This is a genomic window from Comamonas avium, from assembly GCF_014836675.1.
Lineage (GTDB): Bacteria > Pseudomonadota > Gammaproteobacteria > Burkholderiales > Burkholderiaceae_C > Comamonas > Comamonas avium.
The window spans coordinates 57018-158381 of sequence record NZ_JACSQK010000008.1; the positions used below are offsets into that span (position 1 = coordinate 57018).

Annotated in this window: 92 protein-coding genes and 2 pseudogenes (1 of these 94 cut by a window edge); 50 read left to right on the forward strand and 44 right to left on the reverse strand. The window is 54.5% G+C overall.

Features of this window, described 5'->3' with window-relative positions:
* Together icd and H9646_RS15745 are read left to right on the forward strand one after the other, a co-directional pair.
* On the forward strand, positions 1–1061 hold the 3' portion of the coding sequence (gene icd, locus H9646_RS15740) for an NADP-dependent isocitrate dehydrogenase (protein WP_191724338.1). Its footprint begins 199 nt before the window's first position; the window shows 1061 of its 1260 coding nt (coding positions 200–1260); the start codon falls outside the window, past its left edge; the stop codon is at positions 1059–1061.
* A 97-nt stretch (positions 1062–1158) separates the two neighbouring features.
* Complete coding sequence (locus H9646_RS15745; protein ID WP_225214253.1) at positions 1159–2583, forward strand: MFS transporter; 1425 nt, start codon at positions 1159–1161, stop codon at positions 2581–2583.
* A 66-nt stretch (positions 2584–2649) separates the two neighbouring features.
* Here H9646_RS15745 and H9646_RS15750 read toward each other — a convergent pair whose 3' ends face one another.
* Positions 2650–3063 carry a GFA family protein gene (locus H9646_RS15750; RefSeq protein WP_225214254.1) on the reverse strand — a complete coding sequence of 138 codons (414 nt, stop codon included), beginning with the start codon at positions 3061–3063 and terminating at the stop codon, positions 2650–2652.
* Positions 3064–3220: 157 nt separating this feature from the next.
* Entirely contained in the window at positions 3221–3736 is a 516-nt protein-coding gene (locus H9646_RS15755; protein ID WP_191724339.1) for a GNAT family N-acetyltransferase, read from the reverse strand.
* Between the two features lie 251 nt (positions 3737–3987).
* Between H9646_RS15755 and H9646_RS15760 the strand changes: the two genes are divergently transcribed.
* From H9646_RS15760 to H9646_RS15770, 3 genes are all read left to right on the forward strand, one after another.
* On the forward strand, positions 3988–4191 hold the full coding sequence (locus tag H9646_RS15760; RefSeq protein ID WP_191724340.1) for a DUF3079 domain-containing protein: 204 nt from the start codon (positions 3988–3990) through the stop codon (positions 4189–4191).
* Positions 4192–4337: 146 nt separating this feature from the next.
* Positions 4338–5144, forward strand: a complete 807-nt coding sequence (locus tag H9646_RS15765; RefSeq protein ID WP_191724341.1) for an aminoglycoside phosphotransferase family protein — start codon at positions 4338–4340, stop codon at positions 5142–5144.
* 75 nt (positions 5145–5219) lie between these two features.
* Positions 5220–6020 (forward strand): class D beta-lactamase, encoded by an 801-nt coding sequence (locus H9646_RS15770; RefSeq protein WP_191724342.1) that lies wholly within the window; start codon positions 5220–5222, stop codon positions 6018–6020.
* A 149-nt stretch (positions 6021–6169) separates the two neighbouring features.
* Here H9646_RS15770 and H9646_RS15775 read toward each other — a convergent pair whose 3' ends face one another.
* From H9646_RS15775 to H9646_RS15785, 3 genes are all read right to left on the reverse strand, one after another.
* Entirely contained in the window at positions 6170–8746 is a 2577-nt protein-coding gene (locus tag H9646_RS15775) for a chemotaxis protein CheW (protein WP_191724343.1), read from the reverse strand.
* 95 nt (positions 8747–8841) lie between these two features.
* Positions 8842–9393, reverse strand: a complete 552-nt coding sequence (locus tag H9646_RS15780) for an NUDIX hydrolase (protein ID WP_191724344.1) — start codon at positions 9391–9393, stop codon at positions 8842–8844.
* 14 nt (positions 9394–9407) lie between these two features.
* On the reverse strand, positions 9408–10106 hold the full coding sequence (locus H9646_RS15785) for a fumarylacetoacetate hydrolase family protein (protein ID WP_191724345.1): 699 nt from the start codon (positions 10104–10106) through the stop codon (positions 9408–9410).
* 76 nt (positions 10107–10182) lie between these two features.
* On the opposite strand from H9646_RS15785, the gene pgeF reads away from it, so the two are divergent.
* The 5 genes from pgeF (at position 10183) to H9646_RS15815 (ending at position 16756) form a co-directional block, all read left to right on the forward strand.
* The gene (gene pgeF / locus H9646_RS15790; RefSeq protein WP_191724346.1) at positions 10183–11019 is read left to right on the forward strand and encodes a peptidoglycan editing factor PgeF; all 837 of its coding nucleotides are present in this window, start codon (positions 10183–10185) and stop codon (positions 11017–11019) included.
* Positions 11020–11451: 432 nt separating this feature from the next.
* Positions 11452–13143 carry a PHA/PHB synthase family protein gene (locus H9646_RS15795; protein WP_191724347.1) on the forward strand — a complete coding sequence of 564 codons (1692 nt, stop codon included), beginning with the start codon at positions 11452–11454 and terminating at the stop codon, positions 13141–13143.
* Between the two features lie 101 nt (positions 13144–13244).
* Positions 13245–14423 carry an acetyl-CoA C-acetyltransferase gene (locus tag H9646_RS15800; protein WP_191724348.1) on the forward strand — a complete coding sequence of 393 codons (1179 nt, stop codon included), beginning with the start codon at positions 13245–13247 and terminating at the stop codon, positions 14421–14423.
* Between the two features lie 130 nt (positions 14424–14553).
* The gene (gene phbB / locus H9646_RS15805) at positions 14554–15291 is read left to right on the forward strand and encodes an acetoacetyl-CoA reductase (RefSeq protein ID WP_191724349.1); all 738 of its coding nucleotides are present in this window, start codon (positions 14554–14556) and stop codon (positions 15289–15291) included.
* A gap of 799 nt (positions 15292–16090) precedes the next feature.
* Positions 16091–16756 (forward strand): LysE family translocator, encoded by a 666-nt coding sequence (locus tag H9646_RS15815; protein ID WP_191724351.1) that lies wholly within the window; start codon positions 16091–16093, stop codon positions 16754–16756.
* A 129-nt stretch (positions 16757–16885) separates the two neighbouring features.
* Here the strand turns inward: H9646_RS15815 and H9646_RS15820 are convergent, their stop codons facing one another.
* The 6 genes from H9646_RS15820 to dapC all read right to left on the reverse strand — a co-directional run bounded on the left by H9646_RS15820 (position 16886) and on the right by dapC (position 24505).
* Entirely contained in the window at positions 16886–18895 is a 2010-nt protein-coding gene (locus tag H9646_RS15820) for an ABC-F family ATP-binding cassette domain-containing protein (protein WP_191724352.1), read from the reverse strand.
* A gap of 94 nt (positions 18896–18989) precedes the next feature.
* On the reverse strand, positions 18990–19919 hold the full coding sequence (gene prmB, locus H9646_RS15825; protein ID WP_191724353.1) for a 50S ribosomal protein L3 N(5)-glutamine methyltransferase: 930 nt from the start codon (positions 19917–19919) through the stop codon (positions 18990–18992).
* Entirely contained in the window at positions 19916–21103 is a 1188-nt protein-coding gene (dapE, locus tag H9646_RS15830; protein ID WP_191724354.1) for a succinyl-diaminopimelate desuccinylase, read from the reverse strand. Before dapE ends, prmB begins: the two co-directional genes overlap by 4 nt.
* Before the next feature lie 65 nt (positions 21104–21168).
* Positions 21169–22338 carry a PilT/PilU family type 4a pilus ATPase gene (locus H9646_RS15835; protein ID WP_191724355.1) on the reverse strand — a complete coding sequence of 390 codons (1170 nt, stop codon included), beginning with the start codon at positions 22336–22338 and terminating at the stop codon, positions 21169–21171.
* 119 nt (positions 22339–22457) lie between these two features.
* A complete protein-coding gene (gene dapD / locus H9646_RS15840) occupies positions 22458–23291 on the reverse strand; it encodes a 2,3,4,5-tetrahydropyridine-2,6-dicarboxylate N-succinyltransferase (protein ID WP_191724356.1) in 834 nt (277 codons plus the stop codon).
* A gap of 8 nt (positions 23292–23299) precedes the next feature.
* The gene (dapC, locus tag H9646_RS15845) at positions 23300–24505 is read right to left on the reverse strand and encodes a succinyldiaminopimelate transaminase (RefSeq protein ID WP_191724357.1); all 1206 of its coding nucleotides are present in this window, start codon (positions 24503–24505) and stop codon (positions 23300–23302) included.
* A 261-nt stretch (positions 24506–24766) separates the two neighbouring features.
* Between dapC and H9646_RS15850 the strand changes: the two genes are divergently transcribed.
* On the forward strand, positions 24767–26203 hold the full coding sequence (locus H9646_RS15850) for a methyl-accepting chemotaxis protein (RefSeq protein WP_404813109.1): 1437 nt from the start codon (positions 24767–24769) through the stop codon (positions 26201–26203).
* A gap of 44 nt (positions 26204–26247) precedes the next feature.
* Here the strand turns inward: H9646_RS15850 and H9646_RS15855 are convergent, their stop codons facing one another.
* The 10 genes from H9646_RS15855 to H9646_RS15900 all read right to left on the reverse strand — a co-directional run bounded on the left by H9646_RS15855 (position 26248) and on the right by H9646_RS15900 (position 38035).
* Positions 26248–26886, reverse strand: coding sequence for an RnfABCDGE type electron transport complex subunit B (locus tag H9646_RS15855; RefSeq protein WP_191724359.1), 639 nt, complete (start codon positions 26884–26886; stop codon positions 26248–26250).
* 10 nt (positions 26887–26896) lie between these two features.
* A complete protein-coding gene (locus H9646_RS15860; protein WP_191724360.1) occupies positions 26897–28309 on the reverse strand; it encodes a polyhydroxyalkanoate depolymerase in 1413 nt (470 codons plus the stop codon).
* A 292-nt stretch (positions 28310–28601) separates the two neighbouring features.
* Positions 28602–29618 carry a tRNA dihydrouridine(20/20a) synthase DusA gene (gene dusA, locus H9646_RS15865; RefSeq protein WP_191724361.1) on the reverse strand — a complete coding sequence of 339 codons (1017 nt, stop codon included), beginning with the start codon at positions 29616–29618 and terminating at the stop codon, positions 28602–28604.
* Positions 29619–30272: 654 nt separating this feature from the next.
* On the reverse strand, positions 30273–31061 hold the full coding sequence (locus H9646_RS15870; protein WP_191724362.1) for an enoyl-CoA hydratase/isomerase family protein: 789 nt from the start codon (positions 31059–31061) through the stop codon (positions 30273–30275).
* A 186-nt stretch (positions 31062–31247) separates the two neighbouring features.
* Positions 31248–33068: an AMP-dependent synthetase/ligase gene (locus H9646_RS15875; RefSeq protein ID WP_191724363.1), complete on the reverse strand. Its 1821-nt coding sequence runs from the start codon at positions 33066–33068 to the stop codon at positions 31248–31250.
* 49 nt (positions 33069–33117) lie between these two features.
* Positions 33118–33936, reverse strand: coding sequence for an ABC transporter ATP-binding protein (locus tag H9646_RS15880; RefSeq protein ID WP_191724364.1), 819 nt, complete (start codon positions 33934–33936; stop codon positions 33118–33120).
* 64 nt (positions 33937–34000) lie between these two features.
* The gene (locus H9646_RS15885; RefSeq protein WP_191724365.1) at positions 34001–35197 is read right to left on the reverse strand and encodes an ABC transporter substrate-binding protein; all 1197 of its coding nucleotides are present in this window, start codon (positions 35195–35197) and stop codon (positions 34001–34003) included.
* Positions 35198–35241: 44 nt separating this feature from the next.
* Entirely contained in the window at positions 35242–36279 is a 1038-nt protein-coding gene (locus tag H9646_RS15890; protein WP_191724366.1) for a branched-chain amino acid ABC transporter permease, read from the reverse strand.
* Positions 36280–36311: 32 nt separating this feature from the next.
* The gene (locus tag H9646_RS15895; protein ID WP_191724367.1) at positions 36312–37193 is read right to left on the reverse strand and encodes a branched-chain amino acid ABC transporter permease; all 882 of its coding nucleotides are present in this window, start codon (positions 37191–37193) and stop codon (positions 36312–36314) included.
* Positions 37190–38035, reverse strand: coding sequence for an ABC transporter ATP-binding protein (locus H9646_RS15900; protein WP_191724368.1), 846 nt, complete (start codon positions 38033–38035; stop codon positions 37190–37192). The genes H9646_RS15895 and H9646_RS15900 overlap by 4 nt, the downstream gene beginning before the upstream one ends.
* A gap of 212 nt (positions 38036–38247) precedes the next feature.
* Between H9646_RS15900 and H9646_RS15905 the strand changes: the two genes are divergently transcribed.
* Positions 38248–38895: a TetR/AcrR family transcriptional regulator gene (locus H9646_RS15905; protein ID WP_191724369.1), complete on the forward strand. Its 648-nt coding sequence runs from the start codon at positions 38248–38250 to the stop codon at positions 38893–38895.
* Between the two features lie 593 nt (positions 38896–39488).
* Here the strand turns inward: H9646_RS15905 and H9646_RS15910 are convergent.
* Positions 39489–39761 (reverse strand): HU family DNA-binding protein, encoded by a 273-nt coding sequence (locus tag H9646_RS15910; RefSeq protein WP_191724370.1) that lies wholly within the window; start codon positions 39759–39761, stop codon positions 39489–39491.
* A 312-nt stretch (positions 39762–40073) separates the two neighbouring features.
* Between H9646_RS15910 and H9646_RS15915 the strand changes: the two genes are divergently transcribed.
* Positions 40074–41237 carry a GGDEF domain-containing protein gene (locus H9646_RS15915; RefSeq protein WP_191724371.1) on the forward strand — a complete coding sequence of 388 codons (1164 nt, stop codon included), beginning with the start codon at positions 40074–40076 and terminating at the stop codon, positions 41235–41237.
* Positions 41238–41251: 14 nt separating this feature from the next.
* Here the strand turns inward: H9646_RS15915 and H9646_RS15920 are convergent, their stop codons facing one another.
* The 3 genes from H9646_RS15920 to H9646_RS15930 form a co-directional block, all read right to left on the reverse strand.
* The gene (locus H9646_RS15920) at positions 41252–41719 is read right to left on the reverse strand and encodes a thermonuclease family protein (RefSeq protein WP_191724372.1); all 468 of its coding nucleotides are present in this window, start codon (positions 41717–41719) and stop codon (positions 41252–41254) included.
* A gap of 200 nt (positions 41720–41919) precedes the next feature.
* A complete protein-coding gene (locus tag H9646_RS15925; protein ID WP_191724373.1) occupies positions 41920–42189 on the reverse strand; it encodes a hypothetical protein in 270 nt (89 codons plus the stop codon).
* Between the two features lie 68 nt (positions 42190–42257).
* Positions 42258–42836, reverse strand: coding sequence for a C40 family peptidase (locus H9646_RS15930; protein ID WP_191724428.1), 579 nt, complete (start codon positions 42834–42836; stop codon positions 42258–42260).
* Positions 42837–43031: 195 nt separating this feature from the next.
* Between H9646_RS15930 and H9646_RS15935 the strand changes: the two genes are divergently transcribed.
* Entirely contained in the window at positions 43032–43640 is a 609-nt protein-coding gene (locus tag H9646_RS15935) for an isochorismatase family protein (protein ID WP_191724374.1), read from the forward strand.
* Between the two features lie 211 nt (positions 43641–43851).
* Here the strand turns inward: H9646_RS15935 and H9646_RS15940 are convergent, their stop codons facing one another.
* The 6 genes from H9646_RS15940 to H9646_RS15965 form a co-directional block, all read right to left on the reverse strand.
* The gene (locus tag H9646_RS15940) at positions 43852–45261 is read right to left on the reverse strand and encodes a TolC family outer membrane protein (RefSeq protein ID WP_191724375.1); all 1410 of its coding nucleotides are present in this window, start codon (positions 45259–45261) and stop codon (positions 43852–43854) included.
* A gap of 61 nt (positions 45262–45322) precedes the next feature.
* Positions 45323–45670, reverse strand: coding sequence for a rhodanese-like domain-containing protein (locus H9646_RS15945; protein ID WP_191724376.1), 348 nt, complete (start codon positions 45668–45670; stop codon positions 45323–45325).
* A 35-nt stretch (positions 45671–45705) separates the two neighbouring features.
* Positions 45706–46413 carry a protein-L-isoaspartate O-methyltransferase family protein gene (locus H9646_RS15950; protein ID WP_191724377.1) on the reverse strand — a complete coding sequence of 236 codons (708 nt, stop codon included), beginning with the start codon at positions 46411–46413 and terminating at the stop codon, positions 45706–45708.
* Between the two features lie 49 nt (positions 46414–46462).
* Complete coding sequence (locus H9646_RS15955) at positions 46463–49684, reverse strand: efflux RND transporter permease subunit (RefSeq protein ID WP_191724378.1); 3222 nt, start codon at positions 49682–49684, stop codon at positions 46463–46465.
* Positions 49685–49705: 21 nt separating this feature from the next.
* Entirely contained in the window at positions 49706–50902 is a 1197-nt protein-coding gene (locus H9646_RS15960) for an efflux RND transporter periplasmic adaptor subunit (RefSeq protein WP_225214256.1), read from the reverse strand.
* The gene (locus H9646_RS15965) at positions 50899–51555 is read right to left on the reverse strand and encodes a TetR/AcrR family transcriptional regulator (RefSeq protein ID WP_191724379.1); all 657 of its coding nucleotides are present in this window, start codon (positions 51553–51555) and stop codon (positions 50899–50901) included. Before H9646_RS15965 ends, H9646_RS15960 begins: the two co-directional genes overlap by 4 nt.
* 154 nt (positions 51556–51709) lie before the next feature.
* Here H9646_RS15965 and msrA point away from each other — a divergent pair, with 154 nt between their 5' ends.
* The 10 genes from msrA to H9646_RS16015 all read left to right on the forward strand — a co-directional run bounded on the left by msrA (position 51710) and on the right by H9646_RS16015 (position 60450).
* Positions 51710–52246, forward strand: coding sequence for a peptide-methionine (S)-S-oxide reductase MsrA (msrA, locus tag H9646_RS15970; RefSeq protein WP_191724380.1), 537 nt, complete (start codon positions 51710–51712; stop codon positions 52244–52246).
* Positions 52247–52320: 74 nt separating this feature from the next.
* A complete protein-coding gene (locus H9646_RS15975) occupies positions 52321–52794 on the forward strand; it encodes a transcriptional repressor (RefSeq protein WP_191724381.1) in 474 nt (157 codons plus the stop codon).
* A 19-nt stretch (positions 52795–52813) separates the two neighbouring features.
* Positions 52814–53116, forward strand: coding sequence for a hypothetical protein (locus H9646_RS15980; RefSeq protein WP_191724382.1), 303 nt, complete (start codon positions 52814–52816; stop codon positions 53114–53116).
* Between the two features lie 19 nt (positions 53117–53135).
* Entirely contained in the window at positions 53136–53501 is a 366-nt protein-coding gene (locus tag H9646_RS15985; protein WP_191724383.1) for a hypothetical protein, read from the forward strand.
* Positions 53502–53697: 196 nt separating this feature from the next.
* The gene (locus tag H9646_RS15990; RefSeq protein ID WP_191724384.1) at positions 53698–55752 is read left to right on the forward strand and encodes a TonB-dependent receptor; all 2055 of its coding nucleotides are present in this window, start codon (positions 53698–53700) and stop codon (positions 55750–55752) included.
* A gap of 452 nt (positions 55753–56204) precedes the next feature.
* Positions 56205–56606 carry a MerR family transcriptional regulator gene (locus tag H9646_RS15995; protein WP_225214257.1) on the forward strand — a complete coding sequence of 134 codons (402 nt, stop codon included), beginning with the start codon at positions 56205–56207 and terminating at the stop codon, positions 56604–56606.
* A 70-nt stretch (positions 56607–56676) separates the two neighbouring features.
* Entirely contained in the window at positions 56677–57840 is a 1164-nt protein-coding gene (locus H9646_RS16000) for an MFS transporter (RefSeq protein ID WP_191724385.1), read from the forward strand.
* A gap of 95 nt (positions 57841–57935) precedes the next feature.
* Entirely contained in the window at positions 57936–58373 is a 438-nt protein-coding gene (locus H9646_RS16005; RefSeq protein ID WP_225214258.1) for a RidA family protein, read from the forward strand.
* A gap of 25 nt (positions 58374–58398) precedes the next feature.
* Entirely contained in the window at positions 58399–59067 is a 669-nt protein-coding gene (locus H9646_RS16010; RefSeq protein ID WP_191724386.1) for a hypothetical protein, read from the forward strand.
* Positions 59068–59502: 435 nt separating this feature from the next.
* On the forward strand, positions 59503–60450 hold the full coding sequence (locus H9646_RS16015) for an AEC family transporter (protein WP_191724387.1): 948 nt from the start codon (positions 59503–59505) through the stop codon (positions 60448–60450).
* A gap of 144 nt (positions 60451–60594) precedes the next feature.
* Here H9646_RS16015 and pdxH read toward each other — a convergent pair whose 3' ends face one another.
* Complete coding sequence (gene pdxH, locus H9646_RS16020; RefSeq protein WP_191724388.1) at positions 60595–61242, reverse strand: pyridoxamine 5'-phosphate oxidase; 648 nt, start codon at positions 61240–61242, stop codon at positions 60595–60597.
* A 205-nt stretch (positions 61243–61447) separates the two neighbouring features.
* On the opposite strand from pdxH, the gene H9646_RS16025 reads away from it, so the two are divergent.
* Entirely contained in the window at positions 61448–61978 is a 531-nt protein-coding gene (locus H9646_RS16025) for an OmpA family protein (RefSeq protein WP_191724389.1), read from the forward strand.
* A gap of 141 nt (positions 61979–62119) precedes the next feature.
* On the opposite strand, the gene gloA is transcribed toward H9646_RS16025, so the two are convergent.
* The 3 genes from gloA to H9646_RS16040 form a co-directional block, all read right to left on the reverse strand.
* The gene (gene gloA, locus H9646_RS16030; RefSeq protein WP_225214259.1) at positions 62120–62560 is read right to left on the reverse strand and encodes a lactoylglutathione lyase; all 441 of its coding nucleotides are present in this window, start codon (positions 62558–62560) and stop codon (positions 62120–62122) included.
* 340 nt (positions 62561–62900) lie between these two features.
* Positions 62901–63209, reverse strand: a complete 309-nt coding sequence (locus H9646_RS16035; RefSeq protein WP_225214260.1) for a hypothetical protein — start codon at positions 63207–63209, stop codon at positions 62901–62903.
* A gap of 83 nt (positions 63210–63292) precedes the next feature.
* Entirely contained in the window at positions 63293–64267 is a 975-nt protein-coding gene (locus H9646_RS16040) for a hypothetical protein (RefSeq protein WP_191724392.1), read from the reverse strand.
* A 367-nt stretch (positions 64268–64634) separates the two neighbouring features.
* On the opposite strand from H9646_RS16040, the pseudogene H9646_RS18735 reads away from it, so the two are divergent.
* The 12 genes and pseudogenes from H9646_RS18735 to H9646_RS16100 all read left to right on the forward strand — a co-directional run.
* Positions 64635–64786 (forward strand): annotated as a pseudogene (locus H9646_RS18735) (IS21 family transposase); the annotation flags it as partial.
* Between the two features lie 462 nt (positions 64787–65248).
* Positions 65249–66148, forward strand: a complete 900-nt coding sequence (locus H9646_RS16050; RefSeq protein ID WP_191724393.1) for a ParA family protein — start codon at positions 65249–65251, stop codon at positions 66146–66148.
* Positions 66149–66161: 13 nt separating this feature from the next.
* Positions 66162–67850, forward strand: coding sequence for a hypothetical protein (locus H9646_RS16055; protein ID WP_191724394.1), 1689 nt, complete (start codon positions 66162–66164; stop codon positions 67848–67850).
* Positions 67851–67873: 23 nt separating this feature from the next.
* Positions 67874–68494 carry an STY4526/YPO1902 family pathogenicity island replication protein gene (locus tag H9646_RS16060; protein WP_191724395.1) on the forward strand — a complete coding sequence of 207 codons (621 nt, stop codon included), beginning with the start codon at positions 67874–67876 and terminating at the stop codon, positions 68492–68494.
* Positions 68495–68534: 40 nt separating this feature from the next.
* Positions 68535–69098 (forward strand): hypothetical protein, encoded by a 564-nt coding sequence (locus tag H9646_RS16065; RefSeq protein WP_225214261.1) that lies wholly within the window; start codon positions 68535–68537, stop codon positions 69096–69098.
* Positions 69099–69113: 15 nt separating this feature from the next.
* Positions 69114–70937 carry a hypothetical protein gene (locus H9646_RS16070; protein WP_191724396.1) on the forward strand — a complete coding sequence of 608 codons (1824 nt, stop codon included), beginning with the start codon at positions 69114–69116 and terminating at the stop codon, positions 70935–70937.
* Between the two features lie 78 nt (positions 70938–71015).
* On the forward strand, positions 71016–71438 hold the full coding sequence (locus tag H9646_RS16075; RefSeq protein WP_191724397.1) for a hypothetical protein: 423 nt from the start codon (positions 71016–71018) through the stop codon (positions 71436–71438).
* Between the two features lie 67 nt (positions 71439–71505).
* Positions 71506–72609, forward strand: a pseudogene (locus tag H9646_RS16080) (PFL_4669 family integrating conjugative element protein).
* A 261-nt stretch (positions 72610–72870) separates the two neighbouring features.
* A complete protein-coding gene (locus tag H9646_RS18670) occupies positions 72871–73167 on the forward strand; it encodes a hypothetical protein (RefSeq protein WP_318244935.1) in 297 nt (98 codons plus the stop codon).
* 68 nt (positions 73168–73235) lie between these two features.
* The gene (locus tag H9646_RS16090) at positions 73236–73652 is read left to right on the forward strand and encodes a single-stranded DNA-binding protein (RefSeq protein WP_191724399.1); all 417 of its coding nucleotides are present in this window, start codon (positions 73236–73238) and stop codon (positions 73650–73652) included.
* Between the two features lie 19 nt (positions 73653–73671).
* Positions 73672–73986, forward strand: a complete 315-nt coding sequence (locus H9646_RS16095; RefSeq protein WP_191724400.1) for a hypothetical protein — start codon at positions 73672–73674, stop codon at positions 73984–73986.
* A 62-nt stretch (positions 73987–74048) separates the two neighbouring features.
* Positions 74049–76013 (forward strand): DEAD/DEAH box helicase, encoded by a 1965-nt coding sequence (locus H9646_RS16100; protein ID WP_318244936.1) that lies wholly within the window; start codon positions 74049–74051, stop codon positions 76011–76013.
* Positions 76014–76326: 313 nt separating this feature from the next.
* Here the strand turns inward: H9646_RS16100 and H9646_RS16105 are convergent, their stop codons facing one another.
* Entirely contained in the window at positions 76327–77226 is a 900-nt protein-coding gene (locus tag H9646_RS16105) for a TIGR01777 family oxidoreductase (protein ID WP_191724401.1), read from the reverse strand.
* A 221-nt stretch (positions 77227–77447) separates the two neighbouring features.
* Positions 77448–78386: a MerR family transcriptional regulator gene (locus H9646_RS16110; protein WP_191724402.1), complete on the reverse strand. Its 939-nt coding sequence runs from the start codon at positions 78384–78386 to the stop codon at positions 77448–77450.
* 159 nt (positions 78387–78545) lie between these two features.
* Between H9646_RS16110 and H9646_RS16115 the strand changes: the two genes are divergently transcribed.
* The 9 genes from H9646_RS16115 (at position 78546) to H9646_RS16155 (ending at position 87452) form a co-directional block, all read left to right on the forward strand.
* Positions 78546–79859, forward strand: a complete 1314-nt coding sequence (locus H9646_RS16115) for an NAD(P)/FAD-dependent oxidoreductase (protein ID WP_191724403.1) — start codon at positions 78546–78548, stop codon at positions 79857–79859.
* Positions 79856–80671 carry a DUF1365 domain-containing protein gene (locus tag H9646_RS16120; protein WP_191724404.1) on the forward strand — a complete coding sequence of 272 codons (816 nt, stop codon included), beginning with the start codon at positions 79856–79858 and terminating at the stop codon, positions 80669–80671. Before H9646_RS16115 ends, H9646_RS16120 begins: the two co-directional genes overlap by 4 nt.
* Positions 80672–80676: 5 nt before the next feature.
* Positions 80677–81900, forward strand: a complete 1224-nt coding sequence (locus tag H9646_RS16125) for an SAM-dependent methyltransferase (protein WP_191724405.1) — start codon at positions 80677–80679, stop codon at positions 81898–81900.
* 97 nt (positions 81901–81997) lie between these two features.
* Positions 81998–83692: a methyl-accepting chemotaxis protein gene (locus tag H9646_RS16130; RefSeq protein ID WP_191724406.1), complete on the forward strand. Its 1695-nt coding sequence runs from the start codon at positions 81998–82000 to the stop codon at positions 83690–83692.
* 221 nt (positions 83693–83913) lie between these two features.
* Positions 83914–84339: a chalcone isomerase family protein gene (locus H9646_RS16135; protein WP_225214262.1), complete on the forward strand. Its 426-nt coding sequence runs from the start codon at positions 83914–83916 to the stop codon at positions 84337–84339.
* Positions 84336–85643 (forward strand): MFS transporter, encoded by a 1308-nt coding sequence (locus tag H9646_RS16140; protein ID WP_191724408.1) that lies wholly within the window; start codon positions 84336–84338, stop codon positions 85641–85643. The genes H9646_RS16135 and H9646_RS16140 overlap by 4 nt, the downstream gene beginning before the upstream one ends.
* A complete protein-coding gene (locus tag H9646_RS16145; RefSeq protein WP_191724409.1) occupies positions 85640–86176 on the forward strand; it encodes a DUF3833 domain-containing protein in 537 nt (178 codons plus the stop codon). Before H9646_RS16140 ends, H9646_RS16145 begins: the two co-directional genes overlap by 4 nt.
* An 11-nt stretch (positions 86177–86187) precedes the next feature.
* Complete coding sequence (locus H9646_RS16150; protein ID WP_191724410.1) at positions 86188–86970, forward strand: SDR family NAD(P)-dependent oxidoreductase; 783 nt, start codon at positions 86188–86190, stop codon at positions 86968–86970.
* Positions 86971–86975: 5 nt separating this feature from the next.
* Positions 86976–87452: a nuclear transport factor 2 family protein gene (locus H9646_RS16155; protein ID WP_191724411.1), complete on the forward strand. Its 477-nt coding sequence runs from the start codon at positions 86976–86978 to the stop codon at positions 87450–87452.
* Positions 87453–87835: 383 nt separating this feature from the next.
* Here the strand turns inward: H9646_RS16155 and H9646_RS16160 are convergent, their stop codons facing one another.
* On the reverse strand, positions 87836–88459 hold the full coding sequence (locus tag H9646_RS16160) for a protein-methionine-sulfoxide reductase heme-binding subunit MsrQ (RefSeq protein WP_191724412.1): 624 nt from the start codon (positions 88457–88459) through the stop codon (positions 87836–87838).
* Positions 88459–89457 carry a protein-methionine-sulfoxide reductase catalytic subunit MsrP gene (msrP, locus tag H9646_RS16165; protein WP_191724413.1) on the reverse strand — a complete coding sequence of 333 codons (999 nt, stop codon included), beginning with the start codon at positions 89455–89457 and terminating at the stop codon, positions 88459–88461. Before msrP ends, H9646_RS16160 begins: the two co-directional genes overlap by 1 nt.
* A 250-nt stretch (positions 89458–89707) precedes the next feature.
* Here msrP and H9646_RS16170 point away from each other — a divergent pair, with 250 nt between their 5' ends.
* Both H9646_RS16170 and H9646_RS16175 read left to right on the forward strand, forming a co-directional pair.
* Positions 89708–90382, forward strand: coding sequence for a heavy metal response regulator transcription factor (locus H9646_RS16170; protein ID WP_191724414.1), 675 nt, complete (start codon positions 89708–89710; stop codon positions 90380–90382).
* Positions 90379–91848 (forward strand): heavy metal sensor histidine kinase, encoded by a 1470-nt coding sequence (locus H9646_RS16175; RefSeq protein WP_225214263.1) that lies wholly within the window; start codon positions 90379–90381, stop codon positions 91846–91848. Before H9646_RS16170 ends, H9646_RS16175 begins: the two co-directional genes overlap by 4 nt.
* 320 nt (positions 91849–92168) lie before the next feature.
* On the opposite strand, the gene H9646_RS16180 is transcribed toward H9646_RS16175, so the two are convergent.
* The gene (locus tag H9646_RS16180; RefSeq protein WP_318244937.1) at positions 92169–93644 is read right to left on the reverse strand and encodes an NAD(P)H-hydrate dehydratase; all 1476 of its coding nucleotides are present in this window, start codon (positions 93642–93644) and stop codon (positions 92169–92171) included.
* A gap of 340 nt (positions 93645–93984) precedes the next feature.
* Between H9646_RS16180 and H9646_RS16185 the strand changes: the two genes are divergently transcribed.
* Positions 93985–95457, forward strand: a complete 1473-nt coding sequence (locus H9646_RS16185) for an RNB domain-containing ribonuclease (RefSeq protein ID WP_191724415.1) — start codon at positions 93985–93987, stop codon at positions 95455–95457.
* Between the two features lie 496 nt (positions 95458–95953).
* On the opposite strand, the gene H9646_RS16190 is transcribed toward H9646_RS16185, so the two are convergent.
* Together H9646_RS16190 and H9646_RS18740 are read right to left on the reverse strand one after the other, a co-directional pair.
* A complete protein-coding gene (locus H9646_RS16190) occupies positions 95954–96301 on the reverse strand; it encodes an RNA recognition motif domain-containing protein (RefSeq protein WP_191724416.1) in 348 nt (115 codons plus the stop codon).
* A gap of 111 nt (positions 96302–96412) precedes the next feature.
* A complete protein-coding gene (locus H9646_RS18740; RefSeq protein WP_404813111.1) occupies positions 96413–96619 on the reverse strand; it encodes a hypothetical protein in 207 nt (68 codons plus the stop codon).
* A 459-nt stretch (positions 96620–97078) separates the two neighbouring features.
* Here H9646_RS18740 and H9646_RS16195 point away from each other — a divergent pair, with 459 nt between their 5' ends.
* Positions 97079–97588 (forward strand): hypothetical protein, encoded by a 510-nt coding sequence (locus tag H9646_RS16195; RefSeq protein ID WP_191724417.1) that lies wholly within the window; start codon positions 97079–97081, stop codon positions 97586–97588.
* A 128-nt stretch (positions 97589–97716) separates the two neighbouring features.
* Here H9646_RS16195 and chrA read toward each other — a convergent pair whose 3' ends face one another.
* Both chrA and H9646_RS18675 read right to left on the reverse strand, forming a co-directional pair.
* Complete coding sequence (gene chrA / locus H9646_RS16200; protein ID WP_191724418.1) at positions 97717–98976, reverse strand: chromate efflux transporter; 1260 nt, start codon at positions 98974–98976, stop codon at positions 97717–97719.
* Positions 98977–99021: 45 nt separating this feature from the next.
* Positions 99022–100602, reverse strand: coding sequence for a methyl-accepting chemotaxis protein (locus tag H9646_RS18675; RefSeq protein ID WP_191724419.1), 1581 nt, complete (start codon positions 100600–100602; stop codon positions 99022–99024).
* Positions 100603–101364: the final 762 nt, after the last annotated feature.

Genomic DNA, 101364 nt, shown 5'->3' on the forward strand with positions numbered 1-101364 from the left:
AGTGGATGGAGGTGTATGCCGGTCAAAAATCCACCCAAATCTACGGCCCCGATGTGTGGCTGTCTGACGAGACCATGGATGCCGTGCGTGAGTACGCTGTGTCCATCAAAGGCCCGCTGAACACGCCTGTGGGCGGGGGCATTCGCTCGCTGAACGTTGCATTGCGTCAGGAGCTGGATCTGTATGTCTGTCTGCGCCCCATGCGTTACTTCGAGGGCGTGCCCTCGCCGGTGCGCGAGCCCGAGAAGACCGACATGGTGATCTTTCGCGAAAACTCGGAAGACATTTATGCGGGTATCGAATTTGCCGCCGGCAGCGACAAGGCCAAAAAGCTGATTGCCTTTTTGCGCGACGAGCTGGGTATCGACAAGATCCGTTTTCCTGAAACCTCGGGGCTGGGCATCAAGCCGGTGTCCAAAGAGGGCACAGAGCGCTTGGTGCGCAAAGCCATTCAGTACGCAATCGACCATGACAAGCCTTCAGTCACCTTGGTGCACAAGGGCAACATCATGAAGTTCACGGAAGGCAGCTTTCGCGACTGGGGCTATGACCTGGCCGTCAAAGAGTTTGGTGGCGAGCTGATTGATGGTGGCCCGTGGGTGGAAGTGCTCAGCCCCAAGACAGGCAAACGCATCACCATCAAAGACAGCATCACCGATGCGTTCTTGCAGCAGGTGCTGCTGCGCCCGGCCGAGTACAGCGTGATTGCCACGATGAACTTGAATGGCGACTACATCTCGGACGCGGTGGCCGCACAAATTGGCGGCATTGGAATTGCTCCGGGGGCCAATATGTCCAACGCCGTGGCAGTGTTTGAAGCCACGCATGGAACAGCCCCCAAATATGCAGGCAAAGACTATGTGAACCCCGGCTCCATGATCCTTTCCGGCGAGATGATGCTGCGGCACCTGGGCTGGTCAGAGGCGGCAGATTTGCTCATCAGTGGCATGGAAAAAGCCATTCAAAGCAAGAAGGTGACGTATGACTTTGCGCGCCTGATGGAGGGCGCAACCCAGGTGTCCTGCTCAGGCTTTGGGCAAGTAGTGATCCAGCATCTGTAAGCGTTCTGCGCTCAACCACCCCGCAAGGCTTTGCGGGGTTTTTTGTGCCCAAACAGGGCATCGGCGTTGATTTAGCCAGCGCCAGTAGCTATCGAATATGAGTATTTTGCTTTCTTCCGCCACCCCCGTGCCTGAACCTGTAGACGGCATGCAGGGGCGTGCGCGCAAGCTGGCCATGGCGGTCATCGTCTGTGGCTTGATGATTTGTGTGCTCGATAGCACCATGCTGAATCTGGCCTTGCCGCAAATGGCACGCCAGTGGCAGATTGACCCGTCCTACACCCTGTGGGTGGTCAATGCCAACCAGATCGCTTCACTGGTGTTGCTGCTGCCACTGGCGGCGCTGGGTGACAGGCTGGGTTACAAGCGCGTGTACCTGTGGGGCATGCTGGTATTTGGCTTGGCCAGCATCATGGCGGCGCTGGCGCCTTCACTGCCCTGGTTGATTGCTGCGCGTGCCCTGCAAGGGATGGGCATGGCAGGTGCCTTGAGCGTCAATGGTGCGCTGGTGCGTCAGATTTATCCGCGAGGCATGCTGGGGCAGGGCATGGCCTTGAACTCCATGGTAGTGGCGCTGAGCACGGTGATGGGCCCTGTGCTGGCGGCTTTGGTGCTGTCGCAACTGAACTGGCGCTGGCTGTTCAGCTTGCACCTGCCTTTGGCGCTGTGGGTGTGTTGGCTGGGTATGCAGGCGCTGCCCAAGCCTCGCCAAGGGTCTGACGCACGCGGCCTGTCGTGGTGGGACGTGGGCCTGAACGTAGTCATGTTTGGCTCAATTTTCTTGGCGCTGGATCGTGTCAGCCATTCGCAGGGCGGGCAAGGCTTGCAGTGGGCGGCCCTGTGGCTGGGTATTGGCCTGATAGCAGGCGTTTTTTATGTGCGACGCCAAAAACGCGAAACGCAGCCCATGCTGCCGCTGGATTTGCTGCGCATTCCTGTGTTTGCCCTGTCTATGGGCGCATCGATCAGCGCTTTCAGCGCGCAGACCATTGCCTTTTTGGCAGTGCCGTTCTTGTTGATTGAAACCCATGGCGTCAGCATTGGCCGGGCAGGGTTGCTGATCAGTGCCTGGCCTCTGGCGCTGGCCGTTGTGGCCCCGATGGTGGGGCGCAAAATTGGCCGTATTCCAGCGGGGCGGCTGGGGGCTATGGGCATGTCGCTGTTTGCCGCAGGCCTGTGCGCACTGGCTTTGCTGCCCGTGGGCGCTGCGGCTTGCGATATTGCATGGCGTCTGGCGCTGTGTGGCGCAGGTTTTGCCATGTTTCAGTCGCCCAACAATCACACGATTGTGACGACAGCCCCTGTGCACCGCAGTGGGGCTGCCAGTGGCATGCTGGGCTCAGCGCGGCACACCGGGCAGGGTCTGGGTGCCGTGTGTCTGGCCGGGGCGTTCGTGCTGTGGCCGGGCACTGAAGGTGTGGCTGAGCAACGTGCCATGTGGCTGGCTGTTGCGTTTGCGGTGCTGGCGGCCTGCTTTAGCGGCTTGCGCTATACGCCAGTTGCTGCAGCTTCAAAAAACTGAACGCACTTCGATGCATGCCGTGCCAAGTCTTCGAGGGCATGGCTTGAACGCTGGCACGGGCTGCACTTACTCCTTTGGCGAGGCTGCAGGTACAAATTCATCCCATGGGGCTTTAGACGATATATGTGTGTGCTTTTGCTTTTGCGGCGTGAAAGGCGTATCCAGCGTACCCAAGGCGATGCAGACCCAGTCAGACCAATCCCCCTCGGGCTGTGACCAAAATAGCGATGAGCCGCAGTGCGCACAGAACTGACGCACCGCAAATTCAGACGAAGCATAGGAGTGAATGTCCGCAGAACCGGTCACGATACGCAGGGCACTGTGCGGTACAGCACCATAGGTCGAAAATGCAGCGCCATGGCTTTTTTGGCACTGCCTGCAATGGCAGTGCGTCACGGCCTTGGGTGGTGTCAGCAGTTCATAGCGTACCTTTGCGCAAAGGCAGCTTCCGTGATAAATCTTTGGCACGCTCTGGGGCATAGGTACGCAGTAACGTTAACAAAAGCGTGATCCTACCTTGTGCTGGCTGCCGATTTGTCGCGGCAGCAAACTTGAAACTCTGGCTGTGACCTGATCGCTGAAACCTGGCAATGCGATGCGTTAATCACAAGCATTCAAGACTGCGTCTGGCGCGTTATCAGGCTTGCGATCTGGGCTCCAGCCGCAGCTCCAGCGTCAGGGATTCAAGGTGAGAGCCTTCACGCAGGGGCTCCACTTTCCCAACCTGAATAAAGCCATATTTTTGGTACAGGCTCATGGCTGGGCTTTGGGCAAAAGTAACGCCCAGGCGAACACGTTGTGCGGCCATTTTTTTGGCCCACCTAACGGCGAAATCCAGCAACGCGTGGCCTGCCCCTGATCCTCGGCAGGCAGGGTCTACCCACATGTGGTAGATGTGTGCGGTGTCTGGCTCAGCAGCAGACAGCTTGCACCAGACCAAGCCACACACATCTTCTTGGGAGTAAGCAAATAAAGGGCAGTCACTGCCGGAGGAAAGGGCTGTCTCTATCTGACGCTGCCAGGCCGCATCCGTTTTTACGCTTTCGATTGCGTAAGTGCTTCCAAAGGCGTCCGGTGCATCGCGCAGCGCACGCAGTCGTACGTCACGGTATTTTTGCCATTCGCTGGCTTGAATCTGGCGGATATGAATCAAGATAGCTCCTTGAAAAGGTGTGCCATTTTTTGTTTACCAAGAACGCAGCTGGATACGGGTGAAGCAATATGCTGGCACCCGCACAATGAAAAGCCCCAGCGTATCTGGTCAAGGCATATGGTTTGGGGTGGCTGGTGAGCAGTTGGCAAAAATCCTCATCGATTGATGCGACTCAAGTACAGTGGCCCAGTTCATGCGGTAACTTGGATACCTTCACTCTTGCGCAGTGACAAGGAAAAGAGACAAGCACCATGGCCAAAAAATTTCCAGTAGTTCCAGCCCATCCCGAGCGATTGTGCTGGGGTTGCGATCAGTATTGCCCAGCAGACGATCTGCGCTGCGGCAATGGCTCGGACCGCACGCCGCACCCCTGTGAACTCTGGGGTGACGATTGGGAGCAACCCCTTACCCCGCAACCGCAGCCACAGGAAGCCAGCAAACGTTTGCAGCGCTGATCGCTTGCACGTGCAGTGGGGCGCATGACTCTGTACTGCATAAGCGTCATGCAACAGGTGGCCAGCACAAACAGGCAGCAGTAAGCAACAGCAAACAGCAGTACCTTATGGCGCGCATTGGTCTATAGGCGTTGTAGATTCGAAGCATGAAGACACTGCTTGCAGAACATCTGGCCAACTGGTCGTTAGCGATTGACGGCCAACCGATTCAGACGCCTGCAGCCTTGCTGCAACCCGTGATCTGGCAGGGGCAGGCCCCGATGCTGAAAATTTCAACGGCCAGTGAGGAGATTGAAGGCTATGCGTTGCTGCGGTGGTGGGCTGGCGATGGCGCTGCCAGAGTTTTTGAACAATCCGGCCCAGCCATCGTGATGGAACGATCGGTAGGGTCACGTTCCCTCGCTGCGCTCAGCCGAGAGGAAAACGATGACGAAGCCTGTCGCATTATTTGTGCCGTGGTTGCGAGGCTGCATTCGCCTCGAGCGGTGCCAACGCCTGCGCTGACGCCATTGAATGTCAGCTTCAGAGCGCTAGAAACATCTGCGCTGGGAGGGCATGGTGTTTTGCACCCATCACGGCAGGCTATGACGGAGCTTTTGGCGCATCCGCAAGATGTCAGGTGTCTGCACGGAGATATTCACCATCACAATATTCTCGATTTTGAAGCAAGAGGCTGGCTTGCCATTGACCCGAAGGGGCTGTGGGGTGAGCGTGCTTTTGACTATGCCAACCTATTTTGTAATCCAGCGCTTGAAGTTGCTGGCAATACGGCGCGGTTTTTGTCACGTGTGAGCTTGGTGGCCGAACATGCCCATCTGGACAGGCAAAGGCTTTTGAAGTGGATTCTTGCGTGGGCTGGCCTGTCGGCAGCATGGCATTTTGAGGATGGAACGTCTGCCGAGATCGCTTTGCAGGTTGCCCAGATGGCGGATGCTGCATTGAACAGCGTGTGATGTGCAACGGGGGCCATGTTGCGTGGCCTGCGCCATGCGCCGGGCTGAAACTGCCATTTAAAATTGGCGTCATCTATGAAAAAGATCAAACGATTGCTTGTAATGGTGGCGCTGGGCGCCGTCTCTTCTGTATTTGCCGCACCTTCCGCTCAGGAGAGACCTGAGTGGGCAGGCTGGTTTGCAAAGGCACCTGCCGTTGGCACCATGGTGGTGCTGGATGCCAGAGCACCAAAGGAGCAGCTGTGGGTGCACAATCCCCAGCGGGCCGCCCAGAGGTTTTCGCCTGCATCGACCTTCAAAATTCCTCACGCACTGTTTGCGCTGGAGGCGGGGGCGATCAAGGATGAATTTGAAGTCATCCCCTGGGATGGGGTGCACCGTGGCAATAGAGCCTGGGATAAAGACCAGGACTTGCGCTCATCCATGCGCAACTCCACGGTGTGGGTGTATGAGCGCTTTGCAAAGCAGCTGGGTCTGAAGCAGGAAACTGCATTCATGGAAAAAATCGGGTACGGCAATGCCTTATCCACTGGAGCCGAGCCATTCTGGGTCGAAGGAGACCTGGCAATCTCTGCCTTTGAAAAGCTTGATTTTCTCCAGCAGCTCTACCGCAACCATCTGCCCTTCAAGCTTGAGCATCAGCGGCTGGTTAAAGACTTGATGATCAATGAGGCAGGTGCTGACTGGATTTTGAGAGTCAAGACCGGATGGTCAGGAACGATTGGCTGGTGGGCCGGCTGGGTTGAATGGCCAACGGGTCCCGTCTTTTTTGTGATGAATATCGACACACCAAACAGACTGGGCGATCTGGCAAAACGCCAAGGCATCACACGGCAGGTATTGCGTTCGATACAGGCCTTGCCCGCTGTTCCCTAGAGATGATCGTCTCGTGGTCGGGAAAGCGGGCTGTACTGATGGCTGCAGGCAACCCTGCAGCTCGATAGGCCTGCTCTTTTTCTTTGAGCACTTGCTCTTTGGGTGGACGGCTAGATCACGGCCAACGGCATGACTGCCGTTGCAGTGCATCAGCTTTTTTCTGTTTGCATCATGGATGTGGCCTGCGAAGGGTTGTAGTGCAGCGCATTGAGCAAGCCCTGCGGGTCAAGGCATTGCACCAGCAGCGAACCTTGGTTGGCTTTGATCAGTTCATTGACCAGTGACTGCGCGCCCCCAGCCATGCGGGGCGAGGCAATGATTTTGTCGTGTGTGAAGTGGTTCACGCCATGCAGTGCGTCAACCAGCACGCCCAGCTTGCGGTCATCGTGCTCCAGTACCACCACCTGGCTTTGGTCTGTCATACGGGTTGGCTTGCCGGTCAGCAGCTGTGCCAGGTCAAACACCCAGACATAGCCTGTCACATGGCCTTGAGAGTGGCGTGCCAGGGTGCCCCGGCAATAGCGCAGGCGACCCGCAGAGACAGGGTTCACGGCTGAGGCAGGCAATGCCTCCAATACCGATTGAGCACGCAGAGCAAATAATTGCTGGCCTATGTAAAAGGTGGCCATTTCAACGCCGTGCATGTTGTTTCCCGTTGCCTCTATGGCGTGGTGAGACGGGTCGGGCGCATTGCTGTCGCTGGCCACCTGACCAAAAGACTCAATGGAAATGGCCAGCACGTCGTCCCGATAGCCATCGGTGATTTTGAATTCACGATAGCCACGCGAGACGCCTGCACCGACGATGCAGTACTGGTTGTGATACACCGAGATAACGGCATTGCTGGTGCCGTTTTGCAGTTGCAGCAAATGCGCGGCGGGCAATTGCACGGTGCTGCCAGGCGGTGAAAGCGGGTCGGTGCTTGCCAGCACGAGGCCCGCACGGTTCACGTACAACGCGCGTGTCTTCGGTTTGCCGATCAGAGCGCTGTTGAGCATGGCCTGTAGTTCAGGAATAGCATTAAAGACAATAGCAATCCCGCCGACAGTGGTGGCGCTGTCATCGTCTGTGCGAATGGGCGCGTGATAGATGTATGTAGCGCCTTCAGCGCCTGTCTGCTGTGCGGTCCACTGGCTGACATGGTAGGACTGGCTGTGATTGAGCGCCATCACGGCTTGCAGTGTGGCGCTGTCAATGTGCTGCCCTAATACGTTGCTTCCATCGGGCAGCTGTGGGTGGCTGGCACACAGAATGCGGCCATTGCGGTCATAGACCATCAAGCGCGTGTAGACGGTGTAGAGGCTGTTGATGTGCTCTAGCACGCGTGTGGCTTGGCCCATTAGCTCACTGCCAGGTGTTTCGTGTGGATGGCTTTGGATGAGCAGTTGCTGCAGTATGGGAGACAGCGCCCACCAGCGGCAGTCATTGGCGCGCTCGTAGAGGTTGCGGTCAAGCAAATCGACCAGCAGCTGCGTCAGCGACTGGCTGTCTCGCAGGCCTGCGCTCAGCACGGTGTCATACAGGTCGCGAATGGATTGCTTGAACACAAAGTTGGTCCGGGCGCCTGTTTCGCCAATTTGCTCCAAGACAGATTTCAACCGGCTGGAGCCTGCACGCTGGCCTGCAGTCATCACTTGACCGTTCCACACCACCCGCCGGATAGAGTCAGCGGCTTTGATGATGTCGTACAGCGGCGGGCAAAAGCTTTTGGCGTGGGCCAGCAGGCCTTGCGCCACATCGGGGGCAAGGCTGTCCACGCAACGCATTATTTTGGTGCCAAATGCCTGTTCAATCGGCATCATGACCTGGCCTTTCCAGCCGCTGGGTCCCGGGTAGCCCTGGTATCCGCTGGCGGAAACGGTTTGCACAAGATAGGTGCGCCCGGAGTGGGTGTACAGGTTGGGTGCACCATCTTGGTTGGTTGGAACCAGCGTGCCCAAGGCAATCCAGGCGGTATCGCTGCTGGCAATCACACGGTTGTGCTCGTTCAACAGTAAAGCAACGCTGCGGCCCTGAGCTGCACTGCTGCCCGCAAAAATGCCCGCCATTTCACCTTCAAAATCAAATGACAGGCACAGCACGCCGCAGGGCTGGCCTGATACGGGGTGGAGCATGCGTTGCGTGTAGAGCAGCGCTTGTTGCTTGTGGGGCCGCAAATCGCAGTACTGAAAGCTTTCAACATAGCTGCTCGCTGCCAGTGTCTGCGCCAGTATCGGTTCGCGGGAGCCTTCTACAGGCGAGCTTTCATCGAGCTGTGCCAATACCGTGCCTTCGGTATTGATGAGCATGATTTCGTCATAGACCGTGTATTTGCTGCGATACGCCTGCAGCCGATCAATGATGCCGCGGCTGTCGGTCAGGTTGGCGACGTAATTGCACAAGCTGCGGTCGGTGGCAAGAAAGCCAATATCGGCCGTGCGCTCGTAGAGGTTACGTACGACGATGTCGATCACGTGGTGGGCACAGGTGGCGATCTCGGACATGACCTCGGTCAGTGATTCCGAGACCATGGACTGCACCAAATCTTGCTCCAGCCGTTGAAAGCCCTCGCGCGTGGCGGCCATCATGGGCAGCATGCTGCTGGCCTCTTCGGCGCAATTCATCTTGGCTGAAGATTCAATCAAGCGCCACATGAGGTTGAGCTCATGCAAAGAGCGCTCGCACCGCGCGACATCCCGCATAAAGGGGATAAAGGTGTCAATATGGATCTCGTTGTCTCTTGCCATACCAGCCCTCCGTGTCCGGGCTGATTGGTTATGAGATATACGTTCAGCCTCGGTAACTGCTTGTAAGCAAAAGCCAGGCCAAAACTTGATGCAAGTTAAGTCAGATCGATGTTGTGCACTTGAATGCTGCCCGCAGCACGATCTTCCAGATAACGCTGCAGCGTGATGCTGACGGTGCGAAACGCCAGCTCATCCCAGGGAATATCTGCAGGCTGAAACAGGCGTGCTTCAATGGTTTCGTAGCCGGGGTTCAGGGTTTCACTGCGCAGGCGCGCGCAATAGAACAAATGAACCTGTGCCACGCGGGGAACGCTGATGACGGAAAAAAGGCGGCCCATTTCAATGTCTGCGCCGGCTTCTTCGTCCGTTTCACGTGCGGCCCCTTGCGAGGTGGTTTCATCCAGTTCCATGAAGCCTGCTGGCAGTGTCCATTTGCCCCAGCGCGGTTCAATGTTGCGTTTGCATAGCAAGATGCGCCCATCGTCTGTGACGGGAATACAGCCCACCACATTCAATGGATTTTGGTAGTGCACCATGCCACAGCCTGTGCACATAGCGCGAAGGCGGGTGTCCCCATCAGAGGGGATTGCCTGCTCCGTGGCGCTGCCGCATTGGCTGCAAAACTTGATGGCTGGACGAAAATTCATGCGTCAGTCTTCGCTTAAGCCGTGATTGCTACGCGCAAGGGTGCCAGACCAGTGATGCCGCCTTGCAGCACGTCACCAGCCTGGACTGCGCCAACACCTTCAGGGGTGCCCGTCATGATCAGGTCGCCCGGTTGCAGCTCCCACGCTTGGGAGATGTGTTCAATGGTTTCTGCAATGTTCCAGATGAGCTGGTTGATGTGGCTGCGCTGGCGATCCTGCCCATTCACCTGCAGCCAGATTTCTGCTTGGGCCACATCGCCAGCTTGTGCCACCGGAGTGATGGCGCTGATGGGGGCGCTGTGTTCAAAGGCTTTGCCAATGCACCATGGGCGCCCTTGCTTTTTCATCTCACCTTGAAGATCCCGGCGCGTCATGTCCAGACCGACGGCGTAGCCCCAGATGTGTTCCATGGCTTGTGCGGCAGGAATGTTTTTGCCGCCCTTGCCAATGGCAACGACCAATTCAATTTCGTGGTGGAGATTGCTGGTCAGGCTGGGGTAGGGCATTGCGGCGGTTGCGCCTTCTTCACAGACCAGGACGGCGTCAGCGGGCTTCATGAAGAAAAATGGGGCTTCACGGCCGGTGAAGCCCATCTCCTTGGCATGTTCTGCGTAATTTCGACCAACGCAATAAATGCGGTGAACGGGAAAGCTATCAGACTGCCCCACAACTGGGACACAAGCTTGGACGGGAGGTGTGAACACAAAGCGCATGGCAAGAGCAGCAAAGGGAATGAAGGCCAAAGTGTGCCATGAGTTTTGGGCCTGTTGAGCAGGGTATGCTGCACAGGTGACTGATAACAAGCATCTTTCGCAGCAATGGCTGCAACCGGACTGGCCCGCCATTTCTGGCGTTCATGCACTGTTTACCACGCGTGATGGCGGGTGCAGCACTGCCCCGTGGAACGCAATGAATTTGGGAGACCATGTGGGGGATGATCCCCAGAACGTAGCAGCCAACCGGCAGGTGCTGCGCAACGTGATCAACCGTATGTCCGGCAAAACCGTGCGGACCGTTTTTATGCAGCAGGTACACGGATGCGATGTACAGGTCATGCAGCATGGATCTGCCGAGGGTCAAGCGTTTGACGCCAGCGTGACGGATCAATCCGGGGTGGCGTGCACCATCATGGTGGCAGACTGCCTGCCCGTGCTGATTGCCCATCGATCAGGCTTGGCCGTTGCTGCCGCCCATGCAGGCTGGCGTGGGCTTGTGGGCGAGGGTGGGCACGGCGTGCTGGAGGCTGTATGGCAGGCCTATGCCAGGCAACTGCGTGTGCCGGCTGACAGCCGCCAGTTGGCGCTGGACACGCAAGTCTGGCTGGGTCCGTGCATTGGGCCTGATGCCTTTGAGGTGGGAGATGAAGTCCGCCAGGCATTTGTGAACGCATCGCCGCAGGCAGGCGCGTGCTTTGTAGCCTCAACGCATACGGGAAAGTGGTTGGCGAACTTGCCACAGCTGGCCCGTCAGCGCCTTGAGCAAATGGGTCTCAGCCAGATCTATGGCAATGACGCAAGTGATGCGTGGTGCACGGTGGCCAATGCGTCACGGTTCTTTTCGCACCGGCGTGATGCTGCTGTGCTGGGTAGCACCGGGCGCATGGCCGCCTGCATCTGGAAGGACTGAGTCTGCCGCTGCCTCTGTCGTCTGGGCTTGCAGAGCTTCATCGTAAGCACGCTGCTGCGCCTGTCTGCGCACTTTGAGTTTGCGTTTGCGCTCAGGCGTTCCAAAAATGTAGACAAGAATGCCCATTGGCAGCAGGCCATAAAGGACAAAGGTGATAAGGGCGCCCAGCAGACTGCCTTGCGGGCTTGTCGCTTCTGCTAGTGCCATCATCGCCGTGACATAAAACCAGGCAATCACAATTAAATACATGTCTGAAATGTGCCTGATTTATGAGCGGGTGTTTGTAATTTCCTCTTGATTCGAGTCAATGAGCACAGCTTTTGCTTGAAACAGTGCCTTTGCCGCATTGCCACAAACATGTGCCTGGGCAACAATCTGTGCATATACAAAGCAAGTGAAAAAATTGCTTGCAAGCCAACAAGGAAGACAAGCATGAGCTCAGAGGAATCCTGGAACCCCAGTACCAATGCCCAGCAGTTTTTTGCAGATCAGTGGGCAAAGGCTTTATCGGCTTTCCCTTCAGTCGCCAGCGATGCTTCGCACAAGCCTGGCGTGCAGTTTGATTCCTCGAAGTTGCAGGCCCTGCAACAAGACTATGTGCAAGAAGCTGCCAAGCTGTGGGCCAATGGTCTGGCATCACCGGCCGCATCGCAGGACAAGCGTTTCGGTGGTGCGCCCTGGCTGAGTAACCCGCTGGCGGCACTGACAGCTTCTACCTATCTGCTCAATGCCAAGGCCTTGACGGGTATGGCCGATGCCATTGAGGCCGATGAAAAAACACGCCAGCGCGTTCGCTTTGCAGTGGAGCAGTGGGTGGCCGCAATGTCGCCGAGCAACTATCTGGCTTTGAACCCCGAGGCCCAGCAAAAAGCCATTGACACCAAGGGCGAGAGCTTGGCCAAGGGCATTCAGAACTTGCTGCACGATATGGAGCAGGGCCACGTCTCCATGACGGACGAGAGCGTGTTTGAGGTTGGCAAGAACGTTGCCACAACCGAAGGCGCAGTGGTCTATGAAAACGAGATTTTTCAGCTCATCGAATACAAGCCTTTGACTGCCAAGGTGCATGAGCGGCCTTTCCTGCTGGTGCCTCCATGCATCAACAAGTACTACATCCTCGATTTGCAGCCTGAGAACTCCTTGATTCGATACGCGGTCAGTCAAGGGCATCGCACGTTTGTGGTGAGCTGGCGCAATCCCGATGAATCTCTGGGCCACCTGACGTGGGACGATTACATTGAAGAAGCACTCCTGCGTGCGATCAAGGTGGTGCAGGAGATTGGTGGCACGCCGCAGATCAATGCTTTGGGCTTTTGTGTGGGCGGCACCATGCTGTCTGCCGCGCTGGCGGTTCTGGCGGCGCGCAATGAACACCCCGTTGCCAGTGCAACACTGCTGACCACCCTGGTCGATTTCACTGACACCGGTGTACTGGATGTTTTTATTGATGAAACCTTTGTGCAGATGCGCGAGGCCCAGATGGGGCAGGGCGGTCTGCTCAAAGGGCAAGAGCTGGCATCTACCTTCAGCTTCCTGCGTCCTAACGACTTGGTCTGGAATTACGTCGTTGGTAATTACCTGAAGGGGGAAACTCCCCCTGCGTTTGATTTGCTCTACTGGAACAGCGATGCCACGAACCTGCCAGGCCCCTGGTACGCCTGGTATCTGCGCAATATGTACCTGGAAAACAATATGGTGCAGCCGGGCAAACTGTCGGTGTCTGGCACACCGCTGGATCTGGGTGCCATAGATATACCCGTGTATATCTATGGCTCGCGCGAAGACCACATCGTGCCAATTACTGCGTCTTACGCAGCCACGCAGGTGCTGCCTGGCAATAAGCGGTTTGTCATGGGAGCATCAGGCCACATTGCAGGGGTGATTAACCCACCCGCCAAGAAAAAACGCAGTCACTGGATTCGCGAAGATGGTGCCTTGCCAGCTACGCACAGTGAATGGCTCAGCGGTGCGCAAGAGCTGGCGGGTAGCTGGTGGACGGACTGGGCTCAATGGCTGCAGGGTCACGCAGGCAAGCTGGTACCTGCGCCAAAACGCTATGGCAGAGCCACTAAATACAAAGCCATTGAAGATGCTCCAGGCCGCTACGTGCAGCAAAGGGCATAACTGGCATGGTGCTTAGCGCTGTGCATCAACCGTAAAAATTTTCCTCGCCGCTCGCATTCGCAGCAATGGCGTACTAAGCAATTCACTACAAGGGACTCGATATGGAAGACATCGTCATCGTTTCAGCTGTGCGTACAGCGGTGGGCAAATTTGGAGGAGGCCTGTCCAAGGTGCCGGCAGTCGATCTTGGCGCCGCGGTGATCAAAGAGGCGCTGCAGCGCGCCCACATTCCTTTGGATCAAGTGGGTGAAGTCATCATGGGCCAGGTGCTGGCAGCTGGCGCAGGGCAAAACCCCGCGCGGCAAGCCATGATGAAGGCAGGGGTGGCCCAGGAGACCCCAGCTCTGACGATCAATGCCGTGTGCGGTTCTGGCTTGAAGGCCGTCATGCTGGCGGCACAGGCCGTGGCAACAGGCGATAGTGAAATTGTGGTGGCTGGCGGTCAGGAAAACATGAGCCTGTCTCCCCACGTGCTGCAAGGCTCGCGTGAAGGCCAGCGCATGGGCGACTGGAAGATGCAGGACACCATGATTGTGGATGGCCTGTGGGATGCCTATAACCACTACCACATGGGCATCACTGCGGAAAACGTAGCCAAGGGCAATGACATCTCTCGCTCGCAGCAAGATGAACTGGCGATTGGCAGCCAGCAAAAAGCGGCAGCAGCGCAGGATGCGGGCAAGTTCAAAGACGAAATCGTGCCGGTCCTGATTCCTCAGCGCAAGGGCGATCCCATCGTGTTTGACGCGGATGAATACATCAACCGCAAAACCAGCCTGGAGGCTCTGTCTGGTCTGAAGCCTGCTTTTGACAAGGCCGGTTCAGTGACTGCGGGCAATGCTTCAGGTATCAACGACGGCGCTGCCGCGGTGGTGGTGATGTCCGCCAGCAAGGCACAGGCGCTGGGGCTGACACCGCTGGCAAAGATCAAGGCCTATGCCACCAGTGGACTGGACCCAGCGACCATGGGCATGGGCCCGGTCTTTGCAACACGCAAAGCGCTGGAGCGTGCGGGCTGGCAAGTAGGGGATGTGGATCTGTTTGAACTCAACGAAGCCTTTGCAGCGCAGGCCTGCGCGGTCAACAAGGTGCTGGGCATTGATGCGGCCAAGGTCAACGTCAATGGCGGCGCCATTGCGATTGGACACCCCATTGGTGCGTCAGGCTGCCGCGTGCTGGTGACGTTGCTGCACGAAATGCAACGCCGCGGCGCCAACAAGGGTGTAGCAGCCCTGTGTATTGGCGGTGGCATGGGTGTGGCGCTGGCCGTTGAGCGTTAAACCATGGACACAGGTGGTCTGATGCGCAAATACCCCAGGTGGGTTAACCGCAACCCAGACCATCGTGCTTTGCAACTACAGTCTTTATGCATAGTTGAAATTGGCATAAATAAATCAGGAGATAGGGAATATGAATAAGAAAGTAGCTTATGTGACTGGTGGTATGGGTGGCATTGGAACCACCATGTGCCAGCGTCTGCACAATGACGGTTTCAAAGTGATTGCGGGCTGCGGCCCCACACGTGACTACAAGAAGTGGCTGGATGAGCAAAAAGCCCTGGGCTTTACGTTTTACGCTTCGGTTGGCAATGTGAGCGAGTGGGCTTCTACTGTAGAAGCGTTCAATCAGGCCAAGCAAGAGCACGGCACGATCGATGTACTGGTGAACAACGCGGGCATTACACGTGACCGCATGTTCTTGAAGATGACCCCTGAAGACTGGCAGGCCGTCATTGAGACCAACCTGAACTCCATGTTCAACGTGACCAAGCAGGTTGTGGGCGACATGGTTGAAAAGGGCTGGGGTCGCATCATCAACATCAGCTCGGTCAACGGTGCCAAGGGGCAGGCGGGGCAGACCAACTACTCAGCGGCCAAGGCGGGCATGCATGGTTTCACCATGGCTTTGGCGCAAGAGCTGGCCAACAAGGGCGTGACTGTCAATACGGTCAGCCCTGGCTACATCGGGACAGACATGGTCAAGGCCATTCGTCCTGAGGTGCTCGATAAGATCGTGGCGACCATTCCGGTCAAGCGTTTGGGAGAGCCCAAAGAGATTGCATCGATTGTGTCGTGGCTGGCTTCTGACGATGGCAGCTACTCCACAGGTGCAGATTTTTCCGTCAACGGCGGTTTGCACATGCATTGAGCATGTGAACCCACAAAGCAAAAGCCCGCATCTGCGGGCTTTTTTGTTGGGTGAAACTTTGTCAGAGTCAGCTGCGTTTGACACCTTGCAGGCAAGGCGGGCGCTGATTTTGTTTAAAGACGTGAAGGTGCGCGTTTACGGTCGCGTTCGTCTTCAGGCCAAACAGAAAAAATAGCTGGGGTTTGCATTGTGTTCACTCCTTTGCCTATTCAACGTGCAGCTTGAAGTCATGGTTGACGCTGTTTGTGCAAGCGTTTGCATGAATTGTTCAAGCTTGTTTTTGCATGGGAAGCCAGAAAAACGAAACCCGCTGAGGCAAGCGGGTCTGGGTGCTGGCAGCCGCAGCTACCAGTCAAAAACTGGATCAACCGCGCAAAGGGGCGCGCTTGCGATCACGTTCGTCTTCGGGCCAGATAGAGAAGATGGTATTCATGGTGGTCTGATTCCTTATGCTTGATCAACGCCGTTGCGAATGTCTGGGTTGACGCAGAAGTGAAATTTTTTTGATGCCGGTGCTGTCAGCGCGTGTTACAGGCGTGCAGGGCTGCGCTTGCGATCGCGTTCGTCTTCGGGCCAGGCAGAAAGGATGTTGTTTGCATTCATGGGGATTTACTCCTTGTGTACAGAACCAACGCGGTCTAATCAGATGGCGTTGACACCTAAAAGTAAAAAAATGCATCGCTAAAACAGTGCTGTTTGGGCTTTTGGCACAGGGTGCATTGCGTCGCCATAGAATCTTTGGCTGTGTTGGTTGACTGCACGACGCCCGTGCTGTGCTGATATTTGTCTGGTAACGCTGATGTCTTTGAATCTCTGGCTTTTATATGTGTCTTTGGCGGCTGCTGTGATTGCCTCGCCCGGGCCTTCGGCGTTACTTTGTGTTTCGCATGCGGTCAGCCATGGTGCGCGCAGGACGGTTGCCACCATCGTGGGGGGCATTACGGCATCCATGACCTTGATGGCACTTTCTGCACTGGGCCTGGGTGCAGTGATTGCGGCCTCTGATACGTGGTTTCAGACCATTAAATGGGCAGGAGCCGCGTACCTGGTGTATTTGGGTATTTCTGCCTGGCGTACCCGCCCTGCAGCCAAGCAGACAGATGCTGCTGAGCAGGCGGATGCTGACGTGCCAGTTGCTGTTCCAGCAGCTTTGCACACTGCAGGCAGCGCGTGGAAGCTTTATCGCAAGGGCTTTATGGTGGGTATTGGCAACCCCAAGGACTTGCTGTTTTTTAGCGCCTTGTTTCCCCAGTTCTTGGACCCCAGTGCCCCTTTTGCCATGCAGATGACCATTTTGGGCGCAACGTGGATGGTGCTGGATGGCTCCATCATGTTCGCCTATGCGCTGTGCGGCGCCAAGATGATGGCGCGGCTGGCCAGCGGTGGCGCGGGGCAATGGTTTCACCGGGTAACTGGCGGTGCCTTCATTGCAGCTGGCGGGCTGCTGGCTACGGCGCAGCGTTAAACCCAGTACTGGATAAAAAAAGTAGCTGCCATCGCTTATGAGGCATTGTTTTCAGATAGTTTTGTATCTGAAAATCAATGTGCACAAGCGTTAGCAGCTACTTTTTTTTGCCTTTAAAGGAATGCTGGTTTAAGCCAGACCCGCTTCCTGAGTCAGCGCTTCAATGGTTTCGCTCAGCTCCAGCCAGCGCTCTTCCAGCTTGTCCAGTTCATCGCCCACGGCTTTGAGGCGCTTGCCGGCTTCGGCAATGTCTGCCGGTGACAGGGGTGTGGCCAGCTTGGCTTCAAGCTGGCTCTTTTCAGTACCCAGAGCGGCAATGTGCTGGTCCAGCTTGTCCAGCTCTTTCTTGAAGGGCTTGGTCTTTTCGGTGAGCAACTGGCGTGCCTGGGCAGCCAGTTTGCGTTGCTCGCGCTGGTCGCCTTGCGGCTCGGGTGCTGCGGCGACCACCACGGGTGCGGCCACGGGTGCTGCAGCCGGGGCCTTGGCTTGGGCGGCTTGCTCGGCGTTTTTGGCTTCCTCGCGCAGGCGTTTGGATTCTTCCAGCAGGTAGCGCTGGTAGTCGTCCAGATCGCCGTCGAAGGGCCCGACCACGCCACGGCCCACCATCCAGAAGTCTTCGCAGACCGAGCGCAGCAGCGATCGATCGTGCGAGACCAGCATGACGGTGCCGTCGAAGTCGTTGAGCGCCATGGCCAGCGCTTCGCGGGTTGCCAGGTCCAGGTGGTTGGTAGGCTCGTCCAGCAGCAGCAGGTTGGGGCGCTGCCAGACAATCATGGCCAGCACCAGACGGGCTTTTTCGCCACCACTCATGGTGCCAACGGCCTGCTTGACCATGTCACCAGTGAAGTTGAAGGTGCCCAGATAGCTGCGCAAATCTTGCTCGCGGCTGGGTTGCTTGGCGTCGGGGCCCAGCTCCTTGGCCAGATGGATCATGTGCTCCAGCGGGTTTTCGCTGGGGCGCAGCACGTCCAGCTCCTGCTGGGCAAAGTAGCCAATGTTCAGGCCCTTGCCTTCAGTGACGGTGCCGCCCAGCGCCTGCATGGTGCGGGCAATGGTTTTGACCAGTGTCGATTTGCCCTGGCCGTTAGCACCCAAAATACCAATGCGCTGACCGGCCAGCACCGAGCGGTTGACGCCCGACAAAATGGTGGTGGGCACACCGTCTTCGTCGTAGTAGCCGAACGATGCATCGCTGATGGCCAGCATCGGGTTGGGCAGGTTGGCGGGTTCTTTGAACTCGAACGTGAAGTCGGCTTCGGCCAGTACCGGGCCGATCTTTTCCATGCGCTCGAGCTGTTTGACCCGGCTTTGTGCCTGCTTGGCCTTGCTGGCCTTGGCCTTGAAGCGGTCAATGAACTTTTGCAGGTGTGCCATCTTCTCTTGCTGCTTGGAGAAGCTGGCGGCTTGCAATTCAAGCTGCTGGGCGCGCAACTCTTCAAATTTGCTGTAGTTACCGCCGTAGCGGTTGAGCTGGCCACTTTGAATTTGCAGGGTGACGTTGGTGATGGCGTCCAGAAACTCTCGGTCGTGGCTGATGACAATCATCGTGCCCGTATAGCGTTTGAGCCAGGCTTCCAGCCACACCAGTGCATCCAGATCCAAGTGGTTGGTAGGCTCGTCCAGCAGCAGCAGGTCTGACGGGCACATCAGTGCGCGGGCCAGTTGCAGGCGCATGCGCCAGCCGCCAGAAAAGCTGTTGACAGGGTTGTCTAACTCGCTGGCACGAAAGCCCAGTCCCAAAATCAGGGCTTGGGCGCGGGCTTCGGCATCGTGCGCGCCGGCATCGTGCAGGTCAGAGTAGGCGTGGGCGATGGCCATGCCGTCGTCGCTGGCCTCCGCTTCGATCAATTGGCGCTGTACTTCGGCCAGCAGAGTATCACCCTCCAGAACAAACGCCGTCGCGCCCTGTTCGGTCTCTGGCATGTTCTGGGCCACTTCGGCCATGCGCCAGCTGGTGGGGATGTAGAAATCACCGCCGTCTTCGTGCAGTTTGCCGCTGAGCAGCGCAAACAAAGATGACTTGCCAGCGCCGTTGCGGCCAACAAGGCCCACGTTTTCACCGGGGTTGATGGTGGCGGACACGTTGTCCAGCACGGCTTTGCTGCCACGTCGCAAGGTGACGTTTTTGAGGGTGATCATCGGAGCGTTCGGAAAAAAGGCGCACCCGCGCGGGGCGGGTGCTGTTGTCTGAGAGGGCTGTCAGCCGCAGGCCAAGCCCGCGTCTGCAATGGCCTTATTGTGACTGCAGCTTGGCTTGTGCGAGCAACGACTGCTTGGTAACCAGTAAAACCTGGTCTTCGCCAGCGCTGGTTTCAAGCCAGAACACGGGCAGCAGCGGGAAGGCAGCTTCAAAAAAGTCGCGCTCGTTGCCAATTTCCAGCACCATGACTGCGTCTTCGGTCATGCAGCCGGGGGCGGCTGCGAATAAATCGCGTATGAAGTCCATGCCGTCCCTGCCGCCTGCCAGTGCCAGTTCAGGCTCGGCCAGGTATTCGGCGGGCAGTTTGGACATGCTGTCGGCATTCACATACGGCGGGTTGCACAAAATTAAATCCCAGGGCCCGGGTACTTTGGACAGGCCATCTGTTTCTACCAGCGTGACGCGGTCTTGCAGCGCGTGTTTGTCCACATTGATACGGGCTACAGCCAGTGCATCGGTGGAAATGTCTGCGCCTGTGACTTCAACCTCGGGGAAGGCCATTGCGGCCAGACAGGCCAGTGAGCCGTTGCCGGTGCACAGATCCAGTACCTTGCGGGTTTTATCGGACAGGAAGTGGTCAATGCTGCCGTCTGCCAGCAGCTCTGCAATAAAGCTGCGCGGCACGATGGCGCGCTCGTCCACATAAAACGGCACACCCACCAGCCACGCCTCTTGTGTCAGGTAAGCCGCAGGCTTGCGGCTATCAATGCGAGCTTTGAAAAGCGCAGCTACCTGCGCTTGCTGTTCGGGCGTTACAGGCTGATTTTCTACAGATTCCTCTTCGTCGCCCAAAGGGGCGTCGATGGGAAGGCCCAGCTTCCACAGCACCAGCCAGATAGCTTCTTCGTACGCATTGGCGGTGCCGTGGCCAAAGCCCACGCCTGCCTGGGTCAGGCATTCAGTGCCTGTTGCAATCAAGGTGCCTACGGTGTTGCCATGGGGCAGGGTGTATGCGTGGCTCATGCTGTGGCTCCTTGCTCAGCGCTGGCAGACCGCAGTCGGGTATGCAGGTTTTCCATCAGGCGGCGGTAAATATTCTTGAGGGGCTCGACGTCGGTCACCACGATGTGTTCGTCAATCTTGTGGATGGTGGCGTTAGGGGGGCCAAGCTCAATCACCTGCGGGCAGGCTTTGGCAATGAAGCGGCCATCGCTGGTGCCGCCGCTGGTGGACAGCTCGGTCTCCAGGCCTGTTTCTGCGCGGATGGCTTCTTGTGCGGCCGTCACCAGGTCGCCCGGGGTAGTCAGGAAGGGCTCGCCCGAGAGGCTCCAGGTCAGGTCATACTCCAGCGCGTGCTTGTCCAGCACGGATTTGACGCGCTGCTTGAGGCTTTCGGCGGTGTTTTCCGAGCTGTAGCGGAAGTTGAAGTCAATCACCACCTCGCCGGGAATGACGTTGGATGCCCCTGTGCCGCCATGCATGTTGCTGATTTGCCAGCTGGTGGGCGGGAAAAATGCATTGCCCTTGTCCCACTCAATGCTGGCCAGTTCTGTCAGCGCAGGCACGGCCTGGTGAATCGGGTTGCGAGCCAGTTGCGGGTATGCAATGTGGCCCTGAATGCCCTCCACCGTGAGGCGACCGCTGAGCGAGCCACGGCGGCCATTCTTGATCATGTCGCCTGTTTGTCTGACGGCGGTGGGCTCTCCCACAATGCACCAGTGCATGGGCTCTTGGCGGGCCTGCAGTGCCTGAATGACGGTTTTGGTGCCGTCATGGGCGGGGCCTTCTTCGTCGCTGGTCAGCAGCAGGGCTATGTCCAGCGGGGTGTCAGCGTGGGCAGCCAGAAACTCTTCCAGAGCCACGATAAAAGCGGCGATCGACGTTTTCATGTCGCTGGCACCGCGCCCAAACAGCTTGCCGTCGTGGTAGGTGGGTGTAAAGGGTGGGTAGGACCACTGCTCGACAGGCCCGGTAGGCACTACGTCGGTATGGCCGGCAAAGATCAGTGTTTTGGCCTGAGGCAGGCCAGTGCGGCGCACAGCCCAGAGGTTGTGCACACGAAAGTGATCAGGGCCGCCATCCATGCGTTCGCAATGAAAGCCCAGATGGCTCAGGCGCTGTGCCAGCAATTCCAGACAGCCAGCATCTTCAGGGGTGATGGAGGGGCGGCTGATCAGTTGCTCAGCCAGTTGCAGCGTGCGGGACATGTGAGAAAAATCCAAATGGGACTGCACCTTGTGTGCAGCCTTGCCCCCAGTCCGAAACCGGGGCTTTATGTTTTAAGGCCAATGTTGAGCAGCAAAGCACCAAATTCAGGCGGGGGTGGAGCAGCCTGTTCCGTATTCGGGTTCAGAGACTCGGCGCCGGAGTAAATGGTGTTTTGGGGCGCATTTTGCAGCCGCCACATCAAATTGGTGGGCGAATCTGCATTGGCCAAGCCTTCGTTGCGGTCAATTGTGCCATTGCCGATGAGCCGGGCCAGATCTTCTTCAAAGGTTTGAGAGCCTTCAGCCATGGATTTTTCCATGTTGTCGCGCACACCTGAGAAATCTCCTTTTTCAATCAGCTCGGACACCAGCTTGGTGTTGAGCAGCACCTCTACCGCCGGGACACGGTTGCCAGAGGGGGTGCGCAGCAGGCGCTGGGTGACCACCGCCTTGAGTGACGAGGACAAATCTCCCAGCATGGTGGCGCGTACTTCGACCGGGTAAAAGCTCAAAATGCGGTTGAGCGCGTGGTAGCTGTTATTGCCGTGCAGTGTGGCCAGCACCAAATGGCCGGACTGCGAGTAGGCAATGGCGGCAGACATGGTTTCGCGGTCGCGGATTTCACCAATCAAAATCACGTCCGGGGCCTGGCGCAGCGCATTTCGCAGGGCAATTTGCAGTGATTCAGTATCCGAGCCCACTTCGCGCTGGTTCACGATGGAGCGCTTGTTGCGAAACTGAAATTCGATAGGGTCCTCAATGGTGAGGATGTGGCCGGTGCGCAGTTCATTGCGGCTGTCAATCATGGCCGCCAAGGTGGTGCTTTTGCCAGAACCGGTGGCACCAACTACCAAAATCAGACCGCGTTTTTCCAAGATGAGCTGATCCAGAATGGGAGGAAGGCTCAACTCCTTGAGTTTGGGTATTTGCTGGGAAATAAAGCGCACCACCACCGCCACAGTGCCGCGCTGGCGCATGGCGCTGATGCGAAAGCGCCCAACCCCTTGCAGGGGCACTGCCATGTTGAGCTCGCCCGTCTCTTTGAGCGTCTCCATGCTCTGGGGGGAGACCACTTCTGCCAGCAGTGCGCGTGGCGCATCTGGAGGCAATAACTGGTTGTTGATGGGCACACAGTTGCCATCAATTTTGATGAGTGCTGGAGAGTTGGCAGACAGGTATACGTCAGACGCTTTTTTTTCTGCCATCAAACGCAGAATGCGTTCCATCATGCTCATGCCGTATGCCTTGTAGTTGGAAATCTTGAGGGTTTTGCCGCAAACCAAAGTGTGCCGCAAAACCCTCTAGAAATCGCCTGACAACTGCTCAGGCGGTTGACGCGTATCAATCGCGAGGTTCAATCGCGCAGCAGGTCATTGAGGCTGGTGGTGGAGCGTGTCTTGGCATCCACCGTTTTGACGATGATGGCCGCGTACATGCTGTAGTCCTTGCCGTCTTTGGTCTTCTTGGGCAGGTTGCCGCTGACCACCACGGAGCCTGCAGGCACGCGACCGTACGTGATGGTGCCGGTTTCGCGGTTGAAAATGGGGGTGGACTGGCCGATGTAGACGCCCATGGAGATCACGGAGTTTTCTTCCACGATCACGCCTTCCACCACTTCAGAGCGTGCGCCGATAAAGCAGTTGTCTTCAATGATGGTGGGGTTGGCTTGCAGGGGCTCCAGCACGCCACCCAGGCCGACGCCGCCGGACAGGTGCACGTTCTTGCCCACTTGCGCGCAAGAGCCGACGGTAGCCCATGTATCTACCATGGTGCCTTCATCGACATAAGCGCCGATGTTGACGTAGGAAGGCATCAGGATGGCGCCCTTGGCAATGAAGGAGCCACGGCGAGCCACTGCGGGTGGCACGACACGCACGCCCGTTGCGGCGATTTCAGCTTCGCTCATGCCTTCGTACTTGGTGGGAACCTTGTCAAAGAAGTTCAGGTCACCCGCTTGCATCAGCTTGTTGTCATTGAGGCGGAACGACAGCAGCACGGCCTTCTTGAGCCACTGGTGCACGGTCCACTGGCCGACACCTTCACGGCTGGCCACGCGCAGCTTGCCGTTGTTGAGTTCGTTCAAGGCATGTTCCACAGCCTCAGCCACTTCTTTGGGGGCGGACTTGGCCGAGATGTCTGCACGGTTTTCCCATGCGGTGTCGATGATTTGTTGCAGTTGTTGGGTCATAGCTATCTTTACTTGACGTTTTTCTCAATGAAATCTTTGATGCGCAGCGCAGCTTCAACACATTCCTGTGTCTCAGCCACCAGAGCCAGACGCACTCGCTGTGCGCCCGGGTTATGCCCCAGCATATTACGAGCCAGGTAGCTGCCCGGTAATACAGTGACATGGCTCTGTGCAAAGAGTGCACGGGCAAATTCTGTTTCGTTCATGCCCAGAGCATCTGGAATGCGTGGCCACAGGTAAAAGCCCGCATCGGGCAGGCGCACATCCATCACGGGCTCCAAAATGGGCATGACGGCGGCAAACTTTTCTTTGTACAGCGCCCGGTTGTGCTCGACATGGCTTTCGTCGGACCAGGCCGCAATCGATGCGTGCTGAATGGGCAGCCCCATGGCGCCACCGTGGTAGGTGCGGTAGAGCAGGAAGGATTTGAGCAGCTGCGCATCTCCGGCTACGAAACCGCTGCGCAAGCCCGGTACATTGCTGCGCTTGGAAAGGCTGGTAAAGGCCACCAGGTTGCGAAAATCGCTGCGGCCCAGTTTGACGGCAGCCTGCAGACCACCCAGTGGTGCTTCGTCACGGAAATAAATTTCGCTGTAGCACTCGTCAGAGGCGATGACAAAGCCATGGCGGTCCGACAGGTCAAACAGTTTTTTCCACTCATCTAGCGGCATGACCGCACCGGTCGGGTTGCCCGGAGAGCAGACAAACATCAGCTGCGTCTTGGCCCAGACATCGGCAGGCACGCTGTCCCAGTCCACGGCAAAGTTGCGCGCAGGGTCGCTGGAGACAAAGTACGGCTGCGCACCCGCCAGCAGCGTGGCACCTTCATAGATTTGATAGAAGGGGTTGGGGCAGAGCACCGTGGCGCCGGCCTGCGTCGGTTCAACAATGGTTTGTGCAAACGAGAACAAGGCCTCGCGGGAGCCATTGACGGGCAAAACCTGGGTTGCGGCATCTACCGAGATACCGTAACGGCGCTGCATCCAGTCACTGCAAGCCTGACGAAGACGCACATCACCTGCGGTGGCGGGGTAGTTGGCCAGCCCTGTCAGGTTGGCTGTCAAGCTGGTTTTGATGAATTCCGGCGTCTCATGGCGCGGCTCTCCAATACCCAGACTGATGTGGTGCAGTGAAGAAGGTGGGGTAACACCCGCAAAAAGTTGGCGCAGCCGCTCAAACGGGTACGGCTGAAGGTGTTGAAGCAGGGGATTCATGGTGCAAATATTATGCGGTGAGATTGCGCATGCAATGGCGCTTTATGCGCGATGTTTGGGGTCTTGATGTTGAATGTGCATGCCAGCAGCCCTTGCTTGCTGGGGTATTACACGGGCGCTTAGTACAAGGCCTAGGACCATCGGTCGAGCTTGCGCGGTACAAACCTTTTGATACATTTTGAAAAGGTGAGGGGCCGTTCCATGCAAAAACCGATGCTTTGGGTACTCAGGCGCTGCAAACTGGGCTGGAAGTTGTCGTGTGTGGCAATCATTGGCCTGCTGTCGATGGGCGCTATCTGGGCAGCTTCCTATGCCTCGGTGGCTGCAGATGTGCAGCTGGCCATTGCGGTGGCTGGCGCACTGTGTTTTGTGTATGTGCTGTATGGCGTTTATCGCAATATGTCGTATGAGATCGTGCGTCTGCTTTGCGCCATGGAGCAGGCTGCGCAAGGCAATCTGACACATCGCATCACCGCGACAGGTTCTGATGAGCTGGCAGACATGGCGCGGCTGCTCGATAGCATGGTGGTGGCGCTGTCGAGCATGGTGGCGGAGATTCGCAGCAATGCAGCGCTGGTCACGCAGGCAGGGCATACGCTGACGCAGGACAACCGTGCTTTGGCAGAACGCACCGAGTTGCAGGCGACCAATGTGGCCCAGACGGTGGTGAGCGTGGAGCAGGTGACCGCCGTGGTGCAAAACAGTGCGGAAGCGGCGGTGGCGGCCGACCGCTACACCACACAGCTGCGCAAGGTGGTGGAGCAAGGCAGCGGCGTGATGGACCAGGCCGTGCACTCCGTAGAAGCCATTGAGCGTGGGGCGGGGCGCATGTCCGAGATCATTGCTGTGATTGATGGCATTGCTTTTCAGACCAATATTTTGGCGCTCAATGCCGCGGTAGAAGCGGCACGTGCCGGAGAGCAGGGCAGAGGTTTTGCCGTGGTCGCTTCGGAAGTGCGCAGTCTGGCGCAGCGTTCTTCTGAGGCGTCCAAAGAAATCCGTCTGCTCATCGAAGAGTCGGTGCAGCAAGTGGCCAGCAGTACGCGGCTGATTCGCCAGGCGGGCGAGGGCATGCAGCAGGTGGCAGACGGCATACGCAGCGTGGCCGGGCACGTAGAAGCTATTTCTGAGTCAGGCAACAGTCAGGGGACGGGTTTGCAGCAGATCAATCTGGCGGTGCATGGCATAGACCAGGTGACGCAGGAGAATGCGCTGATGGTGCGCAACGTGGTACAGGAAGCGCAGGCGCTGGAGTTGCGCGCGGCCACACTGTCTGAAGCTGTGGAGCGCTTTCGCTTGCAGCAAGGCACGGCGGTTGAGGCGGTGGCTCTGGTTGAGCGCGCTGTGGCGCTGCGACGCATGGGCATGCCGCTGCAGCAGTACCTGAAAGCGCTGAGTGATCCGCAGCAGCCCTTTCATGACCGTGATATGTACGTTTTTGTGCTGGACAGCGCGGGACGCTATCTGGCGTTTGGCGGCAATGCAGCAAAGTGCGGCAGCCGTGTCCAGGACGTGCAGGGAGTGGATGGCAATGCGTTGCTCGACGCTATCGTGGCGCAGGCTGAACATGGGCCGGGATGGGTGGAGTACGACTTCACCAACCCCGTCCTAGGCAAAGTGCAGGCCAAGATGTCGTATGTGTGCAAGCAAGATGGGGTGTATCTGGGCTGCGGCGTCTACAAGAGTTTTGCTGGTTAGCGGCAAGCTTGCGGGACTGTAACGCTGGGTTGCAGTTTTAAGTTTCAGCTCTGGCGCAAGCCCCGCGCCTTGGCCAAAGCCGCTGCAATAGCGGCTTTTTTGTCGGGCACCACCACGGGCGCAGGTGCGGTGGCCTGTGCATTGGCAGGCTCGGCGTCTGTGCTTTGTGCGCGTGCCTGGTGCACGGCATAACGAGCTTTGGCATGTTCGGCCAGCTGGGCAGACCAGGCATCCCAGCCCGTGCGCTCGTCGCTGACCACATCCAGCTCAATGCAGTCGACGGGGCACACAGGTATGCACAGCTCACAGCCCGTGCAGTGCTGGGCGATGACGGTGTGCATTTGCTTGTTGGCGCCCAGGATGGCATCGGTGGGGCACGCTTTGATGCACAGCGTGCAGCCAATGCACCAGTTCTCGTCAATGCGCGCCAGCGTGAGCGGGCCTTCAATGCCAAATTTTGTGTTGAGCGGGGCGACGGGCTGGCCAGTGATGGCGGCCAGACGTGCAATGCCCTGAGCACCGCCTGGCGGGCACTGGTTGATGGGGGCGCCTTCGTGCGCAATCGCCTGGGCGTAGCTGGCGCAGTCAGGGTAGCCGCAGCGCGTGCATTGCGTTTGCGGCAGGGCGGCATCAATGGAAAAAGCCAGTCCGGTCAGGGCTGGCTTGGTCTGAAACTCAGGCATGCTGGGGGTGTCAACCGCGGCGGCGCTGCTTGGCTAGAGGTGGCGCTGCCTTGGCTGGCGTATTTTTCGTGGGTGCCAAGTCTGGCGCAACTTGTGCAGTCGTGCTGTGAGCGCTGGCCAATTCCCCGTCATCTTCAGGCGCACGGTTGACACTGGCCTGGGGATGGTGGGACAAAATAAAGTCACGCACCTGGGGGTAGACCACTTCGCGCCAGCGGCGGCCGCTGAAGATGCCGTAGTGTCCGGCACCTTGCACTTCTAGGTGCTGACGGCTGCTGGCCGGAATTTGCGCACACAGGTCTTGCGCCGCGCGGGTCTGGCCTGCGCCAGAAATGTCGTCCAGCTCGCCTTCTACGGTGAACAAGGCGGTGGTCTGAATGTCTTGTGGCTTGACGCGCTCGAGCTGACCTTCTGGCGAACGCACATCCCATGTGCCGTTGACCAGCTTGAAGTCCTGGAACACGGTTTGAATGGTCTCCAGGTAATAGTCGGCATCCATGTCCAGCACGGCGTTGTATTCGTCGTAGAACTTGCGGTGCTGTTCGGCGCTGGCGTCGTCACCTTTGACCAGATCCTTGAAATAGTCGTAGTGGCTGCTGGCGTGGCGGTCTGGATTCATGGCCACAAAACCGGTGTATTGCAGAAAACCGGGGTAGACACGGCGGCCAGCACCTGGGTAGCTGTCGGGCACGCGATAGATCACATTGTTCTCAAACCACTCAAAGCTGCGCTGGGTGGCGAGGTTGTTGACCGATGTGGGCGATGAGCGCGCATCAATCGGGCCACCCATCATGGTCATGGACAGCGGCGTTTTCTCGCCCCGGCTGGCCATGAGTGAAATGGCTGCCAGCACAGGCACCGTAGGCTGGCATACGCTGATGACGTGGCAGTTGCCGTATTGCTTTTGCAGATAACGGATGAAATCCTGGACGTAGTTGATGTAGTCATCCAGATGAAATTCACCATCGGCCATTGGCACCAGCCGCGCATTTTTCCAGTCGGTAATGAACACTTTGTGGTCACCGAGCAGACTGCGCACGGTATCGCGCAGCAGCGTGGCGTAGTGACCAGACAGGGGTGCCACAACCAGCACCGGCGGCTGGGCCAGCAATTTGTCCAGCGTTTGGGAGTCGTCGGAAAAACGTTTGAAGCGACGCAGCTCGCAAAACGGCTTGTCCATCTCTACGCGTTCCATGATGGTGACGTTCACCCCCTGGACAGGCACGCTGGTGATACCAAATGCGGGCTTTTCATAGCCCTTGCCCAGACGGTAAAACAGATCAAAGCCTGCCGAGATGCGCTGAGAAAAGGGGTTTTGGGACAACGGCAGCAGGGGGCTGGTGTAGAGCTTGGCCGTAGCCTGTGCAAAGTCTGCAAATGGCTCAATCAATGCGCGCTGGGTTTCATAGAGCTGGTAGAGCATGGCAGGGGATATTTCTCTTTATGTTGCGGTGCAATATAGCAGCATGTGCCCGACGAAAGGAAACGATTATTCTCCATATCCAGTCGCTGCGGCGACAGGTGGGCGCACGCACTGCCTGTTCTGCTGTTAGGCAACTTCTGTCAATGGCGCAAACTGGTCGTTGTGCGCTCCTTTATTTTTTAAATATTTAAAAAAGTAGCTGCTAACGCTGATGCAGCATTGTTCTTGAATACTTTTGTATCTGAAATCAAGGAGCTGAAAGCGTTAGTAGCTATGTTTTTGTAAATGTGAATTATTCTGGTACAGCACCGTCTGGTCGTGTGCTGGCAATGGCGGCCACTTCGCTGGCCGGAAGGTGCTTGAGGCGGTGGTCGCTCCACACCTGGCGCCAGCGGCGCGCGCCTGGCAGACCATGGCGCAAACCCAGCATATGGCGGGCAATGGCGTACCAGTGCGTGCCGTGCTCGCGCGCTTCACGCTCCATATAGGCCACCATGGCCTGTTCTACACCCGCGTGCGTCAGCTGTGAGGGTGCGCCACCAAAGTACAGCTCGTCCCAGCGGGACAGCCACCAGGGGTTGTGATAGGCCTCGCGCCCAATCATCACGCCATCTACCTGCTGCAGCTGCTCTTGCACAACGTCATCGGTTTTGATGCCGCCATTGATGGCAATCGTCAGGTGCGGAAAATCTCGCTTGAGCTGGGCCACCACGTCATAGCGCAGCGGTGGAATGTCACGGTTTTCTTTGGGGCTCAGCCCTTGCAGCCATGCATTGCGGGCATGCACGATGAAGACGTTGCAGCCGGCATCGGCCACGGTGCCGACAAAATCGCGCACAAAGTCATAGGTCTCAATTTTGTCGATACCAATGCGGTGCTTGACGGTGACGGCAATGTCCACCACATCGCGCATGGCCTTGACGCCATCGGCCACCAAATCAGCCTCTCGCATCAGGCAGGCACCGAATGCACCGCGCTGTACCCGCTCGCTGGGGCAGCCGCAGTTGAGGTTGATTTCGTCGTATCCCCAGTCCTGTCCCATCTTGGCTGCCTTGGCCAAATCGGCAGGTTCGCTGCCACCCAGTTGCAGCGCCAGCGGGTGCTCTTCCTGGTTAAAGCGCAGGTGGCGCGGTACATCACCGTGCAGCAGGGCGCCGGTGGTGATCATCTCGGTGTACAGCAGGGTGTGCTGGCTCAGCAGGCGGTGCAGGTAGCGACAATGCCGGTCAGTCCAGTCCAGCATGGGCGCAACGGACATGCGCCAAGGACTTGTAATTGCTTGATTGTTAGCGTTTGTGCTTGAATTCATTGAGTTTTTTGCTGTCACGCAGTGGTTGCTTTTTAAACGCGTTTCAGCACATTTCTATACATTTTGAATGTCTCGCTGCTACGATGCAGCTTCACGAAAAGCCTTGTTGCAATCTATAAGCATTGCAGCGCGCAAGAAGGCAGATTGAGCAATTTTCTATACAGCGCAGATACGGCGTCAGGAGAAGGGCAAAACCGTCTTTCCTGAATCTCAAACATTCTGTGAGCGTGCACTGGCCGCAGAATGGAAGACAAGGCGAGAGTCTGAGCTGGAAAAAGAGCTGTCTTCCGGTTAGCACTCTGTACGTGATGACAGCCTGCTGGATATCTAGCAGGATTATGTCAGCGCGCAGGGGGGCGTGTCTGATTGGGGGCGAAGCAAGAAGCCAAATATCAAGCGATGTGATACAGGGTAGCTTTGCTAAGAAGTAGTCCGCCGAGTGGCGGCTGCAGTTTTTGTGGATTACGCCGTGCCTGCGGTGGCTGGAGTCTGCGGGTGCTGCAGCTGTCCTGAATGGTCCGGCCTGGGTTCAGCGTTGCCTGAGACATGCAGCTATTTCAACTGGATCAACGCCGTCATTTACAGAGCTGGATCTGGCTCGTACTGAATGACTGTGCATCCGTGCTGTATCTAAGCCTCGAAGCCGCTCACGCTTTATTTGCCTGAAAAAGCAGCGGGTGATTTGTTGAAAAATGCGTTGATTCCACAAGAGAAATCGGCTGTTCTTGTGCATTGAAGAAAGGCCTGTGCTTCGGCATTGAGCTGAGTGTGCAAATCTTGATCAAAGCTGACTCTCATCAGACGCCGAATCTGGCCATACGCTTGTGTGGGACCGTTGGCTAGCTGTTTGGCCAGCCGCATGACTGCAGACGGCAGATCTGAAATTGGCAGAACGCGGTTGATAAGCCCGAGACGCAGTGCTTGCTCAGTGTTCAGTGGTTCGCTGAGAAGTGCAATTTCCAGCGCATGGCGTAAACCCACGAGACGTGGCAAGGTCCAAGAGGCTCCAACATCACAGCTGGCGCCGAGTTTGGTGTATGCCATATTGAATTGCGTACCTTCTGCCGCAAGCACCATGTCGGCGTGCAGCATCAAAGACAGACCAGCCCCTGCTGCTGCCCCCTGTACTTGTGCGATGACTGGGGCGTTGCCGCTTGCTAGCAGCGTAACTGCCATGTGCAATGGGGCAATAAGGTCTTGGGCAGCCTGTTCTGGGTTGGCTTGCAGAGCTGCAAGATCGCCGCCCGCCATGAAGGCGCGGCCTTCGCCGCGCAGCACGATGCAGCGCACACTGGCGTCTTGTGTGAGTTGCTGAACGGCTTGTAGCAGGGCTTGGGCCATGGGCACGTTGATAGCGTTGAGTGCGCTGGGGCGGTTGAAGGTGATTGTGGCGACACCTTGCTGTTGCTCGATGTGTATGGGTTGGGAAGTTTGTTCGCTCATACCGTTATGTTTCAGTTTGGTAAAAATAGAAGCCATAAGCCATAAGCCATAAGCCATAAGCCATAAGCCATAAGCCATAAGCCATAAGCCATAGTCAAATCCCTGCTTATGTTTGCTTCCAAGTTTTGTGTTTTTTAGGGGGCTAGCTTTGTTTTTAAATTGTTAGGCAGGACAACTTTGTCTGTTTCAGGTTCGCTGATACAGCGCATCAATCTCATTGGCATAGGTTTTGTAAATGCTGGAGCGGCGCACTTTCATCGTCGCCGTGACTTCCCCGTCGTCGTGATCCAGCTCTTTGGTCAGCAGATGGAATTTGCGAATTTGCGACACTTGCGCCAGACGTGCGTTGCCTTGGTCGATGACAGTTGTGATGAGCTGTTGTACGCGTTCGTTCTCGACCAGTGAACGAAAGTGTGTGAAGGCAATACGCTGGGTTTCCGCCCATTTGCCCACGGTTTCGTAGTCGATTTGGACGAGTGCACTGACGAACTTGCGTCCGTCTGCCACTACGATGCATTCCTTGATGTAGGGGCTGCCTTTCATGGTGTTTTCTATCTCGGATGGCGTAAGGTTCTTGCCACCTGCAGTGATCATGATGTCTTTCAGTCGGTCCACGATTTGCAGCTGCCCATTGACTTCACGCACCACGTCGCCGGTGTGCAGCCAGCCGTCCTGCAAGGTCTGGGCTGTTGCTTCAGGGTTCTTGTAGTAGCCCACAAAGACCATGTCGCCCTGAATTTGAAATTCGCCTGTCACCGTGTCAATGCGGTGCGTGACACCTCGTATGGGAATGCCTACGGTGCCCACTTGCACATGGTGCAGTTCGTGGCCGGTGACCATACCGGTCGATTCTGTCAGGCCGTACACCTCAATCAGTGGCACACCAATCACGCGGAAGAAACGCACCACATCGGGGGGGATGGGCGCTGCTCCTGTGAGCGCCACGGTGGCTTCGCGCAGGCCAATGAAGTTTTGCAGCGAACGCAAAATCAACCAATAGTGCATGCCAAAGCGCAGGCGCTGGCCCAGGCTCCATTGGCTGCGCGGCTTTTCGGCCAAGGGCGTGCAGGCTGCAAAGGCGCGCTCGAACAGGCGCTGGCGGACGCTGCCGGCTTCCTGCAGCTTGATGGTGATGGAAGCGTGCAGCTTTTCCCAGATGCGTGGGACGCCCAAAAACATGCTAGGGGCAATCTCGCGCAAATCTTCCTGCACGGTGCGAATAGATTCACCAAAGTGCACTTGTGAGCCGAGATAGATGGGGCAGAACGTGGTGAGCATTTGCTCGGCCACGTGGCACAGCGGCAGGTAGGACAGGTGGGTGGTGTCTGCGTGCATGTGCAGTCGCTCCACAATGCCTGGCACCACGCCGCGAATGTTGCGGTACGAAATCATCGCACCCTTGGGTTTGCCCGTGGATCCGGAGGTGTAGATCATCAGACCCAGATCGTCCAGTGTTTGCGTTTGCAGAGCTTGGTCGATCCATGTGGACTGGCCTTGGCGTGCCCCCAGTTGCTCGACTTCGGCAAAAGTCAGAATGTGCGCGCGCTGCTCGGGTGTGAAGCTGCGCAGGCCTTTGGTCTCCATGACGATGATCTTGCGCAGCTTGGGCAGCTCCGGCCACGCTTGGAGCAGTTTGTCAGTCTGTTCCTGGTCTTCGCAGACCATGATTTCTATGTCGGCATGTCCCACCACGTACGCCACTTCTGGCGTGGGGCTGGTTGGGTACACGCCGACAGTGAGGCCGCCCATCAAGCCTGTGCCCATTTGTGCCAGCACCCACTCGATGCGGTTTTCGGCAATCACACCGACATGGCCGCCGGCGCTCAGGCCCATGCAGCGCAGGCCCATACCAAAGTGGCTGGCGCGTTCGTAGTAGCTGGCCCAGGTAAAGGGTTTCCAGATCCCAAAGTCTTTTTGCCGGATGGCAACGCGCTGCGCGTCGCTGCGAGCGCGTTCACGCAGCATTTGAGGCAGGGTGGATTCGGGCAGTTGCAGCGTGGGGTTCATGGAGTCACTCGGCATTCAAAAAATGAAGAAAAGCAGGGTGCAAAAGCGTTCAGGACAACCAGCGTTTGCGCCGCTTGTATTGCTTGATGTCTTTGAAACTTTTGGCCTCGCCATGACCGCCCATGCCCAGATAAAACTCGCGCACATCGGGGTCGTTGGAGAGCTTTTCGGCGCTGCCGTTGATGACGATTTTTCCGTTCTCCATGATGTAACCGCTGTGAGCGACCGCCAGAGCCACGGTGGCGTTTTGCTCCACCAGCAGCATGGAGGTACCGTGCTCGGCATTGATGCGGGCAATGATGGTGAAGATGTCTTCCACCAGCCTGGGGGAAAGGCCTAGTGAGGGTTCGTCCAGCAAAATCAATTCGGGTTGCGCAATCAGTGCGCGGCCAATGGCCAGCATTTGCTGCTCTCCACCAGAGAGGTAGCCTGCCAATCCCTTGCGGCGTTCGTGCAGGCGTGGAAAGTAGGTGTAGACGAGATCAAAGTCGGGCGCTTTGGCGCTGGTGCGGCCGGTGAGCGCATAGGTGGAGGCAATAAGGTTCTCCTCGACCGTGAGATCTTCAAACACGCGCCGACCTTCCATGACATGCGATAGACCTTGGCGCACCAGTTGCTGGGGCGCAGTGCTGCCAATGTCTTTCCCGTTGAAGCGGATAGCGCCGGATTCCAGAACACCATCTTCCAGCTCCAGCAGACCCGATGCGGCCTTGAGAGTGGTGGATTTTCCCGCGCCATTGCTGCCCAGCAGAGCCACGATCTGGCCCCGTGGCACGGCTATGGACAGACCACGCAGGGCCTGTACGACCTTGTTGTAGATCACTTCAATATTGTTGATCTCGAGGACGTTGTCTGTGGTGGTCTGCATGGCGTTATCAAGCTTGTAAACAAGGGAGCTCAGAAGGTGCACTCTGTGCGCTGCCTGGCGGGTGTTACTTCGCCAGTGAAATCCATTCAGAAGCGGGGAGCATTTTTTTTGCCTTGAAGTCCGCACGGTAGACGCGGCCAACAGGAATGGAGTTGCCCTTGATGGTGATGGGCACACCAATCAAGCCTCCGGTATCAAAGTTTTCCAGGCTGTTGAGCGCAGCTTTGAGGTTAGCCCCTGTCAATGGTTTGCCAGTCTTCAGACAGCGGCGCGCCGATTCAGTGAATAGCATGGCGGCCAGAAAGCCCTGGATGTAGGCCGTGCTCTGGTACTCGGGGCGCATCGCGCGGATTTTCTCCAGCATCGGCGCCTTCTCGGTGTCGTAGTAGTAGCGGAATGGCATAACGCCCATGAAACCGTCACCGTTTTCACCCATCTGCATGACGGTGGAGTTATCCATGGTCCAGAAGGTGCCCATCCATTTGCTGGTCATGCCCATTTGCTTGCCTTGAGTCACAAACTCGGGAATGGGGGCAAGGATGTAACCGTGGAAGATGGTGTAGTCAGGCGCGGCACGGCGCAGCTTGATGACTTCGGTGGAGATATCTACGCTGCCAGCGGGCGTCATGATCTTGATGGGCACGTTCAGACCCATTTCCTTCGCGAGCTTTTCGCTGCTCTCAATGGGGTCGCGGCCAAACTCAGAGTCCGAGTAGACGAAGGCCACTTTGGCGCCCGGTTTTTCCTTGGCAATGTGACGCAGCAAGATGCCGAACATCTCGGTGTAATCAGGACCGACCAAAAACTGATTGGGGTATTTTTGGGGGTTGTTCAACTCGGTGGCAAATGAGGCGCCCGCCATCAAGATGTTGCTGTTGCGATTGAGCTCAGGGTTGATGGTTTTGGCAAAGCCGGTGGAGTCGCCGTAGTAGAGGTTGATTTTGTTCTGGCTTGTGAGTTTTTTGAAGGTGGCAACCGAGACATCCACCTTGTAGCCTGTGTCTTCTGGAACGTATTTGAGCTTGCGACCTTCTACGCCACCGGCATCATTGGTCATCTTCACAAAGTCGGCAATTCCCGCGTTGATGCCCACGCCCGCAAAGGCAAATACGCCTGTCATGGGAATGGAGCCGCCAATGACGATGTCTTTGTTGATTTGCGCCAGCACACTCAAGGGCGATGCGGCCAGTGCGCTGGCACCGACTGACGCAGCAGCCATCAGCATGCTGCGGCGGGGCTGAGAAATCAGAGTTTTTTCCATGCTTGTCTCCTGGTGGTTGTTGTGGCAGAAAAGTGCCGGAGGACTCAATTGCGGAAAGGCCAGAGGTGGAAGTAACGGCGAATGCGGCGCCAGATTTCCGCCAGGCCATGGGGCTCAAAAACCAAGAATCCGATGATCAGTAAACCGAAGATGACAGTGCGCACGGGCGAGAGGAAAACTGCCAGTTCGGTACCACCGGGTAGCACGGACACCAGCAGCTTGAGTATCTCGGGCACCATCGTCATGAAGACCGCGCCGAGGATGCCGCCGAGGATGGAGCCCATGCCTCCGACGATGATGGCTGCGAGAAAGAAAATGGACATCAAGAGCGGGAAGCTCTCTGGTGTGACCACACGGAAAAAATACGCCCACATCCCGCCTGCGACACCAGCGTAGAACGATGACAGGCCAAACGACAGCAGCTTGTAGCGCAGCAGTGGGATACCCAGCACTTCAGCCGAAATATCGCGATCACGGATGGCGATAAAAGCGCGACCAATGCGTGTGCGAAACAGGTTGGCTGCGCCAAGCAACATCAGGATGGTGACGGGCACAATCAGCCAATACAGCCGGAACGAGGTGTCCAGCGGCATGCCAAACAAGCTGGCTGGGTTGATCGACAGCCCCGTGGTGCCGCCCGTGAGCTTCATATTGCTGAACAGAAAGTGCGCAATGAAAGAGGCCGCAATGGTGGCAATCGCCAGATACAGCCCTTTGACGCGTAGTGAAGGAATGCCAACGACGATGCCGCCAACCATGGCGACCAAGCCGCTTGCCAGCAGATTGAGCAAAAATGGTGTGCTCCAGTGCGTCTCCAGCACAGCCACTGTATAGGCACCCAAACCCATGAAAGCAGCCTGCCCCAGACTGACCAGACCGGTGTAACCGGTGAGGATGTTCAAGCCGGTGGCGCTGGCCACATTGATGGCAACCAGACAGGCCATGTAGAGCCAGTATTCCGTCGCCAAAAAGGGAAAGAGCATGAGCAGGGCGGCTGCAAGGCACAGCCAGACTTTTTGTGTGCGAGAGTCAAACAGGGCAGCATCTGCCACATAACTTTCTTTGAGCGTTCCAATGCGCATGGCTCGGTGTCTCCTGGGTTCTGGTTCTGGGCTTAGAGCCGCTCGATTTCGTGTGTACCAAACAGGCCATACGGGCGGATCATCAAGATCACCACCAGCACAATGAAGGTGGCTAGCAACTTGTATTCACCGCCCAGATAGGCCCCGGCCAGCGCTTCGACTAGTCCAATCACCAGACCGCCAATGAGTGCACCCAGTACGCTGTCGAGGCCGCCCACAATCACGACGACGAGTACGGATAGACCAAACACGCCCATGCTGGAGGACAGGCCGCCGATGGAGCCGACGATGATTCCTGAGACAGCGGCAATCATGGCGGAGACCACCCACGCGAGCGAGAACACGCGGGGCACGTTGATGCCTACGGAGTAGGCTGCAGCCTGATCGCTGGCGGTGGCACGCAGTGCCACACCACCGCGCCAGAAACGGAACACCAGCAGCACGGTAGCGATGAACACCACGGCAATTACAGAGCCCCAAAACACCTTCGGTGCGAGGAAAACTTCACCGAGCATGATGGGCTGGGTGGGCATAAAGTCCGGTAGACGACGCTGATCGGCTGTCCAGATCATTTCCACAATGCCTATCAGCACGGAGGTCAGACCCACCGTGACCATGAACACCGAGATGGGGGGCTCACCTAGCAGGGGGCGAATGATGGTTCGCTCAATCACTGCACCTAGCACACCGCTGGCCAACACTGCTGCGGGTATGGCAAGCCACAAAGGCAGCGCCCACATTGCGGCAAAGGTGAAAAACAGATAAGCCCCCATCATGAGCATTTCACCAATGGCGATATTCACCACCCGCGTGGCCTTGTAGACCAGCACAAAGGCCAGTGCTGCGAGGGCGTACAAACCACCGCTGGCAATGCCAGTGAGGCTGATTTCAAACAGATAGGCCCAATCCATCATGCGGCTCCTGCGGTGCTGTGGAATTTGTGGCGCAGATCGTGGACATCGCCGGAGCCCAGATAGGCTTTGATGACCTCGGGGTTGCCTTGCACGTCAGAAGGCAAGCCTTGTGCAATGACCTGGCCAAAGTTGAGGACCACCACGTGATCAGACAGATCCATGACCATGCCCATGTCATGCTCGACCATGAGCACAGTCACATCCCATTCGGTGCGTACATCGAGGATGAAGCGGGCCATGTCTTCGGTCTCTTCGCGATTCATGCCGGCGACAGGCTCATCGAGCATGAGGATTTCGGGCTGCATGGCCAGCGCGCGGGCCATTTCCACGCGCTTTTGCAATCCGTAGGAGAGGGCCGCGACGGGCGCATGGCGGATATGGTCGATCTCTAGAAAATCGATGATGCGCTCTTCAATGTCTGCGCGCAGCGCGGCTTCTTCGCGGCGTGCCTTACCTATGTAGAACAGCGCGTCGAGCACATTAGTTTTCAGGTGGGCATGGCGGCCCAGCTTGATGTTGTCGAGCACCGTCATGCCGCGAAACAGAGCAATGTTTTGGAAGCTGCGGCCCAAACCCCTCTTGGCGCGCTGGGGCGCTGGGATCCGGGTGATGTCTTGTCCTTTGAAGGCAATGCGGCCTTCTGTGGGTTTGTAAAAGCCAGAGATGGTGTTGAACAGCGAAGTCTTGCCAGCCCCGTTGGGGCCGATGACCGCAGTGATGGAGCCTGGCTGCACATCGAAGCTAACTCCGGTCAGGGCTTTGACGCCACCAAAAGCCAAGGTCAGACCGTTGACACTGAGCAGCGGCGATGTCGTGGCCTGTGAGGTTTGATGAGTTTGCATGAAAGCGAAGGCTCCACAAAATTTATCTACTTGCGAGTAGATTTTGTGGAGATATGCATTTTTCGTAATCAGTGCTTACCCATTCGGTGAAAACCTTAAGGCACTGTCAAGCAAAAGAATTTTAAATAAATGACATGTGTGATGACTTGATAAATATGATTTGATGGATGCTTACCTAAGAGTAGACTTTTGTTTTTTTACGGCGTCCTATCATGTCGAAGTTCACTGAAATAAACGTGCGCTCTGCTTCGTCGCAAGCCCTTTCTGCTCGTGAGCAAAGTCGCATGGCAAAGCGCCAGGCTGTGCTTTCAACGGCGGCCCAGCTGTTTAATGAGAGAGGGTTTCATGCCACTTCATTGGACGATATTGCAGCCCGATTGGGTGTGAGCAAACCCACGCTGTACTACTACGTTAAAAGTAAGGATCAGATCTTGCTTGAATGTGTGCGGCAGGGCCTGGAGATGACGTTAGAGGGCATTGAAGTGTCACGTCAGGCTGGTGGAACGGCGTTGGATCAGCTGGAAGCTTGCATGCGTGTTTACGCGCGCATCGTCACCATGGACTTTGGCATGTGCTTGATCAGGGTCGGGGATGAACAGTTGCCTCCCGAGAGTCGGAAGGCATTGCGCCGCATGAAGGCGCAAATTGATCTTGCATTTCGGCGTTTGGTGGAAGCAGGCGTGCAGCAGGGCCTTTTGGCACCTTGCGATCCAAAAATGACGGCCTTCATGATTGGTGGTGCGTTGAGCTGGATTGGCAAATGGTACGACAGCGGAGGAGCTTACTCCCCTGACGAAATTGCCGAGCAAGCAGTCAGGACCTTGCTCCAAGGAGTTTTATTGCGTGAGTCTGAGACTTAGCTAACTGTCGGCGCATCGAACGGATACATACAAGATGTGCTTTTTGCACACGTTTCTCTCAAAGCTGCGGGAATCCGTCGTTTTGTTACCCATTGAGCAAGAGCGCTGCGGACATGCGTGGGTATGTACCAGACTTGCAACGGTGTCGGCGTGCTTGGGTGCTATGGGTGATTTTGCGGTCTGTAGCACTGCCTGTAGGACCCCGGAAAACGCCCAAAACCCCGAATTGCCTGACCGGCGCTACGCAGCAGGCCTTCGCAGCGCTGGCAGGGCTCCCTGTCAACAAGGAAGCGTGCGGATGGCTCTACTGCAAACGCGGCACAGATACGCTGGAAAAATCAAGTCGTTATCGTGCACAAGCACGGGAAAATTTCACGGAAAAGGTATTTGCTTGCATGGCTGCAGCACCTGCAAGCCGCTGTGCGTAACAGCAGCCATGCTGGTGAGGTTTGGCACTGCGTCGGACGCACATGGGCAAAAAAAGGAGCCACGTTTTGGAAGGTGCTCGCAGGCCTGTAAATACCGATGCCTTCTGTTTTTTGAAAAAAAAGCCTGCTCGGTCTGAGCAGGCTTGGTTTAGCAGTTAGTTTTTCTTAGTTCACTGCATCTTTTAATGCTTTGCCTGGGCTGAACTTGGGCACTTTGGTTGCTTTGATCTTCAGTGCCTCGCCGGTACGTGGATTGCGGCCATTGCGCGCTGCACGTGTCGTTACGCCAAAGCTGCCAAAGCCCACCAGCGACACAGTGTCGCCCTTTTGCAGGGAGGCCTTGACCACCTCCAAGGTTGCATCCAGTGCGCGAGCAGCAGATGCTTTGGACATGTCGGCGTTGTTTGCAATGTAGGCAATCAGTTCAGATTTGTTCACAGGTGCTTTCTTTTCGGTAAATCAGGGATGTAGAGCTTATTACACAAGCGCTGGCAGCTCTCTTTGTTCACTGTAAATTTTGCGTATTTTGATCACCATTGCCTCCGGGCAACCACTGCAAGACAGAAATTACGGGGCAATCTGCGGCCAGCGCAGATATAACACTACAGCGCATTCAGGAAGCGGCAGCAGCGTGTGACAGAGCCGAGCTACCATATCGGCATTGATGCCAGGGTCACAGCAGTAGGCCTGACAGAACCCGGAAGCTGCCGCGAGTCACCTCCCGTACTCCATAAGAAATAGGGCGCTTTGATGCCTGTGATCGAGACTTCCACCGAGAAAAAAAACAACCGTTTGCTGTGGGGGCCTGAATCTTCGTCTCCACTCACGGATGAGGCACTGCACTTCAAGCGTTGGCGCCGTCGAACCTGGCAGTTGCATGCGTCGGTACTGCTAAGCCACCTGTATGCCTTTGGACTTTTCCTGGGACACAGCTGGGCAGGCTATGCACCTTTGAACGCTGTGCTGCTGTATGGCCTGTGGGTGGGCATTGGCATGGCATTTATCACCTGGGCATACGCCAGCGGCTGGAGCCAAACCAGACGAGATCCGGGCTTATTTCTTGTGCACCAGCTGCTCGCAATCATTGGAACACTGGGTCTGCTGATTGCGGCTCCACAGGTTGCATTTCAAGCACTGGTGATGCTAATGGTTTTCAGTGCAGATGGCTTTCTTGCACGACGGCGCACCAGCTTCTGGATGACGTGGGGCTGCACGCTCATTGCCGTAGCGGTCATCATTTGCTGGCTGGGGCCCCAGATGCGCATGACCACCGATACGCTGGCAGGGCAGTTGCTGGCCATTGGGGTTGTGTTCGGGGCTGTCGTGCGTTGCAGCATTCTTGTGACGTACTTTCGCAGCATGCAATTTCGCCTCAGTGCGAGCAACGAGAAACTGGCCATTGCACTGACACAAATCGAAGAATTGATGCGCAATGACGAATTGACTGGGCTGGCGAACAGGCGGGGCGTCATGGAGCGGTTGCAGCAGTGCATTGAGACCGCACAGCGAGATGGTTCTGCGCTGTGCGTTGCATTGCTGGATATTGACTATTTCAAGCATGTCAACGATCGCTATGGACATGAAGGCGGTGACCAGGTACTGCGGGCTTTTGGCCAGCTTCTGTCTTCACAATTGCGCGCTGTGGATTGCGGTGGCCGCTACGGTGGCGAAGAATTCTTGCTGCTGTTGCCTGGCACGACATTGAGTGAGGCTGGCGTCCTGCTGGAGCGCATTCGCACGCACACAGAGTCTCTGCCATGGTCGAAAAAGATCGACAAAGATCTTCAGGTGACTTGCACCCTGGGTGCCACTTTGTATCGGGCCGGCGAAGCCGTGGAAACGGTGATTGCCCGTGCAGATGCGGCCATGTACCGTGGCAAGGTCGCAGGACGCAATTGCGTTGTGCTTGATTAACGAAAACGCGGGGTTCAGCAATCCGGCGGGTCAACCGCACCATTGGTGCGCCACAGCCCCGCTTTGCGTGCTTTCGCTTCTTGTTCTGCAAACGAATACTGGCCGCGTTCTTGCGGTGACTGCTCCTGAGCATCGGCATGAGAGCACCGGGCCAGTCCCACGGTCAGCATGGCCAGCCCTGCATCCAGCGTACGCGGGCCATCAGGGGCGGACGCTGGAGCCACCCAGACAGAGCACACACGGTGCTGTTGGTGGTCAACTTTGCTGCACCGCAGCTGGGCTGTTTGGCCCAAAGTCATTGCACGTAAAGCTTCGCGAGCCTCAGGGCCATAAGGCTGCTGTGGCTGTGGGGCATCGACGCCTTGCAGGCGTACTTGCACAGACTGATGCAGCTGCAATGCATCTGGCAAAGGGCAACGTGCGCTCAGGGTGTGACCGTCAAAAACACCCACAATCAGGCAGAGCAAAGGGGTAGCAAGCATGCCGTGCAGTCTAGCAACCTTAGCGCAGGCCATCCGAAGGGCCAAGTGACCAAGCGTTAAGGGCAGCGGTAATGGTGCCGCTTTCAGGCTGCAGGCTTGGAGATGAAGACCGGCCGGTATCTGGCAGAGTGTGACCAGCGGTATTGGGGTGCGTTGCCCTGTGCTGCTTTATGCCAGCCCCGCCTGGGAGGGCCTTAGGCTTAGGGGTTGATGCCCCATTTGTTTTTGAAGGCGAATTCCAGCTGTTCACACTGACCCTCGGTGAACTGTGCCGGAGTATTTTCCTTGGGGCCTTTTTCACGCTCTTTCCAGCACAAACGGATGGTTTCTCGCTCAACCCACTGCGCTTCTTTGTCTGGGGACGCATTGAAGAAAAGCTGGCTGCCCAGCATCAGTACGGCGAAAAGTGCCACTGGCAGGCCAATGATCCAGCGGACCAGTTTGGGTTTGGGTGTAGCTTTGTCAGTCATGGGAGCAGAAAGAATAAATAAAAATAAAGGCCTGCATGGAGCAGGCCTTGGGCGAAATATTTTTTATGTCAGGGCGAGATATCGTTGCCTGTCAGTACAGTGGCCTCAGCCGTTGCCACGTCAACGCGGCGCGCACCATTGAAGCGCTTGGCCCAATAGCTTGTATTCATGTTTTCTACCCGCACAGATTTGCCTTTGCTGGGGGAGTGAATGAACTGGCCGTCACCCACATAAATGCCCACATGGCTGAATGTGCGGCGCATGGTGTTGAAGAACACCAGATCGCCCGGCTTGAGCTCTTTTTTATCGATTTTCTGGGTGGCCTTGGCCTGGTCATCGGCCTTGCGAGGCAAAAGATGGCCCATGGTGTCTTGGTAGATGGCGCGTACAAAGCCGCTGCAATCAAAACCTGTCTCTGCGCTGGTGCCACCAAAGCGATAGGGAATACCGATCATGCCCATGGCCGTATTGATCACGGTAGAGGTATTTGTTGCGACCGATTGCCCCATGGACTGCAAATTGGAGCCGAGACCGCGCTCTTTCAGAATTTCGGCCAGCCGATTCTGAGAAAGAGGTTCACTGGAAGTGGGCGCTGCTTGCACGCTTCCACAGGCGAGGGCAAGAACGAGTAGCCATTTACAAGTCATGGGCACGGAGGTTATCACGAGAGCCTGACGTTGTGCGCTGAAATTGCCCTACAAATGTGATCTAGTTGTGGACTTTTACTATTTGATTGGCTCGTTTTGATCTGTCTCAGGCAAGTTGAGGTAAAGCGCGCTGTAAGGCATGCTGCACAGATCGCTGCGACAATGCCTTCTTTGAGAAAACTCTAGGAAAACTACATGCTGCTGGATGCCGATGATTCGCAATTGGTGCTGATCGACTACCAAGAAAAGCTGATGCCTGCCATTTTTGAGGGGCCGCAGGTACTGGCCAATGCTGTGAAGCTGGCCAAAATTGCCAACATGATGCAAGTGCCTGTCTGGGCGACAGAACAAAACCCCTCACGGCTGGGGCCAAACGCGCCCTATCTGCGCGCTTTGTGCAACAGAACCTTTGCCAAGATGAGTTTCAGCGCGGCCGAAGAAGGCCTGATCGATGTGCTGCGTCCACCTGTGCGCAAGCAGCAGGGGGGCAATGCACGCAGCATGCCCAAGCACTTGCAAAAGCCACAGGAAGCGCCGGAGCCTGAGCGTCCGTCCATCATCATTGCAGGATGCGAAGCCCATGTTTGCCTGATGCAAACAGCGTTGCAACTGCTGGAAGAGGAGATGGAGGTATGGGTGGTCACCGACGCGTGCAGCTCACGCAGTGAACGCAACCGTGACGCTGCTTTTGACCGCCTGGCTGGCTCTGGGGCAGAGCTGGTGACCACGGAGATGGTGGCCTTTGAGTGGCTGCGCAGCTGCGAGCACCCAGCTTTTAAGCAGATGCTGGAATTGATCAAGTAAGCACGCCATGCGTTTGAAAGCTCCAGGGAAGGAGCTTTCAATTCAGTCATTGAATACAGCTTACATGATCGGCATATTCAGCTCTAATGTCTAAATGGCACTGTCTATGCGGCTAAAACGTCTTAACAAGAAAGAGAGCGTCTAACGCAGTCTGTATAAGGACTTCAAAGTGATATCTATCTGAAGTCCTTGTTGTGCAAGCGCTAATAGCTCATTTATTGATAAGGCTGTTGCTCACAGGCGCTGCTGCAATCTGTGCAGGGCTGAGCAATTCATTGATGGTGTGCACATCCTGCATCTGCAAATTGCCTGCTGCTTGGCGCAGCTGCAGGTGGCCCACAAGCAGGTTGTAGCGAGCTTGTGCCAGGTCTTTTTGCGACTGGTAAAGCTGGCTCTGGGCATTGAGCACATCAATGTTAATGCGCACGCCTACCTCATAGCCCAGCACATTGGCCTCCAAAGCACTCTGGCTTGAAGCCACGGCGGCTTGCAGTGCATGAACCTGCCCGTAGGTGGACTGCACGCCGAAGAAAGCGGTACGCACGCTTTGGGCAACCTGGCGCTTGGCGTCTTCCAGATCTGCGCGAGACTTCTCTTCCAGCGACAGAGTTTCCTTGACCCGGTTCTGTACGGCAAAGCCGGCAAACAAAGGAATGGTCATGACAACGCCTACGGTGCCTGCGGTGGAGTTGTTGCGCTGGGGCAGCGTCATGGATCCATCGGGGTTGCGCTGTGTGCCGTAGCTGGCTTGCAAATCTACCGTGGGCTTGTGACCAGCATAGGCTTTGTCGGTTTCCAGCTTGGCCATGTCCACCGCTATTTGCGCTTGTCGCACCATGGGGTTTTGCGCGTCAGCCGTGTCTAGCCAGGTTTGTAAATCGTTGGGTGTTAACTGTGGCAAGTGCACGGGTTGTGCCAGTGGCCAGGGAGAGGCACCGGCTACGCCCACCAGTTGCTCCAGCGCTGCCTGTGCAACGCGGACATCATTTTCTGAGGCAATTTCTTGGGCACGGACCAAATCAAAGCGGGCCTGAGCTTCGCGCGAATCAGTGACGGTTGCCGTGCCAATTTCAAAGTTGCGCTTGGCGTATTCAAGCTGTTCGGCCACGGCACGTTTCTGGGCCTGCACCAGGCTCAGAGTATCCATTGCAGAGAGCACCTGGAAGTAGGCTTTGGCAGAACGCACCAGCAAGTCCTGGCCAGAGGCGTCAACTTGGGCATACGCCAGATCAACGTTGCGCTGGCCTTGGCGGTAGGTGGCAACATTGGCGGGGTTATACAAGGGCTGCTGGGCTTGCAGGCTGGCCGAGTCTTGCCGGCCATCAAGCGGCACTGTAGGAAAGTTGCCGCGCACACGGGTTTCGCTGTACTGGCTGCCAGCCTGAATACCTATTTGGGGCAATAAACCCGCTTTGGCTTGCGCGCCCTTGCTGATGCTGGCATCCAGCTGCGCTCTAGCGCTTTGCCAGGCCGCGTCATGGATTTGCGCTTGTTCTGTCAATTGCACCAGGCTTTGAGCGGGTGCGCTGGTCCATGCACAGACTGCAACCGCAGCGAGTGTGACTTGTCGCAGTGCACAGTGCGCAGAAAACGAGAGATGCTGCCCGAATGAAAACGCCATGGAAACCTTCTCCAAGAATCTCATCGGCAGCATTGGACTGCCATTTTTTTGAAATCGAACTTCAATACTGCGGCACGGTCGGGTCGCGTTCATCTGACCAGGCGGCAATGCCGCCGGTGATGTTGGCCACCGCATCAAAGCCTGCGCGTGCCAGATACGCAGCCACACTCATGCTGCGGGCACCGTGGTGACACAGGCAGGCAACAGGGCGATCAGGATCGAGCTCATTGAGGCGCGAGGTGATCTCCCCCATAGGGATGCACAGCAGCTCAAATTTGTCGCTGGGTGCAACGCTGGCCACCTGGCACTCCCATTTCTCACGGACATCCAGTACCAGCGGTTTGCTGACACCACCGTCAAATTGGCCCAACCACTCATCCAGCAGGGAAGGGCGAACTTGGTAAAACATAAAAATCTCTCCGGCGATGTCAACAGGCTTGAAACTTAGAACGCAAAACGCGGTGCGGTGGCAAAGCCTTGCAGGCGAGGAGCGACAATGTCCCATGGCTCGGTGGTGGTAATGGTGCCGTTTTGCTTGCTCACCACGGTGTAGCGCATGATGGGTTTTTGGCCCACGATGACTCCCAGTCGCCCGCCGTCCTTGAGGTGCGAGAGCAATTCTTTGGGCAGCACTTCGACCGAACCGCTGAGCAACATGACATCAAACGGACCTTCAGGCAGTGTGTCTTTAGAGCCATCAGCGACACGCACGGTGACATTGGTGCAGCCTGCATCGGTCAAATTCTCACGGGCCATCTCTGCCAGATCGGCATTGATTTCCAGCGTCACAACTTCTTTGGCCAGCTTGGACAGCAGGGCCGCGCTGTAGCCAGAGCCGGTGCCGATTTCCAGCACGCGCTCGTGGGGCTGCACTTCCAGGTCGTTGATCATGCGCGCTTCTACGCGGGGCTGAAACATGCACAGACCCTGCTCGATGGCTAGCGCATCGTCGCTCAATGGCACTTCCACGTCCATGAACGCCAGGCTGTAGTGTGCGGGGGGCGTGAAATCTTCACGGCGCACTGTGTAGAGCGCGTCAAGCACACCGTTGTCATCCACGTTCCATGGACGCACTTGCTGCTGCACCATGTTGTAGCGGGCGTTTTCAGTGGTGTCGTTGCGATCAAGCAGGCTGTTCAGGGGCAAATTCATTGTGGTCTCCTCCGCTGTGGGATGGCTTGTCTGGAACAAACTCACGATTCTACGAGTGTGGGGGCAGGTTTGCCGCGTTGTGGGCCTCACGACCCTTCCAAAGCTTTCTGACCCATTGCGTCAAATCATCCAAATAACAGTACACCACCGGCACAACCACCAAGGTGAGCAGCGAGGAGGTGATGACTCCGCCAATCACGGCCTGTCCCATCGGGGCGCGCTGTTCTGAGCCTTCGGTCACGGCAAAAGCCAGAGGCACCATGCCAAAGACCATGGCCAAGGTGGTCATCAAGATAGGGCGCAGCCGTACTCTGGCGGCCAGCAGTAGTGCTTGCTCACGGGGCAGGCCCTGCTGAATCTCGCCGTGTTCATTGGTGTGCTCGCCCCGCGCACGAATGGCAAAGTCCACCAGCAAAATAGCATTTTTGGTGACCAAACCCATGAGCATGACGATGCCAATGATGGAAAACATGCTGATGGCTGAGTTGAACATCATCAAAGCGAGCACCACACCAATCAACGTCAAGGGCAATGAGGTCATCAGCGCCAGCGGTTGAATAAAGCTTTTGAACTGACTGGCCAAAATCATATAAATAAAAATAATTGCCAGAGCCAAGGCGGACAGCGCGTATGCAAACGACTCGTTCATGTTCTTGGTCGAGCCGCCAAACTCCCAGCGGTAGCCGGGTGGCATTTGCAGGCTGTTCAGAGTCTTGGTGATGTCGGCTGAAACTTCACCCACCGAGCGCAGAGACACATTGGCCGTAAATTGCACCTCACGCGTCATGGCACGGCGATTGATCTGGCTGGGGCTGCTGGCTTGTACCACGTCAGCCACCTGACTGAGCTGCACGATGCGCGTACTGCCATCGGCACCCGTCAGTGCAAAAGGCAGACGCTGCAAATGTTCCGGCTGTGTGCGCGCCTCAGGCGCCAGACGGACATTGACGTCATAGGTCTGGTCGTCGCTGGCGCGCCAGTTGCCAATCGTTTCGCCCGCCACCAAGGTGCGCAAGTTGCTGGCAATACTTGCAACGGACAGTCCAAGGTCAGCAGCAGCATCGCGGCGTACTTCAACGTTCACAATGGGTTTGGGCGGCTGCAAGCTGGTATCAATATCGACCAGGCCTGGAATGCGCTGCAGCTGCATCTGCACTTGCTGGTTTAACCGGTCCAGCTCGCCCAGATCGGGGCCCATGAGTGAAAACTCAATTTGTTTTTGCCCGGCCACAGCTTCTAGCAAGCCAACGTGGGTGACGATGATGCCCGCAACCGTGCGCAATGCCTGACGCAGCACCAGCGACATGTCTTGCAAGCTGCGCTGGCGTTGGTGGCGGTCTACCAGCCGGATAAAGATGCTGGCTGAGTGCTTTCCTTCAGCGCCCCCGGTATTGATGCTGGTGAGGGTGTAGCTGACTTCGGGCATGGCTCGAATGATCGCCTCCACCTGCAGGGCTTTGGCTTCAGTGGCCTCAATCGAGGAGCCTTGCGGGGTCTCGAATTTGACCTGCGTTTCAGAGAAATCAGCACTGGGCACAAATTCAGAACCCAGCAGGGGCAGCATGAGTACGCTGCCGATGAAAATTGCCACAGCAATCAGCACGGTCGGCAATTTGTGCCGCAGTGCCCATCGAAGCAAACGCTGGTACAGATCTGACAGATCTTCGGTTGCACGGTCAAACCACGCGGTGATGCGCCCCAGCGTGCGCTCATACAGCGTTGGCTTGCCACGGGGCTGTGGCTGTGCTTTTGAGCCACGCGCATGAATGCTCGGGTCGTGCCACACACTGGAGAGCATGGGGTCCAGCGTAAAGCTGACAAACATTGAAATCAGCACAGCAGCCACGATGGTGATGCCGAACTCATGAAAGAACTTGCCAATGATGCCGCCCATGAAACCAATGGGCAAAAACACCGCGACGATGGACAAGGTGGTAGCCAGCACGGCCAGGCCAATTTCCTGTGTGCCGTCCATGGCCGCGTTGTAGGGCGATTTACCCATTTGCACATGGCGCACGATGTTCTCGCGCACCACGATGGCGTCATCGATCAGCAAGCCCACGCACAGCGACAGCGCCATCAGCGTGACCATGTTGATGGAAAACCCAAACATGTACATGAACCAGAAAGTGCCAATCAACGCAATGGGCAGCGTCAGTCCCGTGATGATGGTGGAGCGCCAGGAGTTGAGGAACAAGAACACAATCACAACGGTCAGCACTGCGCCTTCAATCAAGGTTTGCCGAACGTTGTCGACGGCCACCTGAATGGGGCGCGCAGAGTCGGCAATGGTCTCCAGCTTGATGCCTGCAGGCAGCTCGGCACCCAGATCATGGATGGCCTGGTTCAGGCCTTTAACGACTTCAATGGTGTTTTCATCCTGTGCTTTTTGCACCGACAGCAGCAGCGTACGCTGGCCGTTGTACAGCGCCAGGCTTTCTACTTCCTGTGCACCATCATTGATGCGCGCCAGCTGCCCCAGCCGCACGGCAGCACCGCTGCGCTGGGCCACGATGATGTCGGAAAACTGCTCGGGCCGCTGGATGCGGGCGTTGATCTGCACCACACGTTCTTGCTGGAGTGAGCGAATGCTGCCAACAGGTAAATCTTGGTTTTCACTGCGTACGGCGTTAACCACCTGCGCCGCAGTGATCCCATAGGCTTGCAATGCGGCAGGGTCCAGATAGATATTGATTTCACGTGGCGTATCGCCAACCAGGTTCACCGCTCCAACCCCGCGAACGTTTTCCAGACGTTTTTTCAGAACCTGGTCAGCCCAGGTGGTGAGCTGCACGGGTGTCAGCGGCTGCGTGCCTTCGATTTGTGTGTGGCTGTCCGGCAAAACAGCCACTGACCATACGGGTGCGCTGGCCGGATCAAAGCGCAGCACCCACGGCTCTTTCACCTCATCGCGCAGCAGTGGGCGCACGGTGGCTACTTTCTCGCGAACGTCATCTGCCGCTTTGCGGCCATCAATTTGCAGCTGAAACTCAATGATGATCAGCGCTTTGCCTTCATAGCTGCGCGAGGTGAGGGCGTTGATGCCGGCAATGGAGTTGATGGCCTCTTCCAGCCGTTTGGTGACTTCGCTTTCCACCACTTCCGGTGAAGCACCCGGGTAATCCACAGACACCACCACAACGGGGAAATCGACGTTGGGGAACTGCTCGATAGACAGCCGCTGGTAAGAAAACAAGCCCAGCACTACAAAAGCCAGCATCACCATGGTGGCCATGACGGGGTTGTGCAAACTGACCTTGGTAAACCACATGCGGCTGTGCTTTCTGGACAGTTACTGCGAGGGCGGGGCAGGCTCTGCCGGCATCAATTGCACACGCGTGCCAGCCGGCAAACCGCCCAGGCGGCCAGCCAGCACCACCTGGTCGGCTTGCAGGCCCGCATCGATTGCAACCCATGTCTGTGCCTCTCCCACACTTTGCACGCCCAGCTTGACTGGGGTGTGCATGACCACGTTGTTTTGCACGGTCTGCACATAGGGCAGGGGCTGATCGGTGCGTACAGCATGCAGCGGTACCGCCAGGGCCTCGGTACTGCCCGTCTGAATAAATCCTTCTACATACATGCCAGGGCGCAGCTGGCTGGCGCTCTGGGATGCAAGCTGCAGATACACGGGCACTGCGCGGTTGCTTTCCAGCGCGCTGGGGTTGATGCGTACCACCCGGGCTTGCAGGTTCTGTGCAGCCTGCCCGTTGCTTGCACGCAGCAGCAGCTGGGCCGTTTGCCCAACGTGCACGGAGGCGGAGTCATTGGCGGGCAGCTGTACCTGCAGCTCTAAAGCCGAGAGGTCAACCACCTCGACAATCGCTGCTTCTACATTCACCCGTTCACCGTTTTGCACCATGCGCCGCGCCACCTGGCCCGCAATGGGGCTGCGCAATACGGTGTCATCCAGACTCTTGCGGGCACCGTCCTGTGCTGCGCGAGCGGCCGCGTAGTTGGCCTCCGCGGCTTGTAAATTGGCAGACGAGGTGCTCAGCGCTGTGCTGGAAATAAAACCTTTTTCAACCAGTGCGCGGTTGTTGTCGTACTGGCGCTGCTCAATAGCCACCCGCGCCTGTGCTGCATCGGCTTGCAGCTTGGCCTGGCGAAAGCGGGCATCTGATTCGGTGGGGTCGATACGGGCAATCACCTGGCCCTGCGCTACCGCATCACCTTCGCGGACCTGTAAATCACGCAGCTCCCCGGGAATGCGGGCTTTGACAACTGCACTGTTGACCGCTGACAGGCTGCCAGTAATGGCAATACCCAGCGGCATGGCACGGGGGCGCGCTAGCAGCCATTCTTCAGGTGGAATGCGCAAGCTGGGGGGCGGGCTTGTCACGCTGGTCTGCAGTGCTTCTTTTTTGGCACTGCGGCTTTCCAGCGCGCGCCACATGCCCCACACAATGGCCAGCACGCTGACGACGGCCAGCAGCCACATCCATGTGGGAAGGCGGCGCGAAGTTGCGGGTTGAGCAGGCTGTGTCATGCCGCAGATGCAGCCAAGCCGCGCAAGAGGTTGTCAATATGGGTCGCAAAATAGACTTCAGCACTGACACCCATGGACTGCGGGTAGCAAACGCCCATCGAATGGCGCCACTGGATGTAAGAGAACATGGGCGTCACGATCAAGTGGATGCCGGCGTCCAGATCCACGTTGCGAAACTCCCCGCGTGCGATGCCGCGCGCCAAAATGCAGCGGATCAGGGCGTTGCCGGGGTAGATGACTTCTTCCAGGTAAAACGTCGCCAGTTCTGGGAAATTACAGCACTCGCTGCTCATCAGCTTGCAAATGCCACCAGCCGGCGAGTGCGCAATGCACTCCAGCCACACCGCAAATGCATACCGCACCAAATCCGGCGTACTGCCTTCAAAGTCTTGCAGCTGTGCCTGCCATTCAGCAAAACGCCCTGCGATGTTTTCACGCACCACGGCTTTGAGCAATGCCTCTTTACTGGGGTAGTACAGAAACAAAGTTCCTTTGGAAACGTTGGCCAGCGCGGCCACTTCCTCCACCCGTGTTGCGGCATAGCCTTTCTCTACAAAAAGGCGGGTTGCAGCCTCCAGCAGCTCTGCAGGGCGCGCCTCTTTACGGCGTGCGCGGCGCGATGGTGCGGGGGCAGGGGTGGGGACAGTGCTCAAAATGCCAGAAAAAGTGGGATGGGTTGAAATGACCAGGTGGTCAGTAAATGCAATATAAAAAACTGTGGAACAGCCGTCAAGCCAGCTTAATGTCCTACAGTTAAGCGCTCACCGCCTGTCAGCCAGCATCGCTGACTCAGTGTAAAAATGCCGCATGCAAGAAATTATTTATTTAGGTGGTGGCTGTTTTTGGTGCACCGAGGCTGTGTTTGACCGGGTTCAGGGCGTGCTGGATGTAGAAAGTGGCTATGCCAACGGGCAAGTACCCAACCCCAGCTATGAGCAGATCTGCGAAGGAACGACGGGGCATGCTGAGGTGGTCAAGCTGACGTTTGATCCGCAGCAGATCGACTTGCAAGCCGTGCTGGAAATCTTTTTTGGTACCCACAACCCCACCACGCTCAATCGCCAGGGCAACGATGTGGGAACCCAATACCGTAGCGGCATCTACACCACGTCCAGTCAGCAAAACGATATTGCTACCCGTTTTGTGCAGGCACTCAACGAGCAGAACCTCTTTGGTGTACCCGTCGTGACCGAGGTGCAGCCACTGCAAAGCTATTGGCCTGCAGAGTCATACCACCAAGATTACTTTGCCAACAATCCGCACCAGGCTTACTGTGCTTACGTGGTGGGGCCCAAGGTGCACAAGTTTCTGCAGACTTTCTCGCAATACGCCAAGAAAGACTAAAACCAGCGCCTTACAAAGGTTGCTGCGCTGGTTTGTGCGGGCATAATGCAACTGTATTGCGTTAATGCGCCCTCATGCCCACACACCCAACACCCACCGCTTTGACATTGCCTGCAGGCATGCGTGCCACGCGTGCTGTGCAGGCTTTGCTGTCTTTGTTGCCCAAGCAGCCACAAGCTGGCTGGACCGAGCCGCTGGTTGAAGCGGCTTTGCACGAGCAGGGCGTACCAGTGAACCGTGTGACGGTATACCGCGCGCTGGATCGGCTGGCCCACGCAGGATTGCTGCAGCGCACGGTTAACGCACAGCGCATCACCCATTATTTTGTGGTGGATGCCACAGCCCCCACCGCCTCGGCACACCTGGAGTGCACGGCCTGCCACCAGCACATCACGCTGGACCCGGGTGCCGCCGCTGTGCAGGCTGCGCTGCACGCCTTGCGCGAAGCCCTGGTGCAAAGCACGGGAGTGCATAAGCCAATGCTGGATGTTGCTGTGCAAGGCGAATGCGCACAGTGCGCTGGTGACGCAAAACCCCCGTTTTTTTAACCACCCCTCAAGAGGAACTATGAAATCACTGATCTGCACAGCTGCAGCGGCATGCCTGCTGGCAATGCCGGCATGGGCGCACGACCACGGTCATGCCCCCGATGCTGCGAACAAGACTTCGGCGCAGACGCAACCTGCCAGGCAATTGGATGCGCATACTCTGCAAGACATTGAGCGCCACCGCAGCATGGCCCGCGCACACGAGCAGGCCGCGCAATGCCTGGCATCAGGAAAATCGTATGACGATTGCCTCAAACAGTTGCAAGCCAGCTGCAAGGGACTGGCTTTGGGTAAAAACTGCGGCATGCGCCACAGCCATTAAGGTGTAGCCCTTTCAAGCTATGAACTTGTTTTCCCGCATGCACGCTCTGCGCACGCCCTTGCTGGGGTGGTGGCTGGCCATGGCTTTGGTGCTGGCACCGGCCTTGGGACGCATGCACGAGGTGCTTCATGCACCACAACTGACACAGCAGACCCAGGCCGCCGAACATACCCATGGCGTAGCTGCATGGTTTGCCGGGCACGATGCCCTTGCTTGTCTGGTTATTGATCAATTGGGGCATGGTGCCAGCGCTACGCCACCAGCTGTTGCGGTCATCCATCCGCAGCCTGCACAGCCCCCAGAATGGACCAGTGAAGCGCATTTGCTTCCGTCACCCATTCGTATTTTTCTGGCCCGCGCTCCGCCAGAAGGCTTCATGGCCTGAACAGGCCTTTGTTATTTCTCTCAAAAAATGAGCTGTCAGCGCTTTATGCATGAGCGCTAGAGGCATTTTTTATTCAAATTTTCTGATGCACTGCCACGGCTGACCCCGTGCTGCAGCCGCTGTCTGCTGCCTGCGTCCTGAACGGCTGGGCTCGCAGCGCCTGCGTGCGTCTTCGGTACAGAGATACATAGACATCATGAAGCCTTTGCATTCAAAGACTTGGAATCCGCACTTTTTCCACCCCGTAGCTCTGGCTGCAACCTTGTACGTGGCGCATGTGCACGCCGCGCTGGCACAAGACAGCGCGCCTGCCCAAGAAACCACACACTTGCCCAGCGTGACCGTCACGGCCACAGGCCTGGGGCTGGCGGCGCAAGATATGGCGGCTCCTGTCAGCGTGCTGGATGGACAAGCCTGGCAACTGCGCCGCAGTGCCACGCTGGGCGACAGCCTGACGGGTGAGCCGGGCATCCACGCTACCCACTTTGGTGCTGGGGCCAGCCGCCCCATCATCCGCGGTATGGACGGCCCGCGCGTGGGCGTGCTGGCCAATGGCATGGAGCTGCACGATGCCTCCACCATCAGCCCCGACCACGCCGTGGCCACCGAGCCTTTGCTGATTAAACAAGTTGAAATTCTGCGAGGCCCGGCAGCCTTGGTGCATGGCGGCGCCGTTGGCGGCGTTGTCAATGTGGTGGACGAGAAAGTGCCCACGCAACGCCCTTCAAAAGCTGTGGAAGGCGCGGCAGAAGTGCGCTGGGGCAGTGCAGCCAATGAAAAGAGCGGTGCCATGGGCCTGACGACGGGTGCAGGCCCGCTGGTGTTGCGGGTAGAAGCCGCAGGCCGTAACGCCAGCGACTACCGCGCAGGCCGTGGCTGGCGCAGCGAAGAAGGCGCTCGCAAAGTGCCCGGCAGTTACAGCCAGGGCAGCACCGGCAGCATGGGCCTGTCCTGGGTGGGAAGCGACGGCTATCTGGGCGCCGCCTATACCACCCAGCGTGCTGAGTACGGCTTGCCCGGCCATGAACACAGCGACTGCCATCCCCATGGCGATCACCTGCACTGTGGCTCCCACGGGGGCCATGTGCACGAAGAGGGTGAGGGCACACCGATTGTTGATATGACCAGCCACCGCTGGGATGTACGCGGTGAGTGGCGTGCGCCGGTGGCGGGCATTGAAGCGCTGCGCTTTAAGGGCAGCCATACACGCTACGCCCACGATGAACTCGAAGGCGATGAGGTGGCAACGCAGTTTCGCAACCGCGCACACGACGCGCGCTTCGAGCTGCAGCACGCCCCCATTGCCGGCTGGCGCGGTTTGCTGGGCTTGCACACCGGGCAACGCAATTTCCGCGCGGATGGCGAGGAAGCCTATGTCGAGCCCACCCGCACCCAGAAGTGGGGCGTGTTCATGCTCGAAGAGATGAAAACAGGTGACTGGCGCTGGCAGGCCGCGTTGCGCCATGACCAGCAAAGCGTCAAGGCGCTGCAAAGCCAGGTCGAGCGCAACCATAGCGGCAGCTCTGCTTCGCTGGGCACGGTCTGGCATTTTCAACCGGGCTGGCAGGCAAGCGCATCGTTCAGCCATGCAGTGCGCCTGCCTTCGGCCGAAGAGCTGTTTGCCAATGGGCCACACATGGCCACCAACAGCTGGGAGGTGGGTGACCACAACCTGAGCAAAGAAACCAGCAACGCATGGGACATCGGTTTGCGCAAAACCGCAGGGGCCACCACCTGGAGTGCCAATGCCTACCACCACCAGATTCAAGGCTATATCTACGGTCGCACAGTGGATGCGCACGATGGCTTTCAGCTGCAGCACTACACGCAGGCCAATGCCCGCTTTACGGGAGTAGAAGCCCAGGTGCGCCAGCGTATCAACCGCTTTGTGGGTGTCAGCCTGTTTGGTGATCTGGTGCGTGCCAAGCTGGCCAGTGGTGAACACCTGCCGCGTATTCCGGCTGCCCGCATGGGCCTGCGGGTGGATGGCAGCTGGAAGGGCTGGGAAGGGCAGGCCGAATGGGCGCAAGTAATGCGCCAAAACCGTACGGCCGAATACGAAACAGCTACGGGCGGCTACGGCATGCTCAATCTGGCTGCCAGCTACCGCTTTAGCAACAGTCCGCTGCAACTGACGGTGAAGGCCGAGAATTTGACGGACCGGCTGGGCTACGCCCACACCTCGGCCATCAAACGCGCTGCACCACTGAAAGGGCGCAATATCACCGTAGGTCTGCGCATGGACTTTTAACGACGATGAGCAGCTAACACCACCTAGCAAATCGCAGATTTGCGACTGAGACGAAATGAGAAGCCGCAGGCAGTACAGGCGTACGACAAGGCGAGGCAACGACGTATCAGAGGTGGTGTTAGCGGCTCTGAGCCAGGCATTTGCACTGTGCGTGGCATGGCTTCACCCATGGTGCAACTGCGAAGCACAGCCCGGCAAGCTGCCGGTGCTGCCTTCGGTTTTTTATTTGGCCAAGACTTCAACGTCGTTTTTGCGGGGCTATGTAATGACTTGGCACGGTCATGCACCCAACTGAAGGTGGCATGTTGTGCAGCCACGGCCAAGATTGAGAGCAAGCGTATCTTCAAGCTCTCTTGCTCACCATGAACACACGATTGGCGCTTTGTGAGTTGACTGCCTTCAAGCTGCCACCTAGAATCAAAGCTCTACTTAACGTCAGGTTGTGTTTTTTCATGTCGTCATCCCAGGCTCTTTTGCAGATCGGTGAACTCGCTCAACGGGCGGGGGTCAGCCACCGCACCATTCATTACTATGAACGAATGGGTCTGCTGCGTCCTGCAGAGCGCGAAGGCGCGGGCTATCGATACTATGACGGGCAGGCCGTGCAGCGGCTGGAGAAGATTGCCGCTTTAAAGAGTCTGGGCCTCAGCCTGGAAGAGATCAGTCAGGTCATTGATCTGTACTTTGATGACCCCAGCGGTATCAAAGGCAAGGAGGAGGTATTGAAGATTCTGCAAACCCAGCTGCAGGCCACGCGCAGCAAGCTGGGCGAAATGCAGGCTTTCGAGCGTGACCTTGTGGCCAATATTGCGCGCATGAAAACGCTCATCGAAGTGGCACGTAAACAGTCGTAATCCAGATGGGGAGGCTTTGCGTCGCCCCTTTTTTTAAGTTGAATCTACACTTAACGTAAGGTTGATTTTGATGAAAACCCAAAATTACCGATTGCTGCTGCTCCTGATGCTGGGGGCTGTGCTGATAGTTGGCCAGCTCTATGTCACGCTGCCGATGACCTCGGCACTCGCATCAAATTGGCAGGTCACAACAGGACAAGCGGCCTGGGCAGGCAGTGCCTTTGGTTTTGCCTATGCGGCTGGTTTTTTGCTGCTGGGCAGCGTGTCAGATCGCCACGGCAGGAGAACAGTACTGCTGTTCAGTCTGGTAGCTACGGCTGGCGCCAGTGTCGTGGTGGCGATTGCACCCAGTTTCAACATGCTGCTGGGGGCACGGGCATTGCAGGGCTTGGCGGCGGCAGGTTTTCCACCCGCTGCATTGGCACTGGTGGCAGAAACGTTGCCACCGGGGCGTCGCCCACTGGGTATTTCCTTGCTGAGCTTTGCCTTTCTGGCGGCAGCGCCAGCCGCCCAATTGCTTGCAGCGCAGTTCGCTGGTCTGGGCCTGCACGTCATCATGCTGGCATTGGCAGCTGGGTATGTCCTGCTAGCCGTTGGTTTGTATCGTTTATTACCAACTGGCATGGCGCGCGAAAAAAAGGGTGCTATTGCAGCGAACCCCGTGCCGATGTGGCGGCAAACACAACTGATGGGGGCATGGATGGCCGCTTGCACCGTGTTATTTGCTTTCGTCAGCTTGCACGCAGGTGCCCAAATCACCGGTTTTTCAGAAAACCAGCTGCAAACCCTGCGCCTTGCTGGCTTGCCACCATTGCTGATCTGCCTTGTGGCGGCACGGCTGGTCAGCCGGGTAGGGCCAGTGCCTACCGCGCGCGCAGGCCTGGTGCTGTCGGCCATTGCACTGATGGTTGGATTACTCGATGGCTTTGGGTGGGTAGCAGCGGCCAGCGTGCTGCTGTCAGCTGGCATTGCGCTGGCTGTGCCGGGGCTGATTGGCACCGTCGCAAGCAGAGCAACGGCCGACTTTCGTGCTCGGGCCATGTCGCTCTACACCTTTTTCTTGTTTGTTGGCGCCAGCATCGCGTCGCCCGTTGCGCAGGCGTTGGCACCGCATGGCTGGAGTGCACTGCTATGGGCACCCATCGCTGCATTGCTGGGAGCGGCGGCTGTGGTCAATGGCTGGTCGTCGCGCAGCCCTTCAGTTCCTCAACCGTCGGAGCACCGTATTTCATGAACCCCCGCCGCCGTTTTTTAACGTTGTCGGCAGCGCTGCCGTTGTGCGCAAGCGCGCTGGCTAATCCCAAAATTTCAGTCCACAAGGAGCCCGCCATGTCCCCTGCAAACTTCATGCTTGCACCCATCAATCCTGCAGGCGCTGCCATACCCGGTATCTCTTCGGCCATGGTGGTAGAGCGTGGCCGCTTGATGTTCCTGTCCGGCCATGTACCGGTGGATGAGAACGGCATCGTGCTTCGGGCAGGCCTTGAAGCCCAGCTGGATCAAGTCTTCAAGAATCTGAATGTAACGCTGCAAGCGGCTGGCGCCACGCCAGGCCATCTGGCCCGCATCACCATTTATGTGCGCGATTTGCAGTCGAACCAATTGCCGGCTATCCGCCGTGCCCGCGACCGTTTCATTGACCTGGCGCAGCCACCTGCCAGTGCACTGATTGGAGTGGCGCAGCTGTTTCACCCTGACGTCCTGGTCGAGGTAGATGCAGTGGCCGTACTGCCGCCAGGCGCCCCCCAGTTTCCCTTGTCCAACTGAACCCATTGAAAGAGGAGATTCATCCATGACACGTTTTCACCGTATCGCACTGACTGCCGCACTTGCAGTGGCAACAGGCAGCGCTGTTTTAGCCCAATCCTTCACTTCCAGCCAGGAAAGTTCAGACATGACTTCGCATTCGACCAACGTTACAACCGATCTTTCTTATTCAGTTCCCGGCACGCACGCACAGGCATCCCAGCGCACCGTGTCTGTCGATGGACAGGCCGCGAAGCTGCTGCGTTATGAACGTCGCGATGGCCGCAATGCCGGGTTGGAGGGTGAGCACTTCAGCGCCGTGGTGGCGGCTGATGGCACGCTGAAAGGCTTTGCAAACATTTCTTTAGATCTGGCAGGCAAACCGCTGCCAACGCGCCAGCGCAGTGAGCAGATTGCACGCGAATTTCTGCAACAAACCGCTCCAGATTTGCTGCCACGCATGAAAATCAGCTGGATTGACCCGCACGATGAGCCCATCCTTGTGCAGCGCGATGGCAAGAGCGAAACCATTGTTCTAACGGGTATGAAAGTCAAGGCCCGGAACCTGGCCGATGGGCGCTGGTTCTGGGTCATTGTTGGCAGCGATGAAAAGCCGATGGTTTTTGAGCGCGACATCGTCTGGGTCACCTTTCCTGGGCATCGCAAGACCGAAAAGTGGCTGCACGATAGCTGGCTCAAGACACAAGCGGGCTGAAGCGGCAGCCGATTGGCACCCCGGCACTGAACGCGACAAGGCACAGAGAAAAAACGGTGGACAGCCAAGGTGCTCTGAGCGCTAGAAGACGGGGGCCGCGGCATAGGCACATGGCGCGAACCAGATCCGCTGCTATTTTCTGCCCTTAGCCCTTCCTCTGGCTGGCTTGGCCCGAGTCGACACCCAGCGCTGCGCACCCTTCGTTCTCTATGGAACGCGCAACGTTGGGCTATGATCTCCAAGCGAGCCCCAGACGCGCCTTAGCAAGCCTTAGTGGCTTGCTTTTTCATGGCTCTGCGTGGCTCCAGCCCGCAATGCCGCGCTCCCATGCAGCAGCCCCAAACAGAGCTAACCTATTGCCCCATCAGCGGTTTCAGACCTTGTGTGATTGCCACGCAAGACTTGAAAGCGGCCGTATTTTAAAAGTGTGAATACATGGAGTCCCCTGCGCTGACCGCCTTGATGCCTGTGGTGTTGTTGATTGTTCTGGGTTTCATCGCCGCAAAAGTCGATTGGATTCGGGCCTCTGCAGTCAAAGATCTGTCCAATCTGGTGTTTTATGTGCTGACCCCGGCGCTGCTGTTTCGCACCATGTCCACCGTCAAGGTGGGCGATCTGGATTTCAGCCCCATCGTGCTGTACTTTCTGGCCGCTGGCATCATCTTTGCCGGCACCATGCTGGTCTTTGGCTTCAACACGCTGGCCGCCGCCCGTGCCTTGGGGCACACCTTCAGCAACAACGTGATGATCGGTATTCCGCTGATCGGTCTGGCCTTTGGACAGGAAGGGCTGGTCACCTTGTTCACGCTGATCTCGGTGCACGCACTGGTGCTGCTGGGCTGCGGCACCGTGGTGTTTGAGCTGGCACAGGCAAGGCAGTTGAGCACTCAAGGTCAGCCCCAGGGGCTGGCGCGCACCCTGGCTCAAGCCATTAAGAACAGCGTGATTCACCCCGTGCCGTTGCCCATCATTGTCGGTCTGCTTTTCGCCCAGACCGGGTGGAGCATTCCCGGCGTGATCGACAAACCCATGCAGTTGCTGGGCCAAGCCTTGGGGCCGATTGCGTTGATGCTGGTGGGGGTTACGCTGGCATACAGCAAGCTGGGCAGCCTGATCAAACCGGCCGTACGCATTGCCCTGGTCAAAACCATGGTGCACCCCGTCTTGTTCATCACCGTGGCCTGGCTGTTTGGCCTGCGCGGTGTGCCCATGGCCACCATGGCGCTGGCGGCTGCATTACCGACAGGCGCGAATGTCTACATGTTCACCCAGCGCTACGGTGTGGGGCAGGAGGAGGTGACAGCCAGCATCGCTATTTCTACCGGTATTTGTTTGCTGACACTGCCCATCGTATTGCTGCTGCTGGAAAAAATTGGATATTGAAGTCAATCCAAAATAATCATTAAAAGGAGCTGCCAACGCTTATAAGGCAATGGTTTCAGATACTTTTATATATGAAAACCTTGGTGCATAAGCCTTGGCAGCTATTTTATTTGCACTGCGCTTTCACGCCATGCAGCACCAGCCTTAAGGGGCAAGCCGTTCTCTGAGCCATTCGCGATGGTGCAGTTCATAGCGCAGGCGATCATGCAAACGGCTCTTTCGGCCTTGCCAGAACTCCCAGCGATCGGGCACCAACCGGAAACCACCCCAATGCGCAGGGCGCGGCGGGTTCAATAAAAACTGCGCACCGTATTTGGCGGCGTTGGCCACCAGCACGCCGCGGCCACTGATCACTTGGCTTTGCGGACTGGCCCAGGCGCCAATGCGTGAATCCAGAGGGCGGCTGTGAAAGTAGGCATCACTTTCTTCGTCGCTCACGCGCTCGACACGGCCTTCAATGCGCACCACGCGCTCCAGCTCCACCCAGTGAAACTGCAGCGCGGCAAACGGATTGCCCGCCAGCTCTGTGCCTTTGCGGCTGCCGTAATTGGTGTACCAGACAATACCGCGCTCGTCGTAGCCCTTGATCAGCACAATCCGCGTGCTTGGGCGCAGATCGTTGCCTACGGTAGCCACGGTCATGGCATTGGGCTCGTTGACCTGGGCGTTGACGGCTTCTTGCAGCCATTGGTCAAACTGCAGCAGAGGGCTGCTGTGCGAGGCATCCTCGCTCAGTTCAGCGCGTTCATAGCTTTTGCGCAAATCGGAAATGTGGGCAGAAATTTGGCTCATAGCATCAATTGTGCACCCAGCCCAAGGCGGGCCTTCGTGCCTTTGCTGCAAGTTTCCTGAGTTTTCTGACGATGAGCAGATAAAAATACTTGCACATTTGTTAATAATGTTACATATATAGACGCCACACACATCCGTACACCTGCAGCTGCCAGCCAGATCAGCGCGATCACTACCTAATGCTGCACCCATTGAGGAAGAGGCCATGTCACAACCATCCGACGATGTTCAACCACCGCTGCTCACTCTGGTGTTCTCTGCCGCATTGATTGCTTTGACAGTGTCTTATTCGGTCGATGCAGAACCGCTGAACGGACCTGCAGCCGTGACGCTGGCGGCTGCCGCCCCTCAATTGGCTGCCTATGAGCCACCCACGCTGGCAGCTTCGGCCATCGTGCTCAATAAAGTGTCGTCCTACCGCGTGGAGCAGGGGCTGGTGAAGTTTTTCTTTGCACCTGGCCGCACTGAGCTGGTTTATGGCGCAGACGATGCACTCAAGGACATCGTCGTCTCGGTCCAGAGTGGCCAGCGCGTTCAGATCTCTGGCTTTCACGATGAAACCGGCGACCCTGTGCAAAACACAGAACTGGCAAAAAAACGTGCCATCGTTGTGCAAAAGCGTCTGATTGATCTGGGTGCGCCAGAGCAATCCATCGTGCTTAAAAAACCCGCTGTTGCCGTGATTTTGGGCAGCTACGCAGAAGCTCGGCGGGTTGAGGTCACTTTGGTTGAGTGATTGATAGCGCCAAGGCAGCCGCGCTCAACAGCAGGGTTGTCTGTGGTTGAGCCACTGAGTACGCTCACACATGAGCAGCAATTTGGCACAAAAAAAATGGCACCGTGAGATGCCATTTTTATACTTATCGCAGCCCGTAGATCAGGCAGCGCGCAGGGGATCAACAGACGCCGCATCACCGTGCTGGTGAGCGCGAGAATTTTCCTGAATTAACTCAATCTTGTAGCCGTCAGGGTCGGTCACAAAAGCAATCACCGTAGAGCCACCCTTAACAGGGCCAGCTTCACGGGTCACATTGCCACCGGCAGCCTTGATCTTGTCGCAAGCGGCATAGGCATCTGGCACGCCCAGCGCGATATGTCCATAGGCGGTGCCCATGTCATAGCTTTCGGTGCCCCAGTTGTAAGTCAGCTCAATCTCTGCCTGAGCAGGATTGCCGCCTTCAAAGCCCAAGAAGGCCAACGAATACTTGTATTCGGCGTTTTCTGAGGTACGCAGCAACTGCATGCCCAGAACTTGGGTATAAAAATCAATCGAGCGCTGAAGATTGCCAACGCGCAGCATCGTGTGTAGAAATCGCATGCGCTTATTGTGCATAAAAGCCATCAAGTTCGCACAAACAGGCAAATCCATGCCAAGTGACTGCTAGATAGCCTTCAACCTAAAAGCAGGCTGCATGCGGGAATCAGGGGCATGACGGTGACTTGTTTCATCTCCTGTGGCGGATGAACCCAACGATAGTGAAGGGGAGAGCATTGAGATGGCATTGGCCAGAGACTTGCTCACCACTTTTAAAAAAACCCCTCATCGAGAGATAGAGGGGCTTGTTAAAGTCTTTTAAAACTTCACTGTCTTTATTTAACTTTAGAAATATTTACAATCCGCTACTGAATATTTCTGTATCAATGATCGGAATTTCGTATTAGGGCAAAGTGCCAGTTAAATTCCAAATTGTTCCAGAGTCAAGACTTTGATTGAGCACTGAAATCACCCCTTTTTTAATCCCAGGAAGATGTGAATCGTCAGCAGTAATTAAAACTGTTGGCGCTATCAATGCAGCTGCAGCGGTTGCAGTTCCTATTTGAACTTGTAAATTGACACTACCGTTCGCGGTTTTACCTTGAAGATCAAGTCTAGCTGAGCCTGAAGTATGTAGTGTTCCAGCTCCCCTTCCAAGATCTGCGACCTCAATCTTCGCAATTACATCTTGGCAATCGCCACGTTCTTTCATAGTTAAAGTTGCTAATCCACGAATAGGGTTTTGGGAGTCAGTTTTTGTTAGAGGCATTTTAAACACTCAAAATAAATTTATAATTAAGATTTTTGTGGATCAGCATGAATTGCTTGCATATTCATCAAGGCATTCACTTCAGAGGCCTGTTTTCCGGTCAATGTCTGAATGGCACTATTAATCGTTTGCATATCTGTAGCAACCAAATTCGAATTCATTGTTGTATCCATATCATAATAATTCATGTTGAATTTGAATTTTGAAACTGAAGACTTGCCTACGGATACTTTCCAGCTTGATTGGTCAATATGCAAAAAGAAGGTACGAATTTTTGCAACATACATTGCAGGCGGTTGCCCTTCACCACCTGTACCAGCTACTGTTGCAAAGTAATAATAGGTTAAAAAATGATCAAGAGTTGCATCTTCTGAATTAAATGAGACCTGCATTGTCCCCAACTTAGCAACGACTTTGGTTAAAATGCTATCTAATTCTGTTAAGGCGGCTTTAGGAAAAGAAAATCCAGAAAATAGTTCACCCAAAAAACTTAGATGTAGTTCGGCGCTCGTTACTTCCTTGCTGTAAGACTGAGCTGTAATTTGACTTACTGGCAAATAGCCTGCAAGTGCCTTGACAGAACCACCTGTGATCACATAATTGCGCCATTTCGCCATCGCTCTTGCGAAATCTGATGCATCCTTTGGTTTAGAAATATCGTAAGGAGCAGGGTGTTCGTTGTATACACAATAGGCTGTAAGAAGTGAGATATATGAGTCAAGGGTTTGTATTTGACCAAGCATCTGATACATGCCTGTATCAGGAGCTGGCGGGACAGTTGCAATCGAGGTTGTTCCAGGAACCTCGACAGCACTGTTTAAAATATTATTCAAACTTGTTGTATCCGGTGTTCCGGCTGGGGCATCAGACGCTGAAAGTAATGGTAAACGACGATGCAGTAGGTTCGCACATGCATTTTGTTGGGTAACTTCTAAATAATGCGCTAACTGCGCAGTAGATTGGGAAAGAATTTTCTTCTCGGCCGATGTAATTGAATACATTTGTAGTTCCTACTTTAAAAGTTTCAGAATATTAGGCTTCTTTAAATATATAAAGACCTAACGCATGAAAATTTAAATGCTGGTTTATTTCTTGGGAATCACTGAAACTTGGTATTTTTATAAATATTTTCAAATGGCAGTTACATTGATCCGAATCGGTTTACTTTTTAATAAATCTGTGATAGGGGTTGGTTGTGCATGAAAAATAGTCAACAATTTATAGTACATGTTCACCAACGCTGTTTGACTCTAGAAGCTGTTGATTTCCACCCAGAAGTGCCCCCCATTAGCCCCGGGTTTTTCCATCTCAATCTAATCCACGCATTAACCCTAGCCTGCTGCTTTCTTGTGCAGCAGGAGACTAGGAGTGGTTGACGTGGCTACTTTTAGTGTCATCAGACGCTGGGCTCTACGTGAGCACCTGTCATCCGAGAGATCGCTCGCAGAACCGGGCTTTCTGGCAATAGCATTCGCAAGTATTTGCGCTCCGATGTTGTGCAACCTCAACTTGCGCAGCGCACCAAGCTACAAGTGGCTCACTTCAAGCTCAGCCACAGCGGAGCCTTCTATCTGAGGGCCCAACCCGCAACTAATTCGCATTCTTAATCCACGACCTAATCCAATCGTTGGTGAATCTGGCTTGGTTTTAGTATGTCCAGAAGCGCTAGAGATCATGTTTGAAGGTGATTAACCGTTCGAGGCATTGCACATAGAGTGCAAAACGTGCGTCAACGTGTAGTCGTCGCAACAAGTGTTAGGAAGTGCTTATAAACAAGGCCTTAGCGGCCAATTTTTTGAGTTTTAGAAAATATACAATGTATATTCTTTGACACTTAGAAGTAAGGTCGATGAGTGAAGCAAGTTGTTGAAAAGACAACTTATTTGGCTTCCTCTTGAAGGGTTTTGTAGCTTTTTTTCGCTAGACAAATATCTAATTCTTTGTGATCTCGTTGTTTGGTTCAACCATTCAACGAGGTCAAAATGTTCACTATTTCTGTTGTTTCCACCAAGGGTGGAGTAGGTAAGACAACACTCGCAGCCAACTTGGGCGGATTGCTGCGAGACATTGGTTTAAGAGCTCTGCTCATCGACGCAGACGTACAACCATCGCTCACTCGTTACTACCATTTAGAGCACGAGGCTCCACAAGGCCTCACCCAGCTCGTCCGCTCTGGCGTTCTTTCCGAAGAATGCATTTCTCATTGCCAATTGCCTCCGGCAACATTTGAGGCCAAGGCAGACAAGGTTCCACAGTCTCCAGGTGGCGTCCTTCACTTGGTCAAATCCGATACACGTGACGGCAAGCTGCAAGACTGGATGAGTGGCCGCATGGGCTTAGATATGCTTATGCGCTTGAACATGCCTCTCAGGCACCCTAGTGTGACTAGCGCTTATGACGTGGTCATCATTGACACACAGGGTGCAATTGGCCACCTTCAGGATGCTGCTGTAAACGCAGCAGACCAGTTGCTGGTCCCAGTGTCCCCCGACATAGTTTCAGCACGCGAATTCTTGGATGGCACGATCTCATTGTTGGATCGCCATGAGTGTGCAGCTAACGTGGGTTTGAAGATGCCACCCATGAAAGCGGTAATGACACGCACTGAGAAGACCAAGGATTGCTCCCTGATCTCTGATCTCATCCGCGAACAGTTCATCACCATGCGTGGTCGGGTGAGCATGTTGGAAACCGTGGTTCCTGCAGCGGTTGCTTACCGCAAGGCAGCCACCTCACAGGTTCCGGTTCACTGGATTGACCCCATCAAGCAGTCAGATGTAATGCACAAGCTCATGTGGGAGTTCATTCCCAGCGTGGCTGGTATGTGCGCGTCCAACCACCCCGAATTCATCGATTTGACCGCACCACACGACAGCCAGTGATCGTGAGGTACGTATGCGCACGCCCGGATCGCTTACTGCGGCGCAGCGTGCTGCCAGCCTGCGTCAGCAGGCTGCAGACACTGCAGCAGCAAACACAGCCACACCTACACAACCAACACCACAGGACAGCATGACTGGTGCTACTGAAAAACCTTTGAACGCTAACGAAAAGCGAGTGCAAGCTGCACGCGAGGCGTTGAAAGTATCGACGAACAACGCGACGGCAAATATTGATCCGATGGATGAAGTTGATGGGTCAATCACGATCTTGTCAATCAACGACATCGTCACCTATAGCCATAACCCACGGTCTAAACCCAACTCAAAACGTGCTGAGATTAAGGCTAGTTTGCAGGCTGAGGGGCGCATTACCAACACCATCACTGTCACTCGACGCTCTCCAAAAGAGAAGTATTTCCCGTATGGCGGTGGTAATACGCGAGTTGAACTTTGCAAAGAGCTGTTTGCAGAGGGTGATGAACGCTTTGCAACGCTGCATGTCCTCACTAAAAAGTGGCCTGGAGAAGCGGCAGTTATTACTGCGCACCTTTCAGAAAATGATAACCGTGGCGATATTTCATTTTGGGAGCGAACTCAAGGTGTTGTCAAATTCAAAAGTGAATATCAAGCTGAGAATAAAGCACAGCTTTCTGTCAATGAGCTAAATAAGGTACTCAAAGCAAGTGGATTGAACTATGGCATCAAAATGGTTCAAAACTTCATCTTTGCTCATGAGTATCTGAGTTTGATTGGCCCTTGGATTAAAGCTGAAGAAATTAATTCAATCATTCGCCCGGTTGTTAGCTCTTTATTTGACTTAGGTACTAAGTTCGACAAATCAGATGAAGTTAAAAATGCACTAGATGAAATCATGCTCATGCATGGTCAAGACCTTGAATCTACTGAGCTGGCTAATAAAGACAAAGAGCCAGCCAGCAGGCAAGAACCAAGGCTTGATGTTCAAGGTTTAATTACCGACTTTCAAACAGTAGTTGCAAAGGTTTTGAAGCTGCAAGTGGATAATATGCCCGCAGTTATTCAGGCCGTGACTTTGACTCCGAATTTGTCTATCGAAGAGATTCAACAAATAAAAGCGGTTGAAAAAGATCCAAAGAGTAAACAGCCTCAGCAGTCGCCAATTGGGGGAATGCTTACAGGGGTCAAAGGCAAATCAAGTGCATCTACCATAACAGATCAGCAGGCACCCAAAAGCAATACTGCTGAATTTGAAAAGCAGTTGATTGCAGCATTTTCTATTCTCAATGCTGCCGTTCCAATTGCAGACTTCCTTAAAACCGATCCGCAATTGCCTTATGGCTTCTTTGTAGATTTTCCTGCGTCCATGGATAGCGTGGAAGGCAAGCCAGTGGGTGATGAGATGGCGGGTTTACGTGAAGCGTTGTGGCCGGTGCTTGCAAGCATGAGCGGGCAGGCTAATGAAGCCTTCGCGCAGGCGATTCCTGATAACAGTTCATGGGCGCTCACGCGAGCACAAGGCCTGGAGGCAATGTCAGCAAGCTGTATTGCAGCTGGCGTGGCCATGCGCAATGGCCTTATCTATGTGACTTCAATGCATGTTTGGATGCTCATGTCACACGCGGTTGTTGGCCCTGCATTCATGTCGTTAATGAAAGTTCTTTCAGAGCATCACGTCAGTGATCCTGCGAAATTTCAAATTAGCTTCAAAAAGCTTTTCTCTTAATTAATCTGTGAGTCCGTTTCGCCATGCCCGCTAAGAGCATTCCTGTTCAAATTCAAAACAATCAGCAGCTCAATTTCTTGGTGCTGAGTGAAGTTATTCGTTTAATTGAAACAGCGAACGGACTCGATCAGTTATTAAATATGGGCTGCGATGCGGAATTGATTGATCAACTCCGCAATCGTTCAGCCCGTGATTTACTTAGTCTTTCAGATCGTTCAAGCGGATTTACTGTTAATTTTCATCCTAAAGAATTACTCACGCACCTCAATGGTATTGATCGCCAACGTCGAGACGACGAAATGTGCGAATACTTTGTGATTCATGGCGCATCACGGCAGTTACTTTGCAAATTATTCAAACGCACAGCGGACGAAGTCCGCCGCATGCGGGAGATGCTGGTAGGACGTGGAAGTGTCGGCAGAACATGTTTGCCCAAAAGTTTAAAAGTTCGGGATCAAATCCATCACGCTTGGCATTCAATTATTAAGGACTCACCAGAGCAGTCCTTGCGTTTTTGGCTTTACGAACTGCATCAGCAGTTCCCTAATTACTCTATTGAAACTCTTTACTCCACTCTCAAAGAATTTGAAGATGGGGATCACAGTTTAATCATCGAGCATGAAAATTCAGATCCGGTTAAATAACTAAGAACATCATCAATTAAATTTACTGGAAATAATAATTATGCAAGATCACAACTATATCCAATCCGCCATGTTGTTGGAGTGGATTGGCCAAGCGCCTATTGTTATTAATCGAGCATTTATCGATTTAACAGGCAATGTCTTGACTGCGCTTTGGCTGTCATACGCAATTGAAAAAATCAAAGAAGTAGATGCGCAAGAGGGCAGCTCATCGACCGTATTAATTTGCATGTCCTCAGCTGAATGCGAAAAGCAAACCGGCATCACGCGTGCCCAGCAACAAACCTGCCGTAAAACGCTGGTCTCGCTTGGTTTGCTCAGTGAGGAGGGCAAGCAGGGCAAGGTGCTGAACTACCGCATTCATTTGAACAAGATGATGCAGATGCTGGAGCTGCAAGTTAAGCCCATGGCCGATGCACTCCAGCGCTCAGACGTTCTTGCGCTGACCGCACAAGGAAATGCTCTTGAAGCTCAATTGGGCATTGACTGGTGGAATGGGCTAGATGAGGAGCAACGCAAGCACTGGATGACGAAAGCAGGCAACACAGGTATCGCTGCAGATGCTTGGTCTGCTTACAAGAACGAGCAGCCACAGGTGTCGTAATCCTGGAGCAACTCAGTGAGCATGCAACTTCAGCCAAGCTTTCCAACACCGGGTGTTGGCGTGTCTGGCGCGATGAGCCCCAGCCAGCCTCCACCGGCTCCTTATGAGCAGATCCTGCTTCACCTGGATGAACGCGGCTTCGTGCCGTTTCATCCTGCACTCTCAGAAAAGTTTGGCCATAAAGCCGCGATTTTCGTAGGCATGGCCCTGTACTGGACAAGACACAACTACCGCAAGCATCCTGATCGCGGTGGTTGGTTTCACATGTCCATGACCCAATGGCGCAACAGCATTGGACTGTCACGCTCTGAACAAGAATCCGTGCGCGAAGCACTGATGGAAGTCGGTGTGCTGGAAGAGTTCTTGGTTGGGCGACCTGCGGTCATGAACTACCGTATTAATGTCGCTGCGCTGGCCAAGCAGTTGGCCATCAACCAAGCGCCCAATGCTCCATTGAACTGGGATACCGCGCAAAGTTGGTTTAGAGGCTGTCACAGCTACTACAAGCCATTAACTGACGTGGTTGGGAACATTGCAGCTGGTCTGTATCTCTCGTTCCTGCTTCAACGTCACCGTGACTGTCTCAAACGCGGTCAATTGGACAATGGCTGCATCTCAGTCACTCAAGACTTGATTGCAGAACACTTGCACCTGGGCGTGAAGGTTCAGCGCAATGCGCGTGATCGCCTCAAACGCGCAGGACTGATTCAAGAGTCCGGCCCTGGTGGCTCACTTGTGCGCGTGAACATGGACGCTGTCCTGATGTGTCTTCGCGGACAAGCAACCAAACCGCTGAAAGGACGAGCTGCAGCCCTGGCTAAAGCAAGTGCGACTGCAGCTCCTGCAGCAATTAAAAGCGCGAGCTATGGTGTTAATACCGAACCAGGTGTGAACCTGTCTGGCCTTGGCATCGCATTCAGCCAGTTGTCCTTGGGGATGTCCAGCGCAGCCAATGAAGAATCCAAGCCCAAAGTTACGCGCCCACGGGACCTGCTGCTGGACTTTCTGAATGAGCAGCCACCTGTCGGATTCCGACAAGTCAGCACAGTTCGCCCAGCTCAGTCTGTCTCTACTTTCGATAGCGAAATCTTCAAGCGTGACAGGGCTTTGCTTCGTTCTGCGGTACTGCTTGCTGTCGATGACACCCCCCCTGCGAACTTTGCCGTTTCCTGCAAACTTGAATCTGCCGAAACCTGCAATCAAGAATTGCCGAAACCTGCAAGCTATATACAAAGGGATGTTCTACAAAGGGATGTAGTTAATACAACTACTACTGCAAGTTGTAGTGGTGGATTTTCATCATCACCAAGAATTCCTGTGGATGCGGCTTCACTTGTTCTGCCAGACAACCTCACTGGCTTGCACACGAATCAGGTTTTGGACGTGTTGAGTGGAGCGCCTGCATCTGAGCACCAGCGACTTTTGGATGAGCTGTGCGGACAAATGCGCAGCAAGACCATCCACAACCCTGCAGGCTGGTTGTTCGGACTCATCCGCAAGATGCAGTCCGGTCCATTGGTTCTGACTTACGCAGATGGCATTGCTGCTGATCGTTTGTTAGCAGCCAGCCCAAACTTTGAGCAGGAAAAGGTCAATCCGCGCTTTGCTCAACACCAAGATTTGCAGGAAGCACTGCGTTTGATTCAGCCGGGTTTTGTTTACCGCTTGGAATCGACAGGCACGCTGGTTGTCTTTGACAAAGCCACCGGCAACTTGCGCGGCAAGCGCATCAACGACGCATGGCGCGTTTTGCTTAGTGGCGGGGCAATTGTTCAAGCCCAACGCGAAGGAAAACTATCAATTGTTCAAGCTGATGAGCATCAAGGAGAACTTGGTTGAAAGCTAAATGCATTTATCGAGAGGTAGAGCAAATTGCACCAGTTGGTAAGGCTTACCAAGTAGAGCAAATCGCACTAGATGAATATGGATTCTGAAATGAGTAACTGCAACGAACTATTCGCTCAACTTGTGCAGAGATTTCGTTCTTACGAGGACGCATCTGTACTTTGGATATTTCTTAAAGAACATGCTGACGTTCGTGAATATGCTGAATCAACCTATCAGATTGCATCGACACAGCTGTGCGATTTTATGAATCGTTTTGCGGTCAGTAGGAGCATTCAGCGATTGCAAGAGCAGGGCTTCATTCAGGTGAGTGTTGTGCGCAATTCAAAAACTCTTGTGAATGTAAATCGTGAAGCCTTGCTTGAGTTTTTGCGTCAGCCGCTTCCAGCCCGATTACCTGCATGCAGCGACAAGAACTTTCCATTTCTTGAAGCATGGAATGCGGATTTAGCCGCTGTAGCAGAGGCTGCAAAAAATGCACAACCATCAGATTGATGCGTTGATAGCACTATTTAAGAACCCCTGATTAATTTGTAAATCACCCATTAAATTGGAGAGTGAAGTGGCGACCTCATCAAGCAATACAAAACCCCGGAACGTAGTATTCGGCAGTACGTTTCCTGTAGCAGCGTTTGAAAAAGAGAATAATTCTCCGTTCGATGATGGATATTCCATTGCGAAAGAAGAAGCTGCCTTGGCGGCATATATCGCTGGTGGTGCGAAAGAAAATGACCCACTGCATGAGCGATTTATTGAATTGCAAGATCGGCGTGAGCGTCTTGAGTTGTTGGCTCGTGAACGTGATGAGCGTTCTGGCGCAGATCCAGTCGTCTCCAATCAAGAAGCACGCTCTGTAGAAGACTTGGGTGGCCTGGTTGATGACGGCGTGGATCAAATGGAGCTTCACACGATTGAAGCCATTCGAATGTTCACCGGACGTGCCCGTGAAGCAGGTAATCCACGCACGGCGATTATTGGTGGCAAGCGCGTTGCCTCTTCATTGCGCAATCTTTGGCTGCTGACTGTTAATGACAATCCTTATGCGGACTGGGCCTTGGTTCGCCATGAGCATTCCGTAGATCAAGTGCTCAAGCATTTGCGTGAAGAAACAGTGAAGGCTGAATCTATGTTGAGTTCGATTCGCCAAAAGGGGTTGAGTTTCTCGGTGCTTTCTTCATCAAGCCCGGTTTAGTTGAACTTGGGTTTTCGCAGTCCCTACGGATATTCCATTTCCATGCTGATGGTGGAGTACGACTACTTCGTGCGCGTACAGAAAACCTTGCAGCGCAAAAACATGCAAAACGACGAGGACACACGCAAAGCCTTGTCTGCTGTTTCACGCGGCATCCTTGGCATTTTTTATGGGACAACCCGTTTTGACCGTTGGCTCGGACAAGCAGAAATTCGTACTTTGAGCCGTCTTGACTGGGTGAGTCAAGAAAAGGATGCACTGGGTCGTGTGGAGTTTGCCCTGCAGGCATTTGGCCCTGTCCCATCCGCTATCTACACAGGAGAGCTTGCTCCATCGCACTCGCGCCGTCGTTACTCCCTGACTGAGGCAGAGCGCGAACTGCTTAAAACCGTGGGAGGCCAGTTGCAGGAAGCTGAAGAGCAAGTGGCTAATGCTGACGATCAAACACCTACAACTGGGACTGAGTCCGCCTGAAACAGATTGCTTTAGGTTGGAGCAGTATTAATGAAAGGGTCTTGTGTGAAAAAGGGTGAGGTGTTTAAAGGGCGAGTAGATCAGGATGGGTCAGGCGAAGCCGTCAATAACGTAATTTGGGCACGCCAAGCATCGGTTAATCAGGACTGTCAAAACCGAGTTGACGTAAAGGCCCTTACGGGTAGGGGCACCCTGGCTAATCTGCGACATGAAGTTGCCAAGATTGACGAGCTTGTTTCAAAGATGAATGAGATTGTCCAAATGACTAAATCCATTCCCGGACTGGGCATCTATTTGGTCTTGCACCAGCGCACATCCAGTGGTTATGTTTTTCTACGCTGGCGCGAAAGGCTGGGCAGTAACCGCCATCTCAATTGGGATGATGTGCCTGACCTCACGCGAGGACAGCCGCCGGAAGTTCGTAAATGGTGTCAAGACACATCGGCCTATGCACAAGAACTCAATGCAATGCACCTGCGTTCACGTGAAGCAATCAAAGGGATTCGCAAGCAAGTCCAGCAGCGCGATCCTCACTTATTTCAGCGAAACATTTTTTAAGCGTTATCTGCATATCCTGCTGTGGTGCGGCAGGCCATGCTTTTATGTAGCACCGCGAGGAATCTTCAATGCAAAACCTATTTATTGGCAAAGGCAATTTGGCCAGTTCTCCCGAACTGAAAATTCTCAATGGCCGCAATGGCGAGTTTCAAGTTGCGACAATGCGTGTGATGTTTGCGCGTTACAGCCGAAACAAGGAAACCAACGAGGTTGAACAAACAGGTGGGTTTTGGCGTGAAGTGGAAATCTATGGCTACAAGGCAGCGGATGTGGCCAAACATTTGCGCAAGGGCTCACGTGTTCTGGTGATTGGTGAGGAACACGATTACACCGGTACCGATGATGGTGGCAATGAGGTGCAAGTAATCAAAATCGTTGCAGAAGATGTGGCCCTGCAACTGACGCGTATTGAAAAAATCATCTTTGCCGCGCCTGCAGCTCGGCAATCACAGCAAGAGCCGGATTACTCCGAAGTACCCCAATAATTAATTCAAGGAGGCTCAAATGGGTGAGCGCATTCAACTGACACAGACAGAAGAATTGATTGTTTTGGATGACGCCAAATATTTCATGATCTTGCTTTTAAGTCTTGAAATGAAAGACAGCGAAGCACCTGCGTATTTGCATGTACGCCGTTTGAAAGGTCACGATTGTTTGGGTCATTGCTTGCAGCAAACGGACGGCAGCTGGGATGCACGACTGAATGTGATTTATGACGATGCCAGCAACAGCGACTCAGTGCTGCTTGGCAATTTTGATCATCGGGTCGATGCCATCATTCACCTGTGGCAGCAGCGCAAACAAGCCTTCAGCATTTGAATTTCTAGGCCTCCTAGTGACGCAAAACGTCGCCACCTCAAAATTTGTCACAGGAGTGGTTAGTGAATTTAAGTCCTCAGCTTCAACCTGTAGCCCTAGCCCCGGTCAACATCTCACCACCGGAGCTGCTGCTCAAAGCCTGCAGCGATGGCCAGCGACTGGGCCTGCAGCTGGTAGCTGTTTCAGGGCTGCAGCGTCCGCTGGCTGATTACGGCGGCTGGTGGTGTTCAGCCAGGCGCATGTGGCTACTGAGTGCGACCTCACCAGAAAGAGTCCTGGAAGTCCTGCAGCATGCCTATGCGGGCCAGTTCGTGGATCTGGAGGAAGCGGATGTCACCTTGCGTGCCGCCATGGCAGGGCCTCAAGCTGACTACTTTACCGAGCTGCTGGATGTACAGGTCTTTCCGCTGGCCAAGGGCGACTTGTCGCGTGGCATGTGGGCAGTGAGCTTTCAATACGATCCGCTGTGTGTGCAGGCCATGCGCAGCCTTGGCGGTTATTTCCACAAGCATGCCGCAGCATGGCAAGTGCGGGCCGAGCCGAATGCAATTGAGCAGCGTCTTGCAAGCATTGCAGGCGTCAAATCAGAATTTATCTTTGTCCATGAGCAGCCGGTAGTTCTGGAAGAACTCAGTGACTCCAGCTCGCAGGGTTCACCCATTGTTGTGCCTGCAGCTCCACCACCCCAAGGGGGAGGCGCTGGCGCCAAAGATGAAGAGGGCAGTGGCTTCTTTTCTACCGAGCGTGACCACGATGATGGGCTGCAGGTTGACCAAGAGTTGCTGGATGGCATGCAAGCACAGGGCTTGCTGCGTGACTACCAGGCGCAAGGTGTTGCCTTCATGGTGTCCCAGACTGGTGCCTGCATGGGGGATGACATGGGGCTTGGCAAGAGTCGTCAGACGGTGGTGGCCAGCCGCATGGCCGCAGGCAAGCAACGCGTACTGATCGCCTGTCCTGCTTCGCTGCGCTTGAACTGGGAGCGGGAGATCAAGATGGTGTACCCAGATGCTGTGATTGGCATGGTGGGTGAAGACCGCATGGCCACGCTGCAAGGGTGCGACTGGGTGATTGGCAACTATGAGCGTATGGGCGGTCTGGTGCGTGAAGTAGGGCTTGAGTTTGCCGTCATGGCCGTCGACGAAGCCCACTATCTCAAGGAGTACCAAAGCGGCCGCACGCGCAATGTGTTCATGCTGGCGGCACGTATCCAGCGCTGCTATGTGGTCACAGGCACGCCCTTGCTTAATCGTGAGGTGGAAATGCACACCTTGCTGCGCATCACTGGTCATCGCCTGGGGCACCTGTCACTGGCTGACTTCCGCAAGTCCTATGCAGGTTCGCCTGAAAAGCGTGCAGCTCTTGCCAGCGCTATTGAAGGCTGGATGATCCGGCGCAGCAAGTCGGTACTGTCTGAGCTGGGCAGTAAGCAGCGGCAGATGCGGTACATCTCACCCGCTGAAGGCATGGACGCATACAAGGAGATCTATGCTGACATGACGCTGCAAGCGATGCCAAAGATTGTGCGCCTGCGTAAGACACTTGAAACGCTGAAGATTCCATTCTTGGTCGAGACCGTCCAGGCCATGGGCGAGGACGACAAGATCATCATCTTTTGCGAGTACATGAGTTCGGTCCAGGTGCTTAAAGACACGCTGAGTGCCTTGCAGATTCGCTGTGTCAGTCTGGTGGGGTCTGACTCGGCCAAACGCCGTCAAGCCGCTGTAGATGCGTTCCAGGATGATCCAGAGGTGAAAGTCTTTATTGGCTCAACCATGGCTGCTGGGGTGGGTATCACTTTGACTGCGGCAAACATCGTGGCATTTGCATCCATGCCTTGGACGCCGGCTCTGATGCGTCAGGCTGAAGATCGAGCATACAGGCTAGGACAGAAGCGCGATGTGCTTGTTTTAGTGCCAATCATTTCTGGAACGATCGATGACGGGGTTCTTGCTCTTCAAGACAACAAACGGACAACTGAAGTTGAAGTGATTGAAGCTGCAAAGATGGCGCTTCCTGCTCAATAGCTCAGCTCAGTCAATTATTTTTACACGCGTACCAGCGGTGAATTTTGGTAGATACCTAAGTGAACTCCATCAAGTGAGTTCGCGAGTTTGCGATCCTCCAACCTTGTAGTGCCAGGTCAACGAACTGCATGGCAGTACAGCCATTCTGCAAGATTTACAGAAAATTCCTCGAACGGCAGTCGTGGCATAGCCACGGTTAGGAGGGGTAGTTTCTTCAATTAGGACCTTTAGAACAAAGCACCCAGTTCAACGATCAGTTAATACTTAAAAAACAGGTAATTTTTCGTGTCAAGTATTAGCAAAGCAGCTTCGTTTAGCGTTTCATTAGTAGGTGGCTGAGTGCCGTTTCCAGTTGGGGATGCTGCCACTTAAATCCCAACGCTTGTGCGCGTTGCGGATGTAAATATTGTCCTGCTAGAAGTAGTACGGACATGTCACCCAAAGCCAAGCGTAGCGCCCAAGCTGGTACAGGCAGCATTGTCGGACGGTGCAAGCTGCGGGCAAGTGTCTGCGTGAAGTTAATATTGCGCACTGCTTCTGGAGCGCAGGCGTTGAAGGGGCCGTTGCAATCTTCTTGGTGCAGCAGGTGATCAATCAGGCGGACCTGGTCGTCGATGTGTATCCAAGGCATCCACTGCTGGCCATTGCCAAGTTTGCCGCCTAGGCCTAACTTGAATAAGGGCAGCAGACGTGCCAGCATTCCGCCCTGTGAGGCTAATACAGGCGCAGTGCGCACTAGTGCAACGCGGACACCGATGCTGCGGGCGCGCTCGGCCTCATGCTCCCAAGCGATGCACAGCTGGCTTCCGAAATCGGTTGCTCCGGCCGGGCTGCTTTCATCCAGCCAGGTATCACCGCCATCGCCGTACCATCCAGCAGCCGAGCCTGATACCAGCACGCGCGGCGGCCGGGGCTGCTGCTCGATCCAGTCCACTAGGGTTCGCGTCAAATCCACGCGGCTGGCCCACAGCACTTGTCGGCGTGCGGTGCTCCACGGGCGGTCAGCAATTGGTGCGCCAGCCAGATTCACCACTGCGTCCAAAGGTGTGCCATCCAGCTCGGGCAGATGGGCAATACCGCGTGCGCCGCAGCACAGTCGTAGCACCTTACTTGGCTCACGGCTCCAGACCCAGAGTTCGTGGCCTTGGTGTTGCCAGTGCTGGCATAGGGCTTGTCCAATCAGGCCTGTGCCGCCAGTTAGAAGGATGCGCATAAGATTCTCCTTGGGGGGATACGTAAGCCAATGGATTCCCAGGTCAGGTATTCACCATCGAAGGCTCAAAAGACGCCGCTATCTTGTGCCAGCATTAAGGCTTGTCCGATGGTGTTTAGGGTAATGCTCACCGCGCAGATTGGGAAATTTTGCGATCCGCTCAGACATCGTAAATTGCAAGTTCTTGAAGAGCTATGGGCTAGAGCAATAAGACAAATTGCTTACTGTTGATCGCGCCATTGGGTCACTAGTGCGGGTATGCCTTGAAGAGCTTGCATGGCCGTAATGCCTTCCAAGCTTTTCTGGTAAAGAGCCTGACAAGATCCTCCAACCCATATGCCTGTGTCAGCATCCAACTCGCTACGTAGTGCGCGCAGGCTGGCGTGAACGCTGACTTGGTTGTGCAAGTTGCTGAAGCTGAGCGCAACAATGTCTACTTTGTGGGCACTTGCAGCACGAGCGATGTCGGTAATGGGTGTTTGCGTACCCAGAGAAATGCATTCGCATCCTTCCAAAGTGAGCAGCGCCTCCACCATTAGTAGGCCTAAGCCATGCATCTCTTGAGGGAACGTGGTTAGCAACACCTTGGGACTTTTGCTCAGTTCAGAGTGTTTTAAATTGCCAAGGCTGCTGCGTAAGACATTGGTGACTACCTCTGTGTATAGGTGTTCTTCAAACACTTCAAATCTGCCCTGTGCCCAAGATTCCCCCACTGCGATAGACAGCGGTGCAACAACCTCTGTCACAAATGCCCCGAGCCCTTTGCGCATAAGGGTCCGCTGCAGGTCATCGCGCAATAAAGCGGATTGGTGACATTCGATTGCGAGTAGCAGCCTTTGCGTTTCTTCTGAAGCAGTCGGTGCTTTTTTGTTTGTCTTGGACAAATCCGAGATTTTGTCTAATAGCTCATAAATTGATTCATCGCTGAGATGGGCTACCTTGCCTGGCCTGTGTCCTGCATCTAACAAGCGGCGAATACGTTTTAGACGTTGCACCTGCTCGTGAGGGTAGAGGCGGTCATCAGACGCATCTCGCAGAGGCTGAGGAAAACCATAGCGCTTCTCCCAAGCACGTAGAGTGTCCTTGGAGATGCCTGTTTCACGCTCAACAGCGGTAATGGACAAAGCACCATGTATTTCGTTTGGCAAAGTTGAAGTCATTGTGCGTAGTGGTGGTGCTTTGTTGCGAGCGCCGATAGTCAACATTAGTGTTGGACAATAGTTTAAATTGTCCAAGACAAACCATTGTTTGTCTATTACATTAGCTGCAAGTTATACATATTTTTGTTGCACAAGCGCTCGCACAACACAAGGTGACCTATGAAAGTAGCTGTGATTGGTTCTGGTATCTCAGGCTTGGCTGCAGCTTTTAGATTGAACAAGCACGCTCATGTGACCTTGCTGGAAGCAGGTTCTTACTTTGGAGGTCACACCAATACCTTGGATGTAACCCTGCCAGACGCGCAAGGCAAGCTTGTTACACATGGCGTAGATACGGGATTTTTAGTGTTCAACGAGAGAACGTATCCTGCTTTGATCTCTTTGCTAAAGAGCTTAAAAGTTCCGACTGTGTGTACGGATATGTCTTTTTCTGTGCAGGTGCCAAGCGCTGGCTTGCTTGGCGGTTCACTCGAATGGAATGGTGCAAATTTTTCTTCGGTGTTTGCGCAGCGCACAAATCTTTTTCGACCTCGTTTTTGGAGGATGCTGCGCGAGGTTTTGCGTTTTAACCAACTGTGCACACGTATTGCTGAGGCCAACGAAGAAGCTGTATTGACACAGCCGTTATCTGAATTCTTGAAAGTACACAGGTTCGACAGCGAATTTCGGGATTGGTATTTTTTACCAATGCTGGGCTGCATCTGGAGTTGCCCCACCGATCAAATGCTGCAATTTCCAGTGGCCACAATGATTCGGTTCTGCCACAACCATGGTTTGGTCCAGGTAAACAATCGTCCCAAATGGTGGACGATCCCCGGAGGTGCAAGGCAGTATGTGCAGAAGATCACCAGCCAGTTAGCCGAAGTGCGGCTGAACGCTGCTGTCGAGCGTATTGTTCGCAATGTGCATGGTGTAGAGATACAGATCGCGGGCCAGGTTGAGCATTTCGATGCGGTTGTATTGGCGGTACATAGTGATCAAGCTTTGCGTTTGCTTGACCAGCCTACAGCACAAGAGCAACGCGTTTTAGGTGCTATCAAGTACCAGCCTAACGTGGCTGTGTTGCACACGGATGAATCTGTTATGCCGATGCACAAAGCAGCTTGGGCCGCTTGGAATTATGAGCGTGCACCTTCGGCCTCACGTGAGTCATCTCGCGTGTGCTTGCACTACTGGATCAACAAACTCCAACCCTTGCCTTTTGCTCAGACAGTCGTGGTGTCGCTAAATCCTGCTCGTGCCATTGATGAATCCAAGGTATTGGCAACGATTGACTATGCGCATCCTGTTTTCGATCTGGAAGCGATACGTGCACAGGCCTTGATTCCAGAGCTCCAAGGTCAGCAGCGTACATGGTTCTGTGGGGCTTGGACTGGCTACGGTTTCCACGAGGACGGTTTGAAGTCAGGCTATGGAGCCGCAGAAAGTCTGCTGAACGCTCAGCTTTCTAGGTTTGAGAGGGAGGCCGCATGAACCATGTCAAACAAGCGTCGCTGACTGAGCTGCCTTTGATTGGATTTGGCTACGTTCGACACAAACGTTTGCGTCCCCGCGTGCATCGTTTTGTATACCCTACTTTTTTTCTCCTGCTGCCTATGCGCACGTTGCAAAGGCAACCGAGTAATGCAGGTGTCTTGGCATTGAATCGTCCGGGCATTCTTGGTTTTCGGGATAGTGACCACGGAGACGGCCGCAACGCTGCGCAAGGCGGTGCGTTGTCATGGGTAGAAGAAGTTTTACACGCTCAAGGCATTTTCGACGCTGATGGTGAAATTTGGCTGCAGTGCTACCCATGTGTGCTGGGCTATAGCTTCAAGCCGGTTAGTTTTTGGTACTGCCAGCGCAGCGATGGCATTTTGCGGGCAATTGTTGTCGAGGTGAACAACACCTTTGGTGAGCGCCATACCTACGTACTGGATCGGCCTCAGTATGGTCAGGAAGTGATGGCGGATAAGGTTTTTCACGTTTCCCCTTTTTGTCCAATAGAGGGCGGGTACCGGTTTGAATTCAAACGCACAGGCGAGCACGGCTTGGGAGCTGTAAGTGTGCGCGTGGACTACGACGATGCCCATGGTCCACTGCTGCTGACAGGCGTGGGGGGGCGTTTGCAACTGCTGAACGCTTCTACACGCAGGTATGCGCTGTGGCACTACCCGTTGATGACGCTCGTGGTCACGGTGCGTATCCATTGGCATGCGCTGCGGTTGTGGCTCAAGCGGGTGCCTTTTTTCAGCAAGCCGCAGCCGCCTTTGCAGTCGGTTTCCCGATCATCAACGCCACGATAAAGACCATGCACCCCACAGCACCTACATCAGCCACTACGGCCTTGCCCACTGACTTGCCTGCTTTTGTGCGCACAGGCTTGCGCCTGCTGGAAGGCATACGACATGGCAGTTTGCTGCTGGAGCTACCGGATGGTCGTCAACTGCGTTATGGCATGAACAGCTCGCCTTATGCTGCAATCCGCTTGCGCAATTGGAATGTGTTTCATGCCGTGATGCGCTCTGGCGATATCGGCTTGGCAGAAAGCTATATCGACGAAGACTGGACGACGCCCCACCTGGCAGATCTGTTTTGTTTGCTGCTGGCAAACCGTGACTCTCTGGAGTCTTTGGTGTATGGCTCTTGGTGGGGCCGGTTGGCTTACCGCCTGCGCCATGTGCTGCGCCGCAATACCAAAACCAACAGCCGTAAAAATATTCATGCGCACTATGACTTGGGCAACAGCTTTTATCAGCTGTGGCTGGATCCGAGCATGAACTACTCTTCGGCGTGGTTTGAGGGGAATCTGCATAGTGACTTTACCCAGGCACAGCATGCCAAAGTGCGCAGTGCATTGAGTCGTGCAGGCGTGCAGCCTAACCAGCGCATCCTAGAAATAGGTTGCGGCTGGGGTGCGCTGGCGGAGATGGCTGCGACAGAGTTTCAAGCCGAGGTGGTAGGTGTGACTCTGTCAACAGAGCAGCTCGAATATGGCCTGCAACGTATGGAGAAGTCGGGTGTGCAGGAACGCGTAGATTTGCGCTTGCAAGACTATCGCGATATCCAAGATGCCCCTTTTGATGCCATTTGCTCCATCGAAATGATTGAAGCTGTCGGACAAGAGTACTGGCCCACTTACTTCCGCCATATGCACCGCTTGCTCAAGCCGGGCGGCAAAGCCTGTGTTCAGGCAATTGTCATTGACGACAAGCTGTTTGACCGCTATGTCCAGGGAACAGACTTTATTCAGCAATACATTTTTCCCGGTGGCTGCTTGCCCAGTCCGGCTCGTATTCGCGAAGAGGCAGCAGGTGCAGGCCTGCGTGTCCAGGAAGAATTTGCTTTTGGCCAAGACTATGCCGAGACCTTGCGACGCTGGCACCAGCGTTTTGTACAGCAGCGAGGTCAGGTGCTGATGCAAGGTTTTGATACCCGATTTTTGCACACTTGGGAGTTCTATTTGGCCTATTGCGAGGCGGCATTCAGCATGCGCAACATTGACGTAGTGCAGTACACGTTGGTGAAAGACTGAAATCAGCGCTCAAGCGCTCTGACAAAAAACGGTGTCATACACAGCTGTGTGTATTGCGCTGTACTAATTGTGTGGCCCAGATCCTTTTAGGAACCTTATGTTTTTTTCGAGAATGACTGTCGCAGCCCGCTTGTATTTAGGTTTTGGCTTGATTGTTGCCTTGCTGGTGGTGGTTACTGGTGTGGCAGTGGTGAAGGTAGACCGCATCGAGCGTGCTTTGCGTGCTAATTCAGATATCTACTCACAAGTGCAGCGCAACGCAATCAACTTTCGAGGATCAGCCCATGACCGCTCGATCGCTGTACGCGATTTGGTATTCAGTCCAACGACTAATGAGCGCGACAAAGAAATTGCCTCCATAGCAGCTCTGGCAGACTTCTATGCTAAGTCGACTCAGTCACTGGAGGCATTGTTGAAATTGCCCGGCGTGAGCCCCGAAGTTCACCCCTTTTATGAGGACATACAAAAGGCCGAAAGCCAAGCAGTAACCACTACCAACACCATCATTCAACAAGTGCGAGCTGGCAATACAGCTGCAGTGGATACCCTCTGGAGCCAAGCCAAGCCTCAGTATGTGCAATGGCTGGCATCGATCAACCGCTTGATTGATTTCAAAGAAAAACACATTCAGGACACTAACCAAAGTGCCATGGAGGAAGCCAGCGGTTTTTTGCGTGTGATGTTTACCGCTCTGACGCTGGCACTGATTTTGAGCACCGTTGTTGCCTGGGGCGTGGCACGTAGCATCGTGCGCCAATTGGGGGCTGAACCGAACGCTTTGGCGCAGGTGGCTCGTCAGGTTGCTCAAGGCGATTTGCATCCTGTCGAAGGTGTGGCTCGTGCAGAGGCAAACAGCGTGCTGGCATCCCTTGGAGGAATGCAATCTAGCTTGGCCGAGGTCGTGAACAAGGTGCGTTCCGCTTCGAATGCGGTGACGCATGGTGCCGATGAGATCGCGGCAGGTAATGCTGGTTTACTGCAGCGCACTGAAGAGCAAGCGAGCAATTTGCAGCACGCAGCTGCCTCTATGGATGAGATGACCTCATCGGTCAAAAAAAATGCAGATACAGCTCGCCAAGCCGCTCAGCTTGCAGCATCTGCCAGCGATGCTGCACACAAGGGAGGAGAGGTGGTGACGCAGGTTGTGCACACCATGGAAGACATCAGCGCGAGTAGCTACCGGATTGCTGACATTATTGGCGTCATTGACTCGATTGCTTTTCAGACAAATATCTTGGCTCTAAATGCTGCAGTTGAAGCTGCCCGTGCCGGTGAAGAGGGGCGTGGCTTTGCAGTTGTGGCCGCTGAGGTGCGGGCCTTGGCCCAGCGCAGCGCGGATGCTGCGCGGCAAATTAAATTATTGATTGAAACTAGTGTAGCCAAAGTGGAGCAGGGGACGCAGTTGGTCAATGATGCAGGCGCGACCATGACCGATATCGTTTCCCAAGCGCAACGTGTGGCAAGTCTGATTGCTGAAATCAGTCGCGCCACAGCCGAGCAGACCCACGGTATTGCACAAGTGAGCGGTGCAGTGACGCATCTGGACCAAGCGACGCAGCAAAACGCTGCCATGGTGGAGCAAAGTGCCGCGGCAGCCCAAGCCTTGCGGCACCAAGCTGCGCAATTGGGGGCAGCCGTACGCGTATTTAGCTTAACTGGCGTTGACAGTGTCTATGAATCACGTCACGTGCAAGCACATCGTTTGCAGGTCGCTGCGCCAGTCCTCGCCCCAGTACCGCGACGCAGAGCTAACGTAACGGCCAATACAAAGTTACAACCAGCTCAGATGTGATGAATCTGGTACTTTGAATCTAAAACCATAGCTTATAAGTTAGGTTGCATATGCTTAAACACCGAATTTATTTATTGAAGTGTGTGGTATTGCAATTGGGCGTGGCATGCGCTGTCTGGGGTACTGGAGCTACTGGGGTTGCCCATGCTACGCCAGAGAGCACTTCATCGGCTGCTGTACAGCAGCTGGTACAGCAGCCACGTTTGGCAGGGCATGGGCAAATGCGCTTTTTGGGTTTACGTATATACGATGCTCGGTTATGGGTAGGACCAGAATTCGATGCGCAAACTTTTGGTCAGCATCGGTTTGCCCTAGAGCTTATTTACCACAGGGCATTTACGGCAAAAGCAATCGCGCAGCGCTCTGTGCAAGAAATTGAGCGACAGCGCAGCCTGGACGAAAAAATGGCCAATCGCTGGACGTCGGACTTAGCGCGGTGGTTGCCTGACGTGGAGCCGGGCGACAAGCTCACCGGCTTATACCTGCCTGGGCAAGGGATGCAACTGTGGCGTGGGGAGCAGTCTTTGGGCACGATCAATGACCCTGAGCTGGCACTTTGCTTTTTTGGTATCTGGCTGTCACCACAAACTTCAGAGCCTGGTTTGCGCAGTGGTTTGCTGGCAGGTCTTGCTAGAGCGGTGCCATGAACGCCCCTTGTGCACCATTGCCTGATGTGCTGCCTTGGCGCTCAGGCTTGACCTATGGCTTGCTGGGCTTCCCTCTGGCGTTTGCTGCACTGCCTTTGTACGTTGTACTACCCAATTACTATGCACGCAGTTTTGGCTTGTCGCTGGCCACCGTGGGTGCTTTGCTGATGGCTGTACGGCTTGTGGATGCCATGGTCGAACCTTGGTTGGGGCGGGCAAGCGACGCATTGTTCGCTCGAACAGCTCGAGCAGTCTGGCTGGTGGGCGGCGGTGTGGCACTGTTGCAATGGCTTGGCATGGCCGGCTTATTTTTTCCGGCAGTGACGGAGCAAGCCAGTTTGGCGGTGTGGCTGGTCAGTGGCTTGCTGCTGACATGCACGGCGCACAGTCTGTTGGTCATTACTCACCAGGCCTGGGGGGTTCGCCTTGGCGGCGATGACTTTCTGCGCAGTCGTATTGTTGCGTGGCGCGAGGGCCTGGGGCTGGCAGGCGTCATTTGTGCTTCGTGTTTGTCAATTGTCTGGGGCCAGCAGGCGATGCTGGCTGCGTTCGGTGCGACTTTATTCTTCGGGTGGGCGCTATGGTGGCGTGCGCCACATCCGACTCCTTTACTTTTGCCGCCGCAAGCAGCTTCGCTGTCGGTGTGGCAACCTTTGACGCAGCCTGCATTTCGGCGGTTGTTGGCGGTGTTCATGAGCAACGGTATTGCCAGTGCCATCCCTGCCGCACTCATGCTTTTTTTTGCACAAGACCGGCTACGCGCCAGTGAACAAGAAACAGCTGTTTTTCTGGTGCTGTATTTCGTATGTGGAGCGGTCTCCATGCCTTTGTGGCTGCGACTGGTCCGCCATCTAGGGCTTGTCCAAAGCTGGTTGCTTGGCATGTTGCTGGCGGTGGTCTGCTTTGCTTGGACTGCAGGTTTAGGGACTGGTCAGATCCAAGCATTTGCTTTGATCTGTGGTCTGACTGGGGTGGCTCTTGGTGCGGACCTGGTCTTGCCTGCGGCATTGTTAGCGCGGCTGATTGAGCGCCAAGGTGCACAGGGTAGCAGCGATGGTGCGTACTTGGGCTGGTGGAGTCTAGCCACTAAGCTCAACTTGGCACTGGCTGCGGGTGCGGCATTACCGTTGCTCCAGTGGCTTGGCTATGCGCCAGGCACTCAAGCTGAGCAAGCGTTGCAGCATTTGGCGTGGGCCTATGCCTTGGTGCCTTGTGCGCTCAAATTGCTGGCTGCGCTGCTGCTGTATGTGCTGCTAATCCGTCGAGAGTCTTTACCGGCGTCACAGAGGAGATATCCATCATGAACCAACGTCGTACTTTGTTGCTGGCTGGCTTGTTAAGTGTTGCAACACTAGGAGGATGTGCCGGCCCTCAAGTGAGTGACTATGCGCAGCAAAAACCGCTCTTGGAGCTGGATCGCTATTTCAATGGTCGTGTGCTGGCGCACGGCATTTTTCAAAAGCGTGATGGTGCTGTTGTCCGACGCTTTACGGTGGTCATGGACTGCCACTGGGAAGGTAACCAGGGCGTGCTGGATGAGCATTTCACCTACTCGGATGGCAGTACCCAGCGCCGTGTATGGCGTTTGACAAAGCATGCCGATGGCCGCTACACAGGACGAGCCGATGATGTAGTAGGCGAGGCACAGGGTCAAACTGCTGGTAGTGCCTTTCGATGGAACTACACCTTGCGCTTACCTGTGGACGGCAGTGTGTACGAAGTGCAATTTGACGATTGGATGTTTTTAATCGATGACCGAGTCATGCTCAATCGAGCCACGATGAGTAAGTTTGGCATTCGTTTGGGCGAAGTGTTGCTCTCATTCACCAAGGGTTAAAGGTAAGTTGTATGTCCCTCAACCCTCGCATTACCAACTGGCAGGGCCAACGTGTTTGGTTGATTGGTGCCTCCACAGGCATCGGCCGCGCACTGGCAGAAACGATGCACGCGCGTGGGGCGCAAGTCATCGTTTCTGCAAGGCAGCAAGAACCTTTACTCGAGTTTCAGATGCAGCACCCCGGCAGCCAGGCTCTGCTGCTGGATGTGACGGATCGGGAGGCCGTGGCGAATGCAGCGCACCAACTGAATGCTCAAGGTGGCTTGGATTTGGTGTGCTTCTGCGCAGGCCACTATAAGCCTATGCGTGCCGATGCGATGGATTTGGATGAATTGCTTCTCCACCAGCAAGTGAACCAGATCGGGGCGTTGCATGTGGTGGCTGCAGTAGTGCCCGCCATGCTAAGCGCAGCGCGTGATGGCCGCACACCCCACCTCAGTTTGGTAGCCAGTGTTGCAGGTTGGCGTGGACTTCCACAGAGCTTGGCATATGGTCCGACCAAGGCCGCTTTGATCAATCTGGCAGAGACGTTGTTTCTTGATCTACGCCCCAAGGGGGTGGCAGTGAGTGTTATCAGCCCTGGTTTTGTAGCCACGCCACTGACTGCGCAGAATGACTTTTATATGCCTGCATTGCTGACGCCAGCGCAGGCTGCACAAGCCATAGTGCAGGGCTGGCAGCGAGGGGCATTTGCAATTCATTTTCCACGTCGTTTTACTGTTTGGTTGCAGCTTTTGCGCGTGCTGCCCTATCGCTGGTACTTTGCTTTGGTGCACCGTATGACTGGATTGTGAGTTGTATGCAGCAGAATTTTTTGATCAACTCCGAGGTTGAGGCTGGCGTACAGCGTTTAGTGGAGTTGTATGAACAGCTCAGCCCAGAGCGCCTCAACAGCTTGCACACATGTTATGCGCCGCACGCACATTTCAAAGACCCATTCAATGATGTGCACGGGCTAGAAAGTATACAAAAGGTCTTTTCTCATATGTTCATGACTGTAGATAGGCCCCGTTTTGTCGTGACTGAACAGCTGATTCAAGGACAGCGTGCATTTTTGGTTTGGGAATTCCACTTTTGTATGCGTCGCTGGCGCAAAGGAGTTCCTCAGTGCATCCGAGGAGGGACGTTGCTGCACCTGAATGCCCAAGGCTTGGTGCTGGGGCACCGCGATTATTGGGATACTGCCGAAGAACTATATGAAAAGCTACCTTTGCTTGGACAGTTTATGGCTTGGCTGCGTCGCGCTGCGTCGGCAACGTCTTCAAGCAAGCCATGACTGGCTGAGCCTATGGTTTTACAGTGCAGGATTAGCTTCTACCCAAACCTTATATTCTGAAAGAGTTGGAAGTAGGCAATAGTTTGCATATGTTTCAGCGTGATTAGATAAATAATTCGAAGCTACTTGCACTGCCAAAATTTACCCCTTGGGCTGGTCCAGTGGACAGGTACATTTAAAAATCCTGCTGAAAAATTAATTACATCTAATTTTTTGACTCGCGTTGCTTAAAATTTTTGAAGTATATTTTGTTATGACACCATCTATTCTAGAAATTAGATGAGCATGAAATTGATCGATACAACCTTCTGGTGAGTGTATAAAAAAATGAACTGGACTTATGCAGCAAGTTACAGGTCAGGATGAATTTTTTTATGCAATATTCAGGTAGCCCTCCGTTTATTCAAGTAGTAATAGATTCGCAACAGCAGCAATATAAGAAAAATAACTGCATATAACACGACCTCCGACACATTGTTTTTACCTAAGCGAATCCAATAAAAATGGAGCAGAGCTAGCCATGCAGCAAGATGTACGGTCCTGTGTAGTCGTTGCCAGCGCGCTGCCCCCAAGATTTTTAGCACCGCTTTCGGCGATGTGAGCGTCAAAAGCAGCAGGAGTATGAGAGCCAGCATGCCCATAAATATAAAGGGGCGGTCCTGCACATCAGTCCAAATGCTGGCCCAGTGCCAGCCCATATCCAGCAAGGCGTAGCTGATCGCATGTATGGAGGTATAAAAAAAGGCAAACAGGCCCAGCAAACGGCGCATGCGTGAAAAGGCACTTAGGCCAGACAGTTTACGCAGCGGCGTTACTGCCAGCGCTAGGCATAGCGCCCTCAAAGCCCAATCTCCAGTGCTGCGGATCAAGGCCTCTGCCGGGTTGAGACCCAGGTTATCCTGCAGTAGTTGTAATACTAAACTTGCCAAGGGGGCCAAGCAAAGTAGCCATACCAAGGGCTTTGCGCTGATATGCATCAGTGCACGATTCAAAGTGGTGCGCAGCATCAGAAGTTACGGCGTAAGTCCAGACCCGTGTATAGCTGCGCGACTTGCTCGCCATAGCCGTTAAACAGCTCGGTACGTCGCTTGGGGGCAAACAAACCACCTTGGCCGATCACGCGCTCTTGAGCCTGACTCCATCTACGGTGAGGTACATCGGGATTCACGTTTGAATAGAAACCATATTCTTGGCGAGCTGCTTTGTTCCAGGAGGTAGCGGGCATGTGTTCTACAAAACGGATTTTGACCAAGCTTTTTGCGCTTTTAAAACCATATTTCCATGGCACTATCAAGCGTACGGGGGCGCCATTTTGGTGAGGCAACACTTCGCCATACATACCAAAGGCCAGCAGCGTCAGCGGGTGCATTGCTTCATCTAGGCGTAGGCCTTCGGAGTAAGGCCAGTCGAGGACGCCGCTACTTAAGCCACGCATCGTTTTGGGGTCTGCTTTGGTCACAAACTCCACATATTTGGCACTTCCCATGGGCTGTACCCGCTCAATGAGTTTTGACAGTGAATACCCAACCCAGGGAATCACCATGCTCCAGGCCTCGACACAGCGCAGGCGATAAATGCGCTCTTCCATCGGGCTGAGCTTGAGTAAGTCGCCTATGTCCCAAACCCCTGGCTTGTGGACCAACCCTTCTACTTGCACCTGCCAAGGTTGGAGTGACATGGCACTGGCATAGCGTGCTGGTTCACTCTTATCCAACCCAAACTCATAGAAATTGTTGTAGCCTGCTACATGGGTGTATGGAGTGAGATTGGCATTTAGCATTGCTCCAGCCACTTTAGTTTTTTGCCCGGTCAAGCTCGCAAATTTGCCTGGCGCTTGCACTATCGAAGCCTTCGCATCACGCGCTGCCCAAGCAGCGACTACGGGGCCCGCAGCCCCTGTGGCCAACAGTTTCAATACATTACGTCGATTTGCAGCTATGGGAGCGGGCGTGATCTCACTGCCAGCAATTTTTGGAAAAGAAGAAATCACGGGTCGCTTGTTCATACGCACTCAAGGAGTAAACCAATGAAAGAACCAGCGCAGAGGGACACACTGCTGTCAGTGATCTTCATCAACCGCAGCCTTGGACACTATGTCTGGCACACAATGTATTACCCATGGTCATGTCCATGAGTAATGCACTCCCTGTATTTTTACTGGCTTAATTAACAGTGAGATTGCACAAAAATTACATTTTTGTCATCTAGCATTGATGTATTAAAAATACAGTGCACATGCAGTGATAATTGATCCAATGAAAATATTAATTATTGAAGATGAACAAAAATCAGCTCTCTATTTAAAAAATAGTTTGAGTGAATCTGGTTATCAAGTAAGCGTTAGCCACGATGGAATCGATGGCTTATTTATGGCGCAGTCTGGTGAGTTTGATTTATTAATATTGGATGTCATGCTACCGGGTATCGATGGTTGGAAAATCATTGAGCGTCTGCGCGAGCACAGCACCATTCCAGTACTCTTTCTGACTGCACGTGACGGCGTAGAAGATCGCGTTAAAGGTCTGGAGCTAGGCGGTGATGACTATTTGGTCAAGCCATTTGCGTATACCGAGTTACTGGCCCGCGTGCGTTCGCTTTTGCGCAGACCGCCCTTGCGGCCCCAAGACTCTTTATCCGTTGGTGATTTACACATTGATGTTCTTAAGCGCCGCGTCCAACGTGCGGGACAAAGGATTGAGCTGACGAATAAAGAATTTGCATTGCTGCAGTTGCTGGTCCAGCATCAAGGACAAGTGCTTTCGCGCAGCCAAATTGCCTCCCAAGTGTGGGATATGAACTTCGACAGCGACACCAATGTGGTCGATGTCGCCATACGTAGACTACGAGTAAAAGTTGACGATGGCTTTGAGCACAAACTTATCCAAACTGTCCGTGGTATGGGCTATAGAGTTGAGGAATATAGCGCATGAAAATCTCTCTAAGCACGATCAGTTTGAGGCTGCGGCTGGCTTTATTATTTTCGGTCACCAGTGCAGTATTGTTTTTTTGGATGGGATTTTATATTTATAAAAGCCTGGAAAAAGAAATTTTACACCGTGAAGATGTAGCCCTAATTGGGCGAATTATCCGAATTCAGCAGCTTTTGCAAAGTGGAATAAGTTTAGATACACTGATTAGTACCCCGCAGATTTATACAAATATGCTGGGTAATAACGAAGATATTTTGTGGATTGTTAATTCGCAGGGGCAAGTGCTCTTAGAGGTCAATCCCTTGCGGGTGTCTTTGCCGGAGGTGCCTGCGCAGAAGCTTCTTGTGCAACCGGTACCTAAAGCGGGTACGGTTCTTGGTCAGCAGCCTTCCCCTAATGTCGGCCATTCTGTCGAACCTCCTGTTCAACTGCTGACAACCTCTGTGCCCCAAAAATCGCGCCTAGCTTGGGTGCAACTCAGTGTGGAGGAGCAGAGACTGACCGTCATCGCAGGTCGCCTCTTGGCTGAGCGAACGGCGATGCTCCAGACCTACCAACGTGATTTGGGAGGAGCTTGGTTGCTGGGTGTAGCACTTGCCTTTGTGCTGGGTTGGGAGGTGGCACGTCGCGGATTGCGGCCACTGCATCGGTTGAGCGAAAAAGCACAAGCAATTGGCCCCCAGCAACTGGCTATGCGTTTGCCCAGTGCGCAATATCCCGCAGAGCTGCAAGGGCTCGCACAAGCGCTCAACACAATGCTGCAGCGCTTGGAAGAGGGCTTTACCAGCTTGTCTAAATTTTCGGAAGACCTGGCTCATGAAATTCGGACCCCATTACACAACCTGATGCTGGACAACCAGTGGGGACTTAGACAAAAACGCACCGTCATAGAGCATGAGGCGCGCCTTGTTTCACAGCAAGAAGAATATGAACGCTTGGCTCGCATGGTCGATAGCATGCTTTTTTTGGCACGCGCCGAGCACAAGGGTGCCACGTTGCAACGAATTACCCTAGATTTGGCAGCGCTAGGTACACAGCTGGCCGACTATTTCGAGGGCATGGCGTTGGAAAAAAATATGTGTATCGAGGTGCATATGCATGGACAGGTCTGGGCCGACAGCAGCTTACTGCGTAGGGCTCTGGCCAATTTAATCGCCAACGCCCTGCGCTATGGCGATTCGCACACCACCATTTTTCTGCGTAGTCACCATACATCCAATGGCTGCAAACTGCATGTGTGCAACCAAGGGCCAACTATTGATCCAGAGCATTTGCCTCACTTGTTTGACCGTTTTTACCGATGTGAGCCATCTCGCAGCCAAACGGCAGACTCTGGCGGTTTGGGCCTAGCAATTGTTAAATCCATCATGGATTTACACCAAGGCGAAGTCTTGGTTAAAGCGGAAGCACAAAACATCTGTTTTACTTTGAACTTTCCTTCAGTGCAATCAAGAGAGATTCTTTAGCGCGCTTGATCTCGCCTTCTTGCTAGCTCACTTGAAATGATGATGATTGAGTGAAAAACTGAGGGTTGCTGGGAAGTAGACGCCCCTTTGCAGTTAGGTATAGCTACGATTTTAAGGATGCCGCCCACAGCGGCATAAAGATTTACTGCTCGAATTGAGACTAACGTGATCTAGCAATTCACGGAAAGGCTTCTTGCTGGGCGGTGAGTCACTATAAGGAAGCAGTCTCAAGCGGAGAACTGAATGTATCAAGTTAGTCTATAGCCGACCTCTGCTGCCAAGGTCTGAGATATATCGTTAGTAGGCTATCCAGCAAGATGTCAATAATTGTGATTCCATATTTTCTGCAGTTTCTGCAACTCCTTAGGCAATAAGCCCGGCAGATCCTCCGCAATCAAGCCAAGTCCATAGCTCGATGCCGCAGCACCATGCAGCCACACCGCGGCTGCGGCCGCGTAAAATGGTGCCATTCCCTGTGCCAGCAAGCCAACGACGATGCCTGCCAGCACGTCGCCTGCACCTGCGGTAGCCAGAGTCGGCGGGGCGTTAGCGTTAATGATTGCATCGCCATCTGGAGCTGCGATCACGGTATCACTTCCCTTGAGCACGATAGTGCATCCGCTGGTATGAGCGGCAGCACGCGCACGCGTGAGTTTGTCACCTTTCATATCAAGTAAACCTTCGAACAGTCTCTTGAATTCGCCTTCATGCGGCGTCAATACGCAAGGACCTACAATTGCATTAAACAAGGTCAGTGGGTCGTCTTTGAAGCAAGAAAGCGCGTCGGCATCAAGGACAGTCGCACGGCCAGTTCTGAGTATCGCAAGTACATATGCTCGAGTTTCTGGCCCTACACCAGCTCCCGGACCAATGATCAACCCAGTGTATCGGGCGTCTGCGAGAAGACGCCCGAAGTCTTCAGGACGCGCTACTGGACTCACCATCACACTGGTCAATGCTGCTGCATAGACCTGCAGTGCGACTTCAGGCACGGCTATGGTAGTAAGGCCTGCGCCTATTCTGGATGCCCCCATAGCAGCCATGCGTGCTGCACCAGTGGCTGGCCAACCTCCCCAAATGAGAGCATGTCCGCGAGTATATTTGTTGCCTACGGTCTGCAACATGGGTAACCGGTCTACCCAGAGGGTAGGGCCATTCTCAAATGTGTCAGGTATGAATTGGGCAGATTGTGTAACTGAGGTCTCGCTCGAATCAACCAACAGCTCACCGCATAGGCTGCGACCTGGCTGCAGCAAATGACCTGGCTTCTTGTGAAAGCAAGCCACCGTCAGCGAGCAGGGGACAGCACCCTCAGAAGCTCCAGTATCGCTATACATGCCGCTAGGCACATCGACAGCAATAATCGTCATTTTTCGTTCTGCTGCACAGGCCAGCGTCAAAGCTGCCTGGCCTCCCAGAGGGCGATTAAGGCCCGTACCGAAGATGGCATCAATAACAAGTACCGCATCTTTGAGCGCAGCGGGAGTTAAAGCTTCCACTGGTCCATCCCAGAGTTCTGTCAGATGAGCGACTGTGCTTTCGCGTGCTATCAGCACTGCTACTCGTACTGGCCAACCAGATTTAGCCAGCCTTTTGGCAACAACAAAGCCCTCACCACCGTTGCCGCCTGGGCCACACAAAACAAGCACAGGGCTAGGTGTCCAGCGCTTTTGAATGATCTGGGCTACATAATTACCCGCATTTTCAATCAGTGTTGAGTCATCAATATAGCAGTGCAAGTTATAGGCCTGTCGCATCTGCTTTGAGGTAAGCAATGCAGCATCGCGATTTAGCACAGTGATGTCCCTGAGCAGTATGCAATCTGGCCATATTTATCTGTCAACTCTGTATTAAACGTTTTGAGTTGTTCCCGCTTTCGATTGCAATTATCTAGGGAAATCTCGTACCAAAAAGATCGTTTTAGTAGTGTGCCGAACGATTGATATGGAAATTGCTTCATCAAATCACTCCTAGATAGATTATTCGGTGTAGTCATCAACAGTGAGTTGAACTAACGTTTGACAGGCACTTTGGGGAAGCGTTCACGTCCTTAGCTTTGCACAAAAGTCTCCAAGAAGTACGCCATAGTCCCTTTTGATTCAGAATAGTCTTCATCACTACGGAAGGTGCTTGGCCATGCGAAACGTTTTATCGAATCATCGTGCCGATTTATCGACAATCGCAGCTTGGGCAATGTATAGCCGAGGTTTAGAGCCAGACTTTCCAGACAGTGTTATCAATCAGCTCTCGCACATGCCTGAACCTGCCAAAGAGACTGATGAAAGTATTCGTGACCTGACTGCATTGCCGTGGTGTTCCATAGATAACGATGACTCTCTGGATCTTGATCAACTGACTGCGATTGAATCACTGTCAAACGGAACAGTGCGTGCATATGTAGCGGTTGCTGATGTGGATAGCATGGTGAAAAAAGGCTCTCCTATTGATGAGCACGCTAGGCTGAATACAACATCTGTTTATACCTCTGCTCGTGTTTTCCCCATGCTGCCCATTCAGTTGTGCACAGACCTCACTTCGCTTAACCAAGACGAAAAACGCCTAGCAGTTGTAACGGTAATGGTCTTCAATGAGCTTGGCGTATTGGTGGAATCTAACCATTTTCGGGCAGTTGTTCAGAACAAGGCAAAACTAGCTTACGACGCAGTGTCTGCATGGATGGAGGGCGAAATCGACTTGCCTGAACCTGCCCGTAAGATTGCAGGGATGGATGTTCAGTTGCGTATGCAAGATACGCTGGCTCAAAAACTTAAGCTGCTGCGCCGTTCGCTGGGATCACTTGAGTTTGAAACATTTCAACCTCATGCTGTATTTGAAAACAACAAAATAATTGGCATTCGACAACAACCTCACAATCGCGCGCGACAGCTAATTGAAGAGTTGATGATTGCTACCAACGTTTGTACGGCTCGCTTTTTGGCGGCCCAAGGTATTCCATCGCTGCGCAGAGTAGTTCGTTCCCCTGAAAGATGGCTTCGAATCATGGAAGTGGCTTATAGATACGGTACAAGCTTGCCATATGAGCCCAATGGAGAAGCTTTGCAGGCTTTTTTAGCTCAACAGCACAAACAAGACCCTTTACGGTTTCCAGATTTGTCTTTGGTTGTGATCAAACTCATGGGCTCTGGCGAATACGTGGTGGAGTATGCCCGAGGACCATCGATTGGCCACTTTGGACTGGCTGTTCAGGATTACATGCATTCGACTGCGCCCAATCGGCGTTATCCAGATTTGATAACTTTACGATTGCTTAAGTCTGCACTGACCGGAGAGCAGTCTCCTTATTCGATCCCTGAGCTTGAGGCACTTGCGGCGCACTGCACTGCACAAGAAGATGCTGCGAAGAAAGTTGAACGCCAATTGCGTAAATCAGAAGCTGCTTTGTTGCTTCATGACCGCGTGGGAGAGGCTTTCGAAGGGATTGTCACTGGTAGTGGAGAGCATGGGACCTGGGTTCGCATTTTTACCCCGCCTGTAGAAGGACGCCTAAAGAATTCATCTCCAGCAACCCGTGTGGGGCAAAAGGTGAGGGTGAAGTTGCTTTCTACTTCAGTAGAGCGAGGATTTGTTGACTTCGTGATTGCCAATTGATTGGTTTGAAATAAATTCAGGATCAAGCATGCACTGTTGCAAAAGAGATGCATAGACCTTGCTACGAGAGCTTTAGCGATCCTTGCCCCCTGAATCGAGGATACAAATGACTAGCCATAAATGCACCATCGGTGTACCTGCACCGGAGTCTACCTCCGCGATCCACAGAACCTTGGACACGGTGAAGCGAAATCACCAATCGATTACGACGGGAGTATTTAGACAAAGGAATCGACATCGCCAGTTTCTCGCAGAATGCGCTGGAAGAAATTTCACATGAAAAAACAAGCGTTCCATAAAAAACTTCAGACAACTTAGCCCCGCTAGAGTTGTTCAGCGAATGTGTTGCAACGTCGATTGTCCGTATGCTTCGCCGTCACGTTCTTCTGCCTATTACAGACATCCAACGGTCTATAAATTCTTCCTGCCAGTTTTCAATCTCCAGGCGCAAAAAAACGCCCTCAATTTTGGGGCGTTTTTTGAGTGCGTAGCTAAATCAGTAGCCAGTGCCACCGCCATAGCCATCATTGCCATAGCCAACATTAGGACGCGAGCTGGCGCGGAATTCGCGATTGCCGCCAGAGCCACGTCCTTCTTCGCGAGGTTTCGCAAGGTTGACTACGATCGAGCGTCCATCAACCGACATTCCATGCAGCGCAGTAATAGCGGCTTGACAAGCATCAGCAGAGGTCATCTCTACAAACGCAAACCCTTTAGATTGTCCGCTGTCGCGATCCATCATGACTTTGGCGGAGGTAACACTTCCGAATTCAGCAAAGTTGCTTTTCAGGCTGGAGTCGGTTACGGAGTAAGGCAGGTTGCCAACGTAGATTTTGGTGCTCATGAAAGAAGCCTTTTAATTAATGACTCGTCAAAAATTGACGCATCGTTTGAATATGGCTGTGGGGAGTGCTAGTCCGTAGCAACCGGATGAAGTTGAGCGTTTGCTAGAGGCTCAGCACGTTGAGGGCTGCATGGATGTTTGCAGCCAGCCTTGGGTCACAGCATAGATTTTTGCTGCTTCGGTCGAGGCAAATGTTTTGTCAAAGCGAAAAACACGGCAGTAGCTGCTGTTTTGCTTTGTGCGCTGAAGTGCAAAGGATGCTTGGAAGCGACCGCAATTGGTCTTATGGGATGAGGGCGTAACGAAGTACTTGCCCATAGCAATAGGAGAGAGTGGAATCTAGTTCAATCAGAGAGCAGGTCTAAGAGACCTGCATGAGCTTTCGATAACTCGATGGGCTGTTGCTCGACAGCCAACGGTGCGAAAAATTTCGCGGAAATTTTTTGCAGGAGGACTCGATCACCTCATGCTGACGTTACTGTGCAACTATTTAAGTTAGCTAGCAACAATTTCATTATAAGTCTTTTTTATTAAAAAAACCAATTTTATTGTTTTTGGTTTTTTCTCTACAGCTTCATGGCTGTGCCTCGCGTGCTAGCGCGAGGCTAGGTTCCCAGTCATCGCCAACAGCAGAATTATTTTATGCATCTCGTTTTCTCTGTCTCTAGTGACATGGAGCACATATGAGGAAATTGTTGCGCAGTGTTGGTTGCGCAGATTCAGCAAGAGTCTTCATAACGCGAAGGGCATGGCTAACAAGTATTGATTTCTAAGTGTATGATTTACATCGCCAAGGTAGTAGGAACCCATACCAATCTTTGCTTGGCGCACGTTAGGCTTAGCTGCGGTGTGCGGATGTTGTATCACCAGAATCGTTTTTTAATGGGTATGAAAATGAGCGATGAAATTGATACCGACATGATTGAAGAGTCGTTGATCGTCATCGACCAGGCATGCGCAGAGTTCAAGAAGAGCGTTTTTTTGCGTGCCACTAGGGAGATGGACTGGCAAGCGCGGCATAAGGCCGATGATGTGATCGTTTGTTTTGATGCAGTCAAATACTCAGGACACAGACGCACTAAAGACCTGATGCTTGTGGAGCTGGATCAGCTATGCCAGGAACTAGATCAGGTGATTAGATGGTCTTATGTCAACAGGCCCTTTGACGTAGCAACATACGAGCATATTCTAAGTATTGCTCAACTGGTCAAAGGTGCCGTGTATTCAGCGCTAGGCATCTATCGGCCTGCCCTGCAACTTCTTCCGCTTATGGGTTTAAAAGCTTAAAGACGCAAATAAGCACCTTCGGGTGCTTTTTTGCACTCACAGAACCTGACTCATAAAACTGTTGTCTGTTGCTAGTGCATTTGGGATTGCTGCGCATGACCAATATAAACCTCTATAACTTTGATTCGTTAGAGCGAGAGTATCCACCCTGTAAACGCTGCAAGCATAACGACCAACGCTGGGGGAAGTCGTGCGTAAACCAGCAATCCGAACGCAGCTAAAGCAAATCCGAAATCGGTTTTGGAATGGATTGCACTCGTCCACACTGGGTCATATAGCGCAGCTCCTAACACCCCAACCACGGCTGCATTCACCCCCGCCATTGACCTCTGGACTCCAACACGCTGACGCAAAGCTTCCCAAAACGGTAATGTGCCAATGACCAATAGAAAAGCTGGCAAAAAAATAGCGCTCAGCAATGCCAAACCTCCAATCCAGCCGCCAAACGGGCTGGGCATGCCAGCGCCAAGGTAAGCCGCGAACGTGAACAAAGGTCCTGGAACAGCTTGTGCGGCGCCATAGCCGGCTAGAAAAGTCTCGTTTGACATCCAACCACTTGGTACTACGCTTGTCTGAAGCAAGGGAAGCACAACGTGGCCACCCCCAAACACCAATGCTCCGGCTTGATAGAAATCGCTGAAAAAAGTTGCGACTGGTGAATGAGTCAATGAAGCTATTAGAGGCAAAAGCACCAGCAATATCGCAAAAATACCCAACAATGCTGCTGCGACCACTTTGTTTACACCGTAAGTAAGGTGCTGTGTTGTTGGAAGCTGGTTCAGCTTTAGCATCGAGTACCCAATCACACCACCTAAAACAATCGCGGTGATCTGTCCAATAGCGGAAGGAACCGCTAGAACTAAAAGAGTGCCTGCAATAGCAACGCTCGCACGCAGTCTGTCAGGGCAAAGGGACTTTGCCATCCCCGATACAGCTTGCGCAACAACTGCGACAGCAACAATTTTTAGTCCATGAATAGCCCCTGACTGAGCAAGCACTGACGAATGTGAGACCCCTATTGCAAAAAGAATAAGCGCGATTGTCGAAGGCAGCGTGAAGCCTAACCACGCCGCAAAAGCGCCGCTCCAACCGCTGCGGCCAAGACCGATTGCTATGCCAACCTGACTACTAGCTGGGCCAGGCAGAAACTGGCACAACGCCACTAAATCTGAGTAACTCTTGTCGTCTAGCCACCTTCGGGCTTCAACGAACTCCGTGCGGAAATACCCCAAATGAGCGACAGGCCCACCAAAAGACGTCAATCCAAGTTTGAAAAAAACAAGCAAGACTTCAAAAAAAGAGCCTCTCGCATTTGTTGAGATAACGCATTCGCCATCATGGTCTGATGAGTTCGTATGATCTGCCCCCTGAGAGGACGAATGCTTCATAACTTAGAATTTTTTATTTGTTAGTGCTGTTTGCGACTCCAAGCATTACTTCAATGCAAGGTCTGCAGCTGGTGCGTTAACAGCTTGTGAGAGTTTGAAAACAGAAACTACCTGTACTAGATCCTGAGCCTGACCACGCAAGCTGGCTGCAGCAGCTGCCATCTCCTCCACAAGAGCTGCATTTTGTTGTGTGGCCTGATCCATTTGCTGCACAGCCTCACCAACCTGGACCACACCAGCGCTTTGCTCGGCACTGGCCGCGCTGATTTCAGCCATGATGTCTGTCATGCGACGCACGCTGCTGACCACTTCGGACATGGTGCTGCCTGCCTTGTCTACCTGCGCCGAGCCTTGCTCAACGCGAGCCACGCTGTCATCGATGAGTTGCTTGATTTCCTTGGCCGCGACAGCACTACGTTGTGCCAAAGTACGAACCTCACCGGCCACAACTGCAAACCCGCGACCTTGCTCGCCCGCACGTGCTGCCTCGACCGCAGCGTTCAAGGCCAGGATATTGGTTTGAAAGGCAATGCTGTCGATCACACTGATGATGTCAGCGATTTTGCGTGAACTGTCATTGATTCCCCTCATGGTGTCCACCACTTGGGCAACCACTTGGCCACCGTGCTCAGCAACCTCCGAAGCGTTGTTAGCAAGTTGATTGGCAGTTTTAGCATTCGCGGCGTTTTGCTGCACGGTGGAAGTCATCTCTTCCATTGAGGCCGCTGTTTCTTCTAGGGCACTGGCCTGTGATTCGGTGCGTGAACTAAGGTCCTGATTACCTTCTGCAATCTGGGAACTGGCAGTAGCAACCCCTTCTGACCCCTGGCGCACTGTACTCACTACACGGATCAGGCTGTCCTGCATGGCGGAAAGAGAGCGCAACAATTGCGCTACCTCGTCTTGGCCATTCGCGCGAATAGATTGCGTCAGATCTCCTTTAGCGAAAGCGTCAGTTGCGGTCATAGCATGCAGCAAAGAGCTACTGATACCACGCACCAAACTCCAACCTAAAAATACTGACAAGGCAATGCCAAAAACTATGGCAACGATAGACAAGTTGCGGATGTTGCGATAACTCACAACAGCTTCTTCGTATTTCTCTTTGGCCACGTCAACTTGCAACTTTGTCAGTTTCGTCAAGCTATCGCGCACTGGGGCATATGCGCTTTCCTCTACGGTAGAAACCAGTACTCGTGCACGCTCGAAATCAGCTGCCTGCAAGGCGGCCTGCACTGGAACAAGGAAGTTGTTCAAAAAACCTGTACGGGCCAGCTCGAATTCTTTCGCGTAAAGAGCTTCATCAGGCGTCAATTCGGTGGCCATATATGCCGCCCAGGTAGTGTCGATCTCTTTGCTGCTTTGCTGCATGTCTTCAAGAATGCTTGCAGTCTTACTAGAGTCCGCTAAGACAACCCCATGGTTAGCAGCATTGCGGTTGCGCAATACATCTCGCTGAACAACCAGTATTTGGCTGAGCGGCACGGCGCGGTCTTGGTACACACTGCGCAAGCCTTCCTCGGTTTTCGACATTCCAAACAGGCCCAGCGCACCAACCAGTACCAGTAAAACGGACATCAGTGCAACCAGCACTGTCAGACGAGTGGAAATTTTAAAGTTGTTCATGGAGCTTCTCAAACGGCGTCAGCATCGAGCAAAGCTAATTGCTCGAGTTCAGCCGTTTATCGATCTCAATCAGAAACAGAGTTCCCGGCAGAATTCAGCCGACTCTTAGTAGGCAACTTCTAAGAAAGAGCCAGTACTTCTGTTGCTCGATATGGCAGGTTATGGTTTGTTCTGTAAGTGCTGATTTCCACCACATCGGACACCGAATGGAAGAAAAGGCGTCTACCGATGTTGAGCACAATCGCTATGGTGGTGTTGATTGAATTCTAGACGGCTTTCTTGTAACGATTTGTGCGCCGATTCGCTCTAGGGAGCTATCGGGATAACGCAAAGATCCGCTCACAAGTCACGTATAACAGCAACAACCAGTCGATAGCAGCACTTCATGTCCCGTGACCACTGACTTTCAGCGCAGCTTTGCCATGCCGCCAACCACTAACTGCAGCTGGTTGCTGCCAGAGCGTCAGACATTTAGGCCCTACTGCCGAGGTATTCGGAATAACTGCTATCTGGCTATAGCCGGCAAACTGTGATACCAGCCGCATAGCAGTAGTAGATGTATGCAGGACAACTTTAGTTGCAACCAACCGTTCACTAATGAATATCAACACCGAATGATCTATACCGCTGTCAGTGCACTAGGTTTTGCGTCGTACAGCTTCCAGATTAAGGCCTCAGCCAGTTAGGGGATGCGGACAAAAACTTGGACTACCAGGAGGTAGTTCATGTACTCATACGAAGACAGGATTCGTGCAGTTGAGC

Bases quoted from the DNA above. Each gene is read 5' to 3' on its own strand.
- chrA (WP_191724418.1), bottom strand. From the start codon at position 98,976: ATGAAGCATTCGTCCTCTCAGGGGGCAGATCATACGAACTCATCAGAC.
- H9646_RS16065 (WP_225214261.1), top strand. From the start codon at position 68,535: ATGCAAGATCACAACTATATCCAATCCGCCATGTTGTTGGAGTGGATT.
- H9646_RS15875 (WP_191724363.1), bottom strand. From the start codon at position 33,068: ATGAACCCCACGCTGCAACTGCCCGAATCCACCCTGCCTCAAATGCTG.
- H9646_RS18675 (WP_191724419.1), bottom strand. From the start codon at position 100,602: ATGAACAACTTTAAAATTTCCACTCGTCTGACAGTGCTGGTTGCACTG.
- H9646_RS16010 (WP_191724386.1), top strand. From the start codon at position 58,399: ATGACACGTTTTCACCGTATCGCACTGACTGCCGCACTTGCAGTGGCA.
- msrP (WP_191724413.1), bottom strand. From the start codon at position 89,457: ATGAACAAGCGACCCGTGATTTCTTCTTTTCCAAAAATTGCTGGCAGT.
- phbB (WP_191724349.1), top strand. From the start codon at position 14,554: ATGAATAAGAAAGTAGCTTATGTGACTGGTGGTATGGGTGGCATTGGA.
- H9646_RS15785 (WP_191724345.1), bottom strand. From the start codon at position 10,106: ATGCGCTTTGTGTTCACACCTCCCGTCCAAGCTTGTGTCCCAGTTGTG.
- H9646_RS15945 (WP_191724376.1), bottom strand. From the start codon at position 45,670: ATGTTTTACCAAGTTCGCCCTTCCCTGCTGGATGAGTGGTTGGGCCAA.
- prmB (WP_191724353.1), bottom strand. From the start codon at position 19,919: ATGAGCCACGCATACACCCTGCCCCATGGCAACACCGTAGGCACCTTG.
- H9646_RS15860 (WP_191724360.1), bottom strand. From the start codon at position 28,309: ATGCTCTACCAGCTCTATGAAACCCAGCGCGCATTGATTGAGCCATTT.
- gloA (WP_225214259.1), bottom strand. From the start codon at position 62,560: ATGCGATTTCTACACACGATGCTGCGCGTTGGCAATCTTCAGCGCTCG.
- H9646_RS16170 (WP_191724414.1), top strand. From the start codon at position 89,708: ATGAAAATATTAATTATTGAAGATGAACAAAAATCAGCTCTCTATTTA.
- H9646_RS15765 (WP_191724341.1), top strand. From the start codon at position 4,338: ATGAAGACACTGCTTGCAGAACATCTGGCCAACTGGTCGTTAGCGATT.
- H9646_RS15870 (WP_191724362.1), bottom strand. From the start codon at position 31,061: ATGAGCGAACAAACTTCCCAACCCATACACATCGAGCAACAGCAAGGT.
- H9646_RS15800 (WP_191724348.1), top strand. From the start codon at position 13,245: ATGGAAGACATCGTCATCGTTTCAGCTGTGCGTACAGCGGTGGGCAAA.
- H9646_RS16120 (WP_191724404.1), top strand. From the start codon at position 79,856: ATGAACCATGTCAAACAAGCGTCGCTGACTGAGCTGCCTTTGATTGGA.
- H9646_RS16040 (WP_191724392.1), bottom strand. From the start codon at position 64,267: ATGTATTCAATTACATCGGCCGAGAAGAAAATTCTTTCCCAATCTACT.
- H9646_RS15795 (WP_191724347.1), top strand. From the start codon at position 11,452: ATGAGCTCAGAGGAATCCTGGAACCCCAGTACCAATGCCCAGCAGTTT.
- H9646_RS15770 (WP_191724342.1), top strand. From the start codon at position 5,220: ATGAAAAAGATCAAACGATTGCTTGTAATGGTGGCGCTGGGCGCCGTC.
- H9646_RS16090 (WP_191724399.1), top strand. From the start codon at position 73,236: ATGCAAAACCTATTTATTGGCAAAGGCAATTTGGCCAGTTCTCCCGAA.
- H9646_RS16115 (WP_191724403.1), top strand. From the start codon at position 78,546: ATGAAAGTAGCTGTGATTGGTTCTGGTATCTCAGGCTTGGCTGCAGCT.
- H9646_RS16195 (WP_191724417.1), top strand. From the start codon at position 97,079: ATGATTTACATCGCCAAGGTAGTAGGAACCCATACCAATCTTTGCTTG.
- H9646_RS16095 (WP_191724400.1), top strand. From the start codon at position 73,672: ATGGGTGAGCGCATTCAACTGACACAGACAGAAGAATTGATTGTTTTG.
- H9646_RS15815 (WP_191724351.1), top strand. From the start codon at position 16,091: ATGTCTTTGAATCTCTGGCTTTTATATGTGTCTTTGGCGGCTGCTGTG.
- H9646_RS15980 (WP_191724382.1), top strand. From the start codon at position 52,814: ATGAAATCACTGATCTGCACAGCTGCAGCGGCATGCCTGCTGGCAATG.
- H9646_RS16125 (WP_191724405.1), top strand. From the start codon at position 80,677: ATGCACCCCACAGCACCTACATCAGCCACTACGGCCTTGCCCACTGAC.
- H9646_RS15985 (WP_191724383.1), top strand. From the start codon at position 53,136: ATGAACTTGTTTTCCCGCATGCACGCTCTGCGCACGCCCTTGCTGGGG.
- H9646_RS15855 (WP_191724359.1), bottom strand. From the start codon at position 26,886: ATGCCTGAGTTTCAGACCAAGCCAGCCCTGACCGGACTGGCTTTTTCC.
- H9646_RS16060 (WP_191724395.1), top strand. From the start codon at position 67,874: ATGCCCGCTAAGAGCATTCCTGTTCAAATTCAAAACAATCAGCAGCTC.
- H9646_RS15835 (WP_191724355.1), bottom strand. From the start codon at position 22,338: ATGAGCATGATGGAACGCATTCTGCGTTTGATGGCAGAAAAAAAAGCG.
- H9646_RS16050 (WP_191724393.1), top strand. From the start codon at position 65,249: ATGTTCACTATTTCTGTTGTTTCCACCAAGGGTGGAGTAGGTAAGACA.
- H9646_RS18670 (WP_318244935.1), top strand. From the start codon at position 72,871: ATGACTAAATCCATTCCCGGACTGGGCATCTATTTGGTCTTGCACCAG.
- H9646_RS18740 (WP_404813111.1), bottom strand. From the start codon at position 96,619: ATGGGCAAGTACTTCGTTACGCCCTCATCCCATAAGACCAATTGCGGT.
- H9646_RS15960 (WP_225214256.1), bottom strand. From the start codon at position 50,902: ATGACACAGCCTGCTCAACCCGCAACTTCGCGCCGCCTTCCCACATGG.
- dusA (WP_191724361.1), bottom strand. From the start codon at position 29,618: ATGAATTCAAGCACAAACGCTAACAATCAAGCAATTACAAGTCCTTGG.
- H9646_RS15890 (WP_191724366.1), bottom strand. From the start codon at position 36,279: ATGCGCATTGGAACGCTCAAAGAAAGTTATGTGGCAGATGCTGCCCTG.
- H9646_RS15990 (WP_191724384.1), top strand. From the start codon at position 53,698: ATGAAGCCTTTGCATTCAAAGACTTGGAATCCGCACTTTTTCCACCCC.
- msrA (WP_191724380.1), top strand. From the start codon at position 51,710: ATGCAAGAAATTATTTATTTAGGTGGTGGCTGTTTTTGGTGCACCGAG.
- H9646_RS16140 (WP_191724408.1), top strand. From the start codon at position 84,336: ATGAACGCCCCTTGTGCACCATTGCCTGATGTGCTGCCTTGGCGCTCA.
- H9646_RS16190 (WP_191724416.1), bottom strand. From the start codon at position 96,301: ATGAGCACCAAAATCTACGTTGGCAACCTGCCTTACTCCGTAACCGAC.
- dapE (WP_191724354.1), bottom strand. From the start codon at position 21,103: ATGTCCCGCACGCTGCAACTGGCTGAGCAACTGATCAGCCGCCCCTCC.
- H9646_RS15940 (WP_191724375.1), bottom strand. From the start codon at position 45,261: ATGGCGTTTTCATTCGGGCAGCATCTCTCGTTTTCTGCGCACTGTGCA.
- H9646_RS16015 (WP_191724387.1), top strand. From the start codon at position 59,503: ATGGAGTCCCCTGCGCTGACCGCCTTGATGCCTGTGGTGTTGTTGATT.
- H9646_RS15935 (WP_191724374.1), top strand. From the start codon at position 43,032: ATGCTGCTGGATGCCGATGATTCGCAATTGGTGCTGATCGACTACCAA.
- H9646_RS16035 (WP_225214260.1), bottom strand. From the start codon at position 63,209: ATGAAAGAACGTGGCGATTGCCAAGATGTAATTGCGAAGATTGAGGTC.
- H9646_RS16075 (WP_191724397.1), top strand. From the start codon at position 71,016: ATGAATATGGATTCTGAAATGAGTAACTGCAACGAACTATTCGCTCAA.
- H9646_RS16135 (WP_225214262.1), top strand. From the start codon at position 83,914: ATGCGCTTTTTGGGTTTACGTATATACGATGCTCGGTTATGGGTAGGA.
- H9646_RS15895 (WP_191724367.1), bottom strand. From the start codon at position 37,193: ATGATGGATTGGGCCTATCTGTTTGAAATCAGCCTCACTGGCATTGCC.
- dapD (WP_191724356.1), bottom strand. From the start codon at position 23,291: ATGACCCAACAACTGCAACAAATCATCGACACCGCATGGGAAAACCGT.
- H9646_RS16110 (WP_191724402.1), bottom strand. From the start codon at position 78,386: ATGACTTCAACTTTGCCAAACGAAATACATGGTGCTTTGTCCATTACC.
- H9646_RS15905 (WP_191724369.1), top strand. From the start codon at position 38,248: ATGTCGAAGTTCACTGAAATAAACGTGCGCTCTGCTTCGTCGCAAGCC.
- H9646_RS15930 (WP_191724428.1), bottom strand. From the start codon at position 42,836: ATGACTTGTAAATGGCTACTCGTTCTTGCCCTCGCCTGTGGAAGCGTG.
- H9646_RS15925 (WP_191724373.1), bottom strand. From the start codon at position 42,189: ATGACTGACAAAGCTACACCCAAACCCAAACTGGTCCGCTGGATCATT.
- H9646_RS15955 (WP_191724378.1), bottom strand. From the start codon at position 49,684: ATGTGGTTTACCAAGGTCAGTTTGCACAACCCCGTCATGGCCACCATG.
- H9646_RS16055 (WP_191724394.1), top strand. From the start codon at position 66,162: ATGCGCACGCCCGGATCGCTTACTGCGGCGCAGCGTGCTGCCAGCCTG.
- H9646_RS16145 (WP_191724409.1), top strand. From the start codon at position 85,640: ATGAACCAACGTCGTACTTTGTTGCTGGCTGGCTTGTTAAGTGTTGCA.
- H9646_RS16155 (WP_191724411.1), top strand. From the start codon at position 86,976: ATGCAGCAGAATTTTTTGATCAACTCCGAGGTTGAGGCTGGCGTACAG.
- H9646_RS15760 (WP_191724340.1), top strand. From the start codon at position 3,988: ATGGCCAAAAAATTTCCAGTAGTTCCAGCCCATCCCGAGCGATTGTGC.
- H9646_RS15900 (WP_191724368.1), bottom strand. From the start codon at position 38,035: ATGCAAACTCATCAAACCTCACAGGCCACGACATCGCCGCTGCTCAGT.
- H9646_RS15975 (WP_191724381.1), top strand. From the start codon at position 52,321: ATGCCCACACACCCAACACCCACCGCTTTGACATTGCCTGCAGGCATG.
- H9646_RS15780 (WP_191724344.1), bottom strand. From the start codon at position 9,393: ATGAATTTTCGTCCAGCCATCAAGTTTTGCAGCCAATGCGGCAGCGCC.
- H9646_RS16185 (WP_191724415.1), top strand. From the start codon at position 93,985: ATGCGAAACGTTTTATCGAATCATCGTGCCGATTTATCGACAATCGCA.
- pdxH (WP_191724388.1), bottom strand. From the start codon at position 61,242: ATGAGCCAAATTTCTGCCCACATTTCCGATTTGCGCAAAAGCTATGAA.
- H9646_RS15885 (WP_191724365.1), bottom strand. From the start codon at position 35,197: ATGGAAAAAACTCTGATTTCTCAGCCCCGCCGCAGCATGCTGATGGCT.
- H9646_RS15745 (WP_225214253.1), top strand. From the start codon at position 1,159: ATGAGTATTTTGCTTTCTTCCGCCACCCCCGTGCCTGAACCTGTAGAC.
- H9646_RS15950 (WP_191724377.1), bottom strand. From the start codon at position 46,413: ATGAATTTGCCCCTGAACAGCCTGCTTGATCGCAACGACACCACTGAA.
- H9646_RS15775 (WP_191724343.1), bottom strand. From the start codon at position 8,746: ATGGCAAGAGACAACGAGATCCATATTGACACCTTTATCCCCTTTATG.
- H9646_RS16160 (WP_191724412.1), bottom strand. From the start codon at position 88,459: ATGCTGCGCACCACTTTGAATCGTGCACTGATGCATATCAGCGCAAAG.
- H9646_RS15995 (WP_225214257.1), top strand. From the start codon at position 56,205: ATGTCGTCATCCCAGGCTCTTTTGCAGATCGGTGAACTCGCTCAACGG.
- dapC (WP_191724357.1), bottom strand. From the start codon at position 24,505: ATGAATCCCCTGCTTCAACACCTTCAGCCGTACCCGTTTGAGCGGCTG.
- H9646_RS15750 (WP_225214254.1), bottom strand. From the start codon at position 3,063: ATGCCCCAGAGCGTGCCAAAGATTTATCACGGAAGCTGCCTTTGCGCA.
- H9646_RS16130 (WP_191724406.1), top strand. From the start codon at position 81,998: ATGTTTTTTTCGAGAATGACTGTCGCAGCCCGCTTGTATTTAGGTTTT.
- H9646_RS16150 (WP_191724410.1), top strand. From the start codon at position 86,188: ATGTCCCTCAACCCTCGCATTACCAACTGGCAGGGCCAACGTGTTTGG.
- H9646_RS16105 (WP_191724401.1), bottom strand. From the start codon at position 77,226: ATGCGCATCCTTCTAACTGGCGGCACAGGCCTGATTGGACAAGCCCTA.
- H9646_RS16025 (WP_191724389.1), top strand. From the start codon at position 61,448: ATGTCACAACCATCCGACGATGTTCAACCACCGCTGCTCACTCTGGTG.
- H9646_RS16000 (WP_191724385.1), top strand. From the start codon at position 56,677: ATGAAAACCCAAAATTACCGATTGCTGCTGCTCCTGATGCTGGGGGCT.
- H9646_RS15820 (WP_191724352.1), bottom strand. From the start codon at position 18,895: ATGATCACCCTCAAAAACGTCACCTTGCGACGTGGCAGCAAAGCCGTG.
- H9646_RS15880 (WP_191724364.1), bottom strand. From the start codon at position 33,936: ATGCAGACCACCACAGACAACGTCCTCGAGATCAACAATATTGAAGTG.
- H9646_RS15915 (WP_191724371.1), top strand. From the start codon at position 40,074: ATGCCTGTGATCGAGACTTCCACCGAGAAAAAAAACAACCGTTTGCTG.
- H9646_RS16175 (WP_225214263.1), top strand. From the start codon at position 90,379: ATGAAAATCTCTCTAAGCACGATCAGTTTGAGGCTGCGGCTGGCTTTA.
- H9646_RS15920 (WP_191724372.1), bottom strand. From the start codon at position 41,719: ATGCTTGCTACCCCTTTGCTCTGCCTGATTGTGGGTGTTTTTGACGGT.
- H9646_RS16005 (WP_225214258.1), top strand. From the start codon at position 57,936: ATGTCCCCTGCAAACTTCATGCTTGCACCCATCAATCCTGCAGGCGCT.